Source organism: Methylocystis sp. L43 (assembly GCF_015709525.1).
In the GTDB taxonomy this organism is placed as follows: domain Bacteria; phylum Pseudomonadota; class Alphaproteobacteria; order Rhizobiales; family Beijerinckiaceae; genus Methylocystis.
Window position 1 is genome coordinate 1 of record NZ_JADNRA010000023.1, and the last position, 115,343, is coordinate 115,343.

102 protein-coding genes and 8 pseudogenes (1 of these 110 running past the window's edge) are annotated in these 115,343 nt (G+C 60.9%); 50 read left to right on the plus strand and 60 right to left on the minus strand.

Annotation, left to right across the window (positions count from 1 at the left end; translation table 11 throughout):
* Window positions 1-164 precede the first annotated feature (164 nt).
* From IYX23_RS05825 to IYX23_RS20185, 3 genes are all read left to right on the plus strand, one after another.
* A complete protein-coding gene (locus tag IYX23_RS05825) occupies window positions 165-1,826 on the plus strand; it encodes a Mu transposase C-terminal domain-containing protein (RefSeq protein WP_124740569.1) in 1,662 nt (553 codons plus the stop codon).
* The gene (locus IYX23_RS05830; RefSeq protein WP_124740570.1) at window positions 1,816-2,697 is read left to right on the plus strand and encodes a TniB family NTP-binding protein; all 882 of its coding nucleotides are present in this window, start codon (window positions 1,816-1,818) and stop codon (window positions 2,695-2,697) included. Before IYX23_RS05825 ends, IYX23_RS05830 begins: the two co-directional genes overlap by 11 nt.
* 572 nt (window positions 2,698-3,269) lie before the next feature.
* Window positions 3,270-3,578 carry a hypothetical protein gene (locus IYX23_RS20185; protein ID WP_196391677.1) on the plus strand — a complete coding sequence of 103 codons (309 nt, stop codon included), beginning with the start codon at window positions 3,270-3,272 and terminating at the stop codon, window positions 3,576-3,578.
* A gap of 217 nt (window positions 3,579-3,795) precedes the next feature.
* Here IYX23_RS20185 and IYX23_RS20620 read toward each other — a convergent pair.
* The 3 genes and pseudogenes from IYX23_RS20620 to IYX23_RS05845 all read right to left on the minus strand — a co-directional run.
* Window positions 3,796-4,410, minus strand: a pseudogene (locus IYX23_RS20620) (glycosyltransferase); the annotation flags it as partial.
* A 37-nt stretch (window positions 4,411-4,447) separates the two neighbouring features.
* Window positions 4,448-4,954, minus strand: a complete 507-nt coding sequence (locus IYX23_RS20190) for a glycosyltransferase (protein WP_245435109.1) — start codon at window positions 4,952-4,954, stop codon at window positions 4,448-4,450.
* A gap of 95 nt (window positions 4,955-5,049) precedes the next feature.
* Window positions 5,050-5,250, minus strand: a pseudogene (locus tag IYX23_RS05845) (IS5/IS1182 family transposase); the annotation flags it as partial.
* 274 nt (window positions 5,251-5,524) lie between these two features.
* On the opposite strand from IYX23_RS05845, the gene trpS reads away from it, so the two are divergent.
* The 6 genes from trpS to IYX23_RS05875 all read left to right on the plus strand — a co-directional run bounded on the left by trpS (window position 5,525) and on the right by IYX23_RS05875 (window position 11,095).
* The gene (trpS, locus tag IYX23_RS05850) at window positions 5,525-6,544 is read left to right on the plus strand and encodes a tryptophan--tRNA ligase (RefSeq protein WP_124740587.1); all 1,020 of its coding nucleotides are present in this window, start codon (window positions 5,525-5,527) and stop codon (window positions 6,542-6,544) included.
* 370 nt (window positions 6,545-6,914) lie between these two features.
* Window positions 6,915-7,352, plus strand: a complete 438-nt coding sequence (locus IYX23_RS05855) for a hypothetical protein (RefSeq protein WP_154454079.1) — start codon at window positions 6,915-6,917, stop codon at window positions 7,350-7,352.
* Between the two features lie 255 nt (window positions 7,353-7,607).
* Window positions 7,608-8,018: a hypothetical protein gene (locus IYX23_RS05860; RefSeq protein WP_124740589.1), complete on the plus strand. Its 411-nt coding sequence runs from the start codon at window positions 7,608-7,610 to the stop codon at window positions 8,016-8,018.
* Window positions 8,019-8,963: 945 nt separating this feature from the next.
* Window positions 8,964-9,137, plus strand: a complete 174-nt coding sequence (locus tag IYX23_RS20195) for a hypothetical protein (protein WP_246695856.1) — start codon at window positions 8,964-8,966, stop codon at window positions 9,135-9,137.
* Window positions 9,134-9,490 carry an IS66 family insertion sequence element accessory protein TnpB gene (gene tnpB, locus IYX23_RS05870; protein WP_109027270.1) on the plus strand — a complete coding sequence of 119 codons (357 nt, stop codon included), beginning with the start codon at window positions 9,134-9,136 and terminating at the stop codon, window positions 9,488-9,490. Before IYX23_RS20195 ends, tnpB begins: the two co-directional genes overlap by 4 nt.
* A gap of 69 nt (window positions 9,491-9,559) precedes the next feature.
* A complete protein-coding gene (locus tag IYX23_RS05875) occupies window positions 9,560-11,095 on the plus strand; it encodes an IS66 family transposase (protein WP_154454078.1) in 1,536 nt (511 codons plus the stop codon).
* On the opposite strand, the pseudogene IYX23_RS20625 reads toward IYX23_RS05875, so the two are convergent.
* Window positions 11,051-12,970: pseudogene (locus tag IYX23_RS20625) on the minus strand (recombinase family protein); the annotation flags it as partial. The gene IYX23_RS05875 and the pseudogene IYX23_RS20625 overlap by 45 nt on opposite strands.
* Window positions 12,957-13,133 (minus strand): hypothetical protein, encoded by a 177-nt coding sequence (locus tag IYX23_RS05885; protein ID WP_192879634.1) that lies wholly within the window; start codon window positions 13,131-13,133, stop codon window positions 12,957-12,959. The gene IYX23_RS05885 and the pseudogene IYX23_RS20625, both read right to left, overlap by 14 nt.
* A 312-nt stretch (window positions 13,134-13,445) precedes the next feature.
* Here IYX23_RS05885 and IYX23_RS05890 point away from each other — a divergent pair.
* Window positions 13,446-13,673, plus strand: a pseudogene (locus IYX23_RS05890) (transposase domain-containing protein); the annotation flags it as partial.
* A gap of 9 nt (window positions 13,674-13,682) precedes the next feature.
* Here the strand turns inward: IYX23_RS05890 and IYX23_RS05895 are convergent.
* Together IYX23_RS05895 and IYX23_RS05900 are read right to left on the minus strand one after the other, a co-directional pair.
* A complete protein-coding gene (locus IYX23_RS05895; RefSeq protein WP_109027268.1) occupies window positions 13,683-14,348 on the minus strand; it encodes an SMC-Scp complex subunit ScpB in 666 nt (221 codons plus the stop codon).
* 124 nt (window positions 14,349-14,472) lie between these two features.
* Window positions 14,473-15,591 (minus strand): DUF1403 family protein, encoded by a 1,119-nt coding sequence (locus tag IYX23_RS05900; RefSeq protein ID WP_109027267.1) that lies wholly within the window; start codon window positions 15,589-15,591, stop codon window positions 14,473-14,475.
* 253 nt (window positions 15,592-15,844) lie between these two features.
* On the opposite strand from IYX23_RS05900, the gene IYX23_RS05905 reads away from it, so the two are divergent.
* Window positions 15,845-16,960 carry a tyrosine-type recombinase/integrase gene (locus IYX23_RS05905; protein ID WP_154454077.1) on the plus strand — a complete coding sequence of 372 codons (1,116 nt, stop codon included), beginning with the start codon at window positions 15,845-15,847 and terminating at the stop codon, window positions 16,958-16,960.
* A 9-nt stretch (window positions 16,961-16,969) separates the two neighbouring features.
* Here IYX23_RS05905 and IYX23_RS05910 read toward each other — a convergent pair whose 3' ends face one another.
* The 5 genes from IYX23_RS05910 to IYX23_RS05930 all read right to left on the minus strand — a co-directional run bounded on the left by IYX23_RS05910 (window position 16,970) and on the right by IYX23_RS05930 (window position 22,178).
* Window positions 16,970-17,242: a hypothetical protein gene (locus IYX23_RS05910; RefSeq protein WP_154454076.1), complete on the minus strand. Its 273-nt coding sequence runs from the start codon at window positions 17,240-17,242 to the stop codon at window positions 16,970-16,972.
* Between the two features lie 13 nt (window positions 17,243-17,255).
* Window positions 17,256-18,626, minus strand: coding sequence for a plasmid replication protein RepC (repC, locus tag IYX23_RS05915; protein WP_154454075.1), 1,371 nt, complete (start codon window positions 18,624-18,626; stop codon window positions 17,256-17,258).
* A 223-nt stretch (window positions 18,627-18,849) separates the two neighbouring features.
* Window positions 18,850-19,848: a plasmid partitioning protein RepB gene (gene repB / locus IYX23_RS05920; protein WP_154454074.1), complete on the minus strand. Its 999-nt coding sequence runs from the start codon at window positions 19,846-19,848 to the stop codon at window positions 18,850-18,852.
* A gap of 2 nt (window positions 19,849-19,850) precedes the next feature.
* Window positions 19,851-21,017, minus strand: a complete 1,167-nt coding sequence (gene repA, locus IYX23_RS05925) for a plasmid partitioning protein RepA (RefSeq protein WP_154454089.1) — start codon at window positions 21,015-21,017, stop codon at window positions 19,851-19,853.
* Window positions 21,018-21,239: 222 nt separating this feature from the next.
* A complete protein-coding gene (locus IYX23_RS05930) occupies window positions 21,240-22,178 on the minus strand; it encodes a DUF2493 domain-containing protein (protein ID WP_154454073.1) in 939 nt (312 codons plus the stop codon).
* 570 nt (window positions 22,179-22,748) lie between these two features.
* Between IYX23_RS05930 and IYX23_RS05935 the strand changes: the two genes are divergently transcribed.
* From IYX23_RS05935 to IYX23_RS05955, 5 genes are all read left to right on the plus strand, one after another.
* Window positions 22,749-23,810, plus strand: a complete 1,062-nt coding sequence (locus IYX23_RS05935) for a Fic family protein (protein ID WP_246716519.1) — start codon at window positions 22,749-22,751, stop codon at window positions 23,808-23,810.
* Between the two features lie 85 nt (window positions 23,811-23,895).
* On the plus strand, window positions 23,896-25,332 hold the full coding sequence (locus tag IYX23_RS05940; RefSeq protein ID WP_196391674.1) for a DUF6880 family protein: 1,437 nt from the start codon (window positions 23,896-23,898) through the stop codon (window positions 25,330-25,332).
* Window positions 25,333-25,756: 424 nt separating this feature from the next.
* Window positions 25,757-26,602 carry a hypothetical protein gene (locus IYX23_RS20630; RefSeq protein WP_196391675.1) on the plus strand — a complete coding sequence of 282 codons (846 nt, stop codon included), beginning with the start codon at window positions 25,757-25,759 and terminating at the stop codon, window positions 26,600-26,602.
* Between the two features lie 68 nt (window positions 26,603-26,670).
* Window positions 26,671-27,123, plus strand: coding sequence for a Spy/CpxP family protein refolding chaperone (locus IYX23_RS05950; RefSeq protein WP_154454069.1), 453 nt, complete (start codon window positions 26,671-26,673; stop codon window positions 27,121-27,123).
* Between the two features lie 536 nt (window positions 27,124-27,659).
* Window positions 27,660-27,932 (plus strand): hypothetical protein, encoded by a 273-nt coding sequence (locus IYX23_RS05955; RefSeq protein ID WP_154454068.1) that lies wholly within the window; start codon window positions 27,660-27,662, stop codon window positions 27,930-27,932.
* Between the two features lie 345 nt (window positions 27,933-28,277).
* Here IYX23_RS05955 and IYX23_RS05960 read toward each other — a convergent pair.
* Window positions 28,278-29,657 (minus strand): annotated as a pseudogene (locus IYX23_RS05960) (IS1182 family transposase).
* Between IYX23_RS05960 and IYX23_RS05965 the strand changes: the two are divergent.
* The gene (locus IYX23_RS05965; protein WP_195838315.1) at window positions 29,559-29,810 is read left to right on the plus strand and encodes a hypothetical protein; all 252 of its coding nucleotides are present in this window, start codon (window positions 29,559-29,561) and stop codon (window positions 29,808-29,810) included. The pseudogene IYX23_RS05960 and the gene IYX23_RS05965 overlap by 99 nt on opposite strands.
* Window positions 29,811-29,818: 8 nt before the next feature.
* On the opposite strand, the gene IYX23_RS05970 is transcribed toward IYX23_RS05965, so the two are convergent.
* From IYX23_RS05970 to IYX23_RS05990, 5 genes are all read right to left on the minus strand, one after another.
* On the minus strand, window positions 29,819-32,083 hold the full coding sequence (locus tag IYX23_RS05970; protein WP_246695849.1) for a copper-translocating P-type ATPase: 2,265 nt from the start codon (window positions 32,081-32,083) through the stop codon (window positions 29,819-29,821).
* Window positions 32,084-32,529: 446 nt separating this feature from the next.
* Window positions 32,530-35,691 (minus strand): CusA/CzcA family heavy metal efflux RND transporter, encoded by a 3,162-nt coding sequence (locus IYX23_RS05975; RefSeq protein WP_196398831.1) that lies wholly within the window; start codon window positions 35,689-35,691, stop codon window positions 32,530-32,532.
* A complete protein-coding gene (locus tag IYX23_RS05980; protein ID WP_196398832.1) occupies window positions 35,688-37,109 on the minus strand; it encodes an efflux RND transporter periplasmic adaptor subunit in 1,422 nt (473 codons plus the stop codon). The genes IYX23_RS05975 and IYX23_RS05980 overlap by 4 nt, the downstream gene beginning before the upstream one ends.
* Window positions 37,106-38,347, minus strand: coding sequence for a TolC family protein (locus tag IYX23_RS05985; protein WP_246716520.1), 1,242 nt, complete (start codon window positions 38,345-38,347; stop codon window positions 37,106-37,108). The genes IYX23_RS05980 and IYX23_RS05985 overlap by 4 nt, the downstream gene beginning before the upstream one ends.
* A 14-nt stretch (window positions 38,348-38,361) precedes the next feature.
* A complete protein-coding gene (locus IYX23_RS05990) occupies window positions 38,362-38,766 on the minus strand; it encodes a FixH family protein (RefSeq protein WP_109025217.1) in 405 nt (134 codons plus the stop codon).
* Between the two features lie 755 nt (window positions 38,767-39,521).
* Between IYX23_RS05990 and IYX23_RS05995 the strand changes: the two are divergent.
* Window positions 39,522-40,154: pseudogene (locus IYX23_RS05995) on the plus strand (tyrosine-type recombinase/integrase).
* A 127-nt stretch (window positions 40,155-40,281) separates the two neighbouring features.
* Here the strand turns inward: IYX23_RS05995 and IYX23_RS06000 are convergent.
* The 8 genes from IYX23_RS06000 to IYX23_RS06035 form a co-directional block, all read right to left on the minus strand.
* Window positions 40,282-41,172 (minus strand): DUF1259 domain-containing protein, encoded by an 891-nt coding sequence (locus IYX23_RS06000; protein ID WP_154454063.1) that lies wholly within the window; start codon window positions 41,170-41,172, stop codon window positions 40,282-40,284.
* Between the two features lie 25 nt (window positions 41,173-41,197).
* Window positions 41,198-42,571, minus strand: a complete 1,374-nt coding sequence (gene chrA, locus IYX23_RS06005) for a chromate efflux transporter (RefSeq protein ID WP_195838310.1) — start codon at window positions 42,569-42,571, stop codon at window positions 41,198-41,200.
* A complete protein-coding gene (locus tag IYX23_RS06010; RefSeq protein ID WP_154454087.1) occupies window positions 42,568-43,395 on the minus strand; it encodes a sulfurtransferase/chromate resistance protein in 828 nt (275 codons plus the stop codon). Before IYX23_RS06010 ends, chrA begins: the two co-directional genes overlap by 4 nt.
* 310 nt (window positions 43,396-43,705) lie before the next feature.
* The gene (locus IYX23_RS06015; RefSeq protein ID WP_246695847.1) at window positions 43,706-44,707 is read right to left on the minus strand and encodes a toprim domain-containing protein; all 1,002 of its coding nucleotides are present in this window, start codon (window positions 44,705-44,707) and stop codon (window positions 43,706-43,708) included.
* Window positions 44,708-44,718: 11 nt separating this feature from the next.
* On the minus strand, window positions 44,719-49,164 hold the full coding sequence (locus IYX23_RS06020; RefSeq protein WP_196392046.1) for a strawberry notch-like NTP hydrolase domain-containing protein: 4,446 nt from the start codon (window positions 49,162-49,164) through the stop codon (window positions 44,719-44,721).
* 140 nt (window positions 49,165-49,304) lie between these two features.
* Window positions 49,305-49,718 carry a hypothetical protein gene (locus IYX23_RS06025; RefSeq protein ID WP_154454061.1) on the minus strand — a complete coding sequence of 138 codons (414 nt, stop codon included), beginning with the start codon at window positions 49,716-49,718 and terminating at the stop codon, window positions 49,305-49,307.
* 177 nt (window positions 49,719-49,895) lie between these two features.
* Window positions 49,896-51,959 (minus strand): ParB/RepB/Spo0J family partition protein, encoded by a 2,064-nt coding sequence (locus tag IYX23_RS06030; RefSeq protein ID WP_154454060.1) that lies wholly within the window; start codon window positions 51,957-51,959, stop codon window positions 49,896-49,898.
* A gap of 80 nt (window positions 51,960-52,039) precedes the next feature.
* The gene (locus IYX23_RS06035) at window positions 52,040-52,408 is read right to left on the minus strand and encodes a hypothetical protein (RefSeq protein ID WP_154454059.1); all 369 of its coding nucleotides are present in this window, start codon (window positions 52,406-52,408) and stop codon (window positions 52,040-52,042) included.
* A 383-nt stretch (window positions 52,409-52,791) separates the two neighbouring features.
* Here IYX23_RS06035 and IYX23_RS06040 point away from each other — a divergent pair, with 383 nt between their 5' ends.
* Window positions 52,792-53,355 (plus strand): transcriptional regulator, encoded by a 564-nt coding sequence (locus tag IYX23_RS06040; RefSeq protein WP_195838309.1) that lies wholly within the window; start codon window positions 52,792-52,794, stop codon window positions 53,353-53,355.
* 144 nt (window positions 53,356-53,499) lie between these two features.
* On the opposite strand, the gene IYX23_RS06045 is transcribed toward IYX23_RS06040, so the two are convergent.
* Genes IYX23_RS06045 through IYX23_RS06060 form a run of 4 tightly spaced genes read right to left on the minus strand, consistent with a single transcriptional unit; the run spans window position 53,500 to window position 55,958 of the window.
* A complete protein-coding gene (locus IYX23_RS06045; protein ID WP_154454057.1) occupies window positions 53,500-54,423 on the minus strand; it encodes a ThiF family adenylyltransferase in 924 nt (307 codons plus the stop codon).
* On the minus strand, window positions 54,410-54,925 hold the full coding sequence (locus IYX23_RS06050; RefSeq protein ID WP_154454056.1) for a hypothetical protein: 516 nt from the start codon (window positions 54,923-54,925) through the stop codon (window positions 54,410-54,412). Before IYX23_RS06050 ends, IYX23_RS06045 begins: the two co-directional genes overlap by 14 nt.
* Window positions 54,922-55,254 carry a hypothetical protein gene (locus IYX23_RS06055; RefSeq protein ID WP_154454055.1) on the minus strand — a complete coding sequence of 111 codons (333 nt, stop codon included), beginning with the start codon at window positions 55,252-55,254 and terminating at the stop codon, window positions 54,922-54,924. Before IYX23_RS06055 ends, IYX23_RS06050 begins: the two co-directional genes overlap by 4 nt.
* Entirely contained in the window at window positions 55,251-55,958 is a 708-nt protein-coding gene (locus IYX23_RS06060; RefSeq protein ID WP_154454054.1) for a multiubiquitin domain-containing protein, read from the minus strand. The genes IYX23_RS06055 and IYX23_RS06060 overlap by 4 nt, the downstream gene beginning before the upstream one ends.
* Before the next feature lie 175 nt (window positions 55,959-56,133).
* Here IYX23_RS06060 and IYX23_RS06065 point away from each other — a divergent pair, with 175 nt between their 5' ends.
* From IYX23_RS06065 to IYX23_RS06075, 3 genes are read left to right on the plus strand one after another with little or no spacing between them, the layout of a single operon-like run.
* Entirely contained in the window at window positions 56,134-56,460 is a 327-nt protein-coding gene (locus IYX23_RS06065; RefSeq protein ID WP_154454053.1) for a helix-turn-helix transcriptional regulator, read from the plus strand.
* Between the two features lie 2 nt (window positions 56,461-56,462).
* The gene (locus IYX23_RS06070; protein ID WP_154454052.1) at window positions 56,463-56,975 is read left to right on the plus strand and encodes an ImmA/IrrE family metallo-endopeptidase; all 513 of its coding nucleotides are present in this window, start codon (window positions 56,463-56,465) and stop codon (window positions 56,973-56,975) included.
* A gap of 11 nt (window positions 56,976-56,986) precedes the next feature.
* Entirely contained in the window at window positions 56,987-58,378 is a 1,392-nt protein-coding gene (locus IYX23_RS06075; protein WP_154454051.1) for an exonuclease domain-containing protein, read from the plus strand.
* Between the two features lie 273 nt (window positions 58,379-58,651).
* On the opposite strand, the gene IYX23_RS06080 is transcribed toward IYX23_RS06075, so the two are convergent.
* The 7 genes from IYX23_RS06080 to IYX23_RS06110 all read right to left on the minus strand — a co-directional run bounded on the left by IYX23_RS06080 (window position 58,652) and on the right by IYX23_RS06110 (window position 63,005).
* On the minus strand, window positions 58,652-59,560 hold the full coding sequence (locus tag IYX23_RS06080) for a toprim domain-containing protein (protein WP_154454050.1): 909 nt from the start codon (window positions 59,558-59,560) through the stop codon (window positions 58,652-58,654).
* A gap of 2 nt (window positions 59,561-59,562) precedes the next feature.
* Entirely contained in the window at window positions 59,563-60,138 is a 576-nt protein-coding gene (locus IYX23_RS06085) for a thermonuclease family protein (protein ID WP_196398833.1), read from the minus strand.
* Window positions 60,135-60,902 (minus strand): hypothetical protein, encoded by a 768-nt coding sequence (locus tag IYX23_RS06090; RefSeq protein ID WP_154454048.1) that lies wholly within the window; start codon window positions 60,900-60,902, stop codon window positions 60,135-60,137. Before IYX23_RS06090 ends, IYX23_RS06085 begins: the two co-directional genes overlap by 4 nt.
* A 23-nt stretch (window positions 60,903-60,925) precedes the next feature.
* A complete protein-coding gene (locus IYX23_RS06095; protein WP_154454047.1) occupies window positions 60,926-61,465 on the minus strand; it encodes a hypothetical protein in 540 nt (179 codons plus the stop codon).
* Between the two features lie 233 nt (window positions 61,466-61,698).
* Window positions 61,699-62,316 (minus strand): hypothetical protein, encoded by a 618-nt coding sequence (locus tag IYX23_RS06100; RefSeq protein ID WP_154454046.1) that lies wholly within the window; start codon window positions 62,314-62,316, stop codon window positions 61,699-61,701.
* Window positions 62,313-62,645, minus strand: a complete 333-nt coding sequence (locus IYX23_RS06105; protein ID WP_154454045.1) for a hypothetical protein — start codon at window positions 62,643-62,645, stop codon at window positions 62,313-62,315. Before IYX23_RS06105 ends, IYX23_RS06100 begins: the two co-directional genes overlap by 4 nt.
* A 192-nt stretch (window positions 62,646-62,837) precedes the next feature.
* The gene (locus IYX23_RS06110; protein WP_196398834.1) at window positions 62,838-63,005 is read right to left on the minus strand and encodes a hypothetical protein; all 168 of its coding nucleotides are present in this window, start codon (window positions 63,003-63,005) and stop codon (window positions 62,838-62,840) included.
* 81 nt (window positions 63,006-63,086) lie between these two features.
* Here IYX23_RS06110 and IYX23_RS06115 point away from each other — a divergent pair, with 81 nt between their 5' ends.
* The 12 genes from IYX23_RS06115 (at window position 63,087) to IYX23_RS06170 (ending at window position 75,750) form a co-directional block, all read left to right on the plus strand.
* Window positions 63,087-63,638, plus strand: a complete 552-nt coding sequence (locus IYX23_RS06115) for a lytic transglycosylase domain-containing protein (protein WP_196392044.1) — start codon at window positions 63,087-63,089, stop codon at window positions 63,636-63,638.
* The gene (locus tag IYX23_RS06120; protein ID WP_154454043.1) at window positions 63,635-63,952 is read left to right on the plus strand and encodes a TrbC/VirB2 family protein; all 318 of its coding nucleotides are present in this window, start codon (window positions 63,635-63,637) and stop codon (window positions 63,950-63,952) included. Before IYX23_RS06115 ends, IYX23_RS06120 begins: the two co-directional genes overlap by 4 nt.
* Window positions 63,952-64,242, plus strand: a complete 291-nt coding sequence (locus IYX23_RS06125; RefSeq protein ID WP_154454042.1) for a VirB3 family type IV secretion system protein — start codon at window positions 63,952-63,954, stop codon at window positions 64,240-64,242. The genes IYX23_RS06120 and IYX23_RS06125 overlap by 1 nt, the downstream gene beginning before the upstream one ends.
* A gap of 9 nt (window positions 64,243-64,251) precedes the next feature.
* The gene (locus IYX23_RS06130) at window positions 64,252-66,687 is read left to right on the plus strand and encodes a VirB4 family type IV secretion system protein (RefSeq protein WP_154454041.1); all 2,436 of its coding nucleotides are present in this window, start codon (window positions 64,252-64,254) and stop codon (window positions 66,685-66,687) included.
* Window positions 66,677-67,345, plus strand: a complete 669-nt coding sequence (locus IYX23_RS06135; protein WP_154454040.1) for a hypothetical protein — start codon at window positions 66,677-66,679, stop codon at window positions 67,343-67,345. Before IYX23_RS06130 ends, IYX23_RS06135 begins: the two co-directional genes overlap by 11 nt.
* A gap of 12 nt (window positions 67,346-67,357) precedes the next feature.
* Window positions 67,358-68,074, plus strand: a complete 717-nt coding sequence (locus IYX23_RS06140; protein WP_154454039.1) for a type VI secretion protein — start codon at window positions 67,358-67,360, stop codon at window positions 68,072-68,074.
* 200 nt (window positions 68,075-68,274) lie between these two features.
* Window positions 68,275-69,369, plus strand: coding sequence for a type IV secretion system protein (locus IYX23_RS06145; RefSeq protein WP_154454038.1), 1,095 nt, complete (start codon window positions 68,275-68,277; stop codon window positions 69,367-69,369).
* 5 nt (window positions 69,370-69,374) lie between these two features.
* A complete protein-coding gene (locus IYX23_RS06150; protein WP_154454037.1) occupies window positions 69,375-70,166 on the plus strand; it encodes a type IV secretion system protein in 792 nt (263 codons plus the stop codon).
* Window positions 70,163-71,011, plus strand: coding sequence for a P-type conjugative transfer protein VirB9 (virB9, locus tag IYX23_RS06155; protein ID WP_154454036.1), 849 nt, complete (start codon window positions 70,163-70,165; stop codon window positions 71,009-71,011). The genes IYX23_RS06150 and virB9 overlap by 4 nt, the downstream gene beginning before the upstream one ends.
* A 16-nt stretch (window positions 71,012-71,027) precedes the next feature.
* On the plus strand, window positions 71,028-72,371 hold the full coding sequence (gene virB10, locus IYX23_RS06160) for a type IV secretion system protein VirB10 (protein ID WP_246695846.1): 1,344 nt from the start codon (window positions 71,028-71,030) through the stop codon (window positions 72,369-72,371).
* Window positions 72,372-72,381: 10 nt separating this feature from the next.
* Entirely contained in the window at window positions 72,382-73,320 is a 939-nt protein-coding gene (gene virB11 / locus IYX23_RS06165) for a P-type DNA transfer ATPase VirB11 (protein WP_348643633.1), read from the plus strand.
* A 15-nt stretch (window positions 73,321-73,335) separates the two neighbouring features.
* Entirely contained in the window at window positions 73,336-75,750 is a 2,415-nt protein-coding gene (locus IYX23_RS06170) for a type IV secretory system conjugative DNA transfer family protein (RefSeq protein WP_154454034.1), read from the plus strand.
* A gap of 67 nt (window positions 75,751-75,817) precedes the next feature.
* Here the strand turns inward: IYX23_RS06170 and IYX23_RS06175 are convergent, their stop codons facing one another.
* From IYX23_RS06175 to IYX23_RS06205, 7 genes are all read right to left on the minus strand, one after another.
* On the minus strand, window positions 75,818-76,717 hold the full coding sequence (locus tag IYX23_RS06175; protein WP_154454033.1) for a zincin-like metallopeptidase domain-containing protein: 900 nt from the start codon (window positions 76,715-76,717) through the stop codon (window positions 75,818-75,820).
* A gap of 386 nt (window positions 76,718-77,103) precedes the next feature.
* Window positions 77,104-77,397 (minus strand): DUF3761 domain-containing protein, encoded by a 294-nt coding sequence (locus tag IYX23_RS06180; protein ID WP_154454032.1) that lies wholly within the window; start codon window positions 77,395-77,397, stop codon window positions 77,104-77,106.
* Complete coding sequence (locus IYX23_RS06185; protein WP_154454031.1) at window positions 77,394-78,074, minus strand: SOS response-associated peptidase; 681 nt, start codon at window positions 78,072-78,074, stop codon at window positions 77,394-77,396. The genes IYX23_RS06180 and IYX23_RS06185 overlap by 4 nt, the downstream gene beginning before the upstream one ends.
* A gap of 15 nt (window positions 78,075-78,089) precedes the next feature.
* Window positions 78,090-78,428 carry an invasion associated locus B family protein gene (locus tag IYX23_RS06190; protein WP_154454030.1) on the minus strand — a complete coding sequence of 113 codons (339 nt, stop codon included), beginning with the start codon at window positions 78,426-78,428 and terminating at the stop codon, window positions 78,090-78,092.
* A 98-nt stretch (window positions 78,429-78,526) separates the two neighbouring features.
* Window positions 78,527-80,473, minus strand: a complete 1,947-nt coding sequence (locus tag IYX23_RS06195; protein WP_154454029.1) for a hypothetical protein — start codon at window positions 80,471-80,473, stop codon at window positions 78,527-78,529.
* Window positions 80,473-81,297 (minus strand): PP2C family serine/threonine-protein phosphatase, encoded by an 825-nt coding sequence (locus tag IYX23_RS06200; RefSeq protein ID WP_154454028.1) that lies wholly within the window; start codon window positions 81,295-81,297, stop codon window positions 80,473-80,475. The genes IYX23_RS06195 and IYX23_RS06200 overlap by 1 nt, the downstream gene beginning before the upstream one ends.
* Complete coding sequence (locus tag IYX23_RS06205) at window positions 81,279-81,956, minus strand: hypothetical protein (protein ID WP_154454027.1); 678 nt, start codon at window positions 81,954-81,956, stop codon at window positions 81,279-81,281. The genes IYX23_RS06200 and IYX23_RS06205 overlap by 19 nt, the downstream gene beginning before the upstream one ends.
* 191 nt (window positions 81,957-82,147) lie before the next feature.
* Here IYX23_RS06205 and IYX23_RS06210 point away from each other — a divergent pair, with 191 nt between their 5' ends.
* Window positions 82,148-82,483: a helix-turn-helix transcriptional regulator gene (locus IYX23_RS06210; protein WP_154454026.1), complete on the plus strand. Its 336-nt coding sequence runs from the start codon at window positions 82,148-82,150 to the stop codon at window positions 82,481-82,483.
* Window positions 82,476-83,723, plus strand: coding sequence for a HipA domain-containing protein (locus IYX23_RS06215; RefSeq protein ID WP_154454025.1), 1,248 nt, complete (start codon window positions 82,476-82,478; stop codon window positions 83,721-83,723). The genes IYX23_RS06210 and IYX23_RS06215 overlap by 8 nt, the downstream gene beginning before the upstream one ends.
* Before the next feature lie 137 nt (window positions 83,724-83,860).
* On the opposite strand, the gene IYX23_RS06220 is transcribed toward IYX23_RS06215, so the two are convergent.
* Both IYX23_RS06220 and mobC read right to left on the minus strand, forming a co-directional pair.
* The gene (locus IYX23_RS06220; protein ID WP_154454024.1) at window positions 83,861-86,827 is read right to left on the minus strand and encodes an LPD7 domain-containing protein; all 2,967 of its coding nucleotides are present in this window, start codon (window positions 86,825-86,827) and stop codon (window positions 83,861-83,863) included.
* Window positions 86,824-87,231 (minus strand): plasmid mobilization relaxosome protein MobC, encoded by a 408-nt coding sequence (gene mobC / locus IYX23_RS06225; RefSeq protein ID WP_164479495.1) that lies wholly within the window; start codon window positions 87,229-87,231, stop codon window positions 86,824-86,826. Before mobC ends, IYX23_RS06220 begins: the two co-directional genes overlap by 4 nt.
* 417 nt (window positions 87,232-87,648) lie before the next feature.
* Here mobC and IYX23_RS06230 point away from each other — a divergent pair, with 417 nt between their 5' ends.
* Genes IYX23_RS06230 through IYX23_RS06240 form a run of 3 tightly spaced genes read left to right on the plus strand, consistent with a single transcriptional unit; the run spans window position 87,649 to window position 89,166 of the window.
* On the plus strand, window positions 87,649-88,047 hold the full coding sequence (locus tag IYX23_RS06230; protein ID WP_124740535.1) for a hypothetical protein: 399 nt from the start codon (window positions 87,649-87,651) through the stop codon (window positions 88,045-88,047).
* Window positions 88,048-88,058: 11 nt separating this feature from the next.
* Window positions 88,059-88,745: a P-loop NTPase gene (locus IYX23_RS06235; RefSeq protein WP_124740536.1), complete on the plus strand. Its 687-nt coding sequence runs from the start codon at window positions 88,059-88,061 to the stop codon at window positions 88,743-88,745.
* 4 nt (window positions 88,746-88,749) lie between these two features.
* Window positions 88,750-89,166 (plus strand): hypothetical protein, encoded by a 417-nt coding sequence (locus tag IYX23_RS06240; RefSeq protein ID WP_124740537.1) that lies wholly within the window; start codon window positions 88,750-88,752, stop codon window positions 89,164-89,166.
* 85 nt (window positions 89,167-89,251) lie between these two features.
* On the opposite strand, the gene IYX23_RS06245 is transcribed toward IYX23_RS06240, so the two are convergent.
* The 5 genes from IYX23_RS06245 to IYX23_RS06265 all read right to left on the minus strand — a co-directional run bounded on the left by IYX23_RS06245 (window position 89,252) and on the right by IYX23_RS06265 (window position 93,360).
* Window positions 89,252-89,908: a phospholipase D-like domain-containing protein gene (locus tag IYX23_RS06245; RefSeq protein WP_348643634.1), complete on the minus strand. Its 657-nt coding sequence runs from the start codon at window positions 89,906-89,908 to the stop codon at window positions 89,252-89,254.
* Window positions 89,909-89,973: 65 nt separating this feature from the next.
* Complete coding sequence (locus tag IYX23_RS06250) at window positions 89,974-90,129, minus strand: hypothetical protein (protein WP_164479496.1); 156 nt, start codon at window positions 90,127-90,129, stop codon at window positions 89,974-89,976.
* Window positions 90,130-90,267: 138 nt separating this feature from the next.
* Window positions 90,268-91,002 (minus strand): GIY-YIG nuclease family protein, encoded by a 735-nt coding sequence (locus IYX23_RS06255; protein WP_124740538.1) that lies wholly within the window; start codon window positions 91,000-91,002, stop codon window positions 90,268-90,270.
* Window positions 90,995-91,819: a hypothetical protein gene (locus IYX23_RS06260; RefSeq protein ID WP_210330475.1), complete on the minus strand. Its 825-nt coding sequence runs from the start codon at window positions 91,817-91,819 to the stop codon at window positions 90,995-90,997. The genes IYX23_RS06255 and IYX23_RS06260 overlap by 8 nt, the downstream gene beginning before the upstream one ends.
* 29 nt (window positions 91,820-91,848) lie before the next feature.
* Window positions 91,849-93,360, minus strand: coding sequence for a DNA cytosine methyltransferase (locus IYX23_RS06265; protein ID WP_312029698.1), 1,512 nt, complete (start codon window positions 93,358-93,360; stop codon window positions 91,849-91,851).
* On the opposite strand from IYX23_RS06265, the gene IYX23_RS06270 reads away from it, so the two are divergent.
* Window positions 93,322-93,915, plus strand: coding sequence for a hypothetical protein (locus tag IYX23_RS06270; protein WP_124740541.1), 594 nt, complete (start codon window positions 93,322-93,324; stop codon window positions 93,913-93,915). The genes IYX23_RS06265 and IYX23_RS06270 overlap by 39 nt on opposite strands.
* Window positions 93,916-94,142: 227 nt before the next feature.
* On the opposite strand, the gene IYX23_RS06280 is transcribed toward IYX23_RS06270, so the two are convergent.
* The gene (locus tag IYX23_RS06280; protein ID WP_124740542.1) at window positions 94,143-94,520 is read right to left on the minus strand and encodes a single-stranded DNA-binding protein; all 378 of its coding nucleotides are present in this window, start codon (window positions 94,518-94,520) and stop codon (window positions 94,143-94,145) included.
* A 649-nt stretch (window positions 94,521-95,169) separates the two neighbouring features.
* On the opposite strand from IYX23_RS06280, the gene IYX23_RS06285 reads away from it, so the two are divergent.
* Window positions 95,170-95,424 (plus strand): hypothetical protein, encoded by a 255-nt coding sequence (locus IYX23_RS06285; RefSeq protein ID WP_124740543.1) that lies wholly within the window; start codon window positions 95,170-95,172, stop codon window positions 95,422-95,424.
* A gap of 24 nt (window positions 95,425-95,448) precedes the next feature.
* Here the strand turns inward: IYX23_RS06285 and IYX23_RS06290 are convergent, their stop codons facing one another.
* Complete coding sequence (locus IYX23_RS06290) at window positions 95,449-95,721, minus strand: DUF2285 domain-containing protein (RefSeq protein ID WP_124740544.1); 273 nt, start codon at window positions 95,719-95,721, stop codon at window positions 95,449-95,451.
* 597 nt (window positions 95,722-96,318) lie between these two features.
* On the opposite strand from IYX23_RS06290, the gene IYX23_RS06295 reads away from it, so the two are divergent.
* Entirely contained in the window at window positions 96,319-96,480 is a 162-nt protein-coding gene (locus IYX23_RS06295; protein ID WP_154454021.1) for a hypothetical protein, read from the plus strand.
* Between the two features lie 36 nt (window positions 96,481-96,516).
* Here the strand turns inward: IYX23_RS06295 and IYX23_RS06300 are convergent, their stop codons facing one another.
* Window positions 96,517-96,867 carry a single-stranded DNA-binding protein gene (locus IYX23_RS06300; protein ID WP_124740545.1) on the minus strand — a complete coding sequence of 117 codons (351 nt, stop codon included), beginning with the start codon at window positions 96,865-96,867 and terminating at the stop codon, window positions 96,517-96,519.
* Window positions 96,868-97,183: 316 nt separating this feature from the next.
* On the opposite strand from IYX23_RS06300, the gene IYX23_RS06305 reads away from it, so the two are divergent.
* The 3 genes from IYX23_RS06305 (at window position 97,184) to IYX23_RS06315 (ending at window position 99,755) form a co-directional block, all read left to right on the plus strand.
* Window positions 97,184-98,275 carry an acyltransferase gene (locus tag IYX23_RS06305; RefSeq protein WP_164479497.1) on the plus strand — a complete coding sequence of 364 codons (1,092 nt, stop codon included), beginning with the start codon at window positions 97,184-97,186 and terminating at the stop codon, window positions 98,273-98,275.
* Between the two features lie 659 nt (window positions 98,276-98,934).
* Window positions 98,935-99,144, plus strand: a complete 210-nt coding sequence (locus IYX23_RS06310; protein WP_124740547.1) for a hypothetical protein — start codon at window positions 98,935-98,937, stop codon at window positions 99,142-99,144.
* A gap of 224 nt (window positions 99,145-99,368) precedes the next feature.
* Complete coding sequence (locus IYX23_RS06315) at window positions 99,369-99,755, plus strand: hypothetical protein (protein ID WP_124740548.1); 387 nt, start codon at window positions 99,369-99,371, stop codon at window positions 99,753-99,755.
* A 268-nt stretch (window positions 99,756-100,023) separates the two neighbouring features.
* Here IYX23_RS06315 and IYX23_RS06320 read toward each other — a convergent pair whose 3' ends face one another.
* The 5 genes from IYX23_RS06320 to smbP form a co-directional block, all read right to left on the minus strand.
* Entirely contained in the window at window positions 100,024-100,971 is a 948-nt protein-coding gene (locus tag IYX23_RS06320; protein ID WP_196398835.1) for a 2Fe-2S iron-sulfur cluster binding domain-containing protein, read from the minus strand.
* A gap of 4 nt (window positions 100,972-100,975) precedes the next feature.
* On the minus strand, window positions 100,976-101,341 hold the full coding sequence (locus tag IYX23_RS06325) for a group 1 truncated hemoglobin (RefSeq protein WP_196394655.1): 366 nt from the start codon (window positions 101,339-101,341) through the stop codon (window positions 100,976-100,978).
* Between the two features lie 216 nt (window positions 101,342-101,557).
* On the minus strand, window positions 101,558-101,803 hold the full coding sequence (locus IYX23_RS06330; protein WP_018409358.1) for a hypothetical protein: 246 nt from the start codon (window positions 101,801-101,803) through the stop codon (window positions 101,558-101,560).
* Window positions 101,804-101,805: 2 nt separating this feature from the next.
* Window positions 101,806-102,522, minus strand: coding sequence for an RNA polymerase sigma factor (locus IYX23_RS06335; protein WP_246716528.1), 717 nt, complete (start codon window positions 102,520-102,522; stop codon window positions 101,806-101,808).
* Between the two features lie 766 nt (window positions 102,523-103,288).
* Window positions 103,289-103,627, minus strand: a complete 339-nt coding sequence (gene smbP, locus IYX23_RS06340; protein ID WP_124740551.1) for a small metal-binding protein SmbP — start codon at window positions 103,625-103,627, stop codon at window positions 103,289-103,291.
* Between the two features lie 1,693 nt (window positions 103,628-105,320).
* Here smbP and IYX23_RS06345 point away from each other — a divergent pair.
* The 5 genes and pseudogenes from IYX23_RS06345 (at window position 105,321) to IYX23_RS06360 (ending at window position 115,115) form a co-directional block, all read left to right on the plus strand.
* On the plus strand, window positions 105,321-110,783 hold the full coding sequence (locus IYX23_RS06345) for a HAMP domain-containing protein (protein WP_124740552.1): 5,463 nt from the start codon (window positions 105,321-105,323) through the stop codon (window positions 110,781-110,783).
* Window positions 110,770-112,239 (plus strand): response regulator, encoded by a 1,470-nt coding sequence (locus IYX23_RS06350; protein WP_154454020.1) that lies wholly within the window; start codon window positions 110,770-110,772, stop codon window positions 112,237-112,239. Before IYX23_RS06345 ends, IYX23_RS06350 begins: the two co-directional genes overlap by 14 nt.
* Window positions 112,240-112,307: 68 nt before the next feature.
* Window positions 112,308-112,621 (plus strand): annotated as a pseudogene (locus IYX23_RS20210) (IS21 family transposase); the annotation flags it as partial.
* A gap of 26 nt (window positions 112,622-112,647) precedes the next feature.
* Window positions 112,648-113,380, plus strand: a pseudogene (gene istB, locus IYX23_RS06355) (IS21-like element helper ATPase IstB); the annotation flags it as partial.
* A 655-nt stretch (window positions 113,381-114,035) separates the two neighbouring features.
* Window positions 114,036-115,115: a PAS domain S-box protein gene (locus IYX23_RS06360; RefSeq protein WP_245435139.1), complete on the plus strand. Its 1,080-nt coding sequence runs from the start codon at window positions 114,036-114,038 to the stop codon at window positions 115,113-115,115.
* 177 nt (window positions 115,116-115,292) lie between these two features.
* Here IYX23_RS06360 and IYX23_RS06365 read toward each other — a convergent pair whose 3' ends face one another.
* Window positions 115,293-115,343: the 3' portion of a cation:proton antiporter gene (locus IYX23_RS06365; protein ID WP_124740555.1), read on the minus strand. 1,740 nt of this gene lie beyond the right edge of the window; 51 of the gene's 1,791 nt are visible here — the last part of the coding sequence; its start codon lies beyond the right edge, outside the window; its stop codon occupies window positions 115,293-115,295.

The window sequence follows — 115,343 nt, forward strand, 5'->3', positions numbered from 1 at the left end:
TGTCAGGACACATCAGAAATTGAGAAATCGGCCTGTTGAATTTCAATGCGTTACGAAACGCTGCTGATTTACGCGTATACATTTGAATTGAGAAAACGCCCGAATGATGTACAGTTGAATTGAGAATTTGCGGCTCAACCATTTCTCATGGACGCGGCCGAAAAATGAACAGCAATAATGAGAACGCGCCCTGCCCTGATGACGCCGACACGACGGGGTCCGACGACCCGCAGTGGTTAGAGGCATGTCGACGCGAGGAGGCCATCAGAGAATTGTTAGGCCGCTCCGCGGGCGACCGGCTACGAACAAGCGACGTCGAAGATGTTGCTTTGGACCTCGGGATCAGTCGCGCGACACTTTATCGCCTCGTCGCGATCTATCGCGAAACGCCCACCGTTGAGGCGCTTCAGCCGAAGCCGCGAGGCCGATCGAAAGGGGCGCTCGCTCTCGACAAATCGCGTCATAAGTTGATCCGCCAGACGATCCGGGAAGTCTATCTGAAGCCGCAGCGTCCAACGCTGACCCACCTCGTCGAACAAATCCATTTGCGTTTCGTCCAGCACGGATGGCCATTGCCAGATCGTCGAACGATCAAGACGCGCGTCGATGACATCGAGAGGCGATTGGTCGCGCGTAAACGGAAGGACAAACGCGCGATCAAAGCGACAACGCCAGTTCCGGGCGAATACAAAGCCTCCCGGCCGCTCGAGGTGGTTCAGATCGATCACACGCTCGTCGATCTCATCGTCGTTCACGAAGAGACGCGCGAACCGCTCGCACGCCCTTGGCTGACGCTGGCGATCGATGTGTTTACGCGAATGATTACGGGCTTTCATCTTTCGATGGATCCCCCTTCACGGCTTTCCGTGAGCCTCTGCGTTCTCCATGGCGTTTACGACAAGACAGCCTGGTTGCAGGAACGTGAGATCGACGCGACATGGCCAGTCGCCGGCTTGCCAGAGGCCTTTCACGTCGACAATGGCGCAGATTTCAGAAGCAAGGCTTTCATTCGCGGTTGTCGCAACGAAGGCGTCGATATCATTTGGCGCCCGCCTGGCGAACCGCATTACGGCGGTCATATCGAACGGCTGATCGGAACGATGATGGGTCAGATGCATCTTCTGCCCGGCACTTCATTTGGAAATCCGATCGAACGAGGGTCCTACGATCCGAAAAAGAATTCAGCCATGTCGTTGCGAGAGCTCGAATGCTTTCTCGGCTGGGAGATTGCGGGCGGCTATCACGACCGAATACACAGCACCTTGATGCGCTCACCATTGGCAGTCTGGCGCGAACATGAGGCGCGGATCAATCTGCGCATGCCGCATGATCGAATGGCCTTCTGGGTTTCGTTATTGCCCGAGGCGTATCGAACACTCAGGCCAGACGGCGTCTGGTTGCATGGATTGCCATACTGGTCGAACGTTTTAAGCGCCGATCTCGGAGGCGCCAAACGCGAGCTTTTAGTCAAATATGATCCCCGAGATATTTCAAGAATTTTTGTTCAGCGTCCTTCCGGGCGTTTCGTCGAAGCCCGGAGCCGCGATCTTACGTGCCCATCAATAAGTCTCCGCGAATGGAAACTACGTCGGCGCGAAACGCGAGCGCAAGCGCGCGCGGAACGCGAACCGAACCAGTGGATCACTACTGCAAAGGCCAAGCGTCGCATTGTTGACGATGCAATAAGGAAGACGGCGCAGGCCCGCCGCGACCCGCAGCCCAAAAACAAGATTTCGGTGGATGACGAAGGATTCGGCTCGCTCAAGGGCATCGACTCGCGCACTCCTTCCATTCTGGAAATCGCGGAGAAGCAGCGTGATCGATAGGGCCGCCCACGTCACGGACGAAGTTGCAAGTCTTCTCGACGCATCTAATGACGCGCGGATCCAATTTATTCGATCAAAGCCGTGGGTCCACTATCCAAAAGCAAAACATATCGTCGATTTGATTCAGGGTCTCCCGACTCACCCGCGCACGACGCGAATGCCGTCAATCGCCGTCTATGGCGACAGCGGCATGGGAAAATCGATGATCGTCGGGCGCTTCAAGCACGACCAGATGCTCGCTTTCGATGCAGCAACAGCCGACGCACGACGTAAATTTCTCGTTGTGGAGTTGGCGGGCGGGCCGGGCGAGCGGCGCCTTTATGCACAAATTCTCTCTGCACTTGGCGCCCCTTCCAATCCGCGCGCGACAATTGTCGCATTAGAGCAGACGACAATTCGACTATTGCGAGCCGTGGGCGTTCAAGTCCTGCTGATAGATGAAATTCATAATATCATCGCCGGTTCATGGCGCGAGCAGCGTGTCGTTCTGAACACGCTTCGTTTCTTGAGTAACGAGCTTCAGCTTTCGCTTGTCTGCTTCGGCATCACGGAAGCACGTGAGGCGATCAACGGCGACGTACAGCTTGCCAGACGCTTTGATGTTGTCACGTTGCCGCGCTGGAAAGCCGATGACGAGTTTCAGCAACTCGTCCTTGCCATTCTCCGCAATCTCCCGCTTCGTCAGCCGAGCATTCTGACGGCGCGCGGTCTCAAACGAATTCTTCGAGTGACTGAAGGCGTAACGTCAAAAATATTCCGCCTTGTGAATGAAGTCGCGATCCAGGCTATCGAGACAGGAACGGAACGACTAACCGACGAAGCCATTGATGATTGGAGGCCTATCAGCGAGGAGGAAGCCGCGTTCCAATGACGATGCTGATCAACGCCGCTCGGCGGCCCTTGCCGGTCGTCCTCGACCCGACGCCCGACGAACTTCTTTCATCGTGGCTTCATCGTCATGCAGCTTTCTATGGGCTCACGGAGCCCATGCTCATCTCGTGGCTAAAGCTCGAATCGAAGAAGCTGCGTAGCCTCGACTTCCGCCCAGGTCTCGGCCAGATCGCACGCATCGTAGATTCGTTTCGCACTGATCCAATGGATGTTGTCGCCATGACGCATACAGCGCTTCCAATCGAGGTCGCGGCACTGGTTGGAAGAGGCAAGCCGATTCAATTCTGTCGGACATGCTGCGAGCGACATCGCGCGGCTGACACTCCGGGAGCGGTTCTAAAAAGCTGGCTTGAGGCGTGGCGCGTTACTTGTCCTCTATGCGGTTCGCCGCTCTCAGAAATCGAGGGACCTCGTGCCGGCTGCGATACCGTCCGAAACACGAGCCCATTTGGGGACCATTGGGACGCCGCCAAAATCGGAGAGGAGCTTGTCAATCGTCACTTGCGGGGCGAGCCGACGCCGCTAGCATCCCCTATTGCGATGATGCGGCTTTTGCTGATCTTAAATCGCCCGCAGACGACGCAGCCCCCCGAAGGCTACAATAAGAGCTGGTTGCTCAACGAGATCGTTCCAGGATTTGACGCCGAAGCATTACGCATAGCGCCGTCCATCAGCAAAGGCGCAAACGCTATGGTGCCGCTCTATTTACGCATCGCGCTACTCGCCGGTCTCGCAGTCGCCGCGAAAAACGCGGCGGATACGATTCAGCGCCTGCGCCCCTTCTGTCGCCCCGTCTATCGAAAGCGATTCGACGAGCTCGCCTACGCCGCGCTCGGGATGCCGCTGGAGTTCTCAATTTAAGCGTCAAAGCTCGAAAATGCGCGCCGAAATTCTCAAATATGATGTCAACGCGCCGCGCGAACAGGGATTTTCTAATCAAAGGATGTATCCTGACAACGATCCAATCGGCGACCGCTTCGACCCCGTGTTCTGTGCGCATGGCTAGGGCGAAGTCTTGTGCCGTGCGCAGATAGCGGTTGTCGCAAAGCTCGGCGAGGGCGTGGGTCGCGTTGTGCAGATTATAGCTGGAGAGTTTCAACGCGAGACCGAGGCGCAGGCGCTGGACGCGTTCACCATGGTCGGGCTGGTCGCCGAAGAATGGGACGATCAATTGCGGCCTACCCGCTCGCACGGCTTGAGCGGTTGTACCGATCCCGCCGTGATGCACCACGCACAAAGCGAAGGGGAAGAGTTCGTTGTGCGGCGCGTCGCAGCAAACGAATTCGTCGGGGCCGACCGAGGACGAGAGCCTCCCGGCGTCTTTTGGCCCAGCAAGCAAGACCGCTCGACGCCCGAGGGCGCGAGCCGCGCTTATACTGATGTCATAGAAGTCGCCCGACACTTGAGGAGCGAAGGACCCCAAGGTGAAAACGATTGGTGCGCTCCCCGAGGAAAGGAAGGTTTTCAATGGCTCGCTGAGACCGCGCCTCCCCTCGTCTTGAGGTTCGTAAAAGGGAAAGCCCGGAACCTCCATATTGACTGGTCCATCCGACGGGCGCGACGCGAAATAGGGCGAATAGAGGCCAAAGAGTTGCGTTGCGCCGTTCTTCCCGCCAAAATTGAGGAAAAAGTCTTGGCGTGAGTGTGGTAGTCCCAGCTTACTTCGAAAGGCGTGGAAGCGCTTCATCCGCATGTTCACGCCGATCCGTATGAGGGAACGGACCAATTTGTTAAACGCGATCGCCGTTCGCGACCTGGGCTGAAGGATGTAGGGCGCCGGTGGGGTCAGAGACGGGGCCGCAGCCGACTGCACGTATAATGGCGCAAGGGCGACTCTCGCTCGTCGGGAGGCCGCAGGCTTCAGCGGCCAAATTTGCGCCAACGAGCAGATTATGCGTGACGATGGCGTCCACTCCTTCTGCCACGGCCAGGGTGTCGTCGTAGGTTTCAGAGAGGAAGCGAAGATAGATTTCGTCCAAGATGAAATACGGATTCTTCAACATGATCCGGAAGGCGCCGGAAAGATCGACGCCGAGCGCGCCGACAATGTCGTTCTCGTGCGGGCGCAAGCGAGCATATGCGACGCCCTCGCGCTCGATCGATCCTCGATGCATTTCGGGCGCGGCGATGACGACGTCGAGATCGCGCCGACGCATTGCGTGAGCGATGGCGATGAAGGGATATATGTCGCCGAGAGTGCCGAAGGTTACGAGCAAAACCCGCTTGCGCTGATCCATTCGCCTTTCCTAAATCAATTCGAAGCACAAACTCACACACCAGAAGTAGGAAGCGCGGCGCCGAAGGAAAGATGGCGAATCCGTCGCCGATCTTGCACGAGGACCTTGAACATCATAACGACGTCGAACGGCGGGCCCCCGCCCTGCGCGCCATCGGAATAGCCAAGCGCTGCGACGAGATCAGCGCGGAACTTCTCGAAATCGACCGCCGCCGCGAACGCTTTCAGATGATCCCCGAGCCCGCTCAGCCGTTTCAGCCGCTCGTCTACGTCGAAAAAGCCCGGCTGGCCACGCATCCATCCGCCTCCGATCCTCTCACGGCCAGAGAATCAGAAATGCTCCGATTTGGCGAGGTTCTTAGAAGCGTCAAACTTCGTTGCAGTTGTTGGACGCAAATGTTACCTTACGGATTATGACAAGCGCTCCGACGACTTCCCTGAAGTGGTGGCGCTCCTTCTAGGAGCGGCACGGACGTTTGTTCAAAGACGAACCAAGCCGCCGGTTGAGGCGGGCTCGGTTGTCACCAAAACCCCACTTCGCACTGGCGGCTCTAATCAAGACGAGACCGCCATGCCTCATTGCGAAAACTTTGCCCCAATCATCCTGACCGGCGACCGTCCGACCGGGCCTCTGCATCTAGGTCACTATGTCGGCACTCTCAAAAATCGCGTCGCGATGCAACGAAGCCACCGGCAGTTTGTGCTGATAGCTGACGCGCAAGGACTCACAGACAACGCCGACAATCCCGACCGGATTCGGCGTAACGTTATCGAGGTGTGCCTCGATTACCTCGCCGTTGGCGTTGATCCTGCCTACACGACCATCTGCCTGCAATCTTCGCTCTCCGCATTGAATGAGTTGACACTGTTTTATTTGAATTACGTCACCGTTGCCCGTTTGGAACGGAATCCGACGATCAAGGATGAAATTCGAACGCGTGGCTTTGGCCGCGATATCCCGGCCGGATTCCTATGTTATCCCGTCGCGCAAGCTGCCGACATCACGGCATTTAAGGCCACTGTTGTGCCCGTGGGCGACGACCAAGTCCCGATTATTGAACAAACCAACGAAATCGTACGGCGTATCAACCGGCAGGCCGCTCGCGAGGTCTTGCCTGAGGCAAAGGCGGTGGTGCCCAAGATTGGCCGCCTACCGGGCATCGATGGCGAGCGAAAGATGAGTAAGTCGCAAGGCAATGCCATCTACCTCTCAGCTTCCCGCGACGAGATCGGCACTGCCGTGCGCCGAATGTATACTGACCCAGGCCATTTACGCGTATCTGACCCCGGTAAAATCGAGGGCAACATCGTTTTCACCTACCTCGACGCTTTCGACCCCGACGTAGATGCCGTGGCCGATTTGAAGGCGAGCTACCGACATGGTGGCTTGGGCGATATCGCTCTAAAGCAGAGATTGGAGCAAGTGCTTGAGACTTTGATCGCGCCTATCCGCGAGCGGCGAGCTGAACTGGCCCGACGTCCGGATGATGTGATTGATGTCCTCCGGCAAGGTACAAAGACGTCACGATTCGTGACGCAGCAAACTCTTTCTGAAGTACGGGAAGCGCTGGGGCTGTTTATCTTGGCCTGATGCCGTATTTGTGCAGAAGTCAAGAATTTCGGAACAGGGATTTCGCTCGGAAAATCGCACCTTTTTGAGAGACGCGTCGGAACGCGCAAAAGCCCGCCGGAGCGGCGGACTCGAGGTTCCATATTGGCGGCTTATGCGCGAGGCGCGGAATGTCCCGCGCCTTTCAGAATCACCACGCTTCCGAAAATAAGTTCATTTTTTCCCACTTTCGCAGTCCCGCCATATTCGGCGTCGACACTCGTGAGCAAGTCAAACCACTTTTCAAAGGTGTGCCATGGCGCGGCGTGACGAATACAGCGATGGCCCTGGTCGGCTTCCCACCACGTTGATGACGCGACGGGATGGTATGCGGACTATCAATTCCAAGGCTATGGAAGAGCTTATCTGCCAGCACGTTTACGGCCAGTATCTCACCGTTCGTGTCCGCGGAGTTGTCGACGCGCTGATCCACGCTCAGGCGAAATACCAGTGCCACGTGACGGCAGAGAAGCTTAACGAAGTGGCCCGGGAGCTGATCGAGTGTAAGTCACGGCCGACGGTCCGCCGCGCGATCAAGCGTGCGGTGGATCTGGGCCTGTTCTCAGAAGAGAAGGAAGGTCGCCAGATTTATTACTACTTCGCGCCCGCGCAGTCGGCCCTCGTGCACCGGGTCCTTGCTTTGAAGGTCCTCATTCCGTCCGTTGTCGTAGCTCAGCTGAGCGACGAATTAAACCCGACGGCTGGGAGCGACCTCATCCCGGAAGGATGCTACTATAACGTCATTGAGTGGTACCCGGAGAACAAGAAGAACAACGGAGAGACGGAATGATCCTGATACGCCGCATTATCGCACTAGCCATCGCCGCCTCGGTGATGGCCATTCTGCCTTTGCAGGTGAAGACGTCTCGGGTTTCGCCTGTCGCTATTAACGTTCAATCCGCGGCGGCTGGGTACGCCAGTGGCGGCTCTAAATAAGGCAAGCGGGTTTCCATTTGCCGCTTTGCTGCCGTGGGGATGATAGAGCGTCAGGGTGGCCTCCAGAGGTTCAGCCACAGGGGCTGGGCCGCGAAACTGGAGAAGTCAAATGAATACCCTTGATTTCAAGCGCACCATTAGCGCTTTCGCCGTGGCGGCCGGTGTGGTCGCGACCGCCCCCACGCTGGTGATGGCGCAGCAGACCTCGCTTCAGCTGGAGAACGCGCCCGGCGCCCGTCCGAAGTCGTCCGTCACGGTCACCGCCAACGTTGTCAACCGGTCGCGAACCGACTCGACCGGCGGCACTGTTGTGTTCGACAACGAGTACTCCCAGTGCACCGTAACTTTCGGCCCGATCCGCGCCCTCGGTGGATCGGCTTCCGGTAGCTGCGTTCTGGACGGCTATGCGCTGATGGCGAAGTCGCAGTTTAATGCCGCCAACGGCACGCACTGGGTCGGCTGGGCCGGTAACGGTCAGGCGTTCAGCGTTATCGACATCAACCTAAACGACGCAAAGTAACATCGAGGCCACGGCTTAGGCTGTGGGAATTATGGCCGCCGAGGTGGGATACTCCTCGGCGGTTTTTTGCATCCTTGGGGTCGTTTGCGGCAACGTCGGCATCGGTCCCGCCGCTTCTGCCGAAAAGCTGGACGTGAACGGCGTGGTAATGGTGGCAGGCACCGGCAGCCTTCTTTGGCACCCCCGCGTGTTCCTGTGTTCTGGTTCCGGCGCAGGCTCCGACTCCTACTTAACGCCAGGGTCGTGCTTAGGGTTCACACATTGGCCGGTGGAGGTTTCTCCCGGCGCATAACGAGCTCCTGTCGACACACTTGGTCGACGCGACTCGAACTCAACTTGCAGAGATTCTTGCCGACGCGCCCTCGCTACGCCCTTTGACGTCGCGGGTGCCCGCTGGAAAGCGGTAAACCAGGTCGTCACCATCAAGAGCGCGGGACAGGCACCGTCAGCTTGCAGGCATTGCTGGCGCGCTATGGCGTTACTCAGACGCGACGAATGCGCATCGGCTCGGATCGATGGAGTTCACCGGCCATATCGTCGAACTCGGTGTCGAGTTCTAACTCTCCGATGTCTCCATCATCGTAAGCGCTGTTTTGACCGCACCTTTTCTGGGGCTAGGGACGGGGCGATATTCGGAGCGTTGAGGAGCTCCGACACATGTCGATTTTAGAGCATAAGCACGTGTCGGAGATTGAGGCGGCTCCGCCACGACGTGTCGAGATTTTTACTGGGGCCGGTCGCCGCCGCACGTGGACGGCGGAAGAAAAGGCGTCGATCGTTGCGGAGAGTTATGAGGAAGGCGTCCACGCCTGCCAAGTTGCTCGCCGACATGGTTTGACGCCACAGCAATTGTTCACGTGGCGGCGCGCGGCGCGGGAAAGTTTGAAGGCTGTTGACGCCGAAACTCCCTCAGCATTTGTTCCTGCGGTTGTTGAAGCGACAGCTGTGAAAGCAACGCCTGCCGAGCCGGCCGACGCCCAAGCGGCCTCTGTTCGGCCGCCGATTATCGAACTTGAGATCGGCGGTTCGCGCGTATGGATATGGCGCGGGGCGGAGGCGGCGCTGGTGACCGCGATCGTCGGCGCGTTGAAGGACGATAAAAGATCGGACTGCGCGTGATCGGCCCGACGGGCGCGGTCCGCGTCATGGTGGCGACGAAGCCCGTCGACTTCCGTAAGGGCGCGGAGGGTCTCGCGGCGCTGGTGCGCGAGACGATGCAGGCCAATCCCTTCGACGGCGCGATTTACGTTTTCCGCGCCAAGCGCGCGGATCGGATTAAACTCGTGTTCTGGGACGGCACGGGCGTATGCCTCTTCGCCAAGCGACTGGAGGACGGCGAGTTCCGCTGGCCCAAGATCGATGACGGCGTCATGCGATTGTCGGCGGCGCAATTGTCGGCGCTGCTCGAAGGACTCGATTGGCGGCGCGTGCGCGCGGCGAAAGAGACGCCGGCCCCCGCGTTGCCGGGATGAGCTGCGACACAGTGAATCAGGGCCTCGAAGAGCGTCGAAAGACGGCAGAAAATATGGTGTTCTGCGGCTATGGCGCAGGCGATCGAGAGGCTTCCCGACGATCCGAACGAACTGAAGGCGATGCTTCTCGCCGAGCGCGCGCGCAACGAGCGCCTGGTTCAGATCATCAAGGAGATGCAGCGCCATCGCTTCGGGCGGCGCGCCGAGACGCTTCCCGAAGACCAGATGCTGCTCGCGCTTGAAGAGGTCGACCAGACGGAAGCCGGCGCGGCGGCGGCGGCGGAAGCCAAATCCGCCGCCGAACGTGAGAAGGCGGCCAGAAAGCGCCGCACGAACCGTGGCGCGCTGCCTGCCCATCTGCCGCGCATCGAGACCATCGTCGACATCGACGAGAAGGCCTGTCCCTGCTGCAAGGGCGCGCTTCACCGGATCGGCGAGGATGTCTCCGAGCGGCTCGACATTGTGCCGGCGCAGTTCCGGGTGCTGGTGACTCGGCGTCCCAAATACGCCTGTCGCGCCTGCGAGGGCGCGGTCGTGCAGGCGCCGGCCCCGGCGCGGCTGATCGAAGGCGGACTGCCGACCGAGGCGACCGTCGCCCACGTGCTCGTTTCCAAATATGCAGATCACCTTCCGCTCTATCGGCAGGCCCAGATCTACGCCCGGCAGGGCATCGCGCTCGACCGTTCGACGCTCGCCGACTGGGTTGGACGCGCCGCCTGGCATTTGCGGCCCGTGCATGAGCGACTTCTGGAACACATAAGATTGTCGACGAAAATCTTCGCCGACGAGACAAAGGCGCCGGTGCTCGACCCCGGACGGGGGCGCACCAAGACCGGCCAGCTCTGGGCTTATGCGCGCGACGACCGGCCTTTCGGCGGCGCAGATCCGCCGATCGCCGTCTATGTCTATGCGCAAAACCGAAAATCCGAGCAGCCGCTCACGCATCTTGCCGGCTTCACGGGCGTCGTGCAGGTTGACGGTTACGCCGGCTATCGTGCGCTGGCGCAGAAGAACAGCGTGTCGCTCGCCTTCTGCTGGTCGCATGTCCGCAGGCGATTTTACGAACTCGCCGCCGCCGGCCCTGCGCCGATCGCCAGCGAGGCGCTCGAGCGCATCGGCGCGCTCTACGCGGTCGAGAGCAATATCCGGGGTCAGAACCCGGATGACCGGCGCGCGGCGCGACAGGAAAAATCCCGCCCCATCCTCGACGCCCTCGAGCCATGGCTGCGTGAAAAGCTCACGCTGATCAGCCAGAAGACCAAGCTCGCCGAGGCGATCCGCTACGCGCTCTCGCGCTGGGACGGCCTAACGCGCTTCGTCGACGACGGGCGCATCGAGATCGACTCCAACATCGTCGAGCGCGCCATCCGCCCCATTACGATGCGTGAGTCATTGTGCATTCCCTCGTCAAGTATCTGTAAACATTGGAAGCGTGTGTTCGTCGACGACGCGACACGGGCGACCTTTACGGGCAACCGCCGCTTTAACCGGCTCCAGCGTCAGATCTTCGGCGCGGATTTGATGCGGCGCGCCCGGAACCACCTGTATTGCTGGAAGCGCGCCGGATTTGATCAGGCGTCGTATCGCGTGGTGTGTGACGCCTAAAGTCTTCGCCGCCTCTGCCATGGTGAGCCATTCGCCATCCTTTTCCGCGGATCGATACGCGTGGATGCCTCGGACGCGTCGAACGGAAGCGACGCGATGCGCCGTCCACGTCTTGCCCTGGCCAGTGGGCAGGCTCATTCGATTCAGCGACGCGGCGATGTGTTCGTCAGACCAGCGACCGGCCATGCTTCTCATGACCGCCAACGCGTCTTCGGCTGTCGCGCAGCCATGTTCTCCTGTTCGAGGTTTGCGCACGCGCAATTCGGAGTGCTGACCTCCACGCCAATGGATCGTGAGCACGACATCGCGCGCTTCATCGTCAACATCGACGACAATGTCGGCGATCAGTGACCGGAGCATTTGCTGGCGAGCGCGCATCGTCACGCCGGCCGCATTCCAAGCCGCCGACAGATTATCTGCCAAATTGACGAAGGCACTGGGGTCGACCTTGATATCCGGGCGCCTTTCTGCAGGTTGTCGCGCCTCCAGATCTCGGACACGTCGGAGCGCGGCCTCCCAATTCTTTTCCAGTTGCGCGGCGATGAGGCGATTGTCCGGATCGCAAGCAGCATAACGACGCTCCGCCAAGCCGGCCTCGTAGCGGGCTTGCTGCAACTCCATGTCCAAGATGCGCTGCTGATCTTCTTGCTGTTCCCGGTGCATCCGCTCCGCCTTGAATGCGGCTTCGATCGCCACTGGCTCGACCGCCCTCAAAATCTCCCGGGCAACCGCGGCGTCTACCCGCGGGCCGCCGAAGGTCATGCACCGGGGCAGGCCCATCATAAGGTTTGGCTTGTCGCAGCGATATACCGGTCGGCTTTGCGGATTACCGGTGTAGGCGACCGAAAGTCTTCGGCCGCAACGCCTACAGGTTAGCACGCCTGACAGAAGCGCCCTTCCTCCCCGGCCAGACTTTACGCCGCCGGCGCGACCGTAATTGTTGAGCGCGAGTTGCTTTTGATTGCGCTCATATTCCGCCCATTCGATATATCCCTCGTGATGGTCCTTGAGCATCACCTCCCAAGTTCCGATCGGCTTTCCGTGCCCGTAACTGCGCCGAGCTCTGCCGTCGACGATCGAAGTGCGCTTCTCGCTCTTCCCGTACACGTAAACTCCCGCGTAAAACGGATTCTTGAGAACGGCGATCACGTTGCGGTAGCGGATTGGCAACCAGTCGAAGCTCGTCATGCGTCCTTCGTCGGAAGGCCGTGGAAAGTGGATCTGATCGGCCTTCATCGAGAGCAGCACCTGACGTGCGCTGCCGAGTTCGCGGAACCGGACGAAGATGAGTCGGATTACCTCCTGGAGGCGTCGATCGGGATCGAGCCCAAGCCCGGCGTCACGATGCCAAGTATAGCCAAACGGGACCGATATCCGCAGCTCGCCACGGCTGGCCTTGGACCGTGCAGCGTCCACCATCCTTGCGCGTAGGACGCCGAGTTCAAACTCGCTGATGCTGCCTTTCATGCCAAGAAGTAGGCGATCATTGGGCCGACACGGGTTGTAGACGCCGTCGAGATCGATGACACGAGCTTCCACAAGTCCGCAAAGTTCGAGCAGATGATGCCAGTCGCGACCGTTTCGCGCGAGTCGCGACGCATCGAAGCACAGAACGGCGCCGACCTTGCCCGCACACAGCCATGCAACCAGGCGGTCGAATCCGGGACGCGCCACTGTCCCACTCGCCGATCGGCCGAGATCATCGTCGATAATTTCGACATCGACGAAACCGCGCTCGCGAGCGACATCGACCAGATCATACTGGCGCCGCTTGCCCTCCAGGTTGCTCATGACCTGAGATTGCGTCGACTGACGCACATAGACGACGGCCTTCTTCTTGAGGACGGCTGCCGGAATCAGCTCAGCGCTCGTCATCTTCAAGCTCCGCCACGCTGAGGCCCGCGGCCTGCATGAGGATTTGTGCGAGTGTCGTGACGACTTTGTCCCGCTCGGGACATTGCAGGCCGTCCAATCTGTTGTCTTCGAACGACAAACTCATCTGCCGGCCCGTCGCCGACGGCGTCTCGAGAGACTGCATTGTTTTCCTCCGGAACGATTGCGACATCGCTCCGGGAGTCTGCGGCCTTGACCGCGCCTTTCAACCGACGCTGCAACTCAACCAGCGCGGCCACGTCAACGCGCGGCGCGCCGATCGCCATGCCGGCGCAAACCACGGGATCGAGCATCCAGCCGGCGATCGAAATCACGACGCCGGCCGGCCCTTGCACTTGAAGGAATGGGCCAGTTGCGCGCTGCTCAACCCGACGAATCAAAACCTTGCTGCCGCAATATGGATGCCATCGGTAGTGGACCTCCAATTCCTGACCGACATGGGCAGAATGAACGGGTGATGGCCCTTAATAGGAAGAACGCTCTCTTCGCGGGTTCCGATGGCGGGGCTGAGAACTGGGCGATCGTCGCATCGCTTATCGAGACCTGCAAGATCAACGGCGTCGATCCGCAAGCCTATATGACCGACGTCCTCACGAAGATCGTCGACGGCCATCTCGCCAGCAAACTCGACGAACTCATGCCCTGGGCCTACGCGCAGCCGGTCGCACTCAAAGACGTGGCCTGAAAACAGCGGTTACCCATCATCGGCGGACAGACCTAAAGCGCCGTCGAGATCGGCCTCCGGTTGCGGCCTCTCCAAAAGCCCTTCGTCTTCGAGCCGTTCGATATCGGGAAGCTCGCGCAATGTCGCGAGTCCGAAGACCTCCAGGAATTTCTTGGTCGTCACATAGGCGAACGGCGCGCCGGGCCGAGGCGCGCGCAAGGCGCCGTCGATCAGGCCATGGCGCTTGAGCGCGCCGATGACGTCGCGGCTGATCTCTTTGCCGGCGACCGACGAGAGTTCGGCGCGGGTGGCGGGTTGCAGATAGGCGATCGCGGTCACCGCCAAAATCTCGGTCGGCGTCAATTCGGGCGCGCCCGCAATGCGCAGATCGCCGCCGGCCGCCGCGCGGATCGCCGGCGCGAAACGCGGCCTGGTGCGCAGCTGATAGCCGCCGGCGACAAAGACGAGTTCATAGGGTCTCGCGCGTAAATCGTCGCGGATGTCGGCGATCAGGTCGTCGAGATTGCAGGTCGCGCCAACCAGCCTGGCGAGCGTCTCGCGCGATACCGGGGTCCGCGCGGCGAAAATCACCGCTTCGACGCGCCCCATCCACTCGCGCCAGCGCACGGCTTCCGGCAACTCCATAAGCGCGGGATCGAATGACTCGTGCAGCTCGCTTTTTTGGGGGCGGCCCATGTTTGCGCCTCACATTGGTTCTTGCCGCGTTTGCTTCATCAAAGCCGCTTGCTCTTTGCTCGACAACGCATTTTTAAAACGTGTTTCCCGCGCCGAACCAGCGTCCACTTCGACTGGAAACGCTTCAGAGCCCATAAAGCCGGAAGCTCGCGCGCCCCGAGAGCTCTCGCACGGCGCGAAGTTCAATGAGCCGATCAAACAGACGCCGCGCGCCGCGGTCGGAGAGCCTTGCCGTTTTCGCCGCGCGCGCCGGCGTCACGCAATCATCGGCGAGCAGCATCTCGATGACCGGCGCCGCGCTCTTGGCCCGCAATTTCGGCGCGGCGTCGAGAAGTTTTTGCGTTTGGCGCGACAAGGCGCCAGCGACATCGATCGCCTCACCCGCCGCAAGCGCGTAGGCGCCGGCGAGCGCGGTCGACCAGTCGCTGTCGCGTGGACGCGCTCGACGGCCGTTTTGACCGCGGCGCAATGCGGGATGCGCGACCACCGTGGCCAGCAGCGGAATTGGCGCCTTCCAGCCGAGTTTTTGCGCCAGCGCGACATCGGCGAGCCAGAGGACAAAGATTTCCGCATCGATTGCAGGGACGGCCGCGAGACAATGCATCGCCGCTTCGCTCACGCGCGCGGCCGCGGCGAGCGGCTCGTCGGCCTTTATCATGGCGTCACGCAACGCGCCGGCGAGACCCTGCGCGTCCATGGCGCTCGGCGCCCCAACATGTTCAGCGGCGATCGCCAATGTCGCTGCGTCAAATTTCACGGAGCGCGACGCAAACAGCCGAAATAGGCGATGCAGGCGGCCGGCCGGGCTGGTCTCGCCGCCGCAGCCGGTGAGATGCTCGGCGTCGCGGAGCGCCGCTTCGTCCTCGCGCAGCCGCGCGAGACGCGCGCAGGCCGCGGCGGCTGTGAGCGCCAGGCGCTGGCGCAGCGCGCCCGAAAAAACCGGCTCGACGCCGAAGTTTTTGCCGGCATTAGAAACATCGACGGAGTCTCTGCCGGCGCTCGAAACATCGGCGCCGGCGCGCAAAATCTGATCGAGATGGGCGATCCCGGCGCCGGCGAGAAACATCGCGTTTCTGACGCCGCCGGCGCCGCCGTTGAGCCTCGCCCAACGCGGAAGCGGCTGGATTTCCGGAAGATTTGGGGGGCGCGACGGGTTTAGAGGACGGCTTCGCACGACGCGCCGCGGGCGCGCCATCGGCGCGGGTTCAAGGCTCAACGGGTGGGGCGAATCGCTTTCCAACATGCGCGGAATCGTAGGCGCGGAACGGGTCCAGCGGCAAGCCACGGCGGCGCTTTATCGTTAAATTTAGCGCCATATCCGCCCTGCTTGTCGGCTCTCCCACATGTCCGATAATGTGCGCTTATCGGACATGATTCGACAGGCCCGGAGTTCCGGGCGCGCGGATCCGAATTCGGGCGCCCAGAGCCTGCCGAGGCGTCGTATTTTTGCGCCCCAAACAACGCCAGGCCTCAAACAGGCCAAAATGAGGACGCGTATGACCAAGATCGATGATGATCTCGCCAGCGGCGGGGCCCCGCTCGCCGCGCGCGCCCCCTCCCCGCATCTCGCCGCGCTCTCCGAAAAAGCCCGCGATTACGCCCGCAACGCCCGCTCCGACAATACAAGACGCGCCTATGAGTCAGATTGGCGGCAGTTCGCCGCCTGGCTGCGCCGGCAGGGCCTCGATCCCCTGCCCCCGGAGCCGCAGACGGTCGGCCTTTATTTGGCCGCTTGTGTGGACAGCGAGCGCAGTCGCGCGCCGCTGAGCGTTTCGACGCTGGAGCGCCGGCTGGCCGGCATTTGCTGGCGTTATCGCCAGCGCGGCGAACCGCTCGACACATCCGATCGGCATATTTCCACGGTGCTCGCTGGCATTCGCCGCGCCCATGGCCGACCGCCGGTCCAAAAGGAAGCCATCTTCGCCGACGAACTCATCGCTATGCTGGCGACGCTCGAGATGGATCTGCGCGGCCTGCGCGACCGCGCCATTTTGGCGATCGGCTTCGCCGGCGGCCTGCGCCGCTCGGAAATCGTCGGTCTCGATTGCGGGCCCGATCAGAGCGAGGACGGAACCGGCTGGATCGAGATTTTCCGACCCGCAAGGCGGCCCGAAAGCGAGTCTGAGGAGGTGCAAGGCGATCCGAAATTGGACGTGCCTGAAGACACGGGCGAGGGCGGCCTGCTGCTGACCATCAACGGCAAGACCGGCTGGCGCGAGGTCGAAGTCGGCCGCGGCGCGCGTCCGGAAACCTGCCCCGTCGCCCTGCTGGAGACCTGGATGCGTCTCGGCCGGATCAGCCAGGGGCCCCTCTTCCGCCCAATTGCGCGCAAGAATGGCGGCGTTTCCCCTGAGCGGCTGACCGATAAACATGTCGCCCGGCTGGTGCAGAAAACCGCACTTGCCGCCGGCATTCGCAGCGATCTGACCGAGGGCGAAAGACGCCTCGCCTTTGGCGGCCATTCGCTGCGCGCCGGCCTCGCCTCGTCGGCGCAGATCGAGGAGGCGCATGTGCAAAAGCACCTCGGCCATGCCAGCGCCGAAATGACGCGTCGCTACCAGCGAAAACGCGACAGGTTCCGGGTCAATCTCACCAAAGCGGCGGGGCTGTAACGACGCCGTTCACGAGCCATTTTCTTCGGCTGATTGAGAATCCGCGAATGGCGGTAACGCACCGTAGGTGGCGGCGGCCATCAGCGCCTGCGCGGCGATGTCCCCTGCCCGGCTTAGGAGATCAGCCGGCGCCGCATTCCCCGAATCCGCCAACGGAACAAGGTCGATGATTTTGACCAGGGCGTCGGAAAGGATGGCGAGTTGGGTCGTTGTATCGGTCATCGCGTCCGCGCTCCCTCGATGGTCAACGATAATCGCCAAATCCATGGCAATGAAACCCACGCCGGAATTCCAATTATCCCGCCTTCTTGCGTTCCCGCGCCGCTTTCGCCGCCTTGCCGCGCAGCAGCGCCATCAGCACCGGGCCGAGCGAAAACTCCCCTTCCCGCGCCTTTCCGGTCAGCACCCGCAGATAGCCGCCGGCGGATTTGATTTCCTCACCCCGCTGCAGGATCGCGGCGATGACGATCGCGGCGTCATGCTCGCCCAAAACGTCGAGCGCCTGTTTCCAGGCGTCAGGCGAGACGCCTAGCGCCGACCTGACGATCGCCGCCGCGTCGATGAGATCGCGCCAGCGGGCAATCTCGCCGTTTTTGCCGTAATCGACGATGTCGGGACAAGCTTGCAGCACCATGCCGAGCGGGAAGGTTCGCGTCGGTGATGGTTGCCGTTCCCCGAGTCCCGAACCGGGCGCCTCAGCTTCGGTGCCCCCTACCCTTTCGGCCTCGGGATATTCTGGCATTGACCCGGGCGGTTCGGCCCTGCCTTTTCGAAGGCTAGGTTCAAGATCAGGAATGTTTGTGATTTGATTCTGTATATGCCGCTCAGTCTGGGACTCATTGGCGCTTCTTTTTTGCTGTTTTACGTGTGCTTCCAATAGATTCTGGATTTCGGCTGCGAAGGCCGCCAGTTTGGCCGCCAAAGCGGCCAGCGCGCTTCGACCGAGACTGCGCGAATAACGCGCCGAGAGGGCTTGGGAACGCTGGTACAGGCACTCCCACTCGCGGACCTCCCGCCCATCAATCGTCAGCGGCGCGAAGCGAACGCCCTCCTCCATGCCGGTCTCGATCATCTTGGCGATGTCGCGTCGAAGCAGCGTGATCTTCTCGCGCAACAGAGCGATGGCGCGGTTCTCGACGCGCACTTCTTCGGCGAGGTTTTCGATCTCGGCCGCGCGCGCGATGAGTGGCGCCAGATCGAAGCCGAAGGCTTCCGCAATCTCGCCGCCTTGCCCCCGCCGCGCGAAACGTTTCCCGTTCGGCGAGTCCCGCCGAATGATCAGTCCCGCCTCGACCAGCGACGCGAGATGCCGGCGCAGCGTCGCCGGCGCCATGCCATGGGCGCGGATCGAGAGTTCCCGGTTCGACGGAAACACCACGATCCCGGGCGCGGGCGAATCACCTTCCCCATCCCCGCCGTCGCCCTCCGGCAGCGTCAGCGCCGTTTCCTGGTGGAAGCTCAGCAAGGCGTGCAGTACCGAGAGCGCCCGGTCGGTGACGCCGAGCGGGCCCTTGGCTTCCGTCAGGGCGCGAAACAGCCGCCATTTATGAACGACGGTCTCGGAGGCGTCAGGTTTTGCCGCGAAATCCCGCGTCGTCGCTTGCGCCGCCACCATGGCAAGCGACAACGGTCGCCGCCCAAAGGGCGTCGTTGAATGTGTGCGCATATGCTTTTGCCTCGTTCAGGCAAAAGAAATCTGCTCGCCGAAACGGCGCCGACTCTTGACAGCGATTCGCGGAAGTGTGATTCTCTAGGTGCGAACTATGAGAAGGGCTTCCGGGCGATGTTTCGGGGGCCTTTTTCTTTTGTCGTAACCTCTATCTTTGTTGACGAAACGCCTAACTCGTTACTCGACGAGCGTGCGCGTGCGCGCTTTGCTCGCAACAAAACTAATCGTCGCGCTGAGCCACCTGAAACGCCTTAAGCAGGGCCGGCAGTTGGGCCACGACGTATGCGCCGAACTCGGCGTCCACCGACTTGTCGACGTTGATGCGCAGCCATCCCGAATCTTCGTCGACCCGCGCGATCTTTCGTCCCTCATGGTCGATCCACGAGGTAGTTTTCGCCGGCGAGTTCTTGGTGGCAAGCGCCGAGAAGACGGCAGCGAACCTCGAATCTGAGTCGAGCTGCGCAAATTCCGCTTCGCAACAAATGCGCGCCCACAACTTGCTCGCCCGCGGCGCCTTGAGATGCTCTGCAAGGTCCATCCAACGGCGCCGGCCCGCTTTGGGAGCAGCCCCGATTGCCTTCACGAGTTCGTCCGGCAATGCCTTGCGACAGGAAATCAGCCGCGACAATTCCGTCTTGTCGACGGCTAGAGCGGCCATGATTGTTTCGCGGCCAAATCCGCGATCTTCAAGCGACACCGAGAAGGAGGCGCGTTCGATAAAGGAGAGATCGCGACGAGCACTGTTCTCTTGCCCTTGTGCGATGACGAGCTCGTCATCGCTCAGACTGCGAACGACCGCTTTTACGCGCTGCCCCAATTCTCGCAGCGCGCGCAAGCGCCGATGGCCGTAGGCGATCTGGTAGCGCCCCGAGACCTCCGGGTGAGGTCGAACGAGTATCGGAACCTGCTGCCCGTGAGTGCGAATGGACGAGAGCAACGACGTGCAGTCCGCTTCGCTTTCATCGAGACGATCCGTGACGAATGAGGCGTCGACAAGCGATGCGTCGATTTCGACGACGTTCGCGCCGGAAAGCAGCCGTTGTTCGAGGGCCTTCGCCGCGTCGATATCCGCAGAAATCCGCTCCAAAGAGCGACCCATAGCGCCGACCGCCCCCCTGGTTCCGAGTGTCGGCGGCGGGCGGGGGGCGGGCCCATTCTCGGAGTTGACCGCGGTCAACTCCTCCTCGTCCAAGCCCAGCAGGAGGTTTTTGCGCGCCATCCCTACCTCCCCCAAGCCGTTCGGATTAGCCCCTCGATTTCTCCGTTCACCGCGCCCAGCGCTTCAATCGCACGGTCATATGTGGCGCGCGTGAACTGCTCTCGCGATACTTCGTAGAGCGTTTGTTTCGTGATGCCTGCATCGGAAATTGCAGTGCTCTTCACCATCGACGACGTCAGCACCCGCTCGCCAAAAATCGAGCGCATGAACGCGACCATTTGGGTCTGCGGTCCGTCGGTGGGCTCAAATCGCGTCACCAGGTAACGCATCCAGTCATACTCCATGTTGCCGCCGGCCTTGGCCACAACAGACAGAAGGTCCGAGGTCATGATCAAAAACTGACACATCGACATGAGGTCGAGCATCTGCGGATGTACGGTGATCAGGACGGCTGTCGCCGCGCAAAGCGCGGATAGGGTGAGAAATCCAAGTTGCGGCGGGCAATCGAGAACGACCACATCATAGTCGTCCGCCACAGTTCCAAGCGCTTGCGCGACGCGCGCGAAGAAGAGGGCGTCCCCCTGTTTTTTTTCCGCTAGGGCCTTCGGGCTCTCATGCTCGAACTCCATGAGTTCGATGTTGCCGGGAATAATGTCGAGCCCCGGGAAATAAGTCCGCCGGATAATTTCCTTAAGCTCGCGGCGCGCGCCATCGTAGCGGATCGCGCCGTACAATGTTTCGTTCTCGCCAATATCAAACTCAGGCTGATAGCCGTGCAGGGCAGACAAGCTCGCTTGCGGGTCGAGGTCGATCGCCAGAACGCGATAGCCCTGCAGCGCGAGGTATTGCGCCAGATGCGCCGCCGTCGTCGTCTTGCCTGAACCACCCTTGAAATTGGCGACGGATATCACCTGAAGGTGCTCGCCCTTGCCCCGGCGCGGCAAATACCGCCGTCCCGCCTTGCCGCCTTCGTCAAGAAAGACGCGTAGCGCCTGAATATCTTCGAACGAATAGGAACGCCGGCCGGTCGGGCTGGTCTCGGGCTGCGGCCCCTTGGAATCCAACGAGAGTTGCCGAAGATAGCCATCGTTGATGCCGATCAGCTTGGCCGCTTCCCCGGAAGAGAACCGACGCAGGGTCTTGCGCGCTTCCGGCGGAAACAGCTTCTTGCGGTGCGCCAGCAGTTTTGCCGACAATTGTTGCGCATCGCCCGCGATCACCTTGTGAATCTCGGAAAGCGGCGGCGGCTGGATGGCGGGTTGAGATGCCACGGATCAGGCTCGTAGTTACGGTTTAAGATCAAACCTACGGGTGATTTGCGTGGCAAGTAGGCCCGATTCTCCGACTACCTGCAAGAAAAATTGGGTTAACGAATGATTAACGCGCTGCTGGCCATCGGAGATAGCGCAGGCGTGTCATGTTGACCGCGGTCAACTAGAGCCGATGGCGACTCATTTGAACCGCCACACCGGGATGCCCATCTTGCGCGCTTTGTCGCCGAGGTTCTCGACAATGCCGGAGCCGGGGAAGACGATCAGACCGATCGGCAATGTTTCGAGCATCATGTCATTACGCTTGAAGGGCGCGGCATTCTTGTGACGGCTCCAGTCCGGTTTGAAGGCGACTTGCTGAACCTTACGATTGTCCGCCCAGCAGGATGCGATTCGTTCGGCGCCCTTAGCGCCGCCGCCATGGAGAAGAACCATGTCGGGATGTTTCGCATGGACCTTGTCGAGAGCGTCCCAAATCCGCTGATGATCGTTGCAATCGACGCCGCCCGCGAAAGCGATACGAGGGCCGGGCGGCAAGAGCACTTGCGTCTCGGCCAGCTTCTTGGCGTTCAGGAAATCTCGGCTGTCGATTAACGCCGCCGTCAGCGCGCGGTGATTGACCTTCGAGCCCGAGCGCGGACGCCAGACGGACCCCGTCTCTGTGGCATAGAGTTCGGCGAGATGGTCGCGAAAGAATTCGAAGGCGTTGCGCCGTTCGGTCAGCGTCAGGCCTAGCGCGATCAACCGCTCCAGTTCGACCGAGCGGATTTCCGAGCCGTCCTGTTCAGCCTGGGCGCGACGCTGCGCGGTTTCATTGTCGTCGAGCTCGCGGTCGATCCGATCCACCTTGCGATGAAAGAGATTGACGAAGGACCAGAGCAGATCGGGAAAATCGGCTTCGAGCCGGGTGTCGAGAAAGAGACCGGAAAGGGCCTCGACCGCGGCTTCGAGTGCGAGCGATGCGGCGTCAGAAGAGGGTAGGGGACGCGGATCTGGTTCGTCGTCGAGCGGGCGATAGCCGTGCAAGGCGAGTTCATCGAGAAGATGAGGAGAGGGCGACTGGACGTCACGATCCGGCGCACGTGTATCGAAGGGCAAGGAGGCAAATGCATCGTTCATCGCTTGGCGCTTTCACTTGAGGCCGCGCCGATCGCGGCCTGACAGCGATCCCGAGCCGCGGGCGACGCGCGGCGCACCCAAAGGGCGCAACGCAGTGGAGGACGCTTCCCGCCGACTTCTTTGAGGTGCGAGGAATGCCCGAAGCGCCAGCGCAGGGCACGGGAAAGAAGTCGGCGGGGAGGGTTGCGGCAAGCGCGCCGCTTGTGGCGCTATCGCTGCTCTCGCAGGCCGGCGGGCGGCCCTCTAGGAATGCCGAAGCCGAAGAGAATGAATAAACTGCCTCCCGCGCGAACGCCGCGGCGGAGCTCAGGCCCTTCGGAAAGCTCACATCCCGATGACGACTAAGCCAGACTCCCAAGGGGGACCGAAGACGTGCAGCCTTAAGCGAAGCCTGCAGCGGTGACCGAAGAGTGCGCCCGCAAACAATCTACGCCGACAGCGTGCCAATCTCTTCAGAATACCGACTGCCGCATTCTTTGGACGAGAACGCCCGTCAAAAGCGGCTTGAAAAATCGCGTAGGAAATCGGGTCTAATCGGGTATTATCGGGCATGCAATCGGATATGAGCGCATGCAAATGAGGGACCCGAAGCTTGCATTCGGTCCTGACCTCGTAAAGCTCATCGCGGAAATCGATGAGTTCAAAGGCCGATGGGAGGCGCTCAAAACGCTCTCGCCGGACCGACTCAGCGCGCTCCGCAAGGTCGCAACCATCGAAAGCGTCGGCTCTTCGACGCGCATTGAGGGGGCGAAGCTATCCGACGCCGAGGTGGAGGATCTGCTCTCGCGCGCCATTTCCATAACGGCGTTCAGCACACGAGACGAGCAGGAAGTCGCCGGATATGCCGAGGCGATGGATCTGGTGTTCGAGGCGCATGTCGATATGCGCCTCACCGAGAATCATGTCCGCCAACTGCATCAGACTTTGCTGCGTCACAGCGACAAGGATGCGCGCCATCGCGGCTCCTATAAGACCCTGTCGAACAATGTCGTCGCGTTTGACGCCGATGGACGGCAAATCGGGGTCGTGTTCGAGACGACCGCGCCTTTCGACACTCCGCGGGAAATGGAGGCGCTCGTCGCCTGGACGCGAAAGGCGCTGGATGAAGAATCGCTGCATCCGCTTATCGTCATCGCCGTCTTCGTCGTGACGTTCCTCGCGATCCACCCCTTTCAGGACGCCAACGGACGGCTCTCGCGCGTGCTCACCACGCTGCTCTTGCTGCGCGCGGGCTACGCCTATGTTCCCTATGCCTCGCTCGAGCGCGTGATCGAGGAAAACAAGGACCTGTACTATAAGGCGCTCCGTCGTACGCAGACGACGCTCGAGAACGAAACGCCGGATTGGGAGCCGTGGGTCGGATTCTTCCTGCGCTGCCTCAAGCGGCAGAAGGACAGTCTTGCGGCAAGGCTGGAGCAGGAACGGCTTGCTGAGGGCGCCGACGCCAATCTGCCAGCTCTTTCGCTCGAAGTCCTCAAAGCTCTACAGGCAAACGAGCGCCTGACCATCGCGCAACTTGCATCCATCACGGGCGCAAATCGGAATACGCTAAAAGTGCGTCTGCGCGAGCTGGTCGCGGACGGACGTGTAAAACGGCGCGGCAAAGCGCGCGCCACCTGGTATTCGCTGTGAACCCCGGTAACCGATCAACGACCGTGCCGTCTTCTCACGCAATCGTTTTCCCGCGGGTTCACTGTCACGCGAGCTTCGATCCAACATGGCGCCGAAAAACACCCTCAACGCCCAAAACCTGGAAGCGCTCGGCGCGAAGCGACTGGCCGAACTGCTGATCGACATCAGCAGCGGTGACGCCGCCGCAAAACGACGCTTGCGACTTGCCCTTGCGGGGGCGCAAAGCCCTGCCGACGCAGCGCGCGAAATCCGCAAGCGGCTCACCGCCATTTCTCGCTCTCGAAGCTTCGTCGACTGGCAGAACCGCCGCGCGCTCGTCGAGGACCTTGAAACGCAGCGACGCGCGATTGTCGAACATGTCGGAAAGGCCGATCCGAAAGAAGCGCTCGATCTCATGTGGCGTTTCATGGCGCTCTCCTCCTCGGTGTTCACGCGTTGCGATGACAGCAGCGGAACGGTGATCGAAATCTTCCACGACGGCGTGAGCGATCTCGGGCGGCTGGCCGAAGCCGCCGAAGGCGACTCGCAAGAATTGGCCGATCGAGCATTTGAGGCTTTGATCGCCAATGACTCCGGAGAATTCGACGGTATTATCGCAACTCTGCGTCCTGCGCTCGGCAACGAAGGTCTCCAACATTTGAAGCAGCGCTTCGTCGCCCTGTCCAAGGAGCAGATCAGAAAGGCGCTCGAACAGGAGCGCCGAAAAATCGGTTGGGCGACCAGCGGTCCGATCTATGAAGACGAAATCGCCGATCGTCACCCCGCCCGCGTTATCGAGGGGGCGCTGCGAGACATCGCCGACGCGCTGGGCGACGTCGACGCCTTCATCGCGCAATATGATCCAGAAACCCGAAAGGTCCCGCGCATCGCCGCCGAAATTTCCGGGCGGCTCCTTGCCGCCGGCCGCGCGGCGGAAGCGCTGACGGCGCTCGAAGCGGCGGAACACAGGCGCGCCGGCTGGCCAGAACTCGAGTGGGAAGACGCGCGCATCGCCGCGCTTGACGACCTCGACCGCCGCGATGATGCGCAGGCGGCGCGCTGGTCGTGCTTCGAACGATTTCTGTCGGCGCGTCACTTGCGCGACTATCTCAAGCGCCTGCCTGACTTCGACGACGTCGAGGCGGAAAGCCGCGCGCTCGATTTCGCAGAGAGTTTCGAGCCTTTCAGTGCGGCGCTCTCGTTCCTCGCCGCCTGGCCAGCGCCGGATCGGGCAGCGAAGCTCGTACTCGCGCGCGCCGAAAAATTGGATGGCGATCGATATGAGCTTCTGACGCCTGTCGCGGAAGTGCTGGCAGGCAAGCATCCCTTGGCTGCGACGCTGGCGCTCCGCGCTATGATCGAATTCTCTCTCGATCACGGCAGGTCCAGTCGATACAAGCACTCCGCGCGACATTTTCAGGAATGCACGGGTCTTGCTCCTACGATTCCGGATTTCGGACAGCATGAAACGCACGAAGCTTTTGTGGCGCGGATGCGCGGCAAGCACGGCAAGAAAAGTTCGTTCTGGAATCTTCTGCCATGAAAGTTCCCGCGCATCGGACCTCAAAACATAGGTCCGGAATCGGGAGGCAAACCGGTCTTTGCGTGACCCGACTGCTTATGGGAACGATGCGCCATTTGCTGACCTTCTCGGGACGCCGAAACGATGTCCGTCAAAATCTGCCAGCTTTTTCCGAGCCGACACTTCCGGTGAGGTTTCGCAGTAGCCGCACGATCAGCAGCTTCGAGATGAAGACGAGAAATATTCTGTGCGAATGACGCCAACGAAAAGGCTCATTCCTCACACAAACAGAACTCTGGCTGGGACGCCCTGCGGCGGGCCGCCGCGACGTCTCGCCCAGATTCAATTCAGGACCGCTGGCAAGCGGGAATGATGGCGCATGCTCTAGCCGTTCAAGCTATTCGTAGTCGCACTTGTCGCGCTTTCGCTAGCGTTGGATGGGGCTTTGGTACCCGCTTTCGGCGGCGGCCATGGCGGCTTTGGCGGCGGCGGGCATGGCGGCTTTGGCGGCGGCGGACATGGGTTTGGCGGCGGCTTTGGGGGATTGCCCGGCTTCGGTGGCGGACGTGGTTTCGGCGGGGGCCATGGCTTTGGCGGAATCCCTGGCTTTGGCGGCGGGCGCGGCTTTGGCGGCCAACGCGGCTTTGGTGGAATCCCTAGTTTGGGCGGCGGGCGCGGTTTTGCGAGCCCGCGCGGCTTTGGTGGAATTCCCGGCTTGGGCGCTGTGGCGGGCGGCGCTTTCGCACGAAGCGCCGGCTGGGGAGGTTACGGCGGAGGCTGGGGAGGTTACGGTTGGCCCGGATACGCTTGGGGCGGCTATGGCTGGCCCGGCTATGGCTGGGGCGGCTATGGTTGGCCGGGTTACGGTTGGGGGCTGGGCGTGGCCGGGCTCGGGCTCGGGTTGGCGAGCGCCTATTCCCCATATTCGCCCGTGGCCTTCGCGTATCCCTACTATGCCTCGCCCTTTTACTGGGCCGCATATCCGCTCTACGGGTGGGGCGGCTACGGCTGGGACGGCTATGGTTGCTGCGGCTGGGGCGGTTACGATTGGGGATTGGGCCTGGCCGGGCTTGTGCTTGGCCTAGGGCTGACGAGCGCCTTCTCCTACCCGCTCTATGGAAGCCCCTTTTACGGCGTGCCTTATCCGCTCTATGGCTCTGACGTTCCGCTCGCCTATGCGCCGCCGCCTTACGTTTACGGCGTCGGCCCGGTCTATGGCTATGGCTATGAGTCCGTGGCCTATGACTATGCGCCTGTGACGGCCGTCTCCTACGGCGTGCCACTCTGGTGAGCAGCCAAAAGATCGTTGCGGTCAGGAATGGCGGCGGGCGTAACGCCCGACCCATAAGAGGAAGCATCATGAGATCAAGCACACTCGCAATCGCGTCAGCGGCGCTACTGAGCGTTTTGAGCCCCGCCGGCGCGCAGGATCCCGGCGCGATCAGGCAAGGGGGCGCGGCGACGGCGGGGCAGGCCATGATGTGCCGCGCCTATGAGCGCGTCGAAGGTCAACTCGCCTACATAAAGACGGAGCTCAGGATTACAGCCGCGCAGGAGCCTCAGTGGAACGTCTTCGCCAATGTCTTCCGGGCGAATAAGGAAAAGCAGTATCGGAGCTGCAGAATGGCGCAGGAGCAGAATCGCTCGATGATGTCCGCCAGCTTACCGGAGTCAATCAAGATCAAGGAAGATCACTTGAGCGAAGAGCTAGAGGCCTTGCGCGTGCTGGACGCGGCGCTACAGCCGCTCTATGCGACCCTGAGCAAGGAGCAGAGGAAGACCGCCGACGAGATCTTAAAAGGAGCGTCTTGAGCGAGAATTTTTACATCGCGCCCGGGCCATGAACCGGGCTTTGTGAATGGCTCCTCAGGGTCAAAAGCCGCCTGCAATACTAACGCCCCGTGGACGCGTCATTCGATGGGATGCAGGCTCTGGGAACTGATCGGGGGCTGTACCGGCGGTAGCATTTTCTTAAGAAATTGAGCGTCGCATGATCCTGCAACGTCAGGCGCTCCTTTTCTTAACGCCGCAAAGTTTTGAGAACGTAAAGCAGCTTGGCGTTGCACCAAAATTCCCCCGCCGTGGATTCGTGAGCAAGTCGCCCATGCCCCGGCGCTGGCCTCTGTTCGAAAGACAGTCGAGGTTTGGCTGTGCTCATCCGCCCGGTGGGCGCATGTGATCGGCGAGGGAGTCCGTCGCACATGCCCCCGCGCTGGTGTGGCACTAGTGGAGTTGCTCTAGATGCATCAGCAGTTGCCATGAGCCAACGGTTAGCGCCAGCGTTATGCCTAGTAGCATAATGGCGACCAAGACGCGCGCTGCTTTATTGGAGAGCATGGCGAGACTCCGTGAAAAAGAATGCCATTAATTTGCCATTTGATCTGTATTTTATTGGTCCCCATGTGGCTGCTTGCCTGATTCCAGCGCCCCAACATTGGAGGCTTGCTATGTCGGAAGAAATCAAAAAATTAACAGCCTCGAAAGAAGCAGACCTATTCGACTCCGCAAAGCTATTAAAGCAGTTGCACGATGAAATTTTGGCACACATTAATTTGGCGCACACTAAGAAGTTCGACGAACTGATCACAAAAATGTCTTCAAGCACGCACTCACTGACCTGAGCTTCTGCGTCTCAATAAGATTGAGCTTGACCGCTATACTTTTACTCACCATGAGCAAAAGACAAACGGCGAAGGTCGAGCGGCTTTCGTCTTTTGATACGGCTTCCCCATTGGAGGGCCTAGAAAACCAAAAGCCGCAGGCGACGCGCCAAGCCGGATATGCCGCCAAAAGACGAAGAGCGATCCACGCGGCGCTGGTCGAGACGATGTAGATGTGTCGGTAATGCGCCGATTTCGTTGAAAAAGTCTGGGAGATAGGGCCGTCGGCCTCCGTGGAGGTGTTTTTCAGGCATTGGACTGCGCGTTCTTCGGCGTGGTGGCGGCAACGCCGCCATAGTGTGCGGCTTATGCCGCCATTTCGAACTCTGGGGGTCTCAACCGCGCGAGACGTCGCAAGTTTTGCGCGGTCGCGGCGAGCAGGAACTCGTCCTTTGCGCCACATGGACCCCGTAGCCGCAAGCGCCCGAGTCGCAATATGCGTTTGAGATGGGCGAACAGCATCTCCACCTTTTTGCGTCGCTGACAGGCCGTTTCAAATTCGGGCGTTCCAGCAAGCGCCCGAGCGACATCGCGGGAATCTTCCTCCAGATCGCGTGGAATCTTCCGCGCCACAGCGTTCGGGCAACATCTCGCTTTGAGTTCGCAAACGTCACAATCCTTCTTGCTCGCACGGTAACGACGCGTGCCGTCAGCCCCGACGCCGGTGCGCGGCGTGGCGTAGGCGCGCCGGAACTGAACCAGCTTTTTTTCAGCCGGGCAGATATAGCAGTCGGCCTCGGGATCGAACGTGAAGTCTGAACGCGAGAACGTGCCGTCGGTTCGCGTCGACTTATCGAAAACGGGAATGTACGGCGTGATCCGCTTCTGCTTGACGAGCCAGGCGAGATTATCCGCCGAGCCATATGCGGTGTCGGCGACAAGATAACCCGGCTTCAGGCCGAAGCGCTCTTCGGTGCGCTCTACCATCGTTCTTGAAGCGCCGACCTCGGCCTGTCGGACGGCGCGCGTTGCTTCGACATCGACGATCACGCCGTGATCCGTATCGATCAAATAATTGGTCGCGTAGGCGAAGAACGCGTGGCCTTTATGCGCGCCGGTCCATTGCGCCGCGGGATCCGACCGCGCGATGAACTTCGGCGTCACGGGCGAAGCCGCGCCGAACGCGGCGTCATCGAGCGTTGCAAGATATTCGCGCGCCGCGCGGCACGCGTCATCTTTGATTTCGCCGGGGTCCCAGTCGCTGCTCGGAACTGAGCGCTGCTTGTTGGCGTCGGCAGCGATCAGACTTGCATCGACGGCGAAGCCGTTAGCGCTGACAAGCCCTTCCGCCATGCAACGCTCGACGATGGATTCAAAGAGCTGGCGCAAGATGTCGCTCTCGCGAAAGCGGCCATGCCGGTTCTTGGAAAACGTCGAATGGTCTGGGACTTTGCCGTCCAGGCCGAGGCGGCAGAACCAGCGATAGGCGAGATTGAGATGCACTTCCTCGCACAGGCGGCGTTCCTACCGAATGCCCAGGCAATAGCCGACAAGAAGCATGCGGATCATCAGCTCCGGATCGACTGAAGGGCGGCCAGTGCTGCTGTAGAAGGGCTTTAACGCGGCGCGAACGCCTTCGAGATCGAGATGCCGATCGATCCCGCGCAATTGATGGTCCTTCGGCACATGATCGTCGAGGCAGAAATCATAAAAAAACCGAGCGGCTGCTGTCTGAGCTCCCATCATCGCCGCTTCTCCTGCAAATTAGCAGGAAAAGTGAATCACGACCCGTGGCGCCCGGCAACAATCGAGTTTTTCAACAGTATCCGCCATTTGCAGACCTTCGGCTACGCGCCGGAAGTCGGCAAGGCCAGGCTCATTGCGCCGGACAACCCATAGCCTTCTGCTTAGGTCGAATATGGCGGCATCTCAATTTTGGCCTTTGGTTGGATCTCCGCTTGCCTCAGTCGCAGAGAATTGATGACGACGCTGACTGATGACAGCGCCATCGCCGCGGCGGCGATCGTCGGCGATAAGAGTAGCCCGAAGGTCGGATAGAGCGCGCCGGCCGCAATGGGCACGCCCGCGACATTATAAATGAACGCAAAGAATAGATTCTCGCGGATGTTGCGCATCGTCATCTTGGAGAGGCGTCTGCCACGCATAATGCCCCGGAGATCGCCCTTCAACAAAGTCACTCCCGCGCTCTCGATCGCGACATCGGCGCCGGCACCCATGGCGATGCCGACATCGGCCGCGGCCAAGGCGGGGGCGTCATTCACGCCGTCTCCCGCCATGGCGACGATTCGACCCGCCTCGCGCAAGCGGGTCACGACTTTGCTCTTATCCTCGGGCAGGATCTCAGCTTCGATCTCGCCGATCCCCAAGCGCTTGGCGACCGCGCGCGCCGTTGTCCAGTTGTCGCCGGTGAGCATCACGACAGCGACGCCATCTTCGCGCAGCGATTGCAGCGCGCCTTCCGTCGTCGGTTTAATCGGATCCGCAATGGCAATGACGCCAGCAATCATTCCGTTGATCGCCACGAAGATCGCTGTCGCGCCGTCTTCCCGCAGGCGTTCAGCGTCGCTATCGAGCGGCGTCGCATCGACGCCGAGCTCCACGAGATATCGACGATTGCCGATCGCGACCGCTTTGCCTTCGACCCGGCCGATGACGCCCTTGCCCACGGGGGAATCGAAATCCGTCGCGCCCTTGAGCGCGAGCCCGCGCTCGGCTGCGGCCTGAACGATCGCCAACGCCAGCGGATGCTCGCTGCCGCGTTCAAGACTCGCCGCCGTCGCCAATAGATCGTTCTCTGCAATGCCCGCAACGACGCGGATGGCCGTGACGCGCGGCTTGCCTTCGGTGAGCGTCCCGGTCTTGTCCACCACCAGCGTGTCTATTTTTTCCAAGCGCTCCAGCGCCTCGGCGCTTTTTATCAGCACGCCCGACTGCGCGCCGCGTCCCACGCCGACCATGATCGACATCGGCGTCGCAAGACCGAGCGCGCAGGGGCAGGCGATGATGAGGACGGAAACGGCTGCAACTAGCCCAAAAGTCATACGTGGTTCCGGTCCCCACATCGCCCAGGCAAGAAATGCTAGAACGGCGACGAGAATGACGACGGGCACGAACCATCCCGCCACTTGATCGGCGAGGCGTTGTATTGGCGCGCGGCTTCGTTGCGCGGAAGCGACCATCTCGACAATCCTTGAGAGCACGGTGTCGTGGCCAACCTTCTCGGCGCGCATCACAAAGCCGCCAGTCTGATTGAGCGTGCCGCCAATGACGTTGTCGCCTGCAGTCTTGGTCACCGGCATTGATTCGCCGGTGACCATGGACTCATCGACCGAACTGCGGCCCTCGATGAGTTCGCCGTCCACAGGAACCTTTTCTCCTGGACGGACGCGCAGGCGCTCGCCGACCTTCACAAGATCCAGCACAATTTCTTCGTCGGATCCGTCAGCGTTAATCCGAGTCGCCAATTTTGGCGCGAGATCGAGGAGCGCGCGTATGGCGCCGCCGGTCTGTTCCCGTGCGCGCAATTCAAAAACTTGTCCAAGCAGAACGAGGACGGTGATCACCGCCGCCGCCTCGAAATAGATCGGGACAGAGCCGTCGATGTTACGAAATGCAGGTGGAAAAAGAGACGGCGCGAATGTTGCGGCGACGCTGTAAATCCAGGCGACGCCAGTTCCCATGGCAATGAGCGTGAACATATTCAGATTGCGTGTCACGAGCGACTGCGCGCCTCGAACAAAAAACGGCCAGCCAGCCCAGAGCACGACCGGGGTCGCCAAAATGAGCTGCAGCCAGTTCGACGCCTGCGGCGCTAGCAAATGATGCAGATTGAATAAATGGCCGCCCATCTCCAAGACGAGGACCGGCGTCGCCAACGCCAGCCCGATCCAGAACCGCCTAGTCATGTCGATGAGTTCGGCGTTCGGTTGGGCTTCATTTGAAGCGACCAGCGGCTCGAGCGTCATGCCGCAGATCGGACAATTTCCGGGTCCGATCTGACGAATCTGCGGGTGCATTGGGCATGTGTAGATGACGTTCGACGCGTGTGTCTCGCGTTCAGCCGCATCCTCGGTTGCGCCGCCGGCGCCGGCCGGCTCCGATCCCTCATGCGAGGCGTGATCATTCCGATGCTCCTGGGCCACGCGGTTCATCCTTCCTTGCGCCGTCAGAAGCGGCATCGCAATTGATCTAGGCGTCCCTTGCGCAAGGTCGATCGTCGTTGCTCGCGCGGTTACCTAAGGAACACGGTCCGACAGCAAATCGATAGTCGGACCGTTCCATTATTGTCGACGACAATTACCGTACGTCAGCTTCGCATTGAATATGCGTTCAATTACGAAGCTCTCTCCGTCAGCGACAGACCCACACCCATCTTCCATGATGGAGGTGCCAGCACACATTATGTCTGTGTTGACCGGGGGTGCTCCAATCACGATGCATGTGCCGGCCATGGCCGCCGGGGACCATTCCGTGAATCTGCGGGTCGTGCTCGTCCATGCCTTGCGCCATCGCGGGAACGGATAAGGACAGCATCGCCGCTAAGGCGATGGGGAGTCTAAGCATTGGTGTTCCTCCTCTGAAGATTGTTGTCATTACATTATGGAGCTGCGTGGATAGTTCCTTCCAACTCCTGTTTGACCTCTCCTATTTGAGACAGGCCAAACCCCTTGATCAGCGCATAGATCGCCGGAATGACAATGAGCGTCAGAGCCGTCGAAGACACCATGCCGCCAATCATCGGAACGGCGATACGCTGCATAACTTCTGATCCTGCGCCCGTGCTCCAGAGGATCGGCACAAGCCCCGCCATGATCGCGACAACCGTCATCATCTTCGGCCGCACGCGTTCGACAGCGCCGAGCATGATCGCCTCATGCAAATCAGCTCTCGTGAAAGCAGCGCGCGAGACGTTACGTGCAGTCCTGATTTCGCGCATCGCTTGATCGAGATAAATCAACATGACGACGCCGGTTTCGGCGGCCACGCCGGCGAGCGCGATGAATCCCACCGCCACCGCGACGGACATGTTGAAGTTCAACCACCACATCAGCCACACGCCGCCGACCAGCGCGAAGGGCAGCGACAGCATGACAATCAATGTCTCGGTCAAGCGGCGGAAGTTCAGATAGAGCAGCAGGAAAATGACGAGCAGCGTCAGGGGCACGACGATCCGCATGCGCGCGTCGGCCCGCTCCAGATATTCGAATTGGCCGCTCCAGGTGACATAAGAGCCGGGTGGGAACTCGATCGCTTCTGTGACTGATTTGCGCGCTTCCGTGACATAGCCGCCAAGATCGCGGTCCCGAATATCGACGAAAATATAGACCGCAAGCTGACCGTTTTCGGTGCGGATCGAAGTTGGACCACGAACGAGTTCGACCCTCGCCACCTCGCCGAGCGGAACCGTCCCACCGCCCGGCATGGCGATGAGCACTTCGCTGGCGATCGCCCTCGGATCAGAACGAAAGTCGCGCGGATAGCGCATAGTGACGCCATAGCGTTCACGCCCCTCGACGGTCGTGGTTATGGTCTCGCCGCCAAGAGCCGTCGCGATAACCTCTTGCAAGTCGCCGATCATGAGTCCGTAGCGCGCGAGCATCGCGCGGTCGGGAACAATATCGAGATAATAGCCGCCGATGACGCGTTCGGCGTAGGCGCTCGAAGTTCCGGGCACGCGCTTCAGGACCGACTCGACTTGACGCGCCAGCCCCTCCATTTGCGATAGATCGCGGCCGAAAATCTTGACGCCGATCGGCGTTCTGATCCCCGTCGCCAGCATGTCGATCCTGTTTCGGATCGGCATGGTCCAGGCGTTCGACACGCCGGGGAATTGCAGCGCCGCATCCATTTCCGCAATGAGCTTGTCGATGGTTATTCCAGAACGCCACTGATCCTTAGACTTCAATTGGATGACGGTCTCGGACATTTCGAGCGGCGCCGGATCGGTCGCAGTTGAGGCGCGCCCGGCCTTGCCATAGGCCGATTCAACCTCGGGGAAGGCTTTGATGATACGGTCCTGCCTTTGCAGGAGCTCGGCGGCCTTGGTGACCGAGAGCCCGGGCAGCGTCGTCGGCATATAAAGGAGCGCGCCCTCATTGAGAGTGGGCATGAATTCGGCTCCGAGCTGCCGCGCCGGAATGATGGTCAGCGCCAGCGCGCCGAGCGCCAGCAGAATCGTGGCGACCTTCGCTTTGAGCACCAAACGTATGATGGGCCGATAGAGCCAAATGAGCGCGCGATTAATGGGGTTCCTCGCCTCGGGAACGATTTTTCCGCGCACGAAGACGACCATCAGCGCCGGCACGAGCGTCACGGAAAGGAGCGCCGACGCCGCCATGGCGAACGTCTTAGTGAAGGCGAGCGGACTGAATAAACGTCCCTCTTGCGCTTCGAGCGTGAAGATCGGCAGGAACGAAACCGTAATGATCAACAGGCTGAAGAACAGTGCGGGGCCAACCTCGGTCGCAGCGTCGATTATAATCTCGACGCGCCGCTTATTGGGCGGTGCGCGCTCTAGATGCTTATGCGCGTTCTCAATCATAACGATGGCGGCGTCCACCATCGCGCCGATGGCGATGGCGATGCCGCCCAAACTCATAATGTTGGAGCCAATTCCCAGCGCCTTCATCGCGGCGAAAGCCATTAATACGCCAACGGGAAGCATGATGATGGCGACAAGTGCGCTGCGCACATGCATTAGAAAGACGACGCAGACGAGCGCGACAATGACGCCTTCTTCGACAAGTGTGCTCCTGAGCGTCTCGACGGCTGCATGAATGAGCTGAGAGCGGTCGTAAACCGAGACGATCTCAACGCCCTTGGGCAAACTTATCGCCATCTGCGCAAGGGCCGATTTGACATTGTCGATCACTGTGAGCGCATTGGCGCCATAACGCTGTAGCGCGATGCCGCTCGCAACCTCGCCCTCGCCATTGAGTTCGGTGACGCCACGCCGCTCGTCGGGGCCGAGTTCGACGCGCGCGACATCCTTCAGGAGAAGCGGCGTGCCGTTTTCGACGCGCAGGACAATACTTTCCAGGTCGCTCACGCTGCGCAGATAGCCTCGTCCACGCACAATGAATTCAAATTCGGAAAGCTCGACCGTGCGACCGCCTACATCGGCATTGCTGGCGCGGATGGCGCCGCGCACTTTCGACAGCGGAATGCCGAGCGCGCGCAGTCGGTTAGGATCGACAACGACATTATACTGCTTGACGAAGCCGCCGACGCTCGCGATCTCGGCGACGCCTTCGGCCTTGGCGAGGCCGTAGCGGATCGTCCAATCCTGGATCGAGCGCAATTCGGCGAGCGTCATATCCTTGGCGATGAGCGCATATTGATAGACCCAGCCGACGCCCGTCGCGTCGGGACCGAGAACTGGCGTCACGCCCGCCGGCAATCTCTTACTCGCCGCGCTCAAATATTCGAGGACGCGCGAGCGCGCCCAATAAATGTCGACGCCATCCTCGAAGATGACGTAGACGAAGGATACGCCGAAGAATGAAAATCCGCGCACCACTTTGGAGCGCGGAACGGTCAACATCGAACTGGTGAGCGGATAAGTGACTTGATCCTCGACGACTTGCGGCGCCTGACCGGGATATTCGGTGTAGACGATCGCTTGCACGTCGGAGAGATCGGGAATGGCGTCGAGCGGCAGTGTGCGCAAGGCATAGACGCCGCCTGCGACCGCGAAGGCAGCGCCCACGAATATGAGCAAAAGGTTGCGCGCCGACCAGGCGATGAGACGCGCAATCACTTGCCCGCCTCCCCTTGGTCGAGAGCTCGTAACGCCGCCTTCAAATTGCTTTCGGCGTCGATGAGGAAGTTCGCGGCCGTGACGACGCGTTCGTTTTCGTTCACACCGCTCTTGATTTCGACGAAGCCTTCGCCACGCCGACCGATCTTGACTTCGCGTGGCTCGAAGCGCCCTTCGCCCTTGTCGACAATCGCCACTTGCCGCTTCCCGGTGTCGATGACCGCGCTTTCTGGCGCCGTTAGCACTTTTTCGTTGCCGCCGGCTGCGATCTCGACCTCGGCGTACATGTCTCCCCGCAGCAACCCATCGAGGTTCGGCAGTTCGATCCTGACGCGCGCCGTGCGCGTCTCCATGTTGAGATGGGGATAAATTAGCGCGACTTGTCCCTTAAAGGATCGATCGGAATACGCCCTTGGCCGCACGTCGACCTTTTGTCCGGGCGCAATCAAGGCGATGTCCCGCTCGGCGATGTCAGCCAAGACCCAGACCACGGAATGATCGACGATGCGAAACAGAATGTCCCCAGGCGCGGCGCGCATGCCGTTAATCGCCGCCCGCTCCAGGACATGACCGTCTTGCGGCGCCGGCCATGCAATCACACGTGGAACGCTGCGGGCGCGCCCGATCACGGCGATGGCGCTTTCGTCGAGGCCGAGATTGACGAGCCGCCGCTTGGCTCCCTCCAGACGCTGGGCGTCGATCCCGCCGCCACGCCGCATGTTGAGGACGGCGACATATTCGGCGGCTGCGCTCGAAAGATTCGGCCCATACACGCGCATCAGCGTCTGGCCCTTGCGAACGTAATCGCCCTCCGCAAACCTCCCGACCGATTCGATGAAGCCTTCGAAGCGCAGGGAGACGATCGAGATACGGCGCGGGTCGAACTCGATCCTGCCCGTCGCTCGAACTGGGACGTTCAGCGTCCGACGCTCGACGGGTTCGGAGCGAACGCCGGTCTTTTGCAGCTTTCCGGGACTGATCGTGATGGTCGCGCCGTTCTCCGCCTCGTCCTCGTAGACCAGTATGTAATCCATTCCCATCGCGTCCTTCTTGGGAACGGGGGAAGTGTCGGGCAGGCCCATTGGATGGCGATAGAAGCGCACGCGCCGCTCGCCGCTCGCGACGGTCGCGGGAGGCGGCTTGTCTTCGAAGCTGATGTCCTCACCCGCACGCACCGGCAGATAATCTTTCCCTGCCGATGTCTTCTTGGGCGTCGAGGAATAGGCCGGGCGACCGTCGGGATCTCGGTAGTAAATGATAGGGCCAGTCGTTGCAGGCGCCTTGCCCGAGATGTTAGGCCCGGCGTCGCTAGGCGTTCCTGTAGGTGTGACCCATTTGAAGCGGCCCTCAAGCAGCCAAGCAAGGCTGGCCGCGACGACGACAAAGCCCAAAAGAATAACGATGTGACGGCGAGTCATAGAGAGCCTCCCGCCAGACGTTCAAGCTCGGCGTATCGGGCTTGCTCTTCGACTTTGAGCTTAAGGATTTCGAGTTCGATCGCTCGCAGGCGTCGTTCGGCTTCCAGAGACGTCGCCAAGTCCGCGGCTCCGGCCGCAAAGCCACTTCGCGCCGTCTCTACCGACAGGCGCGCCGGAATGAGCTGGCGTTGTTCGACAATCCGGATCGCCTTGCGCACCGCCTCCAGCCCGAACCACGCTTCGGCGACATCGCCGTCGAGCCGGATTCGGATGGCGTCGTAGCGCATCTGCGCAGCGCCGAGCCGCGAACTGGCGGCGCGCTGTTCGGCGTCTTTCGCTTCATACTGCAGCGGCACCTTGAATCCGAGCATGAACATGCCGCTATTGTCGCCGGTGGGACGCTGCACGAAATTCGCGCCAACGGTGACGTTTGGGTAGTAATTCAGGTCCGTGAGTTCTTTAGTTCCGGTCGCCGCGCGAACCTGCGCGCTCGTCGCGGCGAGCGCTGGATTGGCGACTCTCGCGAGCTCCTGAACGCCGGCGAGCGTCAGCTTTGTTTTCAGCGGCCGAAAGCCTCTGGGCATAGCGAGCAGCTCTTGGGAGCCGCGACCGATCAGGGCGTTTAAGCGAGCGGAGGCGGACTTTGCCTCGCCTTGACGGCGCGCGACTTCTGCTTCAGCCGTCGCCGCCTCGATCTCGGCCTTGATCACTTCCTGCTGGTCGACCGAGCTCGCGCCATAACGCAAGCGCAGGAGCGCAAGAATTTCGTCGAGCCGGCGCTTTAATCCAAGCGAAAGGTCGATCGCCCGATGCGCGGCGCCGTATTGCGCATAGGCGGTTTTAACGCGGGCGATCAAATCCGTGTCTGCCGCGCGGCTCTGATGCCTCGCGGCATCGGCGTCGGCCTCTGCGACGCCGCGCTCCAGATCGAGTTTGCCCCAAAGTTTGAATTCCTGTTCGGCGCCGATCCAACGTTGGCCGACGCCGCGTCCATTCACGTCCCACGCTTGGAGCGTGACTGTCGGATCGGCGAGGACGCCAGCCGCGCCCACTTTATGCGCTGCCGCATCGGCATCCAGCACGGCCGCCGCCAGTTCGGGGCTTAGCTGCTTTGCAAGGGCGACAACGCTTTCGACGGAGGCGCCAGGCAGCTGACGCCGCTCGACTTGACGATCTTGCGCTTCGACCTGAAACAACCATGACGCCGTGACTGCGCCGATCATAGCGAGTCGACACATTTGGCTCGCCGGCCTCATGGCAAAGCCTTCAGCATCAGCTTGCTTTGGAGGGTGCCGTTTTCGCCTTGCAGCTTGGCTGCCAACGATAGCCGCCATCTGCCAGCCATGGTTAGCGCCGTCTTAAATCGGTAAACGCCACGCTCCACACTCGCCAGACGCTCGATGTCAGTCGTCATCATCTCCATGCCGTCAGGCGCCATGTCGAGCCGAGTCGCGAATATTACCGCATCAGGAACAAGCTTGCCGTCGGGTTTGTGAATAAGGCGCACCGAAACGATTGCGTCACCCTTCTTGATTTCCTGTTCAACAAGAGTGAATTCGTAATCGTCGATGTTGGCGCGGGCCACCGGCGCCACTCCCAACGCGGCGAGCACGAGCAGCGCGAATAAGCGCGCATTGCCCAAAGTCGCGAGAATCATCAGACTCTCTCCATGTCCCTCTAGTTCGTCTGATCGGCGTGCGAATCGCAGCGGCGATCGGTTCCGATTGAAAGCGTCGTCTGCCTCAGCCGATGCTGGGTTTCGCGGGAATTGATCGCGGATATCGAACTCCCGTCGAGTCAGTCGGCGGTCATTTGAACCGCGACTAACGGCGCATCTGCGAGCGACTGGACTTTCGACGTTAGGCGATAGGAGGTCGGAGGGCTGGCGGGCTTCGTAATCTGCCGCGCTCAATGTCGTCGGAGGGGATTAGCGAAGGCGCAAACGCCCAAAGAGCGGCATCAACGAACGGTTGAAACTGCGGAAGCGTTGCCTGACTCGGCCCGCACAGGACATCACTGCACACGGGGAGTGCTGCGCCATCATCGCCGTGGTCGGCGGGACAATCGACCATGCCCATTTCAATGCAGGCGTGGTTCATCTTCGCGGCAAAAGCTCCGCCAACTCCAGCCAAAGCTGTAGCGAGAACAAGCGCAGAGATAATAAGGCGAAAGCAGCGGCGCATTGTTTCTACCGTCATGGCAGCAGCTTACCACGACGGACGTCATGCCCCAATCCGTTTTTTGATTGCCGGCCCAGGGACGGGAACCGCAATGTTCGACTTAAGTGAGCCAAAATCAGCCCCCAAAAGTCTAGTCAGATTTTGTCCCCGCGGGCGGCGGGGGATCTAATCTATTTCGTGCCCTGCTTTGCGGGCGCTGAGGTGGGTTGGGTCGGCGCTGATGGAGGCGCGCATGCTACTACCTTCCTCATCCGATACCAACCGCATCACTCGCCCGTGGAACAAAGGGTGCCTGCTGGGCCAAAAGCGCCCGCTGCGGCCAAAGGATGTCTGGACCATTCGGGTCCGTTTACAGATTGAAAGCCGCAAGCGCGATCTCGCAATGTTCAATCTCGCTATCGACAGCAAGCTGAGAGGATGCGATCTCGTGCGCTTGCAAGTGAATGACGTTTGCGCGGGCGGCAGAGTTCGCGATCGTGCGGTCGTGATTCAGAAGAAAACTGGCCGTTCTGTGCAATTCGAGCTGACCGAGCAAACGCGATTATCAGTCCAGGAATGGCTGGATCGGCGTTGAGTAGCCAACAGCGGATATGTTTTCCCTAGCCGATCTGCGAAACATCCTCATATTTCGACTCGGCAATATGCTCGCATTGTGAAGAAGTGGGTGGCGAGCGCAGGGCTCGATAGCTCGGCCTACGGAACGCACTCCATGCGCAGGACGAAGGCTGCTCAAATTTACAAAAAGACGGGAAATTTGCGTGCCGTCCAACTCCTGTTGGGTCACACTAAACTGGAGAGCACGGTCCGCTATCTCGGAATCGAGGTCGACGATGCTCTTAGCATTTCAGAGCAAGTAGAACTCTGAGGCAACAGGCGACTCGGACTAGCCAATTGCCATGGCCGCGTCGCACCATAAGCGGACGTTCGGTCTTATGTGACCGGCGCAGGGTGTGATGGCAGTGCCGGTTCATTGAGGCGACGAAATGAGGCTGTCAGCTCCTGGCGGCCACATGGACTGTATCGAGAGCTGCGCGCAATCCACGCGCCAGTTTCACAGCGTCGTCATTCGCCCAGAAGTGCACGAAAAAGAGCCGCGGCTCGTCATCGAGCATGTGGTTGTGGAGCGCCGTGACCTCGATCCCGTACGCCTCAAGGGTCTTCAGCAGCGGCTCCACCTCTTTCGCCGTCGCAACAAAATCCCCGCTGATGGCGGCTTTGCCGTCGCCAGTAGGTTCGAAATTGATGGCGATGGCGGTTCCCATGGCGGGAGCGACCGTCATTCCCCCCGCTCGAATTTGCTCAGCCTTGGGGATGCTGAACTGAAGCACGCCGCCGTTGTTTCTCCCCGGAAACCCGAGGACATTATCAACCTCCGCCGCATCAAAGCCAAGCTTGGGGGGCTCGCCAGCCGGAGCCGCGGGCGGCTCAAAAGGCGTTTTTGTTTCCGCGAGCGCCTCCCGAACCACCGCAGCGAGTTTCGCCGGGTCGCCGTGCGCGCCGACGTGCATATAGAAAGTTGCGGGGCTGGCACGCAGGAGGTGGTTATGGACGGCCGTCACCTGGACGCCGTTGGCGAGTAGCGACCGCAAAACGGGATTCACCTCGGTTTCAGTCACCACCAGGTCGCCCATCATCATGGCCGTATGTCCGGTTGGCTCGAAGGCAATCCAACCGCCGAGGGCGAGACCGGGCTTGATGCTGACGCCGTCGAGGGTGACGTGAAGATCGCTGCGCGGGAGAGCGTATTTGTGCACGCTTCCAGAGACAGCGGCCTTCTTGCCGATCGCGGCGTCAACCTGCGACCAGTCGGTTTCAGCTACAGCAACAGACGCGGGCAAGAGCAGACATATTGTGCAGAGAGTGGCTTGCGGCCTCTGTTTCATGGCGTTCTCCCTTTCCGCCGAAAGTCTAAATCGCTCCTACGAGAAACAGCCCTATTCCCGCCAGGCAGGAACCCGCCAAGGTCTGGAGCACGCCGACACGAAGCCGGAAGATCGCCATCGCCGCAGCGACCGAGAGGGCGAGACTCCAGAAATCCACGCTTGCGAGCACGGGCGCGTCAAAAGACAGCCCATAGCCGGCCACGGCGACCGTCTTGCGAAAGATGGCGTGGATCGCAAACCAGATAGCGAGGTTCAGGATGACGCCGACGACGGCGGCGGTGATCGCCGCCAATGCGCCGGAGAGCGCCTTGTTGGAGCGGATTTTTTCGATGTATGGCGCGCCGAGAAATATCCAGAGAAAGCAGGGCGCGAAGGTGACCCAGCTTGCGAGCAACCCGCCGAGCATTCCTGCCAGAAGCGGCGGCAAGTCGCCTGGCGAGCGAAACGCCGCCATAAAGCCCACGAACTGCAAGACCATGACCAGCGGGCCAGGCGTCGTTTCCGCCATGCCGAGTCCATTGAGCATCTCCGCAGGCGTCAGCCAGTGATAGGTCTCGACCGCCCGTTGCGCGACATAGGCGAGGACCGCGTAGGCTCCGCCAAAGCTCACGACAGCCATTTTGCTGAAGAACACCGCGATCTGGGAGAAGACGTTCCCCTGACCGGCGACAAACAGGATCGCAACAACCGGGATGAGCCAGACCGCCAACCAGATCAGCCCGATTTGCAGCGCCCGCTTACCCGAAGGGTGGGCGTGAACGGGCGTGCCATCGCCTAGAACACTTTCGCCGTCCTCATGCGCCGCCCCATGTCCGACTGACACGAAGGCGGGATTCCCGCGCGCCGCGCTGACGTAACCGAGCAAGGCCGATGCAAGGATGAGCGCAGGGAACGGCAAGGCGAAGAAGAAAATGCCGACGAATGAGGCGGCGGCCAGAAGCTGCATCGCCGGAGATTTGAGCCCGCGCTTGCCGATCCGCGCGACAGCTTCGATGACAATGGCGAGAACGGCGGCCTTCAACCCGAAGAACAATCCGCCCACGATCCCGACATTCCCCCAGCGCGCGTAAATGATGCTGAGCGCCATGATCGAGATGACGCCGGGGAGAATGAACAGCCCGCCCGCAACGAGGCCGCCGACGGTGCGATGCATGAGCCAGCCGATATAGGTGGCGAGTTGCTGAGCCTCGGGGCCGGGCAACAGCATGCAGTAGTTGAGGGCGTGCAAGAAGCGGCTCTCGGGAACCCACTTCCTCTCATCGACAACAATTCTGTGCATCACCGCAATCTGTCCGGCAGGTCCGCCGAAGCTCAGCAAAGCAATGCGCGCCCAGACACGAGAGGCTTCAGCGAGGGATACGCCATGATCGTGGGCGGTAGTTTGAATATGGACGTTCACGACGCTTTTCCGGATTTGGTGGCAGGCCAATTATGGGCTTCATCAGTCGCATCACGACACCAGCGATAAAAGGCGTCGTAGAGCGCCATCCCGGCTTTGAGCTGTTCGAGATCATCCGCATACATGCGGGATTGACCGAGCGACGCCGCGAGCAGCCCCGCTGCTTCAGGGGCAAGATCGAGGCGCGCCGTATCCGCTCCACGCACGATGACCGCAAGCCTTTGTAGCGGCTCTATCGCTAGGCCCCATTCCTCGAGCATGGTGTCGAAGGTGCAACGTTCACCTCTGTGACTCCAAAAAGCGCCTTCTATATCGAATGGCGCACCGCCAAAGCGTTCCGTAACGGCGGACACCTCTGCTGGCGCGACGAAAAGAAAGATAGCCGCGGGATCGAGAAACCGGCGAATGAGCCATGGGCAGGCAATACGATCAACCTTCGGGCGTGAGCGTGTGACCCAGATCGTTCGCCCGAAGGCATCGCGCTGAGGCACTTTTGAAGACGGAATGAGCGGGCCGCCTGACTTTACCCAGGCCAAGTGCCCGCCAGCTAGCACGTCGGAGGAACTTGCGCCTGCATGACGAAGCCATGCGGCGACTCCTTCGCTGACCTGTTCGCCACACGGATCGATGACGATGGACGGGCGACCGACGAACTCCGAAGCCCAGTCCGAGACAGATTCGGGACGGCGGCGCGAAGCGCCGGGCGGAAAGCGCGGATCGGCATCATAGTCCCCATCAGTCCTCACATCGATGAGGGCTGGGCAATGCGGGACGCCGATGAGACGCGCAAGCTTGTCGGGAGAGATCGAGTTGATTGACGACATGGTGCGCCCTTGGTGGAAAACCCGGACGCGATTCTTGGGCATGTCGCCTCGTGGGGAGATCGCTTCCCCATGGGACGACAATCCGCCGCCTTGGCGTTAAAAGTCAAGGCCGGTTTCGACACTCCGCTTTTGTGCGAAAATCAAGACTTCGGATAATGCGGTTACGCTAAAGATTAGCGGATTGCGCGCCGCAAAGGATACGACTGAGGCGCAGTTTCTCTGGCGCTCGACTCGATCGTAAAGGTCCGCAATGGGTCAAGGTGAGCCCTCGAGGGAGAGCATCGGGAACGTCTGCTTTCTTCGAACTCCGTCATTGCAAGTGATTAACTAGCCGGCGCAGAAGATGCTCCCGTGTGACGCGCCGCAAATCATCGTTGAAATCCTTTTCTGTTGAAACAAACGTTTGCACTTTGACGCCGTCTGCTTTGGCCTCGTCAGCAAGCTTGTGCGCGGCGTTTTGTCCGGCGCGATCATTGTCTGCGGCGACGATCAGGCGACGCATCCCGGCCGGAATTTTCCACGCCGCGAGATGCCCCGCCGAAAGCGCCGCGACCATTGGGAGATGTGGCATTGCGCTCTTGAGCGAAAGCACGGTTTCGATTCCTTCGCCGATGATCGCGAATTCTTCGACAACTCCAAAGCGCACGCCATTGCCGAGAATGGCGCCGAGCGCGCGGCGCGGCGACGCGACCTTTGCTTTTGCGTTCCGCACGGGGTCGAGGAACGTCCGATGAATGCCTGTGATCGCGCCGCTGTTGTCGGTGACGGCGGCGACGAGGGCCGGCAATTTGCGCGACGGCGAATTGCGGCTCTCGCGATAAATCAGCGCCGGGTGATAGCGCAGTGGCGCGTTGCTCAAATCAGCGGTGATTTTTCGCGCGCGCAGATAGGCCTCGGCTTTTGTGCCGATGATCGGCTGCGACGCCGCCCAAATTTTGCGGGCGAACGCGATCGTGTCGCATGCCTCTGAATTCCGACCGCGACTCTCGGTCGTCGTCTCGCGCGGCGCGACCAAGAAGCGCCGCGCCTCGTCGAGCGTGTCGCGGAAGGACGTAAGCCCTTCTCGTTCCCGGATGAGATCGAGAAGGTCGCCATGTTGGTCCGTCGCGCCATCCGTCCACTTTCCACGCGCGCCCTTGCCGGAGAGCGGCCCTTTGAGCCGCACATAAAGACTGCGGCCCGCATTGTTGTTGACGTCGCCAACGATCCAGTAATTGCCGCATCGACGACCGTTCGACAGATAATGTTTGCAAACGGCCTCGACATGTTCGGCGAGGCTGCTGGACAGAGTCCGGGCCGGGCTTTCCATCATCGCTTCCCGCATTACGAATTGACGCGGGTCGCGGGCGCGACGCGGAGCAGCGGATAGAGGGCAAGAAGTCTCTCGACGATTTTTGAAACCTCATCGCCCAGCGGAGCGAAGAGCCGTAGCTTCCAGGCGATGATCTCGGAGACGAGACCCTGCGCTTTCAGGCGCTCGACCATCGTGTCGGAGAAGCCTGTGAGTTCGAGCCGATGCCGGTTCATCACGAGCGCACGCTTGAGCACCAGCCCGTCAGTCAGGACGAGGCTCGCGCCATCTTGCATGACCGCCGCAATGGCGGCGGGTGGCGCGAGGGCAGGCGCGCCGGCGCCCGTCGCCTCAAGGAGCATAGCGGCGCTTGCCGGCGAGACGAGCCGGCCAATGACCCGTTCGCGCTGATCGGTCTGCAGGCGATAGACCCGCGCGGCCTCGTCGGGGAACCTATTCCAGACCGGCAGCAGGAGGCCGGTCACGATATGGAACGTGCTCTCGGTCAGTTCGGGAAGGGAGGCGGCCTCGCTCTCCCATGCCCGCTGAAATTCTTCTGAAGATGCATCGCGCCAATGCGAGCGCTCCAGCGCCTCAACCGTGATCACATCGGCATGGGCAGGCCGCAGCAGCCGAACGCGTGGTACGACCGAGCCGTCATCCTGCATCAACGCGGACGCCGGCAGCTTCACCGCCGCGCGGCCCGACTGGTCGTTGATCATCAGTCGCAACTTTTGCGCAGCCGTCGCATAGCCGAGCGCCGCGTCGAGCGTCGTGATCCGCGTCTTATCCTTGCGCAGGATGGTCAAGAGCTGCGTTTCCGCGCCGCTCCCGCCATGGACGGCGATGGTCTGGCGATTATTGACGACGAGGCTTTCCGCCATCAGCGTTTCTACGCCGACATCGAAGACGCCGGCCTCGATCGCCGCCTCGATTTGCGCCGCCATCAGCCCCTCGAACACGTCGAAGAGAAGATTCTGCAACGCGATCGGCAGTGCGAGGATGCGGTTGAGGAAAGTCGAAATCGGCGGCAGCTCCTCCTTGAGGCTGCCGTCCTGATCGGTGAGATCGAGGCCGGTCGCTTCCGTAAAGCCCGTCAGCGAGCAGCCTTCGACCTTGCCGGCGAAGACGAGCTGATACAGCCGGCGCAACGCCGCGCGACCGTAAGGGGATTCGAGATTGTCCTCCGGCCGGAACAGGCCCTGACCTCCTGTCTGGCGCTGGCCGCGCGTGATGGCGCCGAGCGTGTCGAGCCGACGGGCGATCGTCGAGAGAAAGCGCTTTTCTCCTTTCACGTTGGTCGCGACCGGCCGGAACAATGGCGGCTGCGCTTGATTGGTGCGGTTGGTGCGCCCTAAGCCCTGAATGGCGTTATCCGCCTTCCAGCCGGGTTCGAGCAGATAGTGGACGCGCAGGCGCTGGTTCCTGGCGCTCCGCTCGGCGTGATAGGAGCGGCCCGTGCCGCCGGCATCGGAAAAAACGAGGATGCGCTTCTCGTCATCCATGAAGGCCTGCGTTTCACCAAGATTGGCGGAGGCCGGCCGGTTCTCGACGCAAAGCCGGTCGGAGCCATCGGCGTTGGTCTTGCGCACGATCCGCCTTGAGCGGCCGGTGACCTCGGCCACTATATCCGTCCCGAAACGCTGAACAATCTGGTCGAGCGCGCCCTGCACGGCGGGCAGCGCCGCGAGATGCTCGATCAGACGATCCCGTCGTTCCATCGCCTCGCGCGACTGGACCGGATTGCCGTGCTCGTCGATTACCGGGCGCGAGTGAAGATCGCCATTCTCGTCGGAATAGACTTCAAAAAGCTGTGTCGGGAAAGAATGGGCGAGGTAGTCGAGGACATATTCGCGCGGGGTGATATCGCAGGAAAGATCGCCCCATTCCGAGGACGGGATTTCCGCAAGGCGGCGCTCCATCAAGGCTTCGCTGGTCGAGACGATCTGGATGACGGCGCTATGGCCGGCTTCCAAATCGCGCTCGATCGACGCGATGAGGCTTGGGACCTTCATCGCCGTGATCAGATGATTGAAGAAGCGCTGCTTGTTGGATTCGAAAGCCGAACGCGCCGCGGCCTTGGCGTTACGATTATAGGCCCTGCCGCCTTCACCGGTGATGTTCGCCGCCTCCAGCGCCGCGGTCAGATTATTGTGAATGATCTCGAATGCGCCGGCATAGGCGTCATAGATACGGATTTGCTCCACTGAGAGCGGATGCTCCAGCATCTCGACCTCGACCCCCGCATAAGAGAGGGCGCGCGACGCATAGAGACCGAGGCTTTTCAGATCGCGCGCCAGCACCTCCATGGCGGCGATGCCGCCCGCCTCCATCGCCACGACGAAATCGGCGCGCGTCGCGAAGGGCATGTCGGTCGAGTCCCAGAGGCCGAGACGCGTCGCATAAGCGAGATTGGCGACCGTCGTCGCCCCGGTCGCCGAGACATAGAGGACACGCGCGCCGGGCAGGGCGTTCTGTAATCTCAATCCGGCGCGGCCCTGCTGCGAGGCGGTCTTCTCGCCGCGCTCGCCCTTGTCGCCCGCCGCATTGGCGAGCGCATGCGCCTCGTCGAAGACGATGACGCCGTCGAAATCGGCGCCTAACCAGTCGATGATCTGTGACAGACGCGACGCCTTAACCGCGCCATCGCGGCCTTGCCGTTCATCCGAGCGCAGGGTTGCATAGGTCGTAAAGAGAATGCCCTCAGAGAGCTTGATCGGCGCGCCCTGCTTGAAGCGGGACTGCGGAACGATCTGCAGCTTCTCCTGGCCAAGCGCGGACCAATCGCGCTGCGCGTCCTCACACAGCTTGTCTGATTTCGAGATCCAGAGCGCCTGGCGACGGCCCTTCAGCCAATTGTCGAGGACGACGCCCGCGACCTGACGTCCTTTACCGGCGCCGGTGCCGTCGCCAAGATAATAGCCGCGGCGAAAGCGGACCGCCTTCTCGGCGTCATCCGGCGCGACGGAGACCGTGTCAAAACTTTCAGTGACGAGGAAGGCGCCGGCGAGAAGGTCGCTATGGGCTTCGCCGGCATAGATGACGCTCTCAAGCTGCGCGTCCGAAAGGCGCCCAGACTCGATCACGCTCTTTGGCAGATGCGGTCGATAGCTGGGCTTTGGCGGCGCGACCGACGCCATGGCGGCGGATTGAACGAGCGTCGTCGGATGCGGCTTCGCGCCGTCAATTGAGATCGACTGCACCGCATAGGGCTCATAGAGCCCGGCGCTGAGCGCGCCGCCCTCGGGCGCTTTCCAGTCGCGACACTCATAGGCGAGTTCGACGATCTCCGCGCGCGGGCTAGGGGAGGGAAGAGCGACGGCGTTGCGATGCGCTGACTCCGCAAAGGCGAGACGCGGCGCGGCGCGGCGCGGTTCAATGATCGGCGTGAAACGCTTCGCGGTCGAACGGACGCCTACCTGGATAGGCTTATCGCTATAGCCAACCGCGGCAGCAAGAGACGCGCAGGGCGGAATTTCGCGCTGCACCTGCGCGAGCAATTCCGAGAGATCGGCGACCGGACCGAGGCCCGCGACTAATTCTTTCGGGTTCTCCGAGGGCGTTTTGTCGAAGACCGAAAGCCGGCTTTCGACGCTCGTCCCATGCCGCGCGAAAAATCCGCGCGCGAGCGAGGCCGTGAACACCAGCCGGCCCTGTTCCTGCAAGCGTTCGAAGCTTCGACGCCAGCTGTTCGCGGTCGGGGAGAAATTCTCACCCGTGATGGCGACGAGGCGTCCGCCATTTTGAAGGCGCGCGAGAGAAGCGCGGATATGCTCGAAAGTCGCCGCGGCGTGCCGTCCCTCGATCAAGGGCGACGCGGAGAAGGGCGGGTTCATCAAGACGACGCTGGGAACCAGATCGGCGTCGAGACGATCGTGGAGCTGCGCGCCGTCGATGCGGCTGAGCGGCGCTTCAGGAAATAGACGTTTCAGGAGATCGGCGCGCGTCTCTCCCCATTCATTGAGGATGAGTTTCGCGCCGGCGCGTTCGGCCTGGATGGCCAACATCCCCGTGCCGGCGGAAGGCTCAAGCACGACATCGCCCGGAACGATCCCCGCCGCGATGCTCGCGACATAGGCGAATTCCAGCGGCGTCGAGAATTGCTGCAGCGCTTGGGCTTCCTCCGAGCGGCGCGTTTCGCTCGGCAGCAGCGCGGCGATTTTCTTGAGCATCGCGAGAATGCGCGCCGGATCATTGGCAGTCCGCACAGCCATTGCTGGCCCATAGCGACGCAGGAACGAAACCTGCGCCGCCTCAACCGCCTCGTAGGCGCCCTTCCAGCTCCAGGCGCCTTGCGCATCGCTCGCGCCGAACGCGCCTTCCATTGCCGCGCGCAGGGCAGGGGCGTCGATGACGCGTCCCTTTGCAAGGTGCGTGACGAGCGTCTGCGCCGCCATCATCAGCGCATGCGGCTTGTCTGTCGAAATGAAGGAAAGTTCGGCTTGTTGGCGGGGCGTAGCGGCGAGGATCGGGCTCATCGAGTGTCTCCGGGATTGTGACCAGCCCGGGACGCTCTCTCTTTGCGCCTCCCGGGCTCGCCCTCCCGGCCAAGCCCTCTTGCTCTTTTCTCCCCCGCCGCCGCGCCGACGATCAGCGCCATGACGCCGCCGCCAATCCGTCAGGACGACCACGCGGATTTTTGTGTTGCTTGACTGCGCCGCGCGGCGGCGTTCGCGCGACAGCGCGCGCGCCAGGCTATGGCGTAAGGCCGATCCGTCGGCGTCAGCAGATCCAGAATGTCCTCGGGGCAGTCGCTCTCGCAGGGCCCCATGTGCTCGGTCATATCTTTGTATCCGAACACGAAGCCTTCGGCGTCGCGCGGGTTGTAGTCGGTGAGGCAGACGAACGCGAAGACGGCGCTCTCGCCGCCGTTGCGGCGCTGTTGCTCGACGGCGGCGTAATAGGTGTCGCCAAGGAGCGTTGAGCGCAGGATCTTTGATCGGCCTTCCGCATTCTCGAAGGTGAATTGCGCGTCGAGATACTCACGCGGTCCTGCGTGACCGCCAAGCGATTGCATATAGAGCCAGCCCATGGCGGCGCCTTTCAAAAATGGAAGGAGGACGCGCGCGCCAGTGCGCGCGCGACGGTGTCGGAAGACAGAAATTCAGGGCGCGACGAATGCGCGTCTCGAGCGGACGCGCCGAACGTCAGCATCGACGCGGCAGCCGCGGAGGAGGGCGGGACAGCCCGCGCCATCCCGCGTCCAGCATCATTCCGCGGCCGTGGCGTGCGGTTCCTCTTCCTCAGCGTCGGGCAGAGCCGCGTCGTCATCATCGCCGAGAAAATCCGGCAAGGCGTCGCTTTCCTCCGTTTGGACGATTTGCGCGTCGGCCGCCTGCGTTGACGCGCCGCGCAGGGGCTCGGGCAGCCAGCCGGTTCCCTGAAGCAGGCGCTCCGCTTCGACAGCCATGTCGGATTTTTTCAGATGATCGATCATCTGCGCCGTCGCTTCGCCCTTCGCTTCGCGCACCGCCGCCAGGATCCGCGCCTTGGTGACCTTGCCGAAATAGCTCTCAACCGTCGGCGTCCAATGCGCGCTCATATCGAGTCCGACATGTTCGGCCAGTCGATCGGCGTGATCCAGTGGCTTTGAGCGACGTTCGTGTGGAAGCTGCAGCGCGTTGACGCTCTGGCCGACACAAAAGGCGAAAAGCCCGGCCGTCGACTCGCGATCCGCTTTGACCAGCCAGTCCCAGAGATCGTCCGATTTCTTGGGCAATCGCAATTGCCAATGGCCCTGCGCCTCATCATGTGCCCGCGCCGTAACGCTATCGGCGAGGCCGGAAGTATAGCCGCCGAGTAGCGCGGATTTGGCGTCGATCTCCACGCAGCCGTCGAAGCGACCGGAAGAGTAAAAGCTCTTCAGCGCCAGCGCATGGGTCGCCGCGAGAAACGCCGCCTCCGGATCATTGGCGAGGGCGACGCGCAGAGCCAGCGTGCGGTGCGCGGTGAGGTCGCTCATCAATCGGTCGGAGAGTTTTGACGAGACTTCCGTCTCGTCCCGGTCGGCCGCGGTTTCATAAGGGTTGCGGACTGCGCCGTCGCCCGCAGGCTTTGGGGCGACCACAGATCCCCTGGGTTCGCCAGCGGCCGGCGCGCCGGCGGGCTCCTCATCTTCGGGACGGACAAAGCCGCGCTCGACCTTCAGGGTGCCGTCATAGTCGATGCTGACAAAAATCCCGGCGCGCGGGAGTTCGGTCGGATCGTAGATGGCCGGTCGCTCGTCAACCGCCGCGATTTCCTTTTCGAGTTCCGCGAGCCTGCGGTCGACCTCTTCGGGAAGATCTTCCGCGCCCTCGTGCTCATCCGACAGCGCGTCATATTCGGCGAGCGCGGCGTCGTAACGCGCCTTCTGCTCCTCCGAGATCTGCGCAAATGTCGCCGGCAGCCGCCGCAGCCCATTCGTGTGACCATAGGGGAAATCGATCGCGATCTGCGACCATTTCCAGCCTTCGGCGCGCAGCGCGTCGGCAGCTTCCGCGAGCTTCTCCCGTGCGAGACGGTCGAGCAGCGCCACATCCTGCAGCCAGCCGCCGTGATCCTGCTGGAAGAGATCGCGAAGGACGACGCCGCCCGCCGCCTCATAGGCTTCAACGCCGACGAAGACCGCGCGCTTGTCACCGGCCTTCACCGCGCCTTCGGTCAGCAGGCGCCGGATCGTGTAGGGCTCCTTATTGTAGGACCGGCTGAGAGTCTCCCAAACTTCCTCCTGCCGCGCACGGTCGTCGGTGACGCAAAAGGCCATGAGCTGCTCGAGGCTCAATTCCTCGGCGACGTAAAGGTCGAGCAGTTTCTGGCTCGCCGCCGCGAGTTTCAGTCTCTGTCGCACCACCGGCGCGCCGACGAAAAACCGCGCGGCGATCTCGTCAATCGTGACGCCCTGATCCTGCAGATTCTTGAACGCCCGAAACTGATCGAGCGGATGCAGCGCCTGGCGCATCGTATTCTCTGCGAGGGAATCCTCTTCCTCGATCCCGTCGGTTTTCACGATGCAGGGGACGGGCGCGTTCTTCGCGAGGCGCTTCTGCTTGACGAGCGATTTAAGCGCCGCGAGACGTCGCCCGCCCGCGCTGACCGCGAATTGCCCTGTTTCGGCGCCCCCGTCGTCCAACACGGGCCGCACGCTCAACGACTGCAGCAGTCCACGCCTTACGATATCCTCGGCCAGATCCTCGACACTCACCCCCGCCTTGATCCGCCGCACATTCGCATCCGACGCCACAAGCTTGTCGAGCGCGATATCCCGCGCCGCCGTCAGAACAATCTTCGCCATGTCCCTGAACTCCGCGACGGATGGGCGAGAGCCTCTCTCACCCTGTTCTCCGTCGAAAAGCCCAAAGGGCTCTCTCGCTCTCAGGCCGCCGCCTCCCCGCCGCCGCAGCCGGGCACGTTCCGCACCTCGGCGCCCGCGCGCGCGTAAGCCTCGGCGACCGCGGCGAGCGGCGCATAGGAGAGCGCGCGCCAGGGCGGCAGATCGGCTGGCTTGCCGACCGCGATCATCGGACCAGGAACCGCGAGGTCCGCGACCTTTCCCAAATCGACCATGCGGCTATCGATCACGGGCAAGCCCGCCGCGATCGCCGCGGCTTTGACTGTCTCGCAGTCATAGCCGCTCAGCCAGCCGGCCTCGTAATGCAATGAAAACCCGCCTCTTCCGATACTGAGATGCCCACCTTCAGTGGCGAGGGCCTTGGCGATCGTCTCGGCGTAACTGTCGGTCATGAGCGCAACCTCCGCGACGGGCGCGCGGGAGCCTCTCTCTCGCTTTCCATCCCGTCGTGAAGCGCGCTCCCCGCTCTCGCTCTTTGGAAAAGCTTCGGCGAATGGCCCGGCGCGCGGCTGCGGGCGGCAGACTGTCCCGCGAGCGTGGCTTGACCGACGATGGTCCCGTTTTGGGTGCGCTGCGGCGCGACGCGCAAGCCGGCCAAGTCTAATAAACTGGCAAAAATTCCCGAATTGCCCTTGGCAGCCGCACGGGAATCTATGACAGTGCGCGGGCGGTTTCGTGAGTTTTTCGGGGCAAGATGGTCGGCAGCGGGCCAAAGCGGTCGCGTAAGGCTAATAAAGCGGGGGGTAAGGCTGAGGCGGATCGACGACGCCGGCTCATGGTCGTCACGATCGCTGATCGGCTCGATTCGCCTTATCTTGCAAACCTTGCGAACCGACTGATCGCCGAACACGCGGCAAGCGGCTTGTCGAAGCCGGAATTCGCCGAATTCGTCGGCATGTCAGGGTCGCAATTTCGCTATGTGCGTCGCCGGCTCGGGAACCCGTCCATCACGATGTTGGCGGAAATTTCGAAAAAGCTTCGCGTCCCGCTCTACGAGTTGCTCGAAGCCAAGCCGGTTCGCGATCGTAAGAATCCCTCCGGGGCGAAAATGGTCGAGACGATCGGCGCCGTCGTAAACGAGCGCTTCCGCAATAGCGGCCTGACCAAACAGGAATTTGCAAAATTTCTGAACGTTTCCCTACCGCAGCTCTACCTCATCACCGATGGCGTATCGAACCCGTCGCTGCTCGTGCTCGTCGAACTCGCGGAACGATTGGACATCAGCTTGTGGGAATTGCTCGGCGTCGAATCAGCACGCAAACCGGCGAGCGGCGCCAACCGCGCGGCGAAACCAAAAACTTCGCGAGTTGCGCGGCTTCCTGCTCAACGAGGAGCATAAGGAGCGAGCGCACAGGGTCCATTCCTTGGTTTGCGCCCCCAGCGCCCGCCTCGACGCCTTGTTGGGTCAGCGATTAGGTCTCCCGCGCGAGGCCGCGCATTCTGATGAGATATTCACCGCCGCCGCGCTCGCCCAAGGCCGGCCTCAGCCGCGCGGAGTCCTGTTCCCGAACCAACCCAAGACCGCCGCGATCAAGGCGCGGAGGCCCGTCGCATGGGGCGGTGCCTCCTGGGCTGGGGGCACATCCAGGCGATCCAGATACCGCCGAACGTCGAACATCGGGTCGCCGACAGCCCTCGCCGGATAGTGCGGGCAAGCCTTGCCGTGCCGCCGCGTCAGGCGGTCGGACGGGACGACCGTCCCCAGGTTGGCGTCGTAGGCAAAGTACGCGCTACGGGGCGGGTCTCCCATCCAGGGGCTCACCAGTTGCACGACCAGGCCCACGGCCGTCGACGCCAGCACGCCGTTCGGCCAGACGACCTGCGGCCTGCTGCCGGCGACGCCGTACCGCTGGGCCTCAGCCTTCAGTCGTTCATCGGTGACCAGCTGCAGGCATCGCAAGCAGGGCTCGCCGGGCATCGACAACACGACCTGGCCGCTAACCAGGCTTTGCCCCGAGCTCGGCAACGGTGTTACGTCCATGCCCATATCGATGTAGGGGATCATGAAGCGGCGGCAGAAGGCCTCGAGTTCGTCCTTCGAGCCGATATGATCGAGGCCGCCGACAATGATGTCGCAGCCCTTCAGAAGGTCACCAACATCCTGCCACTTGGCGCGGCGCATGACGATCCGCGCGTCCGGGTTCACCGCGCGGATCACCTGTGCGGCGATCTCCACCTTCGGGCGCTCAGCCTTCACGTCCTCCAGGGTGCCGCCGACCAGCCTGTTGAGATTGGTCAGGGTGATGATGTCGTCGTCGAGGAGGACGAAGCCGCCGATCCCAAGGTGGGCCAGCTGCTGGGCCACATGCGAGTTGCCGCCGCCCAGTCCGACCAGGCCGACGGTCGCCGCCGCCAGCCGCGCGTCACTGTTCGCGCCGAGGAAGCTTTGTCGATCAAGCCAGGTCATGGGCCCCCCATTCGCGCTGCATCGGCGCGTCGATACGCTGGAACTGGTCGATGGTCACCGGCGGCCGGTGGTTGGCCAGCCACAGGAGGCCGTGGGCGGCGTCGTTGCTTAGGACAAGCAGGCCGTGCGGCATACGCGGCGTGGTTTCGAAGAAACCGGGGACGAAGTCCTTGGCGCTGTTCAAGTCCACGCCGCTGAACCCTGGCTTGCCGTGGCCGCCGTGCGTGTGGACGTGCAACAGCGCCGCCGCAGGCCGGTAGGCCGACTGCACGGCCTTGCGCATGGCTGCCGAGCCGATCTTGGCTCCGACCTTGCGGTTGACCTCGTAGTCCTCATCCGCGACCGGCATGTAGTCGCGGACCGTTAGAAGCAGGCGGTCGCCGAGGTCGGCGGCGCCGGCCGTGAAGAAGCCCACGCGTTCGTAGGCGAAGGCGTGCGGCCGATGGAGGTCCTGGCGGACGGCGTCCAGCAGCCGGCCGTCGATCTTCAGATGTACCGTCATTGCAGCGGCCTCAAATGCGCGCCCAGGATCTCGTCCCAGCCGAGGCCGGGATCGACGCCGTTCCACGACATGGCGTGCCATGGCGCGCCGAGGATGTTGTGCGTGGTCCAGTTCTGGCCGCGGTTGGGGAAGGGCTTCGACAGGAAAAGGCGGGAGACGTAGCCGCTGTGCTGGCGGGGGCAGAGCAGGCCGTCGACCGTCTCCACCGCGCCCGCGTGCTGGACCCGCAACTCCGGAAGATGGACGAGCGGTTGCCCGCCATCTTCGTGGAGTTCGGCCCGACGGCAGATCCGGCGAAGCTTGCGCAGTTCTGACGCCGGGTCCCTCACGACGAGTGCCCCGCCGGCGGGTGCGAGGAGAACTCCATGCCCTCGCGGATCTTGATGTGCTCGCCCGGCTTCAGCTCGCGGAACTCGCCGTCCCGCTCAATCAGGTCGAGCAGGTAGCCAGCCGGGGCGGAGAACACCGCGATCAGCTGTTCGGTTGTGTAAACACCCCGTTCCAGCTCGAACGGCGCCTCCTTGTAGTAGACCGTCACCGTCTTGGGCGGGTTGCGCAGCATCAGCCGCTCCACACCCTTGCCGGCCAGGTCCACCTGGTCGTCGTCGTCGAGGACGACGTCGCCGTCCTCGTTGTCGAGCACGAGCACCCGCCCATCCTCAACCTTGGCCAGGAACTTGATGTGCTTGGCCGCCAGCTTCGCCTTCGGCCACTTCATCGAGAGCCCCTCCACGGTGAAGCGGTGGAGGTCATCGCCGCGTGTGACGAAGAAGCGCTCGACGCCTTCCTCGCCCAGGTCGACGGGTTCGGTGGGGCGGATCGACTCCAGCTCGCCAGAACGCAGGTGGCGCAGGATGACGAACGCCTCGATCGGATGGGCGCCGGCGGCTTCAGCGATCTGCGCGCCGACCACCGTGCGGTCGTCGAAACGCACGCGGCGGAACTGGAAGGTTTCGTCACCAAGCTCGACCGAGAAAACGCCGGCGGCGTCTCGGTCGATGGCGCTCTCCTCCTGGGGAATGAGCTGGGTCATGGGGTGGTTCACCTCGGTCTTGGGTTCAGGGCCAACGCCGGCCCGCGACAATGGTGATGACAGCAATTCCTCACGGAGTCAATATAACGCACTATCGCTGGCGTTTATGTTTGTGTAAAGCACATTAGATGTCAGCTCCATTGACACAGCTTCGCAAAGCTGTCATTATGTTTGCATGGACGACATGGAAATCTACCGGCAGCTTGGCAAAAACGTCGCACGCCTACGGAACGAGAGGGGCAGCACTCAGGCCGAGATCGCCGCGCAGATCGGGCTGACCCGCGCGTCGCTCGCCAATATCGAAACCGGTCGCCAGAAGGTCCTGATGCACCACGTCTTCCGCCTGGCCAACGCGCTCGACTGCGCCTCCATCATCGAACTCGTGCCCGCGAGCTTTGATTTCTCCGACGACGTCCAGCCGATCACCACCCACGGCAGTCCACTCAGCCAGCAGCAGCATGCGCTGGTGCAGCGGTTCGTTCAGTCAGCCGGAAAGCGCTGACCATGGCGGACAAGGCCAAGGCCCGCGCGGCGGCGCTCCGACTCATCGAAGAACACGGTGTGCGCGCCGCGCCTGTACCGCTTGATCGCATCATACGGGCGGCCGGCGTGGTCGTGCAGTATGGGCCTTTCGATGGAGAACTTTCGGGGATGGCCTTCATCAAGGACGGCCAGCCGATGATCGGCGTGAACTCTCTTCACGCCTCGACCCGCCAGAGGTTCACCCTGGCGCACGAGCTTGGACACATCCTCCTCCACCGACCTGTGCTCGAGGCCAGCGGCGTGCATGTCGACAAGGGGAGCCTGCGGCGCGACAGCTTGGCCTCTGAGGGCGTCGATGATCAGGAGATTGAGGCTAATAACTTCGCGGCCGAACTCCTGATGCCCGAGCCGCTACTCGCCGCCGCCCTCGATGGCCACAACCTCGACTTCGAAGACGAGGAGGCGGTCCAGGCCCTGGCTAAGAAGTTCAAGGTCAGCACCATGGCGCTGCAATTCCGAGTTCAGCGGATCTAAAGGGTGGACCAATGGGCTTCGTGATCTATGACCTTGAGACCACAGGCCTCAAAAAGCGCTTCGACCAAATCATACAGTTCGCCGCGGTCCGGACGGACGAGAGCCTTGCCGTGGTCGAGCGGGTCGAGTTCGAGGGCCGCCTTCGGCCGCACATTCTTCCCTCGCCCGGCGCCCTTCACATTACCGGGGCCCGCTACGGTGATCTGATCGACCCGCTGCGTCCGTCATATGACGCCATGATGGGCAGCATCCACGAGACCCTGATACGTTGGACACCTTCGATGTTCATCGGCTTTAACTCGGTCGGTTACGACGACGAGGTGTTGCGCCAGGCGCTTTATGAGGCCCTACGACCGCCGATCTTCATCACCAACATGAAGGGCAACTCGCGCGGCGATCTGCTCAAGCTCGCCCGCGTGGTCGGGACGCTCCGACCCGATGTCTTGAAGTGCGCTCGTGACGCGGATGGCCGCCGGGTCTTCCGGCTGGCCGAGCTTGCTCGGGCGAATGGGATCGATCCCGGCCGATCCCATACCGCCGACGCCGACGTGGCGACGACCCTGGCGCTCTGCCAGCTGATCGCCGCCAAGGCGCCGGTTCTCTGGTCGAGCTTCATGCGTTTCTCTAACAAGGCGGCCGTCATTGAGTTCATCGCCGAACACGACGCCTTCGCGGCGTTCGAGTTCACCGGCGGGCGGCAGGACGTTCATCCTGTGACGGCCATCGGCTTTAAGCCGGCCGACAAGAACGTGCGCTACTGCCTGGATCTGACGGCCGACCACAACACCTTGCGGCGAATGACGGCGGACGAGTTGCTGGCCGAAGTGTCGAAGCGCGAAGGGCCGATCCGCCGCCTGAAGGCGAACGCTTCACCGATCGTCACCGAGCTTTGGGAATTGGACGCCGAGTTGCTCGGGGATTTCACCGAGGCGGACCTCGAGGCGACCGCCGCCGCCGTTCGCGGCGACGAGAACTTCGTTCGTAGACTTGTTGCCGCCGCCATTGCTTCGGAACCCACCTGGTCGAAGTCGAGCTACGTCGAGCTTCAAATCTACGACGACTTCATCGAGGACCACGACGAAGGCGTCTGCCGACGCTTCCACGCCGCGCCGTGGCCCGACCGCCTCGCCATCATCGACCGCTTCCAAGACCCTCGGCTGAAAAAGCTTGCGCGTCGGCTCATCTACTTCGAACGTCCCGATCTGCTGGACGCCGACATGCGTGGGCGGATGGACTTGGCCGTCTGGGGCCGCCTCAGGGGCCAGGAGCCGAACGCCCCAGGTCGCACCTTCGCCGCGACACTTCACGAGCTCGACGCGCTGCAGGCCGAGGTCGTGACGATTGATCCCTCGCTGCGGAGCTACCGGGCCTATCTGCAGGCGCAGCTGGTCGCCGCCGCGTGAGGCCACTGGCCACTCGGCCTAGCATCCCGTCTGGACCGGCGGGGGCCCATCGCGGGGGCGGCAGCCGAGCGACCGCCATCACCAGGTTTTCCGGAGGCAGACTGCGGGCGCATCGCCGAGGACGGTTGTAGATGGCGCGCATCGTCAATGCGCGCGAACGCGCGCGCTCTGGCGGGACGTCCGCTTCGGCAGGTTCGCCACCGAATAGCTGCCGGGCGGCAAGTGGCCCATTTGGTACCGAAGCGAAGCGGGCCAAACTTCCGCTTTTGGCGTTCATTCCTCGATTATGCGTTTTAGGGCTTCGGCGCGATCCCCAGCCACGGTCTTGTAGAGCTTGTCGAAGTCCTGACCCTTCGCGACGCAGTAGAGGATTCGAACCGTGATTTCAGGGTGCGCGGCGCGCAGTTCACGTGCGGCCTTGAGGCCCGGCCCATCGTTGTCGGCATAGATCGTGAGCCTCGTCACGTCGTTGGGCCAATTGACGACGCCGAAGCGGTCGGCGCCAAGCGTCGCCCATACAGGCTCGTCGAATAGCAATTGCGCGGCCCACGCCTTCTCGAAACCCTCGGCGATGCCAAGCGCGAGAGCGGCCGGTGCGAGGCGGAGCATGGACGCGCCGAGCGGGCCGATCGCACGCCTGGGATATTCAACGTCGGCTTTGCGCCGGCCGCACGGATGCAGGAAGGTGAGTTGAACGCCAATGATTTCGCGCGTCGGCGCCTGGACGGCGGAAACAAGACAGGGCAGGGCGCTTCGCGGCCGCTCTTTGTCGTAGCGATAGGAGGGTAGGAAGCGGATTGACGCCGGCGGCGTGGTCGGTAGACCGCGCTCCGCCAAGAAGCCCTCGGCGATCGTCCCCTTAACGGACACCGCCGATTGCCAGATTCGGCGCGCATAGGCGCTCGTGGTTTTCGGCGCCGGCTTGTCCTTGAGCGGCGGTCGATCTGTGATTTCGGCGCGCGCGTTCAGGTCAACGGCGTTGATGGCGGCGATAACATCGCGCGGATCACAGCCAGCGAAACAATGCAGGATCACGCCCTTGTCGCCGTTGTTGACGCTGAGCGAGGGCCGTCGATCGCCGCGTTGCTTTCCATGAGTCTTCACCGGACAATGGCAGAGATAGCCACGTCCCTCGCGTCGCCCGCCCAGGAGCTGAGCGACGGCATCGGCGCTTACCAGCATCGCTATCGCGGTCGAGCGCCGCGCGCCGCTTCGATGAGGATCTTCGACGGGTGGGGTAGGTCGGCCGCAGCCCAAAGGCCACGCTTTGCTTTCGACGCCTCGCGCTCGGCGACGGCGTATTCGAATTTCGTCGCTTTGCCGGCGGCGTCAGTCGCCGCGAAGGCGAAGCCCTGCGTGATAAGCACGGTGCCGAGGTCGAGCGTATTCCTTCCGATATGGACGGCGCAAACCGAGAAGATGACTGGTGGCGCGCCAGCCCGCGCAATAGCAGTGCATCGAGGCTTCGCGTCGCGAACGATCGCAGCGAGATAGGCGACCGATGCCTCCCCACAATCGGTGCGGACCTTGGCCGAGTTCGTGAAAAACGTCCCGCGAATACAGCTCTGAACGCCATAGAGCCGAAAGGTCTGACCGTTGGCGGACCAAGTGTCGCCGGTCTGGAAGGTAACGCCGGATTGCGGGAAATTGAACACTGGCAGCGCACTCACCGTTTGCGTCTGTGCGCTGGCGAGCAAGGGGAGCGCCGTCGATGCGACGATGAGGGCGAGTCGTGCTGCGGCGCGCATGGTTTTCGTCACGCCAGATTTGGCGGAAGTTGCACGGGCGCGTTGCCTGGCGTCGGTGGGATGACGCCATTCGGCGTCGTGCCGTTGCCGGGGCACTCAGTGCCGCCATTGTTATTTCCGTCATTGCCCGGTCTGCAGGTGGCGGCTGCCTGGTTGATCTTGTTCTGGATCGCGCCACCCCAAGAGCAAATCGACTGGCTATTTCCGTCGAGATTTGCAGAACCGTTCGCGAGGGTCGCATTTGTTGCCCGCACGCCGCCATTGCCTGCGGTTGCGCAAGCCCCGCCGTGTGACTGCATGAAGGCGATGTCGTTTTTGCAGATCAGCTGACCGAACTGAAAGCAGGCCATTAACATACCTGATGTGACGGGCGTTCCACCGACATTACGATTATTGGCGAGCGTAGCGTAGCCGCCGCGTGTATTGGAATTGCCGACCTGCTGCGCCCAGGTGCACACCTGCTGTTGCATCGGGAGGCGCAGATATTCATCGGACGTCATGCCTTGCGGAAGATTCCCGCGTGTAAGCTGAAGGACGCCAAAGTTGTTGCCATTCGACTCGCAGGTATTGCCCCCAGACTCGGCCATCGCCGCTCCGCCAAAATTGCATGCGTTGCTTTTCAGTGTGTCACTGGCGCTGTCGCAGTTTTGGATTGCAGTGGCGACGTCGGACGCGGAATAATGCTGATTGGTGCAGCCCGCCGCGAAAAACGCCTCGACCGGCGAGCCGCCCGCCGTGGTAAGCAACGCTGCGATTGTGAATGAGTGGCGTCGCATTTCGGGCCTCTTGCGGGAAACGGCTATCGGAGATTGACGCGAACGGAAAGCGCGGTCTTCTGACCGGCGGAAACGTCGGTGAAAGAAATTGCGCGCGACACGGGGTCGAACGACGCGATGGTCATGTATTGCGAATTTGCATTGGATGACGCGTCGTAGCCGGCATTGCCGCGTACCGACGAAATCGGCAGCGTCGTATCGGCGACAACCTGCACCTTTCCACCGACAACTTCGGCGATGCGGACCGGGCAAATCAAGGCGTTCTCAGCCGCGGAGCTCGATTCGCAGCCGTCATTGATCGCAGATACGACATAGGAGCGACCGTTTCCCGAGAAAGTCGCCGTCCAGACTTGCGCGATCGATTTTAGGTGAGCGCTCGGAGCCGCCCGCTGCAGGGCGTTGCGGCTCGCTTGAAGCTGCGGCAGCTTGTCGGCCCAAATGACGCTTTGCAAGTCGCCGGCGCCGACAAGCGAAAATTCCTGAGCGATAAGGCGATGTGATTCAGCTTGTGCGGCGCCGGCGGTGAACGGAATGAGAAGCGCGATGACGGTTGCAGCGCTCATGACGACCTCCTTCACATTGCCAGCCAATGCCATGGATACGGCGGGACCGCGCGGCGGCGTCAAAGGCGCAAAGCGCCGACAGAAAATCCGAGGGTCCGCTTGTGGAGACGGATTTTGTGATTGACGCTCATAGCCGCCCGCTCGCGCTATCATCCGCATGGTCGGCCTTGATCGCGAGGGAAGGGTGATGTGCTGCATGGCGTGGCTCCTTTTCATCAGCCGCTGACGGCGCGCTACCGCACCGCATTCTCCGGGTGAAGTGGCACGGATTGAGCGCAGCGGTCGATCTCTTGATGCGACACAGTGTAGCGCAGGCGGATCGTGCGCGTCGGAACATCGTAAGCGGCATAAGTGACGGTCGCGGTCGAGTCCTCAGCCGGCGCGCCAGGCGTCTTCTCGACAAAGCATGCGGCGCCGTCGATGACGCTGTAGCTGTTGTTTTCAAACGTCGCGAGACGCGACGGGCAAACCTTGATTCGGATACCTTGTGTTGGCGACGGATACTCGTCGGTGCACAGGTAGGGCGTGCTGAGCACGCTGAAGGCGACGAGTTTCGTCTGGAAATTGATCGAGAAGTGCCACTCGCTGGCGCCGCGATTGCCAACAGCGATGCTCATATTGAGCCCACCAGAATCGATGGGCGCCGACTTCCTGTTGCTCTCATCGAGGCTGTCCTGCCAAAGCGACGCGAATGATTCGGCTTCGCCGCGCGGGAACGTAAGGTCCGAATAGGCGACGGGGCGCCAAGTTCCCGGGTCCGCCGTGTAGGTCTGCGCGATTGCAACGGCGGAGTAACAGCCAACAAGAAGGATCGCGGCGCTCTTGGCGCGCAAAAGCTCCCAACAATTCATTGCGGGCGCTTCGGCAGGACAAGGCGCAGAACGGAAATCGCCGCTTTTGCAAAGCGATACAGAACGTAGCTCAGCAAGAACATCGGGAGAGCTTCAAGCAACGCGGCACCATTCTTTCGCAAACGCGTTTCCGTCCCGGGAAAAAATACAGCGTTCAACAGAAATTCGATCGGAAAGAGGAACCAGCCAAAAACCTGCAAGGGCTGCTCGTCCAGCCACTGCACCACTGCCATCGCGCCGACGGTCATCACAATGATAGCGCCTTCAATGAGGCCTAACGACCGAACGGCAGGCTCGTAATAATGGTTGTTTGGTTCGTTATTCGACATGAAACGCCCAGCCTGACTGGTTGTCGCGCGCGGTCGCGCAAGCGCACGCCTCAACGGCACGCCTCGCAAACTTATTAGCGCAATTTTTGGTAGTTGCCAATTTCTTAGATGCCCGTTACAGGAAGGCGACTCCAGCGGAGATTCGCCATGCGGAACCTTTTGCTGCCTGCCGTGTGTTGCGTGTTCCCAGCGTTAAGCGCCCATGCCCAGAACGACGGCGCGCGCAAAAGCACGCCGACCGCTGTGGTCGCGAGGGCTGAAGACGTTCGTCAGGATGCGCCGACCAAGGTTGTGCCAGAGAGGTTCGGGCGTCTCGTCGCCGTTGACGCAGCGGCCGAACAGGCGGGCCCCGTCGCTCACCCCCCCGCCAAGCGGCGTCAGACGTCGATCGGCGCGGCACAGGCCAGCGAAGGCGCTCGCGGTGAGCGTTGTGAAAGCGCGATGGACGACGCGAGCCTACGCAATCTCGTCGAGCGCGACGCGGCAAGCGTCGGCGTCGACGAAAAACTCGCCCTCACCATCCTCTCGCTCGAATCGAATGACGGAGCGGCTCTTAATTCGCGCAAGGGCGCGCGCGGCCCCATGCAACTGATGCCGGACACAGCGGCGCAATATGGTGTTCGCGACATATGCAATCCGGTTGAGAACGTGCACGGGGCGATGCTGTTCCTGAAGGAGCTCAGCGCACAATTTGGCGGGAATCTGATGCTGATCGCCGCCGCCTACAACGCCGGGCCTGAACGTGTTCACCAATCGCGCGGCGTGCCGGCGATTGCGGAAACAGTACGCTACGTCGCGAATGCAACCAACGAATATTACGGCTTTGAAGGGGATTTGAATCGGCAAGCTGGGGGCGTGGCCAAGCAATCCAGATCCCACGAGCCGTCCGTTCAAGAGGCTTCGGAGAAACCCAAGGCTGATTCCAAAGGACAGCAATGGATCGGCGGCTCGGTGCTTTACGTCAGCAGCGATAATGATGGAGAGGTGAAATGAACGTTGGGAATGGGCGTGGTTGCCTGTTGCTGAGTTTGATTATTTGCGTTGCGATTTTCGCGTCGAGCGACGCGGCTCTAGCCTCATCCGCAACCTTTCAGCCGCTCAACACCGCGCTGTCGAGCGTCCTTGATTTTATGACGGGGACCTTCGCGACGACGGCCGCAACGGTCGCGGTGGCGGCGGTCGGCTATCTCGCGCTCACATCGCGCATTCCATGGGGATGGGCGTTCTCTGTCGTCATTGGCGTCGCGCTGATCTTCGGGGCGGCGCAGGTGGTGACGTCGCTAACCGGCGGGATGGGCGGGCGCTGATGGCGTCAAGCAGGCCGAAGCTCGATCCTCTCGTCGGCGGATTGACACGGCCGCCGATGATGCTCGGCGTTCCCTATGTGCTGTTTGTTCTCGAATGCTGCGTTGTCGTGCTGATCTTCATCAACACGAAGAATCTGCTGATGTTCCTGTTGTTTCCGCCGATACATGCCGTGGCGTATGTGCTCACGGTTCGGGACAATCGTTTTGTCGATGTGATCCTGACGCGCTTCGGCAAGTGTCCGATTACCCGCAATCACAGATTTTGGGGTGGCGACTCCTACCAGCCGTGAGGTGGCGACGTGGCAAAACTCGCAAAGCACATTCTGCGGTCTTTGACGTTCGGCGCGATCGAGGCGAAAGAGGCCTTGATTGCGAAGCATATTCCCTATCTCCGCCACGTAGGGGAAGAGATCGTCAAAACCAAAGACGGTCATTTCCTCATGGTCGTGAAAGTCGGCGGCTTCTGCTTCCAGACGGCCGATCAAGCCGACATCGATATGCGGCTCTCGGCGCGCAACACGCTGCTACGGGCGATGAACGATAGCCGCTTCGCCATCTATTGCCACACGATCCGCCGAGAGGTCACGCCCGAAATCGGCGGCGATTTCGACAACTGGTTCTGCCGGGAGCTGGATCGCCGCTACATGGCAGGACAGGCGAAAAAGCGCATGTTTGTGAATGATCTCTATGTGACGATCATTCGGCGCGGATTCGTCGGCAAGGTCGGCATGGCGGAGAGGGCCGCGACTCTCTTTCGCAAGGGCCTCGGCGTTGACGAGAAGGAAATCGAACGGGAGGCGATCCGCGAGCTGAAAGACACGACGGCGAACTATTGCAAGGAGATGGCGAGCTATGCGCCGCGCGCCCTCGGCTGCGTGATGCGCAAAGGCGTCGTCTGTTCCGAAATCGCGGAGTTTCTGACGATGCTCATCAATGGCGGCGCGCCGCTGAGCCTTGCGCTGCCGCGCATGCCGCTCGACGCCTATCTCCCGACAAAACGCGTCACCTTCGGAAAAAAGGCGTTGGAACTGCGCGGCGCCTCATCGGCCGATACGCGGTTCGGGGCAATGCTCTCGGTTCGCGAATATCCCGCCTATACGGGGGCCGGGATGCTCGACGGGCTGCTCCGCATTCCCCATGAGCTGATCGTGTCGCAGTCCTTCGCGCTCGAAGATCGGGCGCCGGTCATGACGCATATTGCGAAGGTGGAGCGCCAGATCAAAGCCTCCGACGAAGCCGGAACCGAAGTCGAGGCGGCGATCACGATCGCGCGAAACGAGCTGGTCACAGGCGCGACGGTGCTCGGCTACCATCATCTTACGGTCTGCGCGCTCGGCCGCACGATCCGCGAGATGGAATCCTGCGTGCAGGCGGCGACGCAGGAGCTGCAGAATTTCGGGACGATTATCGTTCGCGAAGACATGAACGCGGAGCCGTGCTTCTGGGCGCAGTTACCGGGCAATTTCGGCTATATCGCCCGCCGCTCCCTGATTTCGTCCCGCAATTTCGTCGGCTTCGCATCCCTGCATAACTTCGCGGTCGGTCAGAAGGACAAGAACCGTTGGGGACCGGCGATCTCCGTCCTGGAGACGACGAGTCAGACGCCATACTGGTTCAATTTCCATCGGCGGCAGGTTGGCAACTTTACCGTTGTCGGCCCGACCGGCTCGGGCAAAACCGTCGGGCTCGGCTTTCTGCTCGCGCAAGCGATGCGCGTGACGCCGCGCCCGCGCGTCGCCTTCTTCGACAAGGATCGCGGCGCCGATCCGCTGATCCGGGCGATGGGCGGCTCCTATGAGGTTCTGGCGCCGGGCGTGCCAACCGGCTTCAACCCGCTGCAACTGGCGGGGTCTGCCGAAGACCGCGCCTTTCTCCACGACTTGCTGAGCTTCATGGTCCGGCCACGCGATGGCTCGGACCTGTCGGCGCAGCAAATCAGGATTATCGAATGCGCGGTCGACCAGATTTTCTCGATTCCCGCGCGCGAGCGCCGGTTTTCCGACGTTGCGCAATTGCTGCGCGGCGCCGAACGAATGGGGCAGGACGATCTCGCGTCGCGCTTCGACGTCTGGACCAATGCGCGCGGCTGGCTGTTTAATAATGACGTCGATCGCTGGTCGGCCACAAACGGCGTCTTCGGCTTCGACATGACGAAAGTGCTCGAAGACGACGATATTCGCACCGCAGCGCTCGGCTACATTTTCCACCGCATTGAAGCGATGATGGATGGCACACCCATGATGCTGTTCATCGATGAGGGATGGAAAATCCTGACCGACGACAAGTTTGCGTCCTTTCTCAACGACAAGCTGAAAACCATCCGTAAGCTCAACGGCATTGTCGGATTCGGAACGCAGTCGGCAAAAGACATTATCCAGTCGCCCATGGGGCACACGCTGCTCGAACAGACGCCGACGAATATCTTCTTCCCGAACGCGAAGGCGGATTATGCGAGCTATGTCGAAGGCTTCAAGCTGTCGGAACGCGAATTCGTATGGGTTCTCAACACCCACCCCGACTCCCGTCAGTTTTTGATCAAGCATGACCAGGACTCGGTCATCGCGCGTCTCGATCTTTCGGACATGCCCGATTTTGTGAAAGTGCTCTCGGGCAATGTCGAGACGGTCGCCGAATGCGAGGAATTGCGCGCGCGGGTCGGGAATGATCCGCGCATCTGGGTGCCCATCTTCTGCGATTGGACCGAAGCCCGAAAGGAGGTCGCCGATGCGGCTTAGCCTTGGCGTCGCCGTGGCCGGCTTCTTGTGGGCCGCTACGGCGGGAGCGATCGAGCCTGTGATCGATCCGCCACGCGAGGGGACGGAAAAGAGCATCGCCGACTGCATAAAAAAGGCGCGGGTCTATAAGGACCAGACGCTCGAGCCGTCGCAAGCGATCACCAAGAGCCATAAGACGCCGGGTTCGGCGGCCGGCTCCGTGCCGCCTGTGGGCAGCGCTGACGTGTCGGGTTCCCGGTCCGACGCGTCCGGCGGTTCGCTCTCCAATATGGATCTGAGCAATCTAACCCCGACGCAGCCGACAAGTGGGCCCGCCGCCTATACACCGCAGTCCCTCAATCTGAAGGCGTCGGCGCAAACGGTTTCATCGCTGCAACAAATGGCGCCAGCGCTGGCCTCGAACACGTCGGATCAACGCTACGCGTCGCTGGCGATCGGCGCGCTGCCGCTCGCGCAGGGCGCATGGGACCAAAACAGTCAAGCGAGATCGAATATTGGCGCGCTTTGGAACCAGCTGATTATGGCCGGGCTTCTGACCACGCAACTCGTGAATCAGCGCAACGTCAATGTCACAGGCGGCAGCAGTTACGCCGCCAATATTTTTAGCTTCGACCCCGCACGGGCGACATTCGTCGACCCGCGTGTGTCGCCTCAATAGGGGAGTGCGATCATGAAGACTCTGCTTTTCATTTGCCTCGCATTACTCGCCGGCGCCGGCACCGCCCATGCGCAAATGGCGGTGCATGACAATCCAACATTTATGCAAGCGCAGCAAACAGCGTCGCATACGGCGCAGATCATGAACTCGAATGAGAACATATTGAACACGGTGAACCAGACACTCGCCGCCGTCACCGGAAGCCGCTCAACCGGGTCGCTGTCCTCGATGGGCCTTGGCGGCGGCTTTCAAATGTCGAGCGTGCCGGAGCTGGGTTCGCTTCTTGGCGGCGGCGGCCTGTCGATGAACGGCCTCGGCTCCTATGGCGCGCTGGCGTCGGATATCATCAACGGGCTCAATCTTGTCAAAACGCTCACCGGCGGCTCGTCCGCCGGGGCGCCGACCGACCAAGCCTATTCGGGCGCGGTCAATACATCCGCGGCGGTTACGGCGGCGGTGGCGGGCGGACAGGCGGCCTCCACCGCGCGCTCCTCGGCCTTCCAGGGCGCGCAAGGCCAAATCGGCTCGTCCGCCGACATCAAGGCCTCGGTCGATCAAAACTCGCAGATACAGACGCAGACGGGGCTGACGATCAATGAGCTGATCGGCTCCGTGAATCTCACCAACGCGTCGCTCAATGCGCAGCAACAGCAGGATCTGGCGGCGCAGTCGAAACTCTCGAACATGATGTCGTTCGATGCGTCAAAGGCGACGCTGGTCGGGCAGTGAGAAAGGGCAGGCGAATGCGGCGATGGTGGATAAGATCGGCGCTTGTCGCCGCCCTGGCGGTCGGGACGGTTGCACTTTCGTCCTGCGCGCACAGGGATTTGATTGCGCCCTGCACACGCGATAGCAGGATGACGTTCGGCGCCGCCTATGCCGACGATTGCGGGCCGATGCGCCCTGTCAATCGCTGAGGCCACGCCACCATGGATATGGTGACGCAGCTCTTTCAGAGGGTCGACACGATCGCGGTTAGCGCCATTGAAGTGATCTACGATTCGATCGCGACCGAGCTGCTTCCCGTCTTCACCGTCGCTTTGACGGCTTACATCGCATATTGGGGCTATGAAATGGTCTACGGCCGCGCGCCGCTGACAGCGGGCGCGTTTCTGTGGCGAATCTTTCGGATCGGCCTGATTTACGCCGTTGGCTTTTACTGGAGCGACTTTTCGCAGATCGTCGTCGAGGTGTTTACGAAGACGGCGAACGGAATCGCGACGGCCATTTGCACGGGAACGGGAGGCACGTCGTGCGGCGCGCCGGAAACGACCGTCGCGGCCCAGCTCTCGAATTTGTTTTCGACCGCGATGCAAGCGGCAAAGGTGATCGCCGCTTCCGGCGGATGGGGAGCCGCAATCGGACTTTCGCTAATGGCGATTGTCCTGGTTCTGCTCACAGTGATTTTCGTGGCGCTCGCGATCACCTACGTTTTGGTCGGCAAGATTGCGCTCTTCATTCTGCTCGGGCTCGCGCCGCTCTTTATCGCAATGGCGCTATTCGAGTTCTCGTCGGCTCTCTTTTCCGGGTGGCTGCGGACCTGCGCCCAATACGCAATCGTTCCCGCGATTGTCTATGGCGTTCTCGGCTTTCTGCTCACGCTGATGACGGCGACGGTCAACAATCTCAGCGGGATCACAGACGTGAGTTCAGGTCTGACGGTCATCGCGCCGTTTCTGATTTTGTGCCTTGTGGGATCGTTCATCTTGCCGCTCTCCCTGTCGATCGCCGCGTCGATCGCCGGCGGACATGCGTTGCACAACGCCTTGCCCGGGACCGCTATGCGCGGCGTGAGAGATTATGCGTATTGGCGTATCGCGCGAGGCTGGCAAAATGGCGGCGGCGCGCGGTCGGAGCCGGCCGCGCTCCCGCCCCCACATGCAACCATAACCCAAGGGGCGGCGACGATTTCGCCCGGGGCTGGCAGTCGCGACTTTTCCGCCGATCCACGCGCCGAGCAAGTGGCGGGCGCGCTGATCGAAGCCCGCGTCGCGCAAGCGCGCGCCCGAAATCGTGAAGGCTGAGGCAGATGCAAATCAAGGCGGGAAACGGGGTCGACCAGCCCCTCGTGAACGAGTCCTACTTTCACGACGGCGCGCGCTGGGAGCGGGATATTTACCGGCGTCTCGAGATTTCAAGAAATGTCTGGCGCGTCGTCGCGGTCGCGGCGCTCGTTTGTCTTGCGATCGGGCTGCTGACCCTGCTGTCGCTGGTTCCACTCAAATCAACCGAAGTCGTGACGTTGCTCGTCGACAAGGCGACGGGTTTTGTCGAGGTCGCCAAACCTTTGGAAGAAGGCGGGCCGATTTCGCAGCGCGAAGCGGTCACGCAAGCCAATATCGTTCGCTACATTCGCGCCCGCGAAACCTATGATCCGCCCGCCCTACGGGACAATTTCGAGCTGGCGTCGCTGCTCTCAGCCGGACAAGCCAGCAAGGATCTGCAGGAAGCCTTCTCGCCGAACAATCTTCATAACCCGGTCAAGCTCTACGGGATCAACGGCCGCATCCGCGTCATCGTTCATAGCGTGAATTTCCTGTCGCAAGGGTGGATGGAGAACCCCAAATCGCCAGCGACAGCGGCCGTGCGCTTTACCTCCGTTCGCACAAGCGATCGCGAGCGGATGGAAGAGCACTGGGCCGCGAATGTGCGCTTTCGCTACACGGCGGAGCCGATGAAGAACGAATGGCGGTGGGACAATCCGCTCGGCTTTCAGGTTATCGAATATCGGAAGGACCAGGAGACTGTCGCGCCAATCGTCGGCGCGGCCCCGGTCGAAGCGCCGACCGTTGCGCCACCGACGGGAGCCCCCGCGCCATGAGAGCGATCTCCCTTCTTCTGGTGTTGACTATGTTCGCCGCCGCTCCCGCGCTGGCCGAACAGGCGCCGCGCGCAGTCATCCAGGACTCCCGTATCCGAACCGTGCCGTTTCAGCGTGACAATGTTGTCGTGGTGCATGGCGCGCTCGGCGTCTCGACGATGGTCGCGTTTGGTGACGATGAACGCATCGAAACCGTCGCGATCGGCGATTCCGTCGGATGGCAGGCTGTGCCGGACCAGTCGAAGCGCTTTCTCTTCATCAAGCCGCTCGAAACCCATGCCGTCACCAATATGAACGTCGTGACGCGAAAGCGCATCTACAATTTTCTCCTGCGGGCCGTCGATAATCGGGCGTCGGTGGTGTTCAAGGTCCGCTTTACCTATCCCGATGTCGAAGAGGATCAGCGTCTCTTGGCGCTCGCGAAAGCGAAGGCCGCGATGCCCAATTATCGCGCGCTCATGTCGCGGCCCGGCACGAATTTCGATTACACCTACAAAGGCCAGATCACGGCAAAGCCCGATTTCGTCTTTGACGACGGGATCAAGACCTATTTCCGGTTCGGCGGAGAGGTCCCGGCGATCTTCCTCGTGAAGCCCGATCGCAGCGAAACGCTCGTCAATTACCGCCGCGAAGGCGAGATTATCGTGGTCGACAAGGTCGCCGGGCAATTCACCATGCGAAAGGGTGACGAGATGGCCTGCGTGTTCAATCTGCGCGCCGAGTCCATGCCCGCGCCGATCACGTGGGAAACCGATGTGCAGCCGCAATATCAAGCCGAACACGCGACGCAACCGTTCTGGACGCAGATTTTAGCGCCGGGGCAGGCCGCGTCATCAGCGCAATAGACGGAGGGAAACCGACATGGCTGCGGATTTCGATGAGGAGGGACGCCTCGCAGGCGAAACCATCACGCGCCAGTCGTCCAATCCGGGGATGGCCCTGGGTGCGCTTTTCTTCGCCCTCGCCGTGCTTGTCCTCGGCCTGTTCTGGTATGCGTCCGCGCGCAAGCAGAACCGGCCGCAAAACGTCGCCGAAGAAACATTCGCGACGGCGAGGTTGCAGCCGGGGCTCGGCATCAACGCGACGCCGGCGCCCGCGCCGCCTCAAAACAAATTCGTGATCCCGCCGCCGGTCGTTGTGAATGATCCACCGCCCGCGCCGAAGGCGGAACCTTTCGACGATAGCGAAGCGAAGCGCCTCGCCGAACTGGAGCGGCTGCGCAAGGAGGCGGAAGCGAGAATACAGGCGCGTCTGCGCTCCCCGATGCTGATCGTCAGCGACAAGGAAGGCCTCACGAATGGCGATCCGTCAAGAGTGACGGCCGAAGACAAGGAGGAAGATCCGCATCGGCGGTTCCTCGCCAATTCTGAGCGGCAGGTGACGAAGGCTTACGCGGAAGAAATCAGGCGGACTGATGCCCTTGTCCCGCAAGGCTACATGATCCGGGCGACGCTGGAGACGGCGATCCAGTCTGATCTGACGGGCATGGTGCGGGCAATTACAACGGAAGATGTCTATTCCTTTGATGGCCGCCGCGTTCTGATCCCGAAAGGAACGATGCTCACCGGCGAATATAAATCGGGTCTCGCCTATGGGCAGACCCGGGTTTTCGTCGTGTGGACGCGCCTGCTTCGCGCCGATGGCGTGTCGCTGATGCTGCAATCGCCGGGAACGGATGCGCTTGGTCGTTCGGGGCTAACCGGCGAGGTCGACACCCATTTCCTGCAACGCTTCGGCAGCGCCACATTGCTGACGCTGGCCGGCGGGGCCGCGCAATTCGCGTCGGCGCTGGGACAAAATTTCAATCAGAATCAAGGCCAGCAATTCGTACTCGATCCCGCATCGGGAACGCTGATCCCGCTCAATGCAGTGTCGCAGGGACAAATTCTACTGAATGCGCGTCAGATCGGTGCGCAAACGGTCGCACAAAGCATCACGCGCATGGCGCAGGAAGCCTTGCGCAACGACATCAAGGTTCCGCCGACGATCCATATCGACCAGGGAACGCCCGTGATCGTGTTTGTCAAACGCGATCTCGATTTCTCCGATCTCTACCCCGATCCTGTGAAAGAGGCGTTGTATGAACTTCGTCACCCCAAGAAAGCCGCAGGCGCCCGAGGTTGCGACGCGCCCGCTCTGGGAGACGCTGCCGGTCTACTTCCGCGAGGCTGCGCGTCCGATTCAGCGCTGGTTAGAAGATATTGACGTCATCGAAATCTGCGCCAACAGGCCGGGCGAAGTCTGGGTGGAAGCGCTCGGCAAGCCGCATATGGAGCGCTTCGACGTTCCCGAGCTGACCGAGGAAGCGATCACGCGGCTGGCAACGCATGTCGCCGCCTCGACGCAACAGTCGGTCAATTCGTCGACGCCGCTGCTCTCGGCCGCGATGCCGCATGGCGAGCGATTTCAGGGGGTGCTCGCGCCGGCGACGCCGCATGGCGGCTCATTCTCGATCCGCAAGCAAGTCATCGCCAATCTGACGCTCGCCGACTATCGGGCGCGCGGCGCGCTCAATGGCGTCAAAGTCCGCGGCCCCAGGACGTTTGAGGCCGACGAATACCCGGAAATCGAGCGGGAGCTCGCCACTCTCCTCAAGGATCATTCGCCGGATGGCATTCGGCGCGCGATCGAATTCGCCGTCGTCAATCATGTGACGATGATTATTTCCGGGGGAACGTCCTCGGGTAAAACGACGTTCCTCAATGCGCTGCTCAAACATGTGCCGGAGACGGAGCGCGTCGTATCGATCGAAGACACGCGCGAACTGAAACCGCCGCAGCCGAACTGGCTGCCGCTCGTCGCCTCGAAAGGCGGGCAGGGCCTTGCCGATGTGACAGTCCAGGAGCTGCTCGAAGCGAGCCTTCGTCTTCGGCCCGATCGGCTGTTTCTCGGCGAGATTCGCGGCGCGGAAGCCGCGACCTTCTTGCAGGCAGTCAATACCGGTCATCCCGGCTCGCTGACGACGCTGCACGCCGACAGCGCCTACGGCGCGTTTCAGCGGCTCGCGCTGATGACGCTGCAATCCAATCTGAAACTGACCAAGGCGGAAATCATCGAATATGTGCGTTCGGTGGTGCCGATGGTCATCCAGCTGCGACGCCGCCCGACGCGCGGCGTCGCGGAAATCTATTTTCGCGGCTATGGCGGCGAGTAACGGAAAGGGCGAGTCATGCGGGCTCTCGCCTATGGGATCATCGGACTGATCGCCCTTGCCTGCGCGCTCATTGCCTGGGAAGCGTCCTTCGCGGCCCTCGTCGGACTGCAAACCAAATCGTGGGAGCTGTGGCATCGCTTTGCCCACGGCCATGAGATCGTCTTGCCGGCGCAAGTCGCCTATCGGCAATGGGCGTCTCCCGTGGTTCAGCAGCTCGCGACCAAAGCCCTTCTGGGCGGGCTGATCGCGCTGGCGCTCGTGACGCTCGGATTAGCGCAAGTCCTGGAGTCGCTCGGCGGGGCGCGCCAGCCGTCCGGCGGCGCCCGGCTCGCGACAGAACGCGATTTGCGCAAGGCGGGACTGCTGAACGGGCGGCCTGGCTATTCCGTCTTCCTCGGCCGCTTCAATGGCAAGGATCTTCGCTATAGCGGCGCCAGTCATATTTACGTCAACGGCCCCACGCGCGCGGGAAAGGGCGTCGGCTTCGTCCTCCCCAACGCCATCGAATGGCGCGGATCGCTGATCGGGCTCGATATCAAACGCGAAATGTGGGACCAGATCGGCGCGGCGCGCGCGGCGCTGGGGCAGGACGTTTTCATGTTTTCGCCCGGCTCTGCGCGGACGCACTGCTGGAACCCGCTCGATCTCGTGTCGCCTTGGCCGGAGCGCGCGACCGATGTCGCGAATATCGCGCATAGCCTGATCCCGCTGTCGCAATCTGGCGATCCCTATTGGGCCGAGACCGCCCGCGGACTGTTTGCGGGTCTCCTGGCCTATGTCCTCGACGCGCGCGAGCCGCCGATCGAAGGGCGGACGATCAAGGCGGCGCTGAAAATGTTCAGCCGCGGTCGCCCGCTCGTCGCGGAACTGGCGAATATTCTGGCCAATGAGCCGGGGCTCAACGCCTTCGTGCAGGACAAGTTCCGCCAGCATATCAGCCGCGAAGAAAAGCAGCGTCAATCCTTCGAGTCGCATATCGTCACGGCCCTGGAGCCGTGGAACAACAGCCTCGTCGACGCCGCGACAAGCCGATCCGACTTCAAAATTTCGGAGCTGCGGCGACGTCCCTTCACGATCCTGATCGGAACGCCCGTCGGAAACTTCGCGGCGGTCGAAGCCGTCGTGCGTCTGCTCGTCCAACAGGTGCACGACGTCCTGCTGCGCAATCTGCCGGGTCTCGATGAGCCGCATCGGCTGCTGCTGATGCTCGATGAATTCTTTCAGTTCGGCCGCATGCCCGAAATCGTCGATCGCGCGCCGCTCGTCGCCGGCTACGGCTTTCAGATCGCCGTCATCGCCCAAGGCCTGACCCAGCTCGACGTTCGTTACGGCAAGCCGACGCGCGACATGCTCATCGGCAATATGGACGTGAAGCTGCTCATCGGCGTCAGCGATGAGACGACGGCGCGCTACTGCGCCGAGGAACTCGGAAAACACTACGTCCGCCGCGAAGGATGGGGCACGTCGGTCGGGGCCGGATTCGGCGGATCACAGGGCAGGGCGACGCGCACGACGCAAGGACGGTGGGAGCTGGAGCCGCTGATGACGAGCGAGGCGATGCGCCGCCTCGAGGCGACCAAGGCGGTGCTGCTGGTGCGCGGCGAATATGGCGCCGTCATCGACAAGGCGCATTTCTTCAAGGAAGCCAGGTTCAAGCGACGGGTCGAGGCCTCGCGGGGGTTCGCGCATCGGATCGCCATTCCTGACGTGACGGACGCGGAGGGCGGCGAAATCGAAACGGTCGTCCCCGGCGCGCCGGGCGGCTTCAAGCATCTTGTGGCGAAAGATCGTGTCGTGAGCGAAGCGCGTGCACTCTATCTCGACGCCTCTGCGTTCGAGGCGGCGTTTGTGCAGGCGATGACCGAAACCGGGAACAGCGCCACGGCGGAACTGCTGAACCTGCTGCGGATTGAGCCGGCGCGATTTGGCGAGCTGCGCGCAACCCGAAAAAGGATCTTCGCGAAGGCCCCTTCACCAGAAGCGGCGACGGCCGCTCTGAGGCAGGAAGTCTATTCGGCACGTCGGTTGTTGAATGATGAACGCGCCCAAATGGCGCCCGCGACCGGCGCGGCAGCCACGCCAAGAGCGGCGGCTCCTGTCGCCACCGCGGCCATCGCCAGCTCCGCGCCGTTTTTTGAGCCAGCCATCGGTGATGGCGCAACGTCCAATGACAGCGGCTCGCCCGAGAGCCCCGCATTTCGTATTGGCGACGACATGCTGGCCCAGTTGCATGAGGTAAAAGGGCGATCGGACATCACGGCTGAAATTGTGAAGTCGGCCGCGACGCGCGCTGACATAGACGACGCGGCGAAACTCGGCGCGCTTGTCGACGCGTTAAGCGTTCAAGCCGAGCTCTTCATTGATACGCCGACGCCCGGCGATCTGGCGGCGCTGACCGCGGCTGTGGAAGCGGAGACTGCGGAGCAATAATCGAACGGATGTTCTACGCCTGCGAGAGGCGCTGCGTTGTAATTCCGCCGATTATTGGCGATGCGCGCTATGGGCGCTCTCCGGCAAGGACCGTGAGATAATTCGCGGCCTGCTGCGCCTTGGAGGCGGCGGTGAAAATCGCCTTCTTGTCGGCCTTCAGCACGGTCAGCCAGTTGGCGATGTAGCTCACGTGATCGGGGCGAAGTTCCGGCGTGACGCCCAGATCCGCGCAGAGGAACGCCGCGCCGACTTCGGCGACAAGCTCTTCCATCGCGTAAGCTTCAGAGCCGAAGCGATTCTTCAGGTCGCGGGCGCAGCGCGACGCATGGCCCGTCCAGTGCGTCAGCTCATGCATCAGCGTCGCGTAAAAGGCCTCGCCTGCCGACATGGTCTCGCTGCCGGCGAAGCGGGTGCGTTCGGGCATCATGATGTCGTCGGTCGAAGGACGATAGCAGGCCTTCGTGCCGGACTCGGTGACGCGGGCGCCGGTAGCGGCGAGGAAACGCTCGGCCTCGTCGATCGGAGAGAAGAGGGGAGTAACGGGAAGCGTCTCCTCGGGAGCGGCGTAACCCTCCACCTGGTCGGCGTTGAAGACATAGCTCGCGCGCGCGAGCAAGCGCTCGGCCGTTTCGGGCTCAGCAGCGTCCTCGCCGTCGGTCTCGACGGTGAAGGTCTTGTAGAAGACGACGAGCGAGGATTGCTCGCCACGCCGGACCTGACAGCCCTTCTCATGCCACTGGCGATAGGTGCCCCAGATGGGCTGCGCGTAGCCTTGATGCAGGGCGGCCACCCAGAGGGCGAGGACATTGACGCCATTGTAGTGCTTGCCGGAGGCGATGTTACGTGGGCGACCTGAGGCTCCGCCGCGATTCCAGGGGAGCCGGAATTCGCCTGCGCCGTCTTCGATGGCGGCGATGATGCGGCTGGTGATTTCCTGATGGATGTCCAGGCTGGATTCGCGGGACATGTGTCTTTCCTCTTCGGTTGGTCGGCCGCGACCGCCGCGACCTGATCGGTCGCCGAAGAGGCAGGGGGCAGCACAGGGCCGCACCCGCAGGGATGAAACGAAGTGGAAGACGGCAACGCCGTTGCGGCGCTGGGACCCGCCTGCCAGGCATAGACCGATGATTCAGGTCGTGCGGCGCTGAGGAGCGCGAAGAAGGGGTAAGCGCTGCGCGAACCTACTCGGACGACCATAGCATGCGCCTATTCAGCGCGCCTTCGATTGGGTTTGAGGCGGAAGCGACAAGCGGTTCCGCACATCGGGTGAACGGAACGGCTGACGTTCACGCCAAAGGCCTGCCGCTGATCGAAGCGAGTAGCGTCCGCTTCTGAAACACGAGCGTCGCGCTTTCAACGCAACCACTCTCCGACGCCGCCATGCCGCGAGCAAGTTCCACTACGAGAATGGGAAAAGCTATAGGTTGAATCGCGACAACGCGCGCTTGCGCCATCCGGCGCGCCGCCGGTTCTGCTATGTGCTGGCGCGTGAACATCCTCGCCGCTCGAATTGGAATAGTGGCCATGTTCCTGTAGCTGCGACTCAATTGGCGTTCCAGGCGCGAGTTCGGGCTTGAGCGGCGACTTCGCGAGCGCAAAGCTCGCACTCAATAAAAGTCCAAGAGCTAAAAAAATTGCCCGCGTCACAGGAGCACAGTCTCAACGGGATCAACAAGCGATGCATCGTCGTCCCCGGCGCCTGCCTTGTTGACACGAGTCGACACAATCCATTCATTCAAGGAATCTTCCAGGGGCGCGCGTTGGAGCGCGCCTGGATCATCGCGGCGCATCCATGCGTTGGCGTCGCGCCAGTCGAGAATGACGGGCTGCCGATCATGGAAACGGTTCATCCAGTTGTTCGCCGCGCCGACAATAATTGTTGCCGATGTGAGAGGCTCGCCTGTGCCAGGATGCTTGGCTTGCTCCCACAATGCGGCGAAGGCGAGCGGTTCACCGGACCGCGCCGAAAAATAGTGCGGCGTTTTCGCCCCCGCTTTGCCCGTCCCCTCGTAAAAGCCCGAGGCGGGAATGATGCAGCGTCTCGTCTTGAAGGCTGTTCGGAACATAGGCTTCTCGGCGACCGTCTCCGCACGGGCATTAAACGTTGCAGGAAGATCCTTGAGCGGCTTCTTCCACCATCCGGGCACGAGCCCCCAGCGCATCTGGACGAGCTCGTTGCCGCCCGTCTCCGCAGGCCGAAGGACCTCGATCTGGGTCGTCGGCGCGATATTGTAGCGCGGCGCGAGGTTGCGGGGCTGCCCGATCAGGTCGGCAAGCCTGTGCAACTCTTCCCATGAAAGGCGCTGTGTGAAACGACCGCACATGATGATGCTCGCAATTCACTTCAAAGCTTTATATCCATCCGCGAAGCCGTCGAGCGAGAGAACATGCCGAAGCCCTTCGCCGGGACGAATGTAGATCGTGATGATGATATTCCTGCCGGTCAGAAGCTTGCTGATCACATCGTCGCTGATCGGTCCTTCCGCGGCGCAGCCGATCGGCGCACACTTGAAGAAGGGAAGCTTACCGATCTCGTCCTGATCGACTTTCATCCTCGCGCCTTCCAGCAGAAACGTGTCCAGCGGCGCAATGATTTGAATGACAGCGTTGGGACTTGCCGGAATTTTTGTAAAAGTGACAATGACTTGAACGTCGGCAGGGCAATGGCGACGAGGAATTGAGCGCGCGCGCTACAGTTCGGGCGTAGCATCATCGCCATAGTTCAACTCCTCCAACGCGCATCTTTGCCCCTCGACTTCCTGGTTGAAAAAATATTCTAAATTGCGCTCAGGTCAGCCTTGGCTTGCGCGAGGACTTTCCCAGCTTGTTCGATGCTTGGCTTCAAGGCGATTCTCTGAGCCAGAATGTGATCACGAATTTTTGTGAGCGCCTGCGGCCCGTTGATCAGGCTCTGTTCCAATTTTTGTTTCATATCGGCGACGTCGCGATCGAGCGCGGCGATGTCGCGGGGATCGACACCTTTGGAGGCGTCGAATCTGAACCCGCTTTCGACGACTTGGCGCCACTTCATCAGTTCGCGCGTGAGCGCCGGTCCGAAGCCCGGCACCTTCGTGATGTGGGCTTCGCTGACGTCCCAAGCCGTTTCTATGTTGTAGCTGGCAAGCATTGCTTTCCGGCCCGGGCCGATTCCGGGGATCTTGGCCGGTTCGATCTGGATGGCTTCGAGATAACGTTTTCGCTGATCGCGCTCGCGTGCTCTCTCGAGTTCCTGATAGCGGCGCCGACGCAGGTTCGGGAGATCCAAAAGCTGCTCCTTTTCATGTTGCAGTTGGCGTAAGTGGGTCGTGAACCGTTGGTCGCTGGCATCCTGATCCCAGCGTGCCTTCAACGTCTTGAAGTGACCCTCGGCGCGCACCACCGCGTCGCGGAACTTGGCGCTCTCCGAGCCGTCTCCCGATTGCTTCGAAACGCCTGACAGAACGAACAGACCGCCAACGATCCAGATGAACGCTGCGGCGGGCATGGCGCCCATCAAGACTACGATAATGGCGATCAATCCGGCATATTTCGCGGCATTCCTAAACCTGCGTTGTCGTCCCAGAGCGAGAGCCTCCTTTGACGGCGCCGTTTTATTCCAATCGGGCAGATTCGGCGCCGGGCCGGGCGACGGGATCGCCGCTATTCTGGCCCATACCGAGCCGACATCGATCCTGCCAGTAATGCCGCCTAGTGGCGCGGTCTTGATCACGAAACTGAACAGAACGGCGCCGGTCGCCGCCTCCAATCTGCACCACGGACAATGATCAAGCCCGCCAACGTAATAATGAGAAGCGTTGATGCGACAGGCCTTGGTCTGCTTCTCCAGGTTATCCAGATCCGCGACCCATTCCTTCGCGGTTGGCCGACGGCCATCTTGTACGCCGCTCTGTGCGAAGGCGCGTTCGATCAGCGAGGCGATAGCCGGGGAGGCAATGCCAATGGGTGGCACGTTCGGAGGCGGCTCCATTTGGAACGTGGAACTGTTGGCGCCGTATGCGAAGCGGAATTCCGCAATCGCTTTCTCGATGCTCATGTCTCCGCGCCCGAGGAACCGGCCAGCGAACGGGTGGCGTCCCATGAACAACAGATGGAAAATGAGGATCGCCAGCCCAAAGTTATCGTGGTTCGGCGTTCGGACGACGCCGCGGAAACGTTTCCCCTGAAGCTCAGGCGGCGTGAACGTCGGCACGCCGACCTCGCAAAGGTATCGACGCGCGCCGACACTGACTTGGAACGAGTCGCAATCGATCAGACGGACTGTCGCCTTGTCCGAGACGCAGACGCCGCCATGGTTGACGTCGCCGATCACGCACCCGGTTTCGTGAATGGCGGCGAAAGCGCGGGCCGTATTCGCGGCAGATCGGATTAGAAACCGCCAGTCTGCGGCAGGAAACTCGGCCTTGCGGCTGCGTGGACTGTAGAGGTTGTGGATGTCCTTGTGGCCGTCGACGCGCGGCATTAGCAGGCCCACAGGCTTGCCGTCGGTGGAGCGCAACAGATCTAGCGGCCATGCGGCCAACGAAAGCAGGCGGTCGTTTTGCAACGACGCCATCGTCTCGATCTTGGATGCCTTTTCCGAGGAGACGTCTTGATGATAGAGCTTCGCTACTTGGCCGCTTCGGTCTGCGATTTCGTAGACGGTGCCTTCTCCGCCTCGTCCAAGCAGTCGCCCGAGAGTAACAGATCCCTTGGAATCTCGGACCTTGGGCAGCGGCTTTGTCATTATGACGCTTCGGCAGGGCGTTCAGCCGCCTCGACTCTTGTCGCGAGGATGAGGGTCTTGTCGTCGTCGGTTCGGTCACATACCGCGGGCGAGGATAGGTACCGCTCCAGCCCGCCGGACAATGCGACGTCGAGGCCTTCTGCCGTCGACAATCTCACGGGACCGAAAATCTTCTCGAAGAACGGGGCGTGGACGCTCTTGGTCGCATAATGCAGGACCAGAGACTCGATGCCATCTGTGAATAGCGCGACTTCGTCAACCTTCCTTGGAACGAGGTCGAAAGCCATACGGTCCGCGGCGCCGCTCTCCGTGACGAAAAAGGTCGAATTGGCGTAGACGCCTCGTTGCGGCCAATGCACCCATGCCCATTCGCCTCCCTCGTCGGCGACGACCATCGCGCCATCGCCGACCTGCAAGAAAGCGGCGCCGTCCTCCCCGATGACGGCGACGAGAAGAGTGCACGCGTAATCCCGCAGGGTTGTCCCCGCGTCCGTGGCGCGAAGGGAGATGGCCTCCTGGACCATTTCGACCCAAGAGCGGGCCTCGTCGAGGCAGAGGTCCGAGACTCGTCCCCCGCGAGCGAGGAAGACCTCGACGGCCTCTACGATGGTTCGGCATGCCAAATCGGACCCTTCGTCCGCCAAGGCGGCGCTGCCGGCTCCATCTGAAACGACGAGCGCTATCACCGTTCCGCCGTCGCGGTCCGTCAGGACTTGGCAGGCATGGCTGTCTTGACAAACCGTCCCTTGCTTTACATGCGACGAACCAATCGCCGAGGCGGCTGCAATCCGCCATCCGCTATGGATCATCCGGCAAAAGCCCATCCGTCAGGCGCCGTCGGGTTCGCGAGCGGCACGGCGTCGCCGGGTTGCGAGTGAGATACCGACCCGAGCGAGTTGGAGAGCCACTGGAAGAGTTCGCGAAACTGCAAACCTTTCAGCTTCAACGGCTGACGGACGGAGATCTGAGCAAGCGTTTCGAAATTGGCTCCTTCGACGCCGACCGCATAGAATTGGAATGCCTTGGATTGTTCGCCCTCGCGAACCATATCTGCGGCGTGTCGCCAAGAGTCGGTCGGTCCGCCATCCGTGATCAGGAAAATCCACGGGCGGTAATAGGCGACGCCGTTACTCTTGTAGACTTCCTTTCGTTGCCGGACGAGTTCGAGTCCCTGAGTTATTGCGGCGCCCATCGGGGTATCCCCGATTACCGACAGCGTCGGCGGGACGAATATATCGGCGGTCGCAAATTCCGATATCGTTTGGACGGGGCCAAAGCCCACGATGCCGATTTCGACTCGCTTGGCAGCGAGACTGTCGCTCATCAACTCGTCCTTGAAAGCAATCAGGCCGGCATTCAGCTCGTCGATTGGTCGGCCCCGCATGGAAACGGAAGTGTCCAGCAGCAAAAGACATGGACAACGCGGCTCCGGATTGTCGGTGAAATCATCCGCGTTGAATGGGATCTGATCGAAACTGGACATTCGGGCCTCCTTGAAACTTTCGCCATAATGACTCCATGCATTTCCGGATCGTCAAGGGACCGTCCGGTCGCCGCGCCTGCGTCTCGAATGGGAGGTAACGCCTCTGATCGCCGACGGACCGGCGCTTACATCTAGGCAAATTGTAATCTTTGTGCTACACAATTATGTTTTCTGTAGCGCCAAGGCTCCAAGTGCCCACTCCTCACAATCCTCCCGCCGCAGTGCGCCGTGCGCTACGCAAGCTCGGGGCGGACATTCACGACGCCCGCCGACGCCGGCGGCTGCCGATGGCTGTGGTGGCCGAACGCGCCTTCACCTCCCGATCGACCCTGCAAAGGGTCGAGGCCGGGGACACCAACGTCAGCATCGGCATTTATGCCGGAGTCCTCCAGGCGCTTGGGTTGCTCGACGGGCTGAGCGAAGTCGCCGACATCGGCAATGACAGCGTCGGCCAAGCGCTTGCGAGCGCCGACCTGCCCAAGCGCGTCCACCTCAAGCGGCCAAAGGGATCGCCTCGCGATGGCTGACTTCGAAGTCGACATCGATCTCAAGGGACGCACGCGCCCGGTCGGAAGGGCGAGGAGCAATCGCGTCCGGGGCGTGGAGACGATCCTCTTCGAATATGACGACGCCTGGCTCGATGACGCGGACCGCTTCTCGCTTCAGCCTGCTCTCGCATTGACCCGCGGCGCCTTCGCGCCTCCTGCCGGTCTCGCGACTTTCGGCTCGATCGGAGACTCTGCGCCAGACACCTGGGGTCGGCGGTTGATGCAGCGTGCGGAACGTCGGCTCGCCGAACGCGAAGGCCGCGCTGTCCGTACGCTCTCGGAAAGCGACTACCTGCTGGGAGTCGCCGATGAGACCCGGCTTGGCGCGCTCCGGTTTCGTCGGGTCGGTGACGAGGTCTTCCAGGCGCCGATCGGGGCAGGCGTGCCAGCCCTGATCGAGCTTGGTCGTCTGCTCCAGATCACCGAGCGGATTCTCCGGGACGAGGAAACAGCCGACGACCTTCAACTCATCTTCGCGCCCGGCTCCTCCCTCGGCGGCGCGCGGCCGAAGGCGTCAATCATCGACCAACACGGCCAACTCTCCATCGCCAAGTTTCCCAAGGAGACCGATGATTACAGCATAGAGACCTGGGAGGGGATCGCGCTGCGGCTGGCCGGCCAAGCCGGCATCGTCACGCCGCAACATGAACTCGTCGACGTTGCCGGCAAAGCGGCCATGCTGTCGCGACGGTTCGATCGCCACGGCGCGATCCGCCTCCCGTTCCTGTCCGCTATGGCGATGATGGGCGCCAAGGATGGCGAGCGTGGCAGCTACCCCGAGATTGTAGATGCCCTTGCCCAACATGGCGCGCAGGGAAAGGCCGACGCCCACGCACTCTACCGGCGCGTCGTCTTCAATGTGCTGATCTCCAATGTCGATGATCATCTGCGCAACCACGGCTTCCTCTGGCTCGGCAAGGCAGGATGGTCGCTCTCGCCCGCCTATGACCTCAATCCGACGCCAACGGACCTCAGGGCGCGCGTACTGACGACAAACATCGACCTCGACGAGGGCACGTGCTCGCTCGATCTTCTGGAGAAGGCTTCAGAGTATTTCGCGCTGACGCTGCCGCAGGCACGCGCAATCATCAAGGAGGTCGCGGCGGTGACGGCGACATGGCGTGACGCCGCCAAGGCTGTCGGAGCGCGCTCGGCCGAGATCACCCGCATGGCCAGCGCTTTTGAGCACGATGATCTCAAGCGGGCGCTCGCGCTTTGACCAGTCCGTCCTGTTTCCTCGCAGACCATTGGGTTCTGCGCCAGGCGCGCCGATCGACGTCACTGCCGTCGACCTCGTCGAAGACATGACCAGCTGAGCGCAGGAGGAGCGACCTGAAGCTGCAGGTCCGAGCAACACTATCGGCTTTCGCCCTCGGATTCCGACCGCCTAGGCTGCGCCAGCTCGCGATTGATGCGCGCCGCATTCTCCTGATCGACGCGCCGCTGCTCTTCCTCCTGTTTCAGCACGCGCGATTGCTGGTCGCGAAGGTTCTGCATCTGCTCGCTCTGTCGGGGATCGGCGGGCATTTCGCGGCGCGTGTTGTCCTCCATGGATCGATCAGCTTCACGCGCGCTTGCGGCCTCGCCCTGCGAGCGATCGCGGGGCTGGTCGTTCGTTTGCGCAGCCTTTGCTTCCTTGCCGGCCTGCGCGCGGTTGCCTTGTTCCGTTTCGCGCGCCGCTTCGCGATCCACTCGCCCGCGAATATCCTGTAGGCGCATTTCGCGCTCGGCCGCCGTCGAGGTCGGACCTTCGGCGCGGGCGGGTTCGTCTCGTTTGTCTTGCCGCGCCATGGGCGCGGCCTGCTGATTTTCATCCGACTGGCCCTGGCCTTCGGCAATCCGCGCGCGGTTCATTTCGATCTCGGCGCGAAGTTCGCGAATGCGATCCTGCATCTCGGGATTTGTGATTTTATAGCCATGCTCGGCGGCGTGCCGCGCGACCGTCTCCTTGTAAGCGTCGCTCCCGGTGATGTTGAGCGTTTCCCACTTTTCGGACGCCACTTTGAGCGCGGCGTTGACGGAATCCGCGTTATTCCAGTCGCGAATATCGAGCTGCTTCCCATTGTCGACAAAGGCAAGCACTTGCAGCGCGCCGGTCGCATCGTGTCGGTGGTAATGGATCTCGTCGCCCTTACGCTCGAACGTGATAATCGGCCCGAGGTCACGCGCGGGCTCCGGCTTCACGTAGCGGTCGCCCTGCACATCCGCCTTTTGCTGTTCGAGATTGGTTTGCGCGGCGATGGCTTCGTCGGCCTTGTCGAGTAGCCGGCGCGACTGTTCGGCGAATTGCGCGCGCGCCTCATCGTCGGGAAGCGCCTTGTCGATTTTCGCAATCGTATCGGCCATGCTGTCGCGCGCGGCGATCATCGTTTCGGTTGTTCGCATGGGGCCTTTCTCCTCTATGTCGGTCGACGGCGCGCGACCGCTTAGAGCGCTCTGGGCGCGGTGCTGAAAATGCGCGATAGCGGCGCTCGGCGCGCCGTCCAACGGTCGGCTTAGAGCGCTGATGGCGCGCGGCACGACAAAAACTTTGCCGGGCTGCGTTCGCGAGGATTTCAGCTCGGTTACTCGAGCGGCCGGCACGTCCACATAAATTATCCGTGCGGCGACACCTGGCTTCGCATAAGCCGCAGCCGTCTCCATATCGGCGGCAAACAGCGCGCCGCGACGATCGCCGCCGCTGTCGAGACGATAAAGGCGCACGGCGCCCGGCGCTGGCGGCGGCGATCGACGCGGCGACAGGGCGGCGACGTTCCGCCATTGGCGGGCGGCATCCTGCGCGCGCCGCCGGCCTTCCTCGCGCGTCGGTCTGTGAATTTCACGGTTCTTCACACGCTCGATGCGCCGGCGAACGCTCGGCGGCGCAATGCCACGCGCCAGCATCTTCACGTCTTTAAGCTTGTAGGCTGGCGCGTGCGCCTGATCGAACCGCCGGACATTCTCCATGGCGATCCCGCGGACGCGGGCTTCGGCCGCGAGCGTGTCGCGCCAGCGCGAAAAATCCTGAATTTTTGGGTCGAGCCGCTTGCCGTCGTCCCGGACAAGTCGAACCGCCGCATGCACATGAATATGCTCTCGGTTCGTATGCATCACGAAAACATACTCATGTCCGGCAAACGCGCGCGCCAGGGTCGCCCGCGCGGCGTCCATAAACGCCGCTTTGTCCGTGCCGGGCTTGGCGCTCAAAATGACATGCGCAAAGTCGCGCGGCGCGCTCGATCGCATATGCGGCCGCCAGGATTTGGCGATTTCCAGGCTGACATTGGCCTCACGCGACGCGGCGCGCGGTGGGCGGTTCGGCAGCTCGCGCGCGAGGCGCTCGGCTTCATCTTTGAGCACACGGCCGTCCGGCCCAAATACCTCGATCTCACCGCCGCGGGTAAGTCGAGCCAGCGCCGTCGTGGCGCCCTCGACCCCATGCGCCCATTTCGGGTCGGTAAATTCGGCGTCCCGGCCGAATGCGCCCTCCAACCGATCGCGCAAACCGTCAATCGACCGCTGATTGTCGTAGATCCGGTGAAGCCGGCCGCCCGCATTGCGCTCGCGACTCGCGGCCGTCATGACGATGTCGACGCGGCTATGCGCGCCATGCTGCGAAAGCCGCCATGCATAGTGATGGCCGCGAAGAGCCTCCGTAAGCGCGTCTTGCGCCTGCGTTGCCTCCAGCCTGCGGTCGAACCGCATTGCGAACTGCAGCACGTCGTTGGACGGCGCGCGGCCATCTTCGGCGCGCCACGTGGCGGCGAAGTCGGCGACGGAGCGCTGCCCGGTGATCATCAACCCATCATGGCGCTCCAGCGTCAGTTCGCCCTTGTCGCTCTGATAGTTCAGAAGCGATTTCGCCCGTGCCGCGCCAGAACCGAAACTCGCGATCTTGACGACCGCCGCCTGCGAGCCGGCCGCAAGATTAGCCTTCGCGATCAAGGCGGACCGCACGGATGCGATCGCTGCGCCCGTCGCCGGCGCGCGGCCGCCCAGTGCCGGCGATGAGGGTCGCGCCGTTTGCGCAACCGCGGCGGGCGCACGCGCCGAGACGTCGGTCTGCGAAACGCTGCCCTTCGCTGCGACCGCGCGCTTCACGCGCAATTCATCGTCGGCCCGGGACTTCTCGCCTGGCGCCGGCGCGCGCGGCCCTGTGTCCGGCCGCTCGTCGTGTCGGGGCCGGGGCGCCGCGCGCGAGCTGTTGGCTGTTTGCGCGCGGTAACGCTCAGCCGATTGCACCGCAGCCGCAAGATCGTCCAGCGCCGCCCGATTCTTCGCCGCAAGACGACGCTGCAAGCCTTCCGTCAGAATCGAAAGATCAAGCGCCGCGAGAGTCGTCATGAGGCGCAGTCCTTCTCGATCGCCGTCTCGGCGCGTCTCCGCGCTCGATACGTCAATGACGCGTAGAGCGCGTCGAGCGTCCGCATGATCCCATGCGCTTCGATAAGCCACGCGCGCACATTCTCTCCCGGGAAAGCGTTGCCCGCGTTCATATGATGAACGGCTTGATTGAGATTAACGCCGATCGCGCGCAGCTGTCGCGTCAATTCGACGACTTCGACGCGTCCTTCGCCGTCAAACGTCGGCCCCATGTCGCTGGCCGCGCGAACCATGCGACGCAGCGCTTCTGTTGTCGTCAGATTCCTCGCTTCGCAGAATGACAGAAACGCCGCCGCCTCCGTCTCATCGACGCGGAAACCGATAAATCGCGTCTTGCGCCGATCGTAATGTCGCTTGTCCGCCATTCGTCGATCGTCCTTAGCGTCCGGTTTGCCTTTGGCAAACTGCCGGACGCGAACATGGCCGGCGCGGCGAGCGCACATACAGATTTTGTTTCACAAAATCCCTATCCTGCCACTCATCACCACTCTTCGCTTTGTATACGGCAAAACCCTCATTTTCTCAACGTTTTTCGAGGCTTTGTGCGGTTTTCAAAGCAGTCTCGGAACACTCTCAGCGCACTATCAAGAGAGTCTCACGAGGCTCTTAGATCAACATCGAAAGCGTCTCACACAGAGACCCAGCGGACTCGCATAAAATTCTCACCGTCGCATCAGGCGCATATTAGCTCGATCTCCAAGATGCTCTCGCATCGTTGTCATAAAGGTCTTGCGTAAGGAAGGGAGTGGGTCTAAATAGTTGCCATTTTATTAGAGGCTCGCATGAAGCTCACCGGTGAGGACCTGCAGCGTCTGAAGGAGGGGATTAACGCGCTGAAGCCGAACCGTCGGCTCACGCTGCGCGAACAAATTGGCGCGATCTATGGGCCTTTGATGAAGGCGAAAGGCCGCGGACTGACGAATGCTCAACTTCTCGATTACCTCAGAGAGCAGGGCATTATGATTTCGGCTCCCTCGCTATTTCGGGTGCTGAGACAGCTTGCCGAACAAAAGGCCCGGCGCGGCTCTAAGCGGGGAAGCCATCCCTTCCGCGCGAATGGGAAAATGCGGGTGCCTACGTCATCGGAAATTACAAGGCCCGTATCCACCGGGACCATCGAGTCTGAACCTGTGCCGCGCGCGTCGTCCTTCCGCGTGCGTCGCGACCGCGATGAAATCTAGGAGATCGGCGAATGGATAAGGCGATTTACATGATCGGCGGCAGCAAGGGCGGTGTCGGCAAGTCCATGGTGACAATGGCGCTCATCCATTTTCTCACGGCGCGCGGCGAGGCGGTTGTCGTGGTCGATGCCGACACGTCAAATCCTGACGTCATGCAGAACTATGAGAAAGAGATCCCGTGCGAGGGTGTCAATCTGGACGATGCCGACGGCTGGATTCGGCTCGTCAATCTCTGTGACGAAAACGCGGACAAGACCGTTATCGTCAATACGGCGGCGCGCAACAACCAGGGGGTAGGGGCCTACGGCGTCACGCTGAGCGGCACCCTCGATGAACTGAAGCGGCGCCTGGTGACCTTGTGGGTCGTCAATCGTCAACGGGACTCCTTGGAGCTATTGCAGGATTTTCTCGAAGCGATCCCCAATTCGACCGTTCACGTCGTCAAGAACGGCTACTTCGGCGCGGATGAGAAGTTCGAGCTCTATAACGGCTCGAAGACGCGCAAAGCGATCGAGGGGAGGGGCGGCAAGAGCATCCTCTTTCCAGATATGGCGGACCGTGTGAGCGATGACCTCTACAGCAAGCGCCTCAGCATTCGAAAGGCGCTCGCCGATATGCCGATCGGCAATCGCGCCGAATTGAAACGTTGGCTCGCGCAGGTCGATGGCGTCTTTTCGGCGGTCGTGCCGAATGGCTGATGGCATGGAAGCCCACGACGCGACCGGCTTTGAAAAGCTGATCGGCCGGACGGCGACGGAAACAGAACGCCGACAGCTTCGTCGTGTGAAGGAAGTTCTCGGGCTTCGCGACAATGACGCGCTGTGGCTCGTCATCTTCGCGCTTCAATATTACGACAGCCTCTATCGCCAGTTCCCGAAGGCGATTGCCACCGAGGCGGCGGCCATCATGACGCGCACGCGCGAGACGGCGGACGCGCAAATGCGCGCCGGGGTCGAACAGGCCAAGGCCGACCTCGCCCGCGCCGTCGCGCTCGCGGCGCAAGACGTCGCGCGAGACGTGGCGCGACGGCAGGCGACGCAGTGGCTCGCCTATGGGATGGCGGTTGGCGCGGCCCTCGTCGTCACCGGAATCGCGATTGGGCGCGCGCTGGCGCCGTAAGAGGCGCCCCGGCTGTCATCGACAACGGGTTGCAGGGATGCGAACTCGACAGGGATGATGACCGAGGCCAGTCCGTACACCGTCGCTATTTTCCCGCCGCCGGCCTCCAGCCTGCCGCTGTCGCTTCCGCCACGGAGCAGAACATACGTTCTTCGGCGCCCGTGATGGTGACGCGGGCGTAGTCGCGACTGCCGGGTACGTGGAAGATTTTCTTGCCCTTGCGGTTGACGTTGCCCTTGATGGCGCAGTCCTTGGACGGCGTCGGCGCGTCCTTTGACGCCGGCTCGGCGTAAGCGGCAGAGTTGGGAAGCGGCCGGGAAACATTCCATAGCTGCTGGAAGCGCGCCTCGAAGGACTTCGCCGCAGACGGGTCGTGTAGAACGACGAGATCATTATCCTGCTGCCTGAGCCCGGAGGCCGACAGGTTGGCCGATCCCGACCGAAGAAGGCGCCCATCGACGGCATAGGACTTCAGGTGCATGTATGCGCCCGCCGGTTTCATCCGGACATCGTCGGCAATGGAGCGAAGCCGGTCGAGCGCGTGCTGCTGGCCTGGGTCTAGGACGATGCGGAGGGCGACCCCGCGCCGGCGCGCCTCGATCAACGCGTCGACGACGGCCCAGTCCGTGAGCGAGTAGACCGCCATGTCGATCTTCGCGCGCGCCAAGCGGATCAGGTCGACGTCGATGCGCTCAAGGTTTTCATCAGGCGCGTAGTGGATTTCCACATCGCCGGCGCGCACGGGCAAGAAGCCGATGCCGCAGAGGAGGGAAGCGCCAACAACGATCCGAAACCAGCGCCGGTGGATCACTGCCACTGGCTCCAGATGATAAAAATGAGGACGACGATGGCCGAGCCGATCGATGTGAATACAACCCGCCAGTTATAGCGCTCGCGGAATGGAAGCTGCCGCCAGCGCGCTTCCTCGTCGTCTTCTCGGTTTTGTTGTCCTCGCCAATCCATTGACGTATCCTTTGACGAGCAGATCCCGACCCGCCTCCACACGACGAAGTCACAATGGCAGGCGTGTTGTGGGAGCGGCAAGTCAGGACGACGGCTCCAATTTGTCACCGAAATCCAAAATATTTTCGCTGCACGCGGTCAACCATCTTCATCGCCTTCTTGCTCAACCGACGCAGCGCCACCCAGCGCGTCATAGCGACGCGACGCCAACCACTGAAGACGCAAGGCCTGTGTCAGCAATACGCGTCGTAATCCACCCTGGACCTTTCGCTCGGAGATCACCTGAGCAAGCCGCGAAATAATGAGCGCTCTTCGAGCGATCCGAAAATCGGGATGTGATCGGAGCTCGTAAACGCGATCGGAAACGATTCTCGCGCGCAAAGATCGGGGCGCTTCGACGACGAGCGACCCAGGCGGTGGATCCTTCTCGTTCAGGATCGCTTTGAACTCTGACCGATCAACCGCGCGCTGCGTGATCAATCGCTCCAAAGCATCCAGGTGCTTGCGCGCGTCAGCATCCTTGCCACTTGTCTCCTGATATTGTGGCAGCGGCCAGACCTCGATTTCGAGCACTTCGAACGGGTCAAGCACTGACATGGCAACAGCATCAGTGCGTTGATTGGTCAGGTGACGACGAATGCGCGTGCGTAGCATCTCATTCGTCTGCCCAACATAGATCGGTTCGCCGTCATAATCGAAGAAGGCGTAGACGCCCCATTTGTAATTCCCGACACGGCGAGTCTGCCCCACGGCCTCTTCGAACGATGTATCCAGAAACCTCGCCAGATTGGCTCGCAGATCCTCAGTCTCGAACGGTGGAAAGTTTATGAAATCGGGATCGCGACGAGGAGCGGGCTCGTTCGGATTAGGCATGTCGGATCGCCGTCATGTCGGAGGAATGCTCCACCACGCCTCCTCGTTCGATCGTCGTGCGCCGCATCGTCTCATCGCCGAGCGAGGCGATTTCGAAGCTGACATGATTAATCTCGTTATCGCGACCTCCAAAGCAGGAATGGAATGCAGCGAGGAGTTCGACGGTCAGCAGTGATTGCGCGCCGACTTTCGGCGCCTCAGCAGAGGGTATGGAAGACGGGAAAAGATAGATGCACGGCGGCGGCGCACAGAAAGGACCGATCACTGTCGTTCTGGCATCGCTCTCACCCAACAGCTTCGGACAGGCGCGTCCGATCGTTCCACACACCATATCCCAGATGACGAGGCCATCGACGCGCTGATTGCGCGCGATGATCTGAGCGCTTATGCGCGTATGAACCCCGGACCAGGCGTTGCGCCGCGGGTCGGCGCCGACATTGGTGCACAGGCTCCAAATGATAAATTCATCTGCGCCTTCCGGGCGCTCGAAAATTTTCGAGTTGTCGCCATCCAAACAGCCTTTCAGGTCGATGATTGCCGTTCGTCTGCTTGGTAGCGTCACAACATAGTCATGCAACACGCCGCGCTTGGCGCGGTCCCAGCCCGCGATGAAGCCTCGGTCCTCCATGTGATTGAGAACATGCTGGACGAACTCCCGCTTACCTCGCATCGCTGCGGCAAACTCTCCGCGCACCTGTTGAATAGCGCCGCGGAAAATCGGCGAGGCGTAGAAGTCTTTTTCCGCAAGCCCGTGGTCGCCGAGTTTATGCGCTTGGGTCTTGAGCACTTCAGCAAATTCTGCGATCTGCTGGCGCACGCTTGGGTCCTGCTCGCAAGGAATAACGCTCACGCGGCCTTCTCCGCCGGAGCGCACACGTCGAGAAGCGGTTCAAGCAGATAGCGCGCTAAATGCCGAACGACATCGACAGCGACGCCGTCGCCCGTCAAATGGTAAGCCTCGTTGTAATTTTTTGGCAGCTTATACGCGTCATCAAGTCCCATTAATCGGGCGGTCTCCCGCGACGAAATCAGGCGCGAACGAATCTTGTTTCCATCGACGACGACGATCGTCTGGCGGCTTGAACCGCCTGCGGGCGTCCGCAGACATCCCAAGATATCGTCAAACCGAATTTCCGCCCGTTGGACCTTGACGCCATTTTCGTCGAGGCGGGTGCGCTTATAGACCCCGCCCACCATCCGACGCCCCGAACGCTTGGCGGCTTCAACCTTCGCCTTGTTGACAGGCGACATCATCGCCAAAATTTGCTTGGTTTCAGCGGCGGTATGCCAGTCGACGCTCAAAGGATTTTCTTCGATGATATCGGCGAAAGAATTCTTGCGACGCGGCGGCGTCGGTAAATTCCACCACAGCATGTTCTTCCGGGCGCGGGAGGAAACGCTGTCAACGGCTCTGCGCAATCCCAGCGTATGAAATGGCTCGATTGGCTCCGGCGACAGGAGCGACGGGTCTATCGTCACATCGTCTCTTACGCCGATCACAAACAATCGTGGCCGGGATTGCGGCACGAACAGAGAGGCGTTGATGATCAAGGCGCCGTATCGATATCCGGCTTCGCCAAAGGTCTTGCAGATCGCTTCGAAATCTCGTCCGCCGTGGGAGGTCAGCGTGCCGCAAACATTCTCGATCGCGATAATCTTCGGCGCGCGATTGTCGTCGATCAGCCCCGTGATGACATCCCAGAACGGATAGAAGGTTCCAGAGCGCTCTCCCTTCAACCCGGCTCCGCCTCCGGCCAATGATAAATCCTGGCAGGGAAACGACCCCCAAATCAGGTCGGCGTATCCTGACAGCTCATCCACGGTGACCTGGCGAACATCGCCGACCTTGAGTTCTCCGCCCGTACCCCAGTTGGCTTGATAGGCGAGACCTTTTTTGTGATCGAAATCATTCGCGAACAGACATGTCCAATCGGACCCAAGCCCTGCCCGGGCCATCCCGCCACCGGCAAAAAACTCATAAAAATTAGGCATGACGCTTCCGCTCAATGGCTTGGTCGTCGACCAGAGCATCGTCCCGTTCGAGCTTTTCCTTGATGGCCTCGGCAATCCAGGTGTTTCTGGAGACATTGCCGGGACGCGCGCTCCGCGCTTGATCGATCGCCTCGAAGGTCTCGGGTGACAACCGAAGATTGATGCGATCCAGCGGACGAATCGCCTGATTTTTTGAAGAATCGAGCATGCAGCGAAGCTGGCGCCTTTTTGGCGCCATGTCCAGCATGTTCTATATATGTTCCGAACCGACGAGATAGCATATCGAGCCCATCTCACTTTAAATTTTCTCGTTTCCAGGTGACCTCCATGCGTTGGGCTCCGCGCTCGTTCCCCGTAAAGATCCATCGCCACCTCAATGTCGCGGACTTGGCCGACATATCGCCCGAGGAGCTCGATCAAGCGGAAGAGGAGGGCGCGCTCGCAGGCAATCGCTCCTACTGCGATCTGCGGGGCTGCGGCTGGGGCGTCGTTAGCACAGCCCTCGATATCGAGACGAAAGTGATTGACCGCCTGAAGATGGCGGATGACGTCGAAGCGGAAATGTCGGCCTTCGAAGAGGAGCGCGCGACCGCATTCGACGACGAACCCGCACTCTGGGGGCTGGATGTCGGGGTCGCCTCCGCGACAATCGCGATTTCGGCCTACGGCTCAGTCCCTGTGTCCAGCTGCAACGCAGGCGCTTTTGGCGGATGCCACTCAGCGCGCTATCCTTACGTTGCCTTTTTTCTTCCAAAGGAGTTGGCGCCTGAAATCATGCGTTGCGCCGAGGCCGCCGACATTGGGCTGCTCTGCGATGAAAGCGGACTCGCGCAAATTTATGGCCAAGGAGAAATGGATCTCGTCCGTTTCGCGCAAACTGCCTGGCAAAGAAGCGCGGCTGGCGAAGAAGAGGCCCGATGATGAATGTATTTGAGCGATCAGCGGCGCGTTAGCCTTTTTCGTGATCAAGGTGGCGACACGCCGCGCCAAGCTGATGCCGACAGAGTCTCTTGCGGCGAGCAGATCGCCGCGCCGATCAATGCGCGCCAGGCTTGGGCGCCGTCTGCTGATCGCCCCGACGAGCAATCTGAAGTTGTAAATTAGTCTGCATGTGATCGAGGGGCCGCGCGCGGCCCCTCGATCGCGTTTCAGCGGGACTTCTTGCCCTGCGGCTTCGCGGCGGGCGCTTCCGTCTTCTTCGCCGGCTTGTCGGCAAGGTGCTGAATATCCTCTACCGCGAAAGTGTAGCCGAACCGGCGCTCGCCATTAGCCGCTTTCCATTCGGTCTGCTTCGGGCGCGACGTCACTTGAACCAGGTCGCCGGATTCGAGTTTTTCGCGCGCCCATTTGATGCGCGAGTCCTGCCGGGCAAAGATCGTATGTTCGATCCACTCGGGATTGTCGATCCACTCGCCATTGCCGTTCTTATAGGGGTTGTTCGAGCAGACGGTGATAACGAGATTGGCGCCGACTTCCTTGAGCTGACCGACCCGACCGACCTGAATGTGCGTGTTGAGCTGCGACATTTCTCTCTCCTATCGTTGGGCCTCGGCCCGATGCGATGGCGGTCTGAAAGCGCCGGGGTAAGGAGACCACAGAGCCGCAAGGCCGTAAGGCTGCAGCGGGCAAGCAAAGCGCTGCGCGCCGGCCGCGACGGAGAATTTTGAAAGGGCGCGCAGCGCCCATGCGCGAGGAATTGCCGCATAGCGGCAAGGGGAAAATTCTTCGGCGCAGGCGCCGACGTGGCTCCGCCGGCGCTAGACAAGCCAGTAAAGAGCAACGGGCGAAGGCCCGACATGGCAAGAGAGATCTGTGCAAAGTTCGACACACAATCAGGTCAGTCGAATTGTCCGCCGAGCCTCGGGCCTCTTCGTTCTCACACCATCGCGCAATGCCGAGAATTGGCTTGGCCATGATCGATCCCGCGTGGCCGTATCAATAATGCCATGACGCGTCGTTCAAATGGGCTGATTATGAGAAGCCCGGCGCCTATTGAGTGACGGCCCCTACGCCGCGCAAACAGTCGACGCGGCTTGGGCGCGTGCACATCCGAAGCGTAAGGAAGCGAGTAAGAGACGAAGCCATGTCGCCGCGGGATGCGCCTGTTGCGCGCAATCGAAGAATGGGCGACGTTGCGCTTTGTCCGCGACGCGGGGGCAGGCGGCTATCCAAATATTGGTCGATCTTATGCATGGTGTTGCGATGAACGAGATTGTTTTAGCGGACGCCGATAGAGAAGGTGAAACGATGACGGCGCGCGTCATACGCTATGATCGGGAGCAACGTCGCCTCGAACTGGTGGTGCCCAACACGACTGTTGTTTTTACACTTTACGGCGATGGCGAACGCTTCACGGGAGCGCTCGGCGGCCGAAGCTTCTACTGGGATGCGCCGCGCGCCGAGCCTGCGAAAAAGCGGGTGAAGCGTTAGCCCCGGGGCGCATCCCAATTGTCGTCACGAATTCGGCATTTTCAGCAGCTCCTTATAGCCCTGCTGCGTCATCCATCGTGCGCGGGCATAATGGCTGTGATAGACGCGCCGCGCACGTTCACGGTCGACGTCGGGATCAATGTTGAGGACGATCCGGCTCGCCTCCTCCCAGCCGGCGCCATCGCGCGCCGCATCGAGCAGGCGGAGATATACGATCATATGCGAGAGATCGTAGTCGGTCAGCTCGAGCGTCGTCGGCGCTACCTCTGCGACCGTGTTGGACTGATTGGGGATCACGGTTGGCCTCCGTTAAAGCGCAGCCTATGCTTTGATCGCTCATCGTAAGGCTACAGCCGCAAGGTAGCCGATAGCGCCGATATGTGGCGGCATTCAGGGTGCGCGGAGCGACAAGCGCAGCCACGCGTCGCGACGCTATGCAGCGGCTGGCGAGCGATCGGGGCAAGCTGTGCGAACGACACGCGGCTCCTGTCGCGTACAGTAATCGAACCGCGACAGAGCGCCAGGATGGATAGCGCGACCGACTTGGTGGTCGCGAGGGGAGGTTCACGTGACAGGGAGCGAAAAGCGGAATGGGTGTTGGTCTCGTCCCGGCCGGAAATCTACGCGAGCGCATGAATGGCCATAGTCCCCGATGCGAGCGTAGAGACGCCAAAGGGCTATTACCCGGCCCGCCTTTCGGAAAATTGCGACCTCTGGTCCGAGTGAGCATAGCGACGGCGCGCCGCGCGCCGACACGAGGCCAGTGCGAGCCCGACAGGCGGGCGCTGTGATCGGCGCCGTAGCCGAGCCAACACGGATAGTGCTTGAATTCGCGCACACAATCATGCAGGCGTATCTCGTCGCACGTGAATTACGAAAATTAAACAACGATCAATGCCGGCTTTTCACCTGAACAGCAAGCGTTTGGCGAAAGATATCAACGACGCCTTGTTCGATACTCTTCTCGAAGGTCTGGTGCTTTGCAGCCGCTGTGCGACCGTCCTCAACGGAATGGTTCATGGCGCGCAACGCAATCTCCAAGCCTTCCCGTTTTGAGGTCGCCTGGATGCCCGACGTGTCGGCCGCAGCTGATTACGCGGCGTTTTCTTCACCCCCATCAGTCCGGCTTAAGAGGTCGAAAACGTTGGCGACGACGTCCACGCCGTAAATCGTCTTGCCGTCCTTCTCATAGGATGTTTCAGCAACGCGACATTCGGCGTAGATCGGCGCGCCCTTCCTGACATTCTTCAACACGAAAGCCGAGTCGCGCTCATTCAAGACGGTGACCGTAACCCAGTCGGTCTTCTCAATGCGCTCGCGCGATTTCTTGTCGGTCCAACTCCGGTTCGTCGCCACGCTGATCTTGGCGATTTTGCCATCATCGAACCCCTTGGGCTCTTGCCCAACATAGCCTCGTAGGATGAAAAGATTGGTTGTTCTCATTGCGTCTCTCCAATCATGCGAACTGATCATCGTCCGATTTCCACGACGGAAATGCCGCGCGCCGGTTAGCATTTTATTAGAAGCATGGCGATAATGTGATTGTCTCGAACAGGGATTTTGGCATTAACATAAAGCCGCGCGCAGCGGCAGGCTTCGTGCGCTCAGCCTGCGGGAAGTCAAACACGAACCCTTTGCCTCGACGCCGCCGCAAGGTCGGTCAAGAGGAAAGGCGCCGCCGGCGCCGATGCGAGGATGCTCGGTCGATCAGGGCTCGGCCCAAACGCGGCACGATCAAGCTGAGAAGGGACACGGCCGTTTGAAGGAACGGATTGATACGCTCGATGAATTGCGGGCTTTGGCGATCGGCGCTGTGATGCTGTCGCATTTCGCGCTCGCCTTCGGCTCGCAATCGATCGTCGCGTTCTGGCTCAACCTTCCTGATCTCAGCGTCGGCGTCGATCTGTTCTTTGTGATTTCAGGTTTCCTGATCTTCCAGAATCTCGCCGATCTGGCAGAATCGGCCAACACTTTCACGCGAGTTGTCGGGGCCTTCTATGCGCGCCGGGTGACCCGGGTCGCGCTTCCGGCGTGGACGATCCTCGCAGTGATCGCGCTGGCCGATCTTGAACCCCCAGCGTCGAGCGCCAACGACTTTTGGGCGGCGTCGGCGTTCGTTGCCAACGTCCATTGGGCGCGATGTGAGATCGACGCCCGCTGCGGCGACGCGCTCGCGACATCTCACTTCTGGTCGCTGGCGAGCGAAGCACAATTCTATTTCCTGGCGCCAGCGCTTCTGCTAGCGCGAGCGCGCGCGCCGCTCTACGTGGTTATCACAGCCATTCTGCTTCTCGCGCTTATTCCCCACCCGCACGGCTCCCTGCTCTGGGCGCTGCGCCCGGAAGCGCTTTTGCTTGGCGCGGCGCTCGCCAGCGAGGTGCGGCGGCGCGCCACCTGGCTGGTGAAGGCGCCGCCGGTGACCGCTGGAGTGGCTGCATGGTGGAGTCTGGTCGCGTCCATGATGGCGCGAATTGCAATTGGCCCCTTCTCGGGGTTGGCGTGGGCGCTGGTCGCGCTGATCAGCGCCGGCGTTGTTCTGGGACGCCTTAAAGGCCCGCCCATCGCGGGCCCTGTCGGCAATGCCGTTCGTAGGGCCGGCCGGGTGTCGTTTTCGGTCTATCTCGTCCACCTGCCGCTGATCGGCGTCGCGGCGGAATCATTTGCCGCCAAGATCGGTGTAACGCCTGCTGTCTTTGGCGCTCTGGCCGCGATCGCCGCCGCGACGATCGTGGTCGAGTTCGCGATCGTACAGCCGGCGGCGCAGCTCGGCCGAGCCTGGAGCGCGCGCATCGCTCTTAAAGAAGCGCCAATGAGAAGCAGCCGCGCAAAAATTCGGTCGAGCGCCATGTGAGGGCGAACGCTCTTCTGCGGCAACGGCGCTTGCGAAAGTACCGCTGCAATGCGATCGCCACGGCTCAACAAATCTCGACGGAATGCGTTGCCGGTGAAGCGTACTCCCAGAATTTCAATTTGAGCCGCATGTCGCTCATCAGCACGACGGGCGTCCACGCATGTCGACAATCGCGTTCGACCGCAGATTTGTTCCACAGCTTCGAACACGTAGCCGCAGGCGCGCCGCCTTAGGGGCCTGGCATCGAACAATTGCCGAATTATCGCCTTAACAATTCGCAACGCTTGCAGCGCTTCCTGTAGCATACCGATCACGCGCTCAGAGCACGAGACGACCGGACATTTGGTTTGATGCGGCACAATGTGAGTTTGCGAAAGAGAAGGACTGACCATGGACGCGTCTGGTGTCCGTCGTTGCGCCTGTACTTCCCACGAATTTTCCGAGTTTCGCGGAAGGCCGCCAAAGGAGCGCGCCAAAAGGACCCGCAAACGCTCCAACATATCGCTTACACGCTTGATCCGAGCGCCATGGCGGCAATCCGTGGGTGCGTTGTCGATGAAATCGATCACCTCCACCACGAAGTATCGCATTCGCTAATCCTCCGATATCACTGGTCAAGATCGCTCGCCAGTTCTTATCTTGAGGGCGTCGAAGACGTCATGGACCCATGCAACAGCTCAGAACTTTTCGAAGTCGATGACGCGATATTCACGCTCACCGAGCGGCCGACGCGCGTGGACTGGCCAGCGCCGATGATCATCTATGTCGCAGAGATTTACGACACACAAAGTGAGATCTGCGCCGAACATTTTGAAGTTATCGTTGGTCCGGATGGACGGCCCGAGCCCCGAGAATTGCTCGGGGCATAATCGGCGTCTTCGCTACGATCTCAGCGAGCGCTGGCGAGGCGATCGAAGCGTCTTGGACATCGATGTGGACGGGGCTCGACGAGAGCGAGCTAATCCGATAATGCGGTTTTGGAATTATCCCAGTTGGGATATTCGACTTAACTAGATGCGCGGCTCGAAGCCGTTAAAAGTTTCTTCAGCCGAACTCCGTCTAAATCATCGAACCAATGGCCTGGGACGAGAGCATGAGCGAGAAGGCGGATCTTGAGAAAAAAGCCGTCGGGACGCTGCAGCGCTATCGCGAAGCATATGCCAGGGCCGAGGCGCTGGAACAGGAGGCGGCGGCGGCGCGCCAGGACGTTTTTACAAGGCTCAATCGCTTGGAAATCGCGAAGGCCAAGGAAGTGGCTGTGCGCGTGAGACCCGAAATCGTCGCTGCCGACCAGGCCGCCATTTGCAGGCTGACTGAAATCCGCATCGCCTTGAGCGAAGCGACCGCGGAGCTAGATTCGGCCTTCCGGACCCTCGCCGCCTTGGATGAGCAGTTGGGCTATATCCCTGGTGTCAGCGTCGCGAAACCTAATGGGAGCTACGTTGGAGGCAGTGCCGAAGAAAACGGCGAACTCCCTTGACCCACGGCTCTCGCGCTGCCTGCGATGCGGTGGGCTAGAGTCATTCTTGCATCCCCTAGGGGTTCCCGAAATTCTGCGCCCCTACAGGTCGCGGCGCCTTCCTCTTCGATGCGCCTTCGAATCCGCGTCCGTCCACACACGAAGACGCCCGCCTAGGCCGATGGCGGCACGGATCGAATATACACTCTTGCTAACCTGCGCGCGGCGTGGCGTCACGGATACGTCAATCCTGAAGCTGTTGCCTCGCCCCATACCGATCCGCCAAACGTTAGCCCTGCGGCGTGAACGCATCCGATCGGATGTCTTTCATGCTGGCTCCGCGCATGAAGAAATCACGCTTCAGCCGTTTCACCAGATTTTCGCCGCCACACAGAAAAATTGCGCTGTCCTTGACGTTTTGCTCTGCGTGCAGGGCTGTCGCCGCAACGTCTCCTCCGGCCGGAGCATTTGGATCAAGCAGGCATGGTCGGTAGTCGACATGCGCCCGCGTCCGGCTCAGCGCTTTCAGCTCTTCATCAAGATAGAGGCCATCACGGCTGCGTGCGCCGTGGTAAAGACGAATTGGACCGAGATGGCCCCGCTTCAGAGCGTCTCGCAACACGCCATAGAGTGGCGCAAGACCCGTCCCGGCGCCGATCAGCAGCAGGCGCTGCTCCTCGTGGACGCCTTCGTAAAAGCATGTCCCGGACGGACCCGCGACATGCAAGCGGTCGCCCGGCTTGAATTCTCCCAGCCGTCGGCTCATTCGGCCATTTTCATACAGTCGGATATGCATCTCGAGAAATGGATCGTCCTCGGGATGGCTCGCGAGCGAGTAATGACGTCTTAAATCGCCATCCGCGACAAGTTCGAGGAACTGCCCTGGCCGATACGCAAAATCATCTGCATCGACACGCAGTCGGATCACATCCGGCGCGAGCGGCTCAATCGCTCGAATGACTGCATCCCGCCGCGCTCCGACGTCGTCCGGTCGCGTAATCGTCAGCGGCGACGCCGGCAAACAGACACAGGGCAGAAAAAAGCCGAGCGCCTTCTGACCCTCTGTCAAGCCAACTTGCGACTCTGGCGGAGGGACGCCTTCGACCGCGCGATGCAGACAAGTCTGACAATTGCCGGACCGGCACGACGAAGGCGCGTCGATGCCGGCGCGCTCCAGCGCTTCAAGCACAGTTTCACCTAGCCTGAGTTCGACCGAACGATCCTCGAACTTCAGCATCGGATCAACGGTTCAGTACGTCATCACGAACGGAATTTGCAATCGCCGCGACTTCCTTAACCTCTTTTTCTGGCACGCCAAGGTCACGGAGCGTGTAGTTCAGATTTTCGATTACCGCATCGACATGCGAATCATTGAGACCCTTCGCAACGAGACGCTTGTGCGCATTGCGCATGTCGGCTCCCGTGTAATTATTTGGACCCCCAAACGCCATGGTCAGGAATGATTTCTGTTTGGCGATTTGCTGATCCATGTCGACGCCATCAAAAAACCGCGCGATGCGACCGTCCGCGAGAACCTTGCGATAAAAAAGCTCAACTGCGGCATTAACGGCGTTCTCGCCCCCGAGGCGCTCGTAGAGATTTGACATGCCTTGCGTTCTCCCTGTTGCCGACCTTAGCGAGCCAACTTTTTCGGCTCGGACGTCACTTAGACGCCGCGGCGCGGAGAATCTTACCTCGACCGGCGAGATTTTTTCGCTCGGAGAATGCCTCCCGCAGGAAATTCAATCATATAAGAAAAGCGTGACGAAATTCGTAATGTCGCCGCTGACTCGATCGATAAGCCCCGGGACGAGCGCGCCGGCTCACCCGCGATCGGCCGCCTTTTCGGCGCGCACAAGCGCCAGCAATCCGAGATACACCTCTTCGCATTCGGGACATTGATGCATGTGGTGACGAACCTCGGGGAGGGTGGCGGCAGCGTCCAAGCCAGAGGCTTCCAACTCGGCGTAGCGCGGTAGACTATCGAAATAATCCGTGCAGGACATCTCTTCCCCGCTTTTGGCGGCGAAGATCGTATCAAGCAGGCGGGCAAATTCCTTTTGTTTCATTCCTAGCTTCCGGACTCAACCGTATTTGAGACGCTCTGTGACCGGAAAATCTTACCATCATCACTGAGATAAGTTTTGCGCGGGGGCGAGTCGAACGTAGCTATGATATCCTGATGCGTAACGCCTTCGGAAAGTAGCGCGGCCTTGAGGCGTTTTCGTGCATCATGAATAAGCTTGTATATGCTATTGCGATTGCCGCCGAGCCACTCGGCGACAAGATCAAGCGGCATGCACTGAAAAGCGTGAGCGACAAGCGCTTTTCGCTGGAGTGGCGTCAAAGAGTTCTCGATAAGGCGGACCAACAAAGCCCACGCTTGTCGCCGTTCCAGACTACGCTCGGGTTCTGGAGCATCGGTCGGCCAGACCGGCATATCTTCGCCAAGACGCGCGCTATTCACGACCGCCTTCCGCCAGCGTCGTCGTCGAAGCTCCCCAAGAGTGACGCGAACCGCGATCGAATAGGCCCATGTCGTAAATTTGCTCTCGCCACGAAATTGATCGAGCTTCGACTGAATGAGGATAATGGCCTCCTGGGCGCAGTCCTCCGCCGTTTGATGCAAATCGTGGCCGAGCGACCAACCTCCAGGCGTTTCATTTCGCGAGAGAAATTTGATGATCGCACCAAGCACGAGCTCACGCAGCTCAGCCAGCGCGACAGCCTGATTCTGATCGCCTGCCCGTAGGGCCAATAACCACTCGGCGTTTGATCGTTGTCTCATTTCGCAGTACGGATGACAGACAGGAAAACGGCTTGCGCGCAAAGGTTAGCATCAACATCGAAGCGACGCTATCCATAGGTCCTCCGACGCTTGGAGAGCCCTCTCCGGTCGGAAGAGATTTGGATCGGCGCTCGAGAAAAATCGCCCAGCGGTTGACGCGGTCCCGCACGCCGAGCGGATGAGCCCGTCTGAACTCACGATCAGATCGGGAGGCCTCCCCCCGACCGACCCGGGGCGCGCGTTATATTTGGCTCGGGACGCGGCCGGCGCCAACCCGACGAATGGCTGAAGACCAAGTGAGCTTGCAGAGTTCGACTGCCGGCGCGAAGTTTCAAACCTCCGGCCGGCAGTTAGTTGCTAAGCGCTTGAAGCAGCCCCAATTGGCCGGCACTGATCCAAGGAACGAGCAAGCACGCCGATTTGCCTCAACAGTTCTCGCGCTGGAATTCCCTCGGCGTCGATCGCTGCCTACTGCAGCCTCTCTGCAAAGGCGGTTCGGTTGAACAGTTTTTTTCTCGGTTTTTTCCGCGTGCTCAAATTTTTTTCTCATTATCGGGGCGTGGCGGCGGTCACGCCCTCGCTGGTTGCACGAATGGAATCCTGTTATAAGGGTCTTACCGGAAGCACGGCGATCATGCCCGGTATCAGGGCGTGCCGGTGAGATTGGCGGACACCGGCAAGCGGGGGCGGCGGCGACCTGGCTTTTTCGTGCGGAGCAGCTGGAGAACGGCGCGACCGTGGATGAACCGGCGGGGAGTCTTGCTCCTTATTTCTGCGCCGCTTCCAAATGGGTCAACGCCTCTATGGCGTGTCCGATTGCGGTGGTGGCGTTCTCTTTCTTGCCTTCCACAATCGATGCCTTCAACTGCATTATTCCTTCCTTAATGTGCGGATTGTTCATCGCCTTTTCGGCAGCTTCAGCATGCTTGAGCGCGGCTTCGGCGTGCGTCACCAACACATCCGCGTGACCTCGTTTACCATGGTCGATCGCTTCCTCGGTGTAGCTGATCGCCTCGGTCAAATGATCTTCGGCGAGCGCGAGGCGGGGCGCGAAGAATGCCGAGAAACCAAGACCCAGCGCGAGTGCGAAAATTCTGCGTTTCATTGGAAGTGTCTCCGTGAACATTCCGGAAGGGAATCATACTATTGATGACTGGCGCATGAATTCGAGATTGGATAAGGGCTCCATCTCGCCGTCCTGGCCGCGCTTTGGCGGGGTGCCTGCCGCAGGTGACGAATGGATGGCCCGCGGGACCGATCGGGCAAGCCGGAAGGCCGTATCGATACCTTATGCTGAGCCTATCCGAATTTTGTCAGTCTTCCCGAAACCGCGACGCTACCTAAGAGCCGTGGAACGAGCGCCGTTCACATATTGGAGCGCAGGCTACCCGCGCCGCAGAAAGGGCCCAGAGATAGCGGCCAGGTAGATCTCATAGAATTGCATCGGATTGATCAAATCGTGCATGAGATCGAGCGGCTGCTTTCGCAGAGGGAAACTTCGGGGGCACGCGGAAGATCAAGCACCTATTAGGAGATGCGGGCTGCGTGGAAGCCTGGCCGGCCTTATTCAGAACTTTCTGAAAAAGCCCTCCGGCCCCCTCGAGGGTTGCTTTCCGTTTTGGAAAATCCACGAAATCTGACGCGCTCCTGCGGCGTCGCCGCGAAGACCCGACCGTGGATGCAACGGCGCGCAACGTTTTCCGCTTTAAGGAAGAGGAATCGTGTGGCAGTCGCATTGTTTCAATAAAACACGAAAAAATAGAGCGCTATCATAACCGAGTCTGGAACCGAGTTGACCCGCGACGAGCGGAGTTGAAAAAAGCCCGCGACCGTGAAGCCGCGGGCAAGAGGACTTACAGGAGCCGCTCGATACTGAACACGCCAAGCGACGCCGACCAAATAGGGCAGAAGCGCCTCTAGGCAAGCGTGGCAGGCCAGGCACCGCAAGGACCCAACGATGACCAAAGCTGAGAAGCTAATACGAGGAATAGAATCGTTGCGTGAGACTATCCGGCGCGCGTGGTTAAGATCAGGCTGGCTGCTCTGACGCATGATGACCGACTTGCAATTTGAGAGTATATCGAACGCTGTCTCGCCGATCTGATCGGCGGAGCCCCTACGAGGAACTCCCCCCGGAGGCGCATGGCGAGTTGTGGGTATCGTGCGTCGCGCGGGGCGGCGGGGGCACCCGATGGCGGGGCGCGCTCAGGCGAAGAGCGTCTTTCAAGTGCACGGCATAGCGTCAGAAGCCAAAGCGGTCTCAGATCCCTCGGTCGCCGAATGAAATTTTTTGCAATCATCGTCTTGGCCCGGGGCTTAGCCACCAGAGGGGTTCGTCGATCCATTACGTTGTTGATGGTCAGATGGGATCGTGTTTCGTCCTGGCTCCTATGGCGTTTTGTCTCAGGCCGCAGTTGCGGCCAAAGCCTTTGCCGCCTGCAATTTTCCGCTGGCGCGTAAGAGCAAGGTAGCGTCGACGCTCGACGACTTCTTAATTCTGGCTTCCGCAAAGACGGAGAAGTCGGAACCGGACGAGGCCGACGCGGCTCAAAGGCATCCAGAAGAAGGCCACATGGGTTGGGCCTCTGCTAGCGCCCAGATCGTTCCAGCAATTAAGGGGCGTGAGACGCGTCGAAAGCTTCCAGCTCAGGGTGTTTTCTAGGGCCTGCTATTATGTCCTCACCCTAAGCTTAGCCTAGCTGAAATCTAATCCAGTAGATTCCGAATTTTTCGTATAGAAACAGTCGTTGCTCAATCTGGAATGAAGAGACATCGTCATCCTTGGGAGGAGGAGCTCAATGGCAACGAAACCCGCGGCTGTCCGGACGCGCGGCGTGTTGGGGCGCGAACGGGACAGTCAAAACCGTGTCTCAGACGATCAACTCCAGGAACTCCTTCAGGCATTGCAAGCCTTAAAGGAGGGCGACTTTGCCACTCGGTTACCGGGCCACTGGGATGGAGTGATCGGAAAAATTGCCGATAGCCTCAATGAGGTAAGCGCCACCAACTGCAGGATGGCGGTCGAACTTGAACGGGTCCGCCAAGCCGTGGGGCGTGAGGGGAAGACGCGCCAGCGAGTAAAATTCGCAAATCACGCCGGGGCATGGGGAGGAATGGAGTCGTCCGTTAACGCCCTGATCGACGATCTCCTTTGGCCGACCAACGAAATGACTCGCGTCATAGGCGCCGTGGCGCAGGGGGACCTTCTGCAATCAGTGCAACTGGAGCTTGAGGGACGCCCCCTGATGGGCGAATTCCTGCGTTCCGCGAAGATCGTCAACACCATGATCCGCCAGCTTCGCGAATTCACTTCAGAAGTGACACGGGTCGCGCGCGAGGTCGGAACCGAAGGAAAACTCGGCGGCCAGGCGCAGGTTCGCGAGGTAACGGGCGTATGGAAAGAGCTGACAGAATCTGTGAATTTTATGGCCGACAACCTCACTAGCCAGGTGAGAAATATCGCAGAGGTGACGATCGCCGTGGCTAACGGCGATCTTTCCAAGAAGATCACGGTCGATGTGCGCGGCGAGATCCTGCAGCTCAAAGAAGCCATCAACACAATGGTGGATCAACTTCGCTCATTTGCCTCAGAAGTCACGCGCGTGGCGCGCGAAGTTGGCAGCGATGGCAAACTGGGGGGCCAGGCGATCGTGCCGGGTGTCGCCGGTACTTGGAAAGACCTCACCGATTCGGTGAATGCAATGTGCGGCAATCTGACGGATCAGGTGCGCAACATCGCCCAAGTGACGACCGCGGTCGCCCGAGGCGACCTATCGCGAAAAATCACCGTGGATGTGAAAGGAGAAATCCTCGAGCTCAAGCAGACCATCAATACCATGGTCGACCAGCTGAACTCGTTCGCTTCCGAAGTCACAAGAGTTGCGCGAGAAGTCGGCACCGAAGGAAAGCTTGGCGGTCAAGCGGTCGTCGCCGGGGTCGGCGGCACTTGGAAGGATCTCACTGACAGCGTCAATTTTATGGCTGGCAATTTGACGGCGCAGGTTCGAAACATCGCCGAAGTGTCGACTGCTATCGCTAACGGAAATCTTTCGAAGAAGATCACCGTAAACGTGTCCGGAGAAATTCTGGAGCTCAAAGAAACAATTAACACGATGGTCGACCAATTGAACGCCTTCGCCTCTGAAGTGACGCGTGTGGCGCGCGAAGTCGGGACGGAGGGTCGTTTAGGAGGCCAGGCGCAAGTGATGGGAGTAGCCGGCACATGGAAAGATCTGACGGACTCGGTCAATTCGATGGCCGGAAATCTTACCGCGCAAGTTCGAAATATTGCTGAAGTGACTACCGCGGTTGCGCGCGGAGATTTGAGCCGAAAGATCACCGTCGACGTAAAAGGCGAGATTCTGCAGCTCAAGGAAACCATCAACACGATGGTCGACCAGTTGAACGCTTTTGCGTCTGAAGTGACACGCGTCGCGCGCGAGGTCGGCACGGAGGGCAAGCTCGGCGGACAGGCTCAGGTGCCGGGCGTCGCGGGGACATGGAAGGATCTCACGGACAATGTGAACTTTATGGCCGGCAATTTGACGGCTCAGGTACGAAACATCGCCGAGGTGGCGACCGCGATTGCCGATGGCGATCTTTCGAAAAAAATCACGGTCGACGTGCGCGGCGAAATCCTTTTGCTCAAGGAGACGCTGAACACGATGGTGGATCAGTTAAACGCCTTTGCGGGCGAGGTCACGCGCGTCGCGCGCGAGGTCGGCACGGACGGACGTCTCGGCGGCCAGGCTGTCGTGCCCGGTGTTGGCGGCACGTGGAAGGACCTGACCGAAAATGTAAACCTACTAGCCGCCAACCTGACCACGCAGGTCCGTAATATCGCGGAGGTGACGACTGCGGTCGCTCGCGGAGACCTGAGCCGGAAAATCACCGTTGATGTGAAAGGCGAGATTCTGCAGCTCAAGGAAACCATCAACACGATGGTCGACCAGTTGAACGCCTTCGCGTCAGAAGTAACGCGCGTGGCGCGCGAGGTCGGCACGGAGGGCAAGCTCGGCGGTCAGGCTCAGGTGCCGGGCGTAGCAGGCACATGGAAGGACCTAACGGACACGGTGAACGTAATGGCCGCAAACCTGACCGAGCAGGTGCGCGGAATCGTCAAAGTCGTGACGGCGGTCGCCGAAGGGGATCTCAGTCAAAGTCTTACCGTAAAATCCAAAGGCGAAGTAGCTGCGCTGGCGGACACCATCAATAGTATGACGCGAACTCTCGCGACCTTCGCCGTTCAGGTGACGACAGTGGCGCGTGAGGTCGGCGTTGAGGGCCGGCTTGGTGGCCAGGCAAATGTGCCGGGAGCAGCCGGCACATGGAAGGACCTGACGGGGAATGTGAATCTTCTTGCAGCGAATCTCACGACACAGGTGAGATCAATCGCTGACGTCGCGACTGCGGTGACGAAAGGCGACCTTACACGACTCATCCAAGTCGATGCGCGTGGAGAGGTCGCGGAGCTCAAAGATAATATCAATACGATGATCGACAATCTCAGGCTCACCACGGATCGCAATACCGAACAAGATTGGCTAAAAACCAATCTTGCCAAGTTTACCGCCATGCTACAAGGACAGCGTGATCTGAGCTTGGTGGGTCGCTTATTGCTTTCCGAGCTCGCGCCACTCGTCGGCGCGCAGCAGGGCGTCATCTATCAAATGCACTGCGGCGACGGTCCGCCAATTCTTAGTCTCCTCTCCGCCTACGCCGATGACCGAGAGAGGAGCCACCAGCTCCGCCTTAGTATCGGAGAAGGACTCGTGGGCCAGTGCGCGACTGACAAGCGACGAATCCTGATCAATGACCTACCCGCCGATGTGGCCCCCATACGGTCGGCGTTGTTCAGTTCGGCGCCCCGTAATATCGTCGTGCTCCCGGTGTTGTTCGAAGGACAGGTCAAAGCGGTGATTGAACTCGCAACTGTCGGCAACTTTAGTGAGCTGCAGACAATGTTCCTGGAACAACTCACCGCGTCGATAGGCATAGTTCTCAACTCGATTGAAGCGACGATGCAGACGGAAGCGCTCTTGGGGCAGTCGCAGCAACTCGCCGCCGAGCTTCAGGCCCAGCAGAGTGAACTACAAAAAACCAATGAGCAGCTTGAGCTGAAGGCTCAACAGGTAGCCGAGCGAAACGTTGAGGTCGAGCGAAAGAATGAAGAGCTGGAGCAAGCGCGCCGCGCCCTCGAGGAAAAAGCCGCCGAGTTGGCGCTCACCTCCAGATATAAATCTGAATTTCTGGCGAATATGAGCCATGAGCTCCGCACGCCACTGAATTCGATTCTTATTCTTGGCCAACAGCTCGGTGAGAACCCCCAGGGAAATCTGACCGAGAGGCAGGTAGAATTCGCACGAACGATTCATGGCGCAGGCACTGACCTGTTGAACCTGATTTCCGACATTCTAGATCTATCAAAAATCGAATCTGGCACGGTCACGGTCGAAGCGGAGGAGCTAGACTTCAAGAGTCTTATCGAGCGGGTAGCGCGACCCTTCCGGCACGAGGCTGAGAATCGCGGCTTATCATTCCAGGTAAACGTCAACGCCAACGTTGGCCGCAGCATCGTGACCGATTCCAAGCGGCTTCAGCAAATATTAAAAAACCTTTTGTCGAACGCATTCAAGTTTACTCCGGCGGGCGCTGTTTGGTTCGATGTGCGAGCCGCGACGAAAGGCTGGAGCGCGCAACACCCTTCGCTCTCGCAAGCGCATCTTGTCGTCGCCTTCAGCGTCCGCGATACCGGAATCGGCATACCTCAAGAAAAGCAGCCCATCATCTTCGAGGCGTTCCAACAGGCTGACGCTTCAACGAGTCGTCGATTTGGCGGCACTGGGCTTGGTCTTGCCATTAGCCGGGAGCTTGCCACTCTTTTGGGGGGTGAAATTCACCTGCGGTCAACCCCGGGAGAAGGCTCAACATTCACGCTTTGTTTGCCGATTGCCTATGCTGGTGCGGGCGCGTCGCGATCAGTCGATCCACAGCCCTTGATGCAAATGCCACAAGCGCCGTTTGGCAGCAGTTTCAGCATTGCACCACAAAAGGATGATCGCGAAAATATCACCGAAGACGACGGCGTCTTGCTGATCATAGAGGACGACCCGGATTACCGACGCATCCTCGCCGACCTAGCGCGGGACAAGGGTCTCAAAGTCATTATGGCTGCCACTGGTTCTGAGGCAGTAGCTTTGGCCCGTTCCTTCAAGCCAACGGCGATCTCGCTCGATGTTTATCTGCCCGATCTGTCCGGTTGGACAGTGCTCTCACGACTCAAACAGGATCCTTCATTGCGCCACATTCCGGTGCAGATGCTGACGATAGATCATGACCGTAAGCAAGGGCTGGCGCGCGGGGCCTATAGTTTTATTTCGAAGTCTGTTACAGCAAGCGAGCTAAGTTCGGCTATCGAACGTATTGTCGATTTCTCAAAGCCACGCCAGCGAAGGCTTCTCTTGATCGAGGACAGCGTGGTCGAACAATCAGCGATTCGCGCCCTTCTTGAATACGACGATGTGGAGATCGTCGTGGCCCAATCGGGTCAAGAAGCCTTGCACGCCTTAAGCAGCCAAAACTGGGATTGCGTCGTGCTGGATTTAGGCCTTCCGGACATGTCCGGTTTTGACGTCCTTCAGCAATTAAATGCCGAGAACGCAAGCGCGACCGTTCCGTGCGTGATCTTCACGGGCAAGAAGCTATCGGCTGAAGAAGATGCGCGCCTTCATACGATGGCGCAAAGCATAGTGGTGAAGGATGTTGAGTCGCCCGAGCGTCTGCTCGATGAAACCGCGCTTTTCTTGCATCGGGTGATCGGCGACTTGCCGCCCGAAAAACAAATTATGTTGGAGCGACTCCATAGTTCCGATGAAGACATGTCCGGCCGGACGATTTTGCTGGTTGACGACGATGCTCGGAACCTTTTCGCCCTGTCGAGTTTGCTCGAACGTCGAGGGATTAATGTACTTACAGCTGCCAATGGCGGCGACGCCCTCGACCTGCTTGAGAAACAAAGCTCGATCTCGCTCGTGCTTATGGATATCATGATGCCCGGAATGGACGGCTATCAGACAATCAAGGCAGTGCGCGAGAATCCGCGTTTCGAGCGTCTTCCGATTATTGCGCTAACCGCAAAGGCCATGAACGAAGATCGCGAGAGGTGCCTTGAAGCCGGCGCGTCCGATTATCTCGCCAAACCCGTAAACACTGAGCAGCTCTTGTCTACGCTGCGATTATGGTTCGCCAATGACGGAAGCTGATAGTTTCGCTGATGAAGGCAAAGTCAATATCCTCCTCGTCGATGATCAACCGGCGAAGCTATTGAGCTATGAAATAATCCTGAATGAGCTAGGTCACAATTTGTTGAAGGCGAATTCGGCGACTGAAGCATTTAAATTATTGCTGGAAAATCAGGTCGCCGTCATCTTGGTTGACGTCTGCATGCCGGATCTTGATGGTTTCGAGCTTGCGCAAATGATCAGGGATCATCCGCGCTTCACCGATACTGCTATCATATTCGTATCTGCAATAAACGTAACGGAAATGGACAGCCTGAGAGGCTACGAGCTAGGCGCGGTGGACTATGTTTCGGTACCCGTAGTTCCAAACATATTGCGTGCAAAGGTTCGGGTTTTCGTTGATCTCCACATCAAGACACAAGCGTTGGCTCGCATGAACAGCGAACTTGAACAGCGAGTGGCCGAACGGACAGCGGAGCTGGAAACGGCGATCGCACGTCAAGAGTTGCTAGCTCACGAAGTAGATCATCGGGCACGTAATGCTCTCGCGGTAATTCAATCGATAGTAGCGTTAACGCCAGCCGACGACGGTCTCTATTTTGCTAGTGCAGTAAGAGGCCGTATCCACGCCATGGCCACGGCGCACAACCTGCTTTCAGAGAGCCGCTGGAGTGGCGCCAATTTACTTAATCTCGTGAAGGAAGAACTCGCTCCATACGCTCAAAGCAGCATCAAGATTGCAGGGGAGGCGGTTTCGATCGCGCCATCGATAGCGCAGAGCCTAGCGCTTGTGCTGCACGAGTTGGCGACGAATGCAGCGAAATATGGCGCTCTGAAAGATTCTGAAGGCTCCCTGTCCGTCAGTTGGCAGTTGAGCGACGAGCGCTTGGAACTCAAGTGGCGCGAAGAAGGGAACGCGGATGTCGTCCCCCCATCTCGCGCGGGATTCGGCTCCAAGGTCATCGAAACGAGTATCACGGGACAACTGCAAGGTCAGATCGAGCGCGAGTGGAAGGCGAGTGGTTTGGTATGTTTGATCCGAATTCCGAGCGAGCACTTTCTGGTGTCGGGGCCTAGCAGGGGCGCGTCTGAAGATAAGCGCCGCCGTCAAGGTGACGCCCCACATGTCCGCGGGCGCAGCATTCTCGTGGTGGAAGATGAAGCCATGGTCGCCATGATGACATGTCACGTCATCGAGGATCTCGGCGCCAAGGTGATTGGTCCTTTTGGGCGAGTGGAGGAAGCTCGGAAGGCGCTATCCGAATATCTCGACGCGGCGGTGCTCGATGTAAATCTCGACGGCGAACTCGTGTATGAGCTAGCGGATGAATTAAGAAATCGCGGCAAGCCGATCATCTTCGTCACAGGTTATCATGCCGCCGCGATCGCTCAGGAGTTCGGCGATGTGCCGGTGCTAACAAAGCCGATAGAGCCAGACGAACTTGCCGCGGCGTTGGCGGAACTACTCGTGGAGTAATATCGGGCTTCGGACGGAATTCGGCCGCGTCGCTCGACGACTGGCGCCTCGCCGATTGCGTCTATCGTCTGCGGCGGCTGATGGAGGCGCGCATGGGGAACAGCGGGCACCGCGAGTTCATCCAGGTGCTGCGGCTGATGGAGGACTTCCATCAACATCTCGTCGAACAGGCCATCGCGGAGGCGCTGCGTCTTGGCGCAATCAGTTTTGACGCGGTGAAGATGCTCCTGCTCGCCAAATTGGAGAACCGGCTAGCCTGGCTCGATCTGACATTCTACCCCTATCTGCAGTGGCGACGGTCGGCGCGACAGACCCGCGCGCCTATCTCGGGCTCGTCCCCAACGCAGCCGCTATCGAGCCAAGTGTGCGAGTTTCGGCATGAGCGCCTCGCAGGAGTCGACCTCCCAAATGATCGTCGCGCCGCAGGTGCTGCTGGGCAATCACCTCAAGGCGTTGAAGCTTCCCACCTTCGCGCGAATATGAGAAAGTGGCGCTGGAATCGGCGCAAGATCGCGCCGATTATCCGCGCTATTTGCTGCGCCTGTGCGAACTGGAGCGCATCGATTGCGAGCGGCGCAATGTCGAGCGTCGCATTCGCTTGGCGCGCTTTACGCAGATCAAGAGCCTCGACACATTCGACTTCGCCGCGCAGCCGTCACTCAACAAGCCGCTGGTTCTGGAGCTGGCGCGGTGCGAACGGATAGAGAAGCGACAGAACTGCATCGCGCTGGGTCCATCCGGAACCGGCAAGACTCACCGCGCTCGCCCGTGGGCTCGCCGCTTGCTAAAAGGCCTTCAGCGTCGCTTTCACCTCGGCCGCCGCCCTCGTGCACGAACTCATGGAAGCGCGCGACGAGCGCCGCCTGCGGGCGCTGCAAGGGCATCTCAACACCATCAAATTGCTGATCGTCGAAGAGCTGGGCTACGTGCCGTTCACGGCGGTTGGTTCTGAACTGCTCTTCGAGGTCTTCAGCCAGCGCTATGAACGTGGCGCCACGCTGGTGACCAGCAGTCTGCCATTCGATGAATGGACGTCGGTGTTCGGGTGGAACGGCTCACCGGCGCGCTGCTCGATAGGCTCACCCATCATGTCCACATTCTGGAGATGAACGGCGACAGCTATCGTCTCGCGACAGCCAGATATCCGACGCTAACCGGACGCCGTCTCTGGCGGGAGATCAAGGAACGCGGATATGCCGGCGGCTACACTGCGGTCACCGACCTTCTGCGCGAACTTCGGCCCCCGCGCGCGAAAGGCTTCGAGGAGGCGCCGATCACGAAATCGTCTGATCGCCATCCCGCCAGACTGGGGAATTTTACTTCGGCGCTTCTGGGGAAATCGAAATCGGCATTTACACAGCGTTAACTACAGAACCAAGGGAGAAGCCGACGCAGCCATTTAACCGCCGTTGACAATCGTCTCGCTGGAGGCAAAATTCTTCCAAGGCCTCCTTTCGGCGCACAAGGCGCCGCGTCGATTGAGGGAAGTCACACCTTATGTCGCACACTAACCGTGCAACGCGCGATCCCACACGCGAATTGAATCCATCCCGCTGGTGGATGCGCAGCGCGGCGCTTCGCCGGAAGTCGGAGCGAGCAGCAGGTAGCCGCCGTCTCGATTGCTCTTGCACACGAACAGCTCGGGAATTGGACGCCACTATGTTCAATGTGGTACAAGAGCTACGCTGCTCAACGCTTTGAACCCCTCGAGAATGGCGCTAATCCAGCAACCAGAGCGATACAGTTTGATGCGTCCTAGCCCCAGCTTGTCTCAGGTTCACTTACACGAGCCGTTGTTGGCTGCGCTGGTGGACAATGCCTTGGACGGCATCATCACGATCGACGAAGCTGGAACGATCCTGTCATTTAATCCTGCCGCGGTCGCATTGTTTGGATATGCGGCTGACGAAGTTATCGGGCGAAATATCCGCGTGCTGATGCCCGAGCCATATCGCAGTCGGCATGATGACTACCTGAGCCATTACCTCCGCACCGGCGAAGCCAAGATTATTGGCATCGGTCGGCAGGTCGAAGGACAACGCCGAGACGGGTCGGTCTTTCCCATAGAGCTTGGAGTTGCCGCAGTAGAAGCCGAGGGCGAACGCTACTTTGTCGGATTCATACATGATTTAAGCGAGCGGCGCAGATTTGAAGCTCGAATGCATGATCTGCACGCGGACCGTCTCGACATTATCGAGAATATGACAGTCGGACTCGCCCATGAACTCAAACAGCCGCTCTCGGGGATCAACGCCTATCTCCACATTGCAAGCAGGCTCCTTAAGAAGGGGGATTTAACAGAAATAGAGCAGGTCCTCGACAACGCCTCCAAGCAGGTATTTCGTGTTTCCGAAATAGTAGACAATCTGCGCCAATTTATCGCGCGGGGCGAAACGATCAAAAGCCTCCACCATTTAAACGAAGTCGTCCGAACCTCGTGTGAATTTACCGACTCCATCGCCAAGGAATGCGGCGTCGCGACAGCGGTGAATTTGGATGCGCAAACGGACCAGGTGCTCATCAACAGAATTCAAATCCAGCAGGTCGTCGTCAATCTGAAACGAAATGCGATCGACGCGATGGAAAATTGCGAGAGGCGCGAATTAGTCGTGTCGACGCGACTGATCGACGATAATGAGATTCGGGTCGATGTCGCTGATACTGGTTCAGGCATTTCGGAGGCGATCAAAGCCAAATTGTTCGAAGTGTTTACGACCACGAAGCCCCATGGACTGGGCGTTGGATTGTCTATCTCACGCTCGATTATCAACGCGCATCACGGACGGTTGTGGGTCGAGCCCAATCCTGGCGGCGGTACGATCTTCAGTTTCGTATTGCCGTTGGCGAAACAACATCAAAAGCTCGCGGAAGCCTAACGTGTCTCGAAAGCGACCGAAAGAGCACCACCAGCGTTTGATTGAGGCCGCATAAATGGGTTGGCGAGGCAACACAACAGTGACAAGGACGAAGCGCGCGAGTGCGCAAGCGCCCTCTGTCAGGCACCGTGATCGGGCGGGCATAGCAATTTTGTCATTCTATTGGGTAACGTTTATTTATTTTTGCGTCGCGCTTCTTTTACTCTTGGCTCGCTGCCGAACATCCTC

Bases quoted from the DNA above. Each gene is read 5' to 3' on its own strand.
- IYX23_RS05825 (WP_124740569.1), top strand. From the start codon at position 165: ATGAACAGCAATAATGAGAACGCGCCCTGCCCTGATGACGCCGACACG.
- IYX23_RS20190 (WP_245435109.1), bottom strand. From the start codon at position 4,954: ATGGATCAGCGCAAGCGGGTTTTGCTCGTAACCTTCGGCACTCTCGGC.
- trpS (WP_124740587.1), top strand. From the start codon at position 5,525: ATGCCTCATTGCGAAAACTTTGCCCCAATCATCCTGACCGGCGACCGT.
- IYX23_RS05855 (WP_154454079.1), top strand. From the start codon at position 6,915: ATGGAAGAGCTTATCTGCCAGCACGTTTACGGCCAGTATCTCACCGTT.
- IYX23_RS05860 (WP_124740589.1), top strand. From the start codon at position 7,608: ATGAATACCCTTGATTTCAAGCGCACCATTAGCGCTTTCGCCGTGGCG.
- IYX23_RS05875 (WP_154454078.1), top strand. From the start codon at position 9,560: ATGGCGCAGGCGATCGAGAGGCTTCCCGACGATCCGAACGAACTGAAG.
- IYX23_RS05885 (WP_192879634.1), bottom strand. From the start codon at position 13,133: ATGCAGTCTCTCGAGACGCCGTCGGCGACGGGCCGGCAGATGAGTTTG.
- IYX23_RS05895 (WP_109027268.1), bottom strand. From the start codon at position 14,348: ATGGGCCGCCCCCAAAAAAGCGAGCTGCACGAGTCATTCGATCCCGCG.
- IYX23_RS05900 (WP_109027267.1), bottom strand. From the start codon at position 15,591: ATGTTGGAAAGCGATTCGCCCCACCCGTTGAGCCTTGAACCCGCGCCG.
- IYX23_RS05905 (WP_154454077.1), top strand. From the start codon at position 15,845: ATGACCAAGATCGATGATGATCTCGCCAGCGGCGGGGCCCCGCTCGCC.
- repC (WP_154454075.1), bottom strand. From the start codon at position 18,626: ATGCGCACACATTCAACGACGCCCTTTGGGCGGCGACCGTTGTCGCTT.
- repB (WP_154454074.1), bottom strand. From the start codon at position 19,848: ATGGCGCGCAAAAACCTCCTGCTGGGCTTGGACGAGGAGGAGTTGACC.
- IYX23_RS05930 (WP_154454073.1), bottom strand. From the start codon at position 22,178: ATGAACGATGCATTTGCCTCCTTGCCCTTCGATACACGTGCGCCGGAT.
- IYX23_RS05935 (WP_246716519.1), top strand. From the start codon at position 22,749: ATGCAAATGAGGGACCCGAAGCTTGCATTCGGTCCTGACCTCGTAAAG.
- IYX23_RS05940 (WP_196391674.1), top strand. From the start codon at position 23,896: ATGGCGCCGAAAAACACCCTCAACGCCCAAAACCTGGAAGCGCTCGGC.
- IYX23_RS05950 (WP_154454069.1), top strand. From the start codon at position 26,671: ATGAGATCAAGCACACTCGCAATCGCGTCAGCGGCGCTACTGAGCGTT.
- IYX23_RS05965 (WP_195838315.1), top strand. From the start codon at position 29,559: ATGCCGATCGATCCCGCGCAATTGATGGTCCTTCGGCACATGATCGTC.
- IYX23_RS05970 (WP_246695849.1), bottom strand. From the start codon at position 32,083: ATGAACCGCGTGGCCCAGGAGCATCGGAATGATCACGCCTCGCATGAG.
- IYX23_RS05980 (WP_196398832.1), bottom strand. From the start codon at position 37,109: ATGACTCGCCGTCACATCGTTATTCTTTTGGGCTTTGTCGTCGTCGCG.
- IYX23_RS05985 (WP_246716520.1), bottom strand. From the start codon at position 38,347: ATGTGTCGACTCGCTATGATCGGCGCAGTCACGGCGTCATGGTTGTTT.
- IYX23_RS05990 (WP_109025217.1), bottom strand. From the start codon at position 38,766: ATGATTCTCGCGACTTTGGGCAATGCGCGCTTATTCGCGCTGCTCGTG.
- IYX23_RS06000 (WP_154454063.1), bottom strand. From the start codon at position 41,172: ATGAAACAGAGGCCGCAAGCCACTCTCTGCACAATATGTCTGCTCTTG.
- IYX23_RS06010 (WP_154454087.1), bottom strand. From the start codon at position 43,395: ATGTCGTCAATCAACTCGATCTCTCCCGACAAGCTTGCGCGTCTCATC.
- IYX23_RS06015 (WP_246695847.1), bottom strand. From the start codon at position 44,707: ATGATGGAAAGCCCGGCCCGGACTCTGTCCAGCAGCCTCGCCGAACAT.
- IYX23_RS06020 (WP_196392046.1), bottom strand. From the start codon at position 49,164: ATGAGCCCGATCCTCGCCGCTACGCCCCGCCAACAAGCCGAACTTTCC.
- IYX23_RS06025 (WP_154454061.1), bottom strand. From the start codon at position 49,718: ATGGGCTGGCTCTATATGCAATCGCTTGGCGGTCACGCAGGACCGCGT.
- IYX23_RS06030 (WP_154454060.1), bottom strand. From the start codon at position 51,959: ATGGCGAAGATTGTTCTGACGGCGGCGCGGGATATCGCGCTCGACAAG.
- IYX23_RS06035 (WP_154454059.1), bottom strand. From the start codon at position 52,408: ATGACCGACAGTTACGCCGAGACGATCGCCAAGGCCCTCGCCACTGAA.
- IYX23_RS06040 (WP_195838309.1), top strand. From the start codon at position 52,792: ATGGTCGTCACGATCGCTGATCGGCTCGATTCGCCTTATCTTGCAAAC.
- IYX23_RS06045 (WP_154454057.1), bottom strand. From the start codon at position 54,423: ATGACCTGGCTTGATCGACAAAGCTTCCTCGGCGCGAACAGTGACGCG.
- IYX23_RS06050 (WP_154454056.1), bottom strand. From the start codon at position 54,925: ATGACGGTACATCTGAAGATCGACGGCCGGCTGCTGGACGCCGTCCGC.
- IYX23_RS06060 (WP_154454054.1), bottom strand. From the start codon at position 55,958: ATGACCCAGCTCATTCCCCAGGAGGAGAGCGCCATCGACCGAGACGCC.
- IYX23_RS06065 (WP_154454053.1), top strand. From the start codon at position 56,134: ATGGACGACATGGAAATCTACCGGCAGCTTGGCAAAAACGTCGCACGC.
- IYX23_RS06070 (WP_154454052.1), top strand. From the start codon at position 56,463: ATGGCGGACAAGGCCAAGGCCCGCGCGGCGGCGCTCCGACTCATCGAA.
- IYX23_RS06075 (WP_154454051.1), top strand. From the start codon at position 56,987: ATGGGCTTCGTGATCTATGACCTTGAGACCACAGGCCTCAAAAAGCGC.
- IYX23_RS06080 (WP_154454050.1), bottom strand. From the start codon at position 59,560: ATGCTGGTAAGCGCCGATGCCGTCGCTCAGCTCCTGGGCGGGCGACGC.
- IYX23_RS06090 (WP_154454048.1), bottom strand. From the start codon at position 60,902: ATGCGACGCCACTCATTCACAATCGCAGCGTTGCTTACCACGGCGGGC.
- IYX23_RS06095 (WP_154454047.1), bottom strand. From the start codon at position 61,465: ATGAGCGCTGCAACCGTCATCGCGCTTCTCATTCCGTTCACCGCCGGC.
- IYX23_RS06100 (WP_154454046.1), bottom strand. From the start codon at position 62,316: ATGAATTGTTGGGAGCTTTTGCGCGCCAAGAGCGCCGCGATCCTTCTT.
- IYX23_RS06105 (WP_154454045.1), bottom strand. From the start codon at position 62,645: ATGTCGAATAACGAACCAAACAACCATTATTACGAGCCTGCCGTTCGG.
- IYX23_RS06115 (WP_196392044.1), top strand. From the start codon at position 63,087: ATGGACGACGCGAGCCTACGCAATCTCGTCGAGCGCGACGCGGCAAGC.
- IYX23_RS06120 (WP_154454043.1), top strand. From the start codon at position 63,635: ATGAACGTTGGGAATGGGCGTGGTTGCCTGTTGCTGAGTTTGATTATT.
- IYX23_RS06125 (WP_154454042.1), top strand. From the start codon at position 63,952: ATGGCGTCAAGCAGGCCGAAGCTCGATCCTCTCGTCGGCGGATTGACA.
- IYX23_RS06135 (WP_154454040.1), top strand. From the start codon at position 66,677: ATGCGGCTTAGCCTTGGCGTCGCCGTGGCCGGCTTCTTGTGGGCCGCT.
- IYX23_RS06140 (WP_154454039.1), top strand. From the start codon at position 67,358: ATGAAGACTCTGCTTTTCATTTGCCTCGCATTACTCGCCGGCGCCGGC.
- IYX23_RS06145 (WP_154454038.1), top strand. From the start codon at position 68,275: ATGGATATGGTGACGCAGCTCTTTCAGAGGGTCGACACGATCGCGGTT.
- IYX23_RS06150 (WP_154454037.1), top strand. From the start codon at position 69,375: ATGCAAATCAAGGCGGGAAACGGGGTCGACCAGCCCCTCGTGAACGAG.
- virB9 (WP_154454036.1), top strand. From the start codon at position 70,163: ATGAGAGCGATCTCCCTTCTTCTGGTGTTGACTATGTTCGCCGCCGCT.
- virB10 (WP_246695846.1), top strand. From the start codon at position 71,028: ATGGCTGCGGATTTCGATGAGGAGGGACGCCTCGCAGGCGAAACCATC.
- IYX23_RS06170 (WP_154454034.1), top strand. From the start codon at position 73,336: ATGCGGGCTCTCGCCTATGGGATCATCGGACTGATCGCCCTTGCCTGC.
- IYX23_RS06175 (WP_154454033.1), bottom strand. From the start codon at position 76,717: ATGTCCCGCGAATCCAGCCTGGACATCCATCAGGAAATCACCAGCCGC.
- IYX23_RS06185 (WP_154454031.1), bottom strand. From the start codon at position 78,074: ATGTGCGGTCGTTTCACACAGCGCCTTTCATGGGAAGAGTTGCACAGG.
- IYX23_RS06195 (WP_154454029.1), bottom strand. From the start codon at position 80,473: ATGACAAAGCCGCTGCCCAAGGTCCGAGATTCCAAGGGATCTGTTACT.
- IYX23_RS06200 (WP_154454028.1), bottom strand. From the start codon at position 81,297: ATGGGCTTTTGCCGGATGATCCATAGCGGATGGCGGATTGCAGCCGCC.
- IYX23_RS06205 (WP_154454027.1), bottom strand. From the start codon at position 81,956: ATGTCCAGTTTCGATCAGATCCCATTCAACGCGGATGATTTCACCGAC.
- IYX23_RS06215 (WP_154454025.1), top strand. From the start codon at position 82,476: ATGGCTGACTTCGAAGTCGACATCGATCTCAAGGGACGCACGCGCCCG.
- IYX23_RS06220 (WP_154454024.1), bottom strand. From the start codon at position 86,827: ATGACGACTCTCGCGGCGCTTGATCTTTCGATTCTGACGGAAGGCTTG.
- mobC (WP_164479495.1), bottom strand. From the start codon at position 87,231: ATGGCGGACAAGCGACATTACGATCGGCGCAAGACGCGATTTATCGGT.
- IYX23_RS06230 (WP_124740535.1), top strand. From the start codon at position 87,649: ATGAAGCTCACCGGTGAGGACCTGCAGCGTCTGAAGGAGGGGATTAAC.
- IYX23_RS06235 (WP_124740536.1), top strand. From the start codon at position 88,059: ATGGATAAGGCGATTTACATGATCGGCGGCAGCAAGGGCGGTGTCGGC.
- IYX23_RS06240 (WP_124740537.1), top strand. From the start codon at position 88,750: ATGGAAGCCCACGACGCGACCGGCTTTGAAAAGCTGATCGGCCGGACG.
- IYX23_RS06250 (WP_164479496.1), bottom strand. From the start codon at position 90,129: ATGGATTGGCGAGGACAACAAAACCGAGAAGACGACGAGGAAGCGCGC.
- IYX23_RS06255 (WP_124740538.1), bottom strand. From the start codon at position 91,002: ATGCCTAATCCGAACGAGCCCGCTCCTCGTCGCGATCCCGATTTCATA.
- IYX23_RS06270 (WP_124740541.1), top strand. From the start codon at position 93,322: ATGCGTTGGGCTCCGCGCTCGTTCCCCGTAAAGATCCATCGCCACCTC.
- IYX23_RS06265 (WP_312029698.1), bottom strand. From the start codon at position 93,360: ATGGATCTTTACGGGGAACGAGCGCGGAGCCCAACGCATGGAGGTCAC.
- IYX23_RS06280 (WP_124740542.1), bottom strand. From the start codon at position 94,520: ATGTCGCAGCTCAACACGCACATTCAGGTCGGTCGGGTCGGTCAGCTC.
- IYX23_RS06295 (WP_154454021.1), top strand. From the start codon at position 96,319: ATGCCGGCTTTTCACCTGAACAGCAAGCGTTTGGCGAAAGATATCAAC.
- IYX23_RS06300 (WP_124740545.1), bottom strand. From the start codon at position 96,867: ATGAGAACAACCAATCTTTTCATCCTACGAGGCTATGTTGGGCAAGAG.
- IYX23_RS06310 (WP_124740547.1), top strand. From the start codon at position 98,935: ATGGACCCATGCAACAGCTCAGAACTTTTCGAAGTCGATGACGCGATA.
- IYX23_RS06315 (WP_124740548.1), top strand. From the start codon at position 99,369: ATGAGCGAGAAGGCGGATCTTGAGAAAAAAGCCGTCGGGACGCTGCAG.
- IYX23_RS06320 (WP_196398835.1), bottom strand. From the start codon at position 100,971: ATGCTGAAGTTCGAGGATCGTTCGGTCGAACTCAGGCTAGGTGAAACT.
- IYX23_RS06325 (WP_196394655.1), bottom strand. From the start codon at position 101,341: ATGTCAAATCTCTACGAGCGCCTCGGGGGCGAGAACGCCGTTAATGCC.
- IYX23_RS06330 (WP_018409358.1), bottom strand. From the start codon at position 101,803: ATGAAACAAAAGGAATTTGCCCGCCTGCTTGATACGATCTTCGCCGCC.
- IYX23_RS06335 (WP_246716528.1), bottom strand. From the start codon at position 102,522: ATGAGACAACGATCAAACGCCGAGTGGTTATTGGCCCTACGGGCAGGC.
- smbP (WP_124740551.1), bottom strand. From the start codon at position 103,627: ATGAAACGCAGAATTTTCGCACTCGCGCTGGGTCTTGGTTTCTCGGCA.
- IYX23_RS06345 (WP_124740552.1), top strand. From the start codon at position 105,321: ATGGCAACGAAACCCGCGGCTGTCCGGACGCGCGGCGTGTTGGGGCGC.
- IYX23_RS06350 (WP_154454020.1), top strand. From the start codon at position 110,770: ATGACGGAAGCTGATAGTTTCGCTGATGAAGGCAAAGTCAATATCCTC.